The sequence below is a fragment of the Nocardiopsis sp. iso_25 genome (assembly GCF_056173305.1).
Genome location: NZ_CM149667.1, coordinates 453465 through 568807 on the forward strand (window position 1 = coordinate 453465; position 115343 = coordinate 568807).

99 protein-coding genes, 2 tRNA genes and 2 pseudogenes (2 of these 103 cut by a window edge) are annotated in these 115343 nt (G+C 72.7%); 80 read left to right on the plus strand and 23 right to left on the minus strand.

Translation table 11 applies throughout. From position 1 onward, the window contains the following. The 5 genes and pseudogenes from AC0VX6_RS02085 to AC0VX6_RS02105 form a co-directional block, all read left to right on the plus strand. Positions 1 to 586, plus strand: the final stretch of a protein-coding gene (locus AC0VX6_RS02085; protein WP_475467282.1) for an RNA-guided endonuclease InsQ/TnpB family protein. The gene continues 722 nt to the left of window position 1, outside the view; only the last 586 of its 1308 coding nucleotides appear in the window; its start codon lies beyond the left edge, outside the window; it ends in the stop codon at positions 584 to 586. Positions 587 to 619: 33 nt separating this feature from the next. Beyond that, a pseudogene (locus AC0VX6_RS02090) lies at positions 620 to 835 on the plus strand (carbohydrate ABC transporter permease); the annotation flags it as partial. Further along, a complete protein-coding gene (locus AC0VX6_RS02095) occupies positions 832 to 2979 on the plus strand; it encodes an alpha-galactosidase (protein WP_475467283.1) in 2148 nt (715 codons plus the stop codon). The pseudogene AC0VX6_RS02090 and the gene AC0VX6_RS02095, both read left to right, overlap by 4 nt. Position 2980: 1 nt before the next feature. After that, positions 2981 to 5992, plus strand: coding sequence for a glycoside hydrolase family 2 TIM barrel-domain containing protein (locus AC0VX6_RS02100; protein WP_475467284.1), 3012 nt, complete (start codon positions 2981 to 2983; stop codon positions 5990 to 5992). Between the two features lie 167 nt (positions 5993 to 6159). After that, positions 6160 to 7203, plus strand: coding sequence for a ferric reductase-like transmembrane domain-containing protein (locus tag AC0VX6_RS02105; protein ID WP_274975977.1), 1044 nt, complete (start codon positions 6160 to 6162; stop codon positions 7201 to 7203). Between the two features lie 130 nt (positions 7204 to 7333). Here the strand turns inward: AC0VX6_RS02105 and AC0VX6_RS02110 are convergent, their stop codons facing one another. Beyond that, positions 7334 to 7525: a CsbD family protein gene (locus AC0VX6_RS02110; protein ID WP_013155903.1), complete on the minus strand. Its 192-nt coding sequence runs from the start codon at positions 7523 to 7525 to the stop codon at positions 7334 to 7336. Positions 7526 to 7635: 110 nt separating this feature from the next. Continuing rightward, positions 7636 to 8436, minus strand: a complete 801-nt coding sequence (gene thiD, locus AC0VX6_RS02115) for a bifunctional hydroxymethylpyrimidine kinase/phosphomethylpyrimidine kinase (protein WP_274975978.1) — start codon at positions 8434 to 8436, stop codon at positions 7636 to 7638. Between the two features lie 256 nt (positions 8437 to 8692). Between thiD and AC0VX6_RS02120 the strand changes: the two genes are divergently transcribed. Then, positions 8693 to 9313: a TetR/AcrR family transcriptional regulator gene (locus AC0VX6_RS02120; protein WP_274975979.1), complete on the plus strand. Its 621-nt coding sequence runs from the start codon at positions 8693 to 8695 to the stop codon at positions 9311 to 9313. A 40-nt stretch (positions 9314 to 9353) separates the two neighbouring features. After that, positions 9354 to 10559 carry a DUF418 domain-containing protein gene (locus AC0VX6_RS02125; RefSeq protein WP_475467285.1) on the plus strand — a complete coding sequence of 402 codons (1206 nt, stop codon included), beginning with the start codon at positions 9354 to 9356 and terminating at the stop codon, positions 10557 to 10559. Positions 10560 to 10663: 104 nt separating this feature from the next. Here the strand turns inward: AC0VX6_RS02125 and AC0VX6_RS02130 are convergent, their stop codons facing one another. Together AC0VX6_RS02130 and AC0VX6_RS02135 are read right to left on the minus strand one after the other, a co-directional pair. Next, positions 10664 to 11314 (minus strand): pyridoxamine 5'-phosphate oxidase family protein, encoded by a 651-nt coding sequence (locus AC0VX6_RS02130; protein WP_274975981.1) that lies wholly within the window; start codon positions 11312 to 11314, stop codon positions 10664 to 10666. A gap of 171 nt (positions 11315 to 11485) precedes the next feature. Next, positions 11486 to 12103: a globin domain-containing protein gene (locus tag AC0VX6_RS02135; protein ID WP_475467286.1), complete on the minus strand. Its 618-nt coding sequence runs from the start codon at positions 12101 to 12103 to the stop codon at positions 11486 to 11488. Between the two features lie 706 nt (positions 12104 to 12809). On the opposite strand from AC0VX6_RS02135, the gene AC0VX6_RS02140 reads away from it, so the two are divergent. From AC0VX6_RS02140 to AC0VX6_RS02175, 8 genes are all read left to right on the plus strand, one after another. Further along, positions 12810 to 13718 (plus strand): ABC transporter ATP-binding protein, encoded by a 909-nt coding sequence (locus tag AC0VX6_RS02140; protein WP_475467287.1) that lies wholly within the window; start codon positions 12810 to 12812, stop codon positions 13716 to 13718. Continuing rightward, complete coding sequence (locus tag AC0VX6_RS02145) at positions 13715 to 14494, plus strand: ABC transporter permease (RefSeq protein ID WP_475467288.1); 780 nt, start codon at positions 13715 to 13717, stop codon at positions 14492 to 14494. Before AC0VX6_RS02140 ends, AC0VX6_RS02145 begins: the two co-directional genes overlap by 4 nt. A 7-nt stretch (positions 14495 to 14501) precedes the next feature. Continuing rightward, positions 14502 to 15740: a sensor histidine kinase gene (locus tag AC0VX6_RS02150; RefSeq protein WP_475467289.1), complete on the plus strand. Its 1239-nt coding sequence runs from the start codon at positions 14502 to 14504 to the stop codon at positions 15738 to 15740. Continuing rightward, positions 15737 to 16357: a response regulator transcription factor gene (locus AC0VX6_RS02155; protein ID WP_475467290.1), complete on the plus strand. Its 621-nt coding sequence runs from the start codon at positions 15737 to 15739 to the stop codon at positions 16355 to 16357. The genes AC0VX6_RS02150 and AC0VX6_RS02155 overlap by 4 nt, the downstream gene beginning before the upstream one ends. Positions 16358 to 16471: 114 nt before the next feature. Continuing rightward, positions 16472 to 18859, plus strand: coding sequence for a polyprenyl synthetase family protein (locus tag AC0VX6_RS02160; RefSeq protein ID WP_475467291.1), 2388 nt, complete (start codon positions 16472 to 16474; stop codon positions 18857 to 18859). 39 nt (positions 18860 to 18898) lie between these two features. Then, positions 18899 to 19564 carry an ATP-binding cassette domain-containing protein gene (locus tag AC0VX6_RS02165; RefSeq protein WP_475467292.1) on the plus strand — a complete coding sequence of 222 codons (666 nt, stop codon included), beginning with the start codon at positions 18899 to 18901 and terminating at the stop codon, positions 19562 to 19564. Continuing rightward, positions 19564 to 20373 carry an ABC transporter permease gene (locus AC0VX6_RS02170; RefSeq protein ID WP_475467293.1) on the plus strand — a complete coding sequence of 270 codons (810 nt, stop codon included), beginning with the start codon at positions 19564 to 19566 and terminating at the stop codon, positions 20371 to 20373. Before AC0VX6_RS02165 ends, AC0VX6_RS02170 begins: the two co-directional genes overlap by 1 nt. 441 nt (positions 20374 to 20814) lie before the next feature. Then, the gene (locus AC0VX6_RS02175) at positions 20815 to 21312 is read left to right on the plus strand and encodes a phage antirepressor KilAC domain-containing protein (protein WP_274975989.1); all 498 of its coding nucleotides are present in this window, start codon (positions 20815 to 20817) and stop codon (positions 21310 to 21312) included. Between the two features lie 252 nt (positions 21313 to 21564). Here AC0VX6_RS02175 and yicI read toward each other — a convergent pair whose 3' ends face one another. From yicI to AC0VX6_RS02200, 5 genes are all read right to left on the minus strand, one after another. After that, the gene (gene yicI, locus AC0VX6_RS02180; RefSeq protein WP_475467294.1) at positions 21565 to 23898 is read right to left on the minus strand and encodes an alpha-xylosidase; all 2334 of its coding nucleotides are present in this window, start codon (positions 23896 to 23898) and stop codon (positions 21565 to 21567) included. 55 nt (positions 23899 to 23953) lie between these two features. Beyond that, a complete protein-coding gene (locus tag AC0VX6_RS02185; RefSeq protein WP_475467295.1) occupies positions 23954 to 24865 on the minus strand; it encodes a carbohydrate ABC transporter permease in 912 nt (303 codons plus the stop codon). After that, a complete protein-coding gene (locus tag AC0VX6_RS02190; RefSeq protein ID WP_274975992.1) occupies positions 24862 to 25806 on the minus strand; it encodes a carbohydrate ABC transporter permease in 945 nt (314 codons plus the stop codon). The genes AC0VX6_RS02185 and AC0VX6_RS02190 overlap by 4 nt, the downstream gene beginning before the upstream one ends. Next, positions 25803 to 27062 carry a sugar ABC transporter substrate-binding protein gene (locus tag AC0VX6_RS02195; protein ID WP_274975993.1) on the minus strand — a complete coding sequence of 420 codons (1260 nt, stop codon included), beginning with the start codon at positions 27060 to 27062 and terminating at the stop codon, positions 25803 to 25805. Before AC0VX6_RS02195 ends, AC0VX6_RS02190 begins: the two co-directional genes overlap by 4 nt. A 119-nt stretch (positions 27063 to 27181) precedes the next feature. Further along, positions 27182 to 28204, minus strand: a complete 1023-nt coding sequence (locus AC0VX6_RS02200) for a LacI family DNA-binding transcriptional regulator (protein WP_475467296.1) — start codon at positions 28202 to 28204, stop codon at positions 27182 to 27184. A gap of 257 nt (positions 28205 to 28461) precedes the next feature. Between AC0VX6_RS02200 and AC0VX6_RS02205 the strand changes: the two genes are divergently transcribed. Next, complete coding sequence (locus AC0VX6_RS02205) at positions 28462 to 30420, plus strand: aconitate hydratase (protein ID WP_274975995.1); 1959 nt, start codon at positions 28462 to 28464, stop codon at positions 30418 to 30420. 52 nt (positions 30421 to 30472) lie between these two features. Here AC0VX6_RS02205 and AC0VX6_RS02210 read toward each other — a convergent pair whose 3' ends face one another. Then, positions 30473 to 31432: a sulfite exporter TauE/SafE family protein gene (locus tag AC0VX6_RS02210; RefSeq protein ID WP_274975996.1), complete on the minus strand. Its 960-nt coding sequence runs from the start codon at positions 31430 to 31432 to the stop codon at positions 30473 to 30475. A gap of 405 nt (positions 31433 to 31837) precedes the next feature. Here AC0VX6_RS02210 and AC0VX6_RS02215 point away from each other — a divergent pair, with 405 nt between their 5' ends. The 10 genes from AC0VX6_RS02215 (at position 31838) to AC0VX6_RS02260 (ending at position 42613) form a co-directional block, all read left to right on the plus strand. Next, positions 31838 to 32749 carry a TauD/TfdA dioxygenase family protein gene (locus tag AC0VX6_RS02215; protein ID WP_274975997.1) on the plus strand — a complete coding sequence of 304 codons (912 nt, stop codon included), beginning with the start codon at positions 31838 to 31840 and terminating at the stop codon, positions 32747 to 32749. Positions 32750 to 32821: 72 nt separating this feature from the next. Further along, positions 32822 to 33196, plus strand: coding sequence for an ABC transporter permease (locus AC0VX6_RS02220; RefSeq protein ID WP_475467297.1), 375 nt, complete (start codon positions 32822 to 32824; stop codon positions 33194 to 33196). 95 nt (positions 33197 to 33291) lie between these two features. After that, positions 33292 to 34647 (plus strand): LLM class flavin-dependent oxidoreductase, encoded by a 1356-nt coding sequence (locus AC0VX6_RS02225; protein ID WP_475467298.1) that lies wholly within the window; start codon positions 33292 to 33294, stop codon positions 34645 to 34647. Positions 34648 to 35099: 452 nt separating this feature from the next. Continuing rightward, positions 35100 to 35636: a flavin reductase family protein gene (locus AC0VX6_RS02230; protein WP_475467299.1), complete on the plus strand. Its 537-nt coding sequence runs from the start codon at positions 35100 to 35102 to the stop codon at positions 35634 to 35636. Between the two features lie 858 nt (positions 35637 to 36494). Next, entirely contained in the window at positions 36495 to 37547 is a 1053-nt protein-coding gene (locus tag AC0VX6_RS02235; protein ID WP_274976001.1) for an acyltransferase family protein, read from the plus strand. A gap of 208 nt (positions 37548 to 37755) precedes the next feature. Further along, positions 37756 to 38301 carry a histidine kinase gene (locus AC0VX6_RS02240; RefSeq protein WP_475467300.1) on the plus strand — a complete coding sequence of 182 codons (546 nt, stop codon included), beginning with the start codon at positions 37756 to 37758 and terminating at the stop codon, positions 38299 to 38301. A 76-nt stretch (positions 38302 to 38377) separates the two neighbouring features. After that, positions 38378 to 39175 carry a DUF4097 family beta strand repeat-containing protein gene (locus tag AC0VX6_RS02245; RefSeq protein ID WP_274976002.1) on the plus strand — a complete coding sequence of 266 codons (798 nt, stop codon included), beginning with the start codon at positions 38378 to 38380 and terminating at the stop codon, positions 39173 to 39175. A 120-nt stretch (positions 39176 to 39295) separates the two neighbouring features. Continuing rightward, positions 39296 to 40510, plus strand: coding sequence for a cytochrome P450 (locus tag AC0VX6_RS02250; RefSeq protein ID WP_475467301.1), 1215 nt, complete (start codon positions 39296 to 39298; stop codon positions 40508 to 40510). A 364-nt stretch (positions 40511 to 40874) separates the two neighbouring features. Continuing rightward, on the plus strand, positions 40875 to 41408 hold the full coding sequence (locus AC0VX6_RS02255) for a DUF4365 domain-containing protein (protein WP_475467302.1): 534 nt from the start codon (positions 40875 to 40877) through the stop codon (positions 41406 to 41408). Beyond that, on the plus strand, positions 41408 to 42613 hold the full coding sequence (locus AC0VX6_RS02260; protein ID WP_475467303.1) for a hypothetical protein: 1206 nt from the start codon (positions 41408 to 41410) through the stop codon (positions 42611 to 42613). Before AC0VX6_RS02255 ends, AC0VX6_RS02260 begins: the two co-directional genes overlap by 1 nt. Positions 42614 to 42864: 251 nt before the next feature. Here AC0VX6_RS02260 and AC0VX6_RS02265 read toward each other — a convergent pair whose 3' ends face one another. Further along, positions 42865 to 44001, minus strand: a complete 1137-nt coding sequence (locus AC0VX6_RS02265; protein WP_475467304.1) for a sensor histidine kinase — start codon at positions 43999 to 44001, stop codon at positions 42865 to 42867. Beyond that, complete coding sequence (locus tag AC0VX6_RS02270; protein ID WP_274976007.1) at positions 43998 to 44672, minus strand: response regulator transcription factor; 675 nt, start codon at positions 44670 to 44672, stop codon at positions 43998 to 44000. Before AC0VX6_RS02270 ends, AC0VX6_RS02265 begins: the two co-directional genes overlap by 4 nt. 263 nt (positions 44673 to 44935) lie before the next feature. Here AC0VX6_RS02270 and AC0VX6_RS02275 point away from each other — a divergent pair, with 263 nt between their 5' ends. Continuing rightward, entirely contained in the window at positions 44936 to 46480 is a 1545-nt protein-coding gene (locus AC0VX6_RS02275; protein WP_274976008.1) for a trypsin-like serine protease, read from the plus strand. Positions 46481 to 46695: 215 nt separating this feature from the next. On the opposite strand, the gene AC0VX6_RS02280 is transcribed toward AC0VX6_RS02275, so the two are convergent. After that, on the minus strand, positions 46696 to 48300 hold the full coding sequence (locus tag AC0VX6_RS02280; RefSeq protein ID WP_475467305.1) for an alpha/beta fold hydrolase: 1605 nt from the start codon (positions 48298 to 48300) through the stop codon (positions 46696 to 46698). A 344-nt stretch (positions 48301 to 48644) separates the two neighbouring features. Next, a tRNA-Leu gene (locus AC0VX6_RS02285) sits at positions 48645 to 48729 on the minus strand. 144 nt (positions 48730 to 48873) lie between these two features. Here AC0VX6_RS02285 and AC0VX6_RS02290 point away from each other — a divergent pair. The 9 genes from AC0VX6_RS02290 to AC0VX6_RS02330 all read left to right on the plus strand — a co-directional run bounded on the left by AC0VX6_RS02290 (position 48874) and on the right by AC0VX6_RS02330 (position 63301). Beyond that, on the plus strand, positions 48874 to 50196 hold the full coding sequence (locus tag AC0VX6_RS02290; RefSeq protein ID WP_274976010.1) for a M20/M25/M40 family metallo-hydrolase: 1323 nt from the start codon (positions 48874 to 48876) through the stop codon (positions 50194 to 50196). 223 nt (positions 50197 to 50419) lie between these two features. Continuing rightward, the gene (locus AC0VX6_RS02295) at positions 50420 to 51457 is read left to right on the plus strand and encodes a hypothetical protein (RefSeq protein WP_274978027.1); all 1038 of its coding nucleotides are present in this window, start codon (positions 50420 to 50422) and stop codon (positions 51455 to 51457) included. A gap of 164 nt (positions 51458 to 51621) precedes the next feature. Then, positions 51622 to 52368, plus strand: a complete 747-nt coding sequence (locus tag AC0VX6_RS02300) for a chaplin (protein WP_274976011.1) — start codon at positions 51622 to 51624, stop codon at positions 52366 to 52368. Positions 52369 to 52696: 328 nt separating this feature from the next. Further along, positions 52697 to 54028, plus strand: coding sequence for a hypothetical protein (locus AC0VX6_RS02305; RefSeq protein ID WP_475467306.1), 1332 nt, complete (start codon positions 52697 to 52699; stop codon positions 54026 to 54028). Positions 54029 to 54669: 641 nt separating this feature from the next. Further along, complete coding sequence (gene topA / locus AC0VX6_RS02310) at positions 54670 to 57516, plus strand: type I DNA topoisomerase (protein WP_475467307.1); 2847 nt, start codon at positions 54670 to 54672, stop codon at positions 57514 to 57516. A gap of 280 nt (positions 57517 to 57796) precedes the next feature. Beyond that, positions 57797 to 59920: a dTMP kinase gene (gene tmk / locus AC0VX6_RS02315; RefSeq protein ID WP_475467308.1), complete on the plus strand. Its 2124-nt coding sequence runs from the start codon at positions 57797 to 57799 to the stop codon at positions 59918 to 59920. A gap of 225 nt (positions 59921 to 60145) precedes the next feature. Further along, entirely contained in the window at positions 60146 to 61318 is a 1173-nt protein-coding gene (locus tag AC0VX6_RS02320) for a DNA polymerase III subunit delta' (protein WP_274976015.1), read from the plus strand. A 288-nt stretch (positions 61319 to 61606) separates the two neighbouring features. Further along, positions 61607 to 63130 (plus strand): alpha/beta hydrolase, encoded by a 1524-nt coding sequence (locus AC0VX6_RS02325; RefSeq protein ID WP_475467309.1) that lies wholly within the window; start codon positions 61607 to 61609, stop codon positions 63128 to 63130. A gap of 95 nt (positions 63131 to 63225) precedes the next feature. Further along, positions 63226 to 63301: transfer RNA gene (locus tag AC0VX6_RS02330), tRNA-Thr, on the plus strand. Positions 63302 to 63474: 173 nt separating this feature from the next. On the opposite strand, the gene AC0VX6_RS02335 is transcribed toward AC0VX6_RS02330, so the two are convergent. After that, positions 63475 to 63630, minus strand: a complete 156-nt coding sequence (locus AC0VX6_RS02335; protein WP_026338560.1) for a hypothetical protein — start codon at positions 63628 to 63630, stop codon at positions 63475 to 63477. Between the two features lie 72 nt (positions 63631 to 63702). Then, positions 63703 to 64536 (minus strand): exonuclease domain-containing protein, encoded by an 834-nt coding sequence (locus tag AC0VX6_RS02340; protein WP_475467310.1) that lies wholly within the window; start codon positions 64534 to 64536, stop codon positions 63703 to 63705. 169 nt (positions 64537 to 64705) lie between these two features. Between AC0VX6_RS02340 and AC0VX6_RS02345 the strand changes: the two genes are divergently transcribed. Together AC0VX6_RS02345 and AC0VX6_RS02350 are read left to right on the plus strand one after the other, a co-directional pair. Beyond that, positions 64706 to 64924 carry a hypothetical protein gene (locus tag AC0VX6_RS02345; protein ID WP_019610471.1) on the plus strand — a complete coding sequence of 73 codons (219 nt, stop codon included), beginning with the start codon at positions 64706 to 64708 and terminating at the stop codon, positions 64922 to 64924. Positions 64925 to 64961: 37 nt separating this feature from the next. After that, on the plus strand, positions 64962 to 65351 hold the full coding sequence (locus AC0VX6_RS02350; RefSeq protein WP_274976018.1) for a hypothetical protein: 390 nt from the start codon (positions 64962 to 64964) through the stop codon (positions 65349 to 65351). 22 nt (positions 65352 to 65373) lie between these two features. On the opposite strand, the gene AC0VX6_RS02355 is transcribed toward AC0VX6_RS02350, so the two are convergent. Continuing rightward, on the minus strand, positions 65374 to 65961 hold the full coding sequence (locus AC0VX6_RS02355; protein ID WP_274976019.1) for a cupin domain-containing protein: 588 nt from the start codon (positions 65959 to 65961) through the stop codon (positions 65374 to 65376). Between the two features lie 546 nt (positions 65962 to 66507). Here AC0VX6_RS02355 and AC0VX6_RS02360 point away from each other — a divergent pair. Both AC0VX6_RS02360 and AC0VX6_RS02365 read left to right on the plus strand, forming a co-directional pair. Further along, entirely contained in the window at positions 66508 to 66744 is a 237-nt protein-coding gene (locus tag AC0VX6_RS02360) for a hypothetical protein (protein WP_274976020.1), read from the plus strand. A 100-nt stretch (positions 66745 to 66844) separates the two neighbouring features. After that, positions 66845 to 67438: an RNA polymerase sigma factor gene (locus AC0VX6_RS02365; RefSeq protein WP_475467311.1), complete on the plus strand. Its 594-nt coding sequence runs from the start codon at positions 66845 to 66847 to the stop codon at positions 67436 to 67438. A gap of 421 nt (positions 67439 to 67859) precedes the next feature. Here AC0VX6_RS02365 and AC0VX6_RS02370 read toward each other — a convergent pair whose 3' ends face one another. Beyond that, positions 67860 to 68387: an inorganic diphosphatase gene (locus AC0VX6_RS02370; RefSeq protein WP_013155954.1), complete on the minus strand. Its 528-nt coding sequence runs from the start codon at positions 68385 to 68387 to the stop codon at positions 67860 to 67862. Between the two features lie 86 nt (positions 68388 to 68473). Between AC0VX6_RS02370 and dacB the strand changes: the two genes are divergently transcribed. The 19 genes and pseudogenes from dacB (at position 68474) to AC0VX6_RS02465 (ending at position 87969) form a co-directional block, all read left to right on the plus strand. Then, positions 68474 to 69841: a D-alanyl-D-alanine carboxypeptidase/D-alanyl-D-alanine endopeptidase gene (dacB, locus tag AC0VX6_RS02375; RefSeq protein ID WP_475467312.1), complete on the plus strand. Its 1368-nt coding sequence runs from the start codon at positions 68474 to 68476 to the stop codon at positions 69839 to 69841. Positions 69842 to 70021: 180 nt separating this feature from the next. Then, positions 70022 to 71104 carry a zinc-dependent metalloprotease gene (locus AC0VX6_RS02380; protein WP_212644627.1) on the plus strand — a complete coding sequence of 361 codons (1083 nt, stop codon included), beginning with the start codon at positions 70022 to 70024 and terminating at the stop codon, positions 71102 to 71104. Beyond that, positions 71101 to 72105 carry a tRNA lysidine(34) synthetase TilS gene (gene tilS, locus AC0VX6_RS02385; RefSeq protein WP_274976023.1) on the plus strand — a complete coding sequence of 335 codons (1005 nt, stop codon included), beginning with the start codon at positions 71101 to 71103 and terminating at the stop codon, positions 72103 to 72105. The genes AC0VX6_RS02380 and tilS overlap by 4 nt, the downstream gene beginning before the upstream one ends. Before the next feature lie 138 nt (positions 72106 to 72243). Then, positions 72244 to 72798, plus strand: a complete 555-nt coding sequence (gene hpt / locus AC0VX6_RS02390) for a hypoxanthine phosphoribosyltransferase (RefSeq protein ID WP_274976024.1) — start codon at positions 72244 to 72246, stop codon at positions 72796 to 72798. A gap of 283 nt (positions 72799 to 73081) precedes the next feature. Then, positions 73082 to 75139, plus strand: a complete 2058-nt coding sequence (gene ftsH / locus AC0VX6_RS02395) for an ATP-dependent zinc metalloprotease FtsH (RefSeq protein WP_274976025.1) — start codon at positions 73082 to 73084, stop codon at positions 75137 to 75139. Then, positions 75136 to 75735 carry a GTP cyclohydrolase I FolE gene (gene folE, locus AC0VX6_RS02400; RefSeq protein ID WP_047870502.1) on the plus strand — a complete coding sequence of 200 codons (600 nt, stop codon included), beginning with the start codon at positions 75136 to 75138 and terminating at the stop codon, positions 75733 to 75735. Before ftsH ends, folE begins: the two co-directional genes overlap by 4 nt. Positions 75736 to 76109: 374 nt before the next feature. Next, positions 76110 to 77012 (plus strand): dihydropteroate synthase, encoded by a 903-nt coding sequence (gene folP / locus AC0VX6_RS02405; protein ID WP_248773316.1) that lies wholly within the window; start codon positions 76110 to 76112, stop codon positions 77010 to 77012. Then, entirely contained in the window at positions 77009 to 77458 is a 450-nt protein-coding gene (locus AC0VX6_RS02410) for a nuclear transport factor 2 family protein (protein ID WP_475467313.1), read from the plus strand. Before folP ends, AC0VX6_RS02410 begins: the two co-directional genes overlap by 4 nt. Beyond that, positions 77458 to 77814: pseudogene (gene folB, locus AC0VX6_RS02415) on the plus strand (dihydroneopterin aldolase); the annotation flags it as partial. The gene AC0VX6_RS02410 and the pseudogene folB, both read left to right, overlap by 1 nt. Before the next feature lie 75 nt (positions 77815 to 77889). Next, positions 77890 to 78390, plus strand: a complete 501-nt coding sequence (gene folK / locus AC0VX6_RS02420; RefSeq protein WP_274978028.1) for a 2-amino-4-hydroxy-6-hydroxymethyldihydropteridine diphosphokinase — start codon at positions 77890 to 77892, stop codon at positions 78388 to 78390. Continuing rightward, complete coding sequence (locus tag AC0VX6_RS02425; protein WP_274976026.1) at positions 78390 to 78872, plus strand: DUF3180 domain-containing protein; 483 nt, start codon at positions 78390 to 78392, stop codon at positions 78870 to 78872. The genes folK and AC0VX6_RS02425 overlap by 1 nt, the downstream gene beginning before the upstream one ends. 171 nt (positions 78873 to 79043) lie before the next feature. Next, a complete protein-coding gene (locus tag AC0VX6_RS02430; protein ID WP_274978029.1) occupies positions 79044 to 79490 on the plus strand; it encodes a PH domain-containing protein in 447 nt (148 codons plus the stop codon). A 153-nt stretch (positions 79491 to 79643) separates the two neighbouring features. Next, positions 79644 to 81254, plus strand: coding sequence for a PH domain-containing protein (locus tag AC0VX6_RS02435; RefSeq protein ID WP_475467314.1), 1611 nt, complete (start codon positions 79644 to 79646; stop codon positions 81252 to 81254). Between the two features lie 245 nt (positions 81255 to 81499). Further along, on the plus strand, positions 81500 to 81739 hold the full coding sequence (locus tag AC0VX6_RS02440) for a chaplin family protein (RefSeq protein WP_019610459.1): 240 nt from the start codon (positions 81500 to 81502) through the stop codon (positions 81737 to 81739). Positions 81740 to 82175: 436 nt separating this feature from the next. Next, the gene (locus AC0VX6_RS02445) at positions 82176 to 82418 is read left to right on the plus strand and encodes a hypothetical protein (protein WP_274976029.1); all 243 of its coding nucleotides are present in this window, start codon (positions 82176 to 82178) and stop codon (positions 82416 to 82418) included. A gap of 185 nt (positions 82419 to 82603) precedes the next feature. Next, positions 82604 to 83488, plus strand: a complete 885-nt coding sequence (locus AC0VX6_RS02450) for a Rossmann-like and DUF2520 domain-containing protein (protein ID WP_475467315.1) — start codon at positions 82604 to 82606, stop codon at positions 83486 to 83488. A 65-nt stretch (positions 83489 to 83553) separates the two neighbouring features. Then, positions 83554 to 84423: a pantoate--beta-alanine ligase gene (panC, locus tag AC0VX6_RS02455; RefSeq protein ID WP_274976031.1), complete on the plus strand. Its 870-nt coding sequence runs from the start codon at positions 83554 to 83556 to the stop codon at positions 84421 to 84423. A gap of 107 nt (positions 84424 to 84530) precedes the next feature. Continuing rightward, the gene (locus AC0VX6_RS02460; protein ID WP_475467316.1) at positions 84531 to 87122 is read left to right on the plus strand and encodes an L-aspartate oxidase; all 2592 of its coding nucleotides are present in this window, start codon (positions 84531 to 84533) and stop codon (positions 87120 to 87122) included. A gap of 64 nt (positions 87123 to 87186) precedes the next feature. Beyond that, positions 87187 to 87969 (plus strand): type III pantothenate kinase, encoded by a 783-nt coding sequence (locus AC0VX6_RS02465; RefSeq protein ID WP_274976033.1) that lies wholly within the window; start codon positions 87187 to 87189, stop codon positions 87967 to 87969. A 50-nt stretch (positions 87970 to 88019) separates the two neighbouring features. On the opposite strand, the gene vapC is transcribed toward AC0VX6_RS02465, so the two are convergent. From vapC to AC0VX6_RS02480, 3 genes are all read right to left on the minus strand, one after another. Continuing rightward, the gene (gene vapC / locus AC0VX6_RS02470; RefSeq protein WP_248773323.1) at positions 88020 to 88439 is read right to left on the minus strand and encodes a type II toxin-antitoxin system VapC family toxin; all 420 of its coding nucleotides are present in this window, start codon (positions 88437 to 88439) and stop codon (positions 88020 to 88022) included. Positions 88440 to 88443: 4 nt separating this feature from the next. Further along, the gene (locus tag AC0VX6_RS02475) at positions 88444 to 88659 is read right to left on the minus strand and encodes a type II toxin-antitoxin system VapB family antitoxin (RefSeq protein ID WP_212641706.1); all 216 of its coding nucleotides are present in this window, start codon (positions 88657 to 88659) and stop codon (positions 88444 to 88446) included. Between the two features lie 105 nt (positions 88660 to 88764). After that, entirely contained in the window at positions 88765 to 89721 is a 957-nt protein-coding gene (locus AC0VX6_RS02480) for a cation diffusion facilitator family transporter (RefSeq protein WP_274976034.1), read from the minus strand. A gap of 96 nt (positions 89722 to 89817) precedes the next feature. Between AC0VX6_RS02480 and lysX the strand changes: the two genes are divergently transcribed. The 7 genes from lysX (at position 89818) to AC0VX6_RS02515 (ending at position 98983) form a co-directional block, all read left to right on the plus strand. Next, on the plus strand, positions 89818 to 91422 hold the full coding sequence (gene lysX, locus AC0VX6_RS02485) for a bifunctional lysylphosphatidylglycerol synthetase/lysine--tRNA ligase LysX (RefSeq protein WP_274978030.1): 1605 nt from the start codon (positions 89818 to 89820) through the stop codon (positions 91420 to 91422). Between the two features lie 702 nt (positions 91423 to 92124). Then, positions 92125 to 92448: a LuxR C-terminal-related transcriptional regulator gene (locus tag AC0VX6_RS02490; RefSeq protein ID WP_212641704.1), complete on the plus strand. Its 324-nt coding sequence runs from the start codon at positions 92125 to 92127 to the stop codon at positions 92446 to 92448. Positions 92449 to 92580: 132 nt separating this feature from the next. Then, positions 92581 to 93225, plus strand: coding sequence for an amino-acid N-acetyltransferase (locus AC0VX6_RS02495; RefSeq protein WP_274976035.1), 645 nt, complete (start codon positions 92581 to 92583; stop codon positions 93223 to 93225). 449 nt (positions 93226 to 93674) lie between these two features. Then, entirely contained in the window at positions 93675 to 93956 is a 282-nt protein-coding gene (locus tag AC0VX6_RS02500) for a hypothetical protein (protein ID WP_274976036.1), read from the plus strand. A 217-nt stretch (positions 93957 to 94173) separates the two neighbouring features. Continuing rightward, the gene (locus tag AC0VX6_RS02505) at positions 94174 to 94515 is read left to right on the plus strand and encodes a histone-like nucleoid-structuring protein Lsr2 (protein ID WP_013155980.1); all 342 of its coding nucleotides are present in this window, start codon (positions 94174 to 94176) and stop codon (positions 94513 to 94515) included. Positions 94516 to 95329: 814 nt separating this feature from the next. Continuing rightward, positions 95330 to 97840 (plus strand): ATP-dependent Clp protease ATP-binding subunit, encoded by a 2511-nt coding sequence (locus tag AC0VX6_RS02510; RefSeq protein ID WP_082166905.1) that lies wholly within the window; start codon positions 95330 to 95332, stop codon positions 97838 to 97840. A 555-nt stretch (positions 97841 to 98395) separates the two neighbouring features. Then, the gene (locus AC0VX6_RS02515) at positions 98396 to 98983 is read left to right on the plus strand and encodes a DUF3105 domain-containing protein (RefSeq protein ID WP_274976037.1); all 588 of its coding nucleotides are present in this window, start codon (positions 98396 to 98398) and stop codon (positions 98981 to 98983) included. Between the two features lie 77 nt (positions 98984 to 99060). Here the strand turns inward: AC0VX6_RS02515 and AC0VX6_RS02520 are convergent, their stop codons facing one another. After that, the gene (locus tag AC0VX6_RS02520; RefSeq protein WP_212641701.1) at positions 99061 to 99936 is read right to left on the minus strand and encodes an A/G-specific adenine glycosylase; all 876 of its coding nucleotides are present in this window, start codon (positions 99934 to 99936) and stop codon (positions 99061 to 99063) included. A 129-nt stretch (positions 99937 to 100065) separates the two neighbouring features. On the opposite strand from AC0VX6_RS02520, the gene AC0VX6_RS02525 reads away from it, so the two are divergent. The 4 genes from AC0VX6_RS02525 to AC0VX6_RS02540 all read left to right on the plus strand — a co-directional run bounded on the left by AC0VX6_RS02525 (position 100066) and on the right by AC0VX6_RS02540 (position 103547). Further along, positions 100066 to 100773 (plus strand): prolipoprotein diacylglyceryl transferase, encoded by a 708-nt coding sequence (locus AC0VX6_RS02525; protein WP_274978031.1) that lies wholly within the window; start codon positions 100066 to 100068, stop codon positions 100771 to 100773. A gap of 78 nt (positions 100774 to 100851) precedes the next feature. Then, entirely contained in the window at positions 100852 to 102084 is a 1233-nt protein-coding gene (locus AC0VX6_RS02530; protein WP_475467317.1) for an IS30 family transposase, read from the plus strand. Positions 102085 to 102283: 199 nt separating this feature from the next. Next, positions 102284 to 103000 carry a histidine phosphatase family protein gene (locus AC0VX6_RS02535; RefSeq protein ID WP_274976038.1) on the plus strand — a complete coding sequence of 239 codons (717 nt, stop codon included), beginning with the start codon at positions 102284 to 102286 and terminating at the stop codon, positions 102998 to 103000. A gap of 169 nt (positions 103001 to 103169) precedes the next feature. After that, positions 103170 to 103547, plus strand: a complete 378-nt coding sequence (locus tag AC0VX6_RS02540) for an SSI family serine proteinase inhibitor (protein WP_274976039.1) — start codon at positions 103170 to 103172, stop codon at positions 103545 to 103547. Positions 103548 to 103573: 26 nt separating this feature from the next. On the opposite strand, the gene radA is transcribed toward AC0VX6_RS02540, so the two are convergent. Then, entirely contained in the window at positions 103574 to 104956 is a 1383-nt protein-coding gene (gene radA, locus AC0VX6_RS02545; protein WP_274976040.1) for a DNA repair protein RadA, read from the minus strand. Positions 104957 to 105127: 171 nt separating this feature from the next. Here radA and AC0VX6_RS02550 point away from each other — a divergent pair, with 171 nt between their 5' ends. The 10 genes from AC0VX6_RS02550 to AC0VX6_RS02595 all read left to right on the plus strand — a co-directional run. Then, entirely contained in the window at positions 105128 to 106042 is a 915-nt protein-coding gene (locus tag AC0VX6_RS02550) for an SGNH/GDSL hydrolase family protein (protein ID WP_274976041.1), read from the plus strand. 229 nt (positions 106043 to 106271) lie between these two features. Next, positions 106272 to 106889 (plus strand): C40 family peptidase, encoded by a 618-nt coding sequence (locus AC0VX6_RS02555; protein ID WP_274976042.1) that lies wholly within the window; start codon positions 106272 to 106274, stop codon positions 106887 to 106889. Between the two features lie 258 nt (positions 106890 to 107147). Then, the gene (locus AC0VX6_RS02560; RefSeq protein ID WP_274976043.1) at positions 107148 to 108086 is read left to right on the plus strand and encodes a sugar phosphate isomerase/epimerase family protein; all 939 of its coding nucleotides are present in this window, start codon (positions 107148 to 107150) and stop codon (positions 108084 to 108086) included. A gap of 87 nt (positions 108087 to 108173) precedes the next feature. Then, on the plus strand, positions 108174 to 108968 hold the full coding sequence (gene proC, locus AC0VX6_RS02565) for a pyrroline-5-carboxylate reductase (RefSeq protein ID WP_212641694.1): 795 nt from the start codon (positions 108174 to 108176) through the stop codon (positions 108966 to 108968). Between the two features lie 621 nt (positions 108969 to 109589). Next, on the plus strand, positions 109590 to 111125 hold the full coding sequence (locus AC0VX6_RS02570) for a DUF1109 domain-containing protein (protein WP_274976044.1): 1536 nt from the start codon (positions 109590 to 109592) through the stop codon (positions 111123 to 111125). Between the two features lie 161 nt (positions 111126 to 111286). Beyond that, positions 111287 to 112447, plus strand: a complete 1161-nt coding sequence (locus AC0VX6_RS02575) for an acetoin utilization protein AcuC (protein WP_212641692.1) — start codon at positions 111287 to 111289, stop codon at positions 112445 to 112447. 254 nt (positions 112448 to 112701) lie between these two features. Beyond that, the gene (locus AC0VX6_RS02580) at positions 112702 to 113499 is read left to right on the plus strand and encodes a phosphatase (protein ID WP_047872089.1); all 798 of its coding nucleotides are present in this window, start codon (positions 112702 to 112704) and stop codon (positions 113497 to 113499) included. Between the two features lie 245 nt (positions 113500 to 113744). After that, a complete protein-coding gene (locus AC0VX6_RS02585) occupies positions 113745 to 113948 on the plus strand; it encodes a helix-turn-helix domain-containing protein (RefSeq protein WP_013155995.1) in 204 nt (67 codons plus the stop codon). Positions 113949 to 114213: 265 nt separating this feature from the next. Further along, positions 114214 to 114981, plus strand: coding sequence for a TlpA family protein disulfide reductase (locus tag AC0VX6_RS02590; RefSeq protein WP_475467318.1), 768 nt, complete (start codon positions 114214 to 114216; stop codon positions 114979 to 114981). Further along, on the plus strand, positions 114981 to 115343 hold the 5' portion of the coding sequence (locus tag AC0VX6_RS02595) for a cytochrome c biogenesis CcdA family protein (protein ID WP_475467319.1). The gene runs 450 nt beyond the window's last position; only the first 363 of its 813 coding nucleotides appear in the window; its start codon is at positions 114981 to 114983; the stop codon falls past the right edge of the window. Before AC0VX6_RS02590 ends, AC0VX6_RS02595 begins: the two co-directional genes overlap by 1 nt.

Below are 115343 nucleotides of genomic sequence, written 5' to 3' on the forward strand. Positions count from 1 at the left end.
CTGCGCGGCACACCGCAAAAGCCTCCGCAAACGCGGGGAGAAGACCTCCCGACGGCTGTCGGGGACCTATGACCGGATCCGGGCGCTTCGTGCGAGAGCCAAGCGCAGGCACCTGGACTGGCAGCACAAGACCACCATCGCCATCGCCACCCTCTACGGCACCGTGGTGGTGGAAGACCTCAACATCGCGAACATGACCCGCTCCGCCCGGGGTACCGTCGAACGGCCGGGGAACAACGTGCGAGCCAAGACCGGGCTGAACCGCTCCATCAGCCAGGAGGCGTGGGGCCGCACTGTGACCCTGCTGACCTACAAGCTGGCCCAGCGTGGCGGTGCCCTGTACAAGGTGCCCGCTCGCCACACCTCTCAGCGCTGTTCGATGTGCGGCGTCACGACTCCGAGGAACCGGGAGTCCCAAGCGGTGTTCGTGTGCAAGAACGCCATGTGCGGGTGGGAAGGCAACGCCGACCACAACGCCGCACGCAACGTCTTGCATTTGCATCGGATGGGCCTTGCGCCTGTCCCGGCTGCCGGGAGGGCAGTCGACAGACGCGCCCGACGCGTCAAGCCCGCCACCGCGAGGTAGACGGGAATCTTCTGGCCTCCGAGCCGAAGAGCACTCCAAAACGACTTCTTCTGGGCGCCGGCGCTGCTGTCCAGCGGGGACAAGCTGCCCATCACGACCGCCCTCCAGAACCTCCAGAGCGCCTTCTTCGTCGACTACAACCTGCTCTCGGCCGGGTCGATCATCGTCGCCCTGCCCACGCTCGTCGTGTTCTTCGCGCTGCAACGCCACTTCGTCGCCGGACTCACCCTGGGAGCGAGCAAGGGATGACCCACCACACCGTCAGCCTGCGCGCGGCGGGGGCCGCCCTGGTCCTCGCCGTGCCCGAGACCGGACTCCCGCACGTCCTGCACTGGGGCGCCGACCTGCCCGACTCCGAGGGGCTGGCCGCGGCCGCGGCGCCCTCCGCCGCGCACAACGACGTCGACGAGCCCCAGCGGCTGTCCCTGGTGCCCGTCCAGGGGGAGGGCTGGCGCGGCCACCCCGGGATCTCCGGGCACCACGAGGGCCGGGCGACCTTCCCCGACTGGACCGTGCGCGAGGTCCTGGTGGACCCGCTGGAGGACGCCGCCCCCGGTGCGGGCGGCGCCCTCACGGTCCTGGCCGAGGCCGCGGGGGTCGCGCTGCGCTGCGAGCTGCGCATGGAGGCCTCCGGACTGGTCCGCGCCCGCAACACGGTCACCAACACCGACGCGGCGCCGTGGACCCTGGACGCCCTGCGGGTCACCCTGCCCCTGCCCCGCGAGGCGGGCGAGGTCCTGGACCTGACCGGCCGCTGGTGCCGCGAGCGCTCCCCCCAGCGCCAGGAACTCACCACGGGCACCCGCCTGCGCGCCTCGCGCCGGGGCCGGACCGGGCACGACGCCGCGCTGGTCCTGGCCGCCGGGACCCCCGGGTTCGGGTTCCGCCACGGCGAGGTGTGGGGCGTGCACACCGCCTGGAGCGGCGACCACGTCCACCTGGCCGAACGCCTGCCCGAGGGCGCCGGGCAGGCCGACGCCGTGCTCGCGGGCGGCGAACTGCTCCACCCCGGCGAGGTGCGCCTGGACCGGGGCGACTCCTACTCCACCCCGTGGGTGTTCCTCTCCTGGTCCGACCGGGGCCTGGACGGGATGTCCGCGCGGATCCACCGCTGGCTGCGCGCCCGGCCGGGCCACCCCCGCACCCCGCGTCCGGTGGTGCTCAACACCTGGGAGGCCGTCTACTTCGACCACGACCTGACCACTCTCACGCGGCTCGCCGACACCGCCGCGCGGATCGGCGTGGAGCGGTTCGTGCTGGACGACGGCTGGTTCCGGGGCCGCCGCGACGACACCGCCGGACTCGGGGACTGGACCGTGGACACCGGGGTGTGGCCCGAGGGCCTGCACCCGCTCTTCGACCACGTGCGCTCCCTGGGCATGCAGGTCGGGCTGTGGGTGGAGCCGGAGATGGTCAACCCCGACTCCGACCTGGCCCGCGCCCACCCCGACTGGTTCCTTACCGCCGAGGGGCGCCCGGCCCCGCCCAGCCGCCACCAGCAGCTCCTGGACCTGTCCCGCCCCGAGGCCTTCCGGTACGTGTTCGAGCACCTGGACGCGCTGGTCACCGAGTACCGTCCCGACTACCTCAAGTGGGACCACAACCGCGACCTGCTCGAACCCGTGCACGCCCCCACCGGCGCCGCCGGTACGCACCGCCAGACCCTGGCCGTCTACGCGCTGCTGGACCGGCTGCGCGCCGGGCACCCCGGCCTGGAGATCGAGTCGTGCTCCTCCGGCGGGGGCCGAGTGGACCTGGGGATCCTGGAGCGCACCGACCGCGTGTGGGCCTCCGACACCAACGACCCCCTGGAGCGGCTGGCCGTCCAGCGGTGGACCTCCCTGCTGCTGCCGCCCGAACTGGTCGGCAGCCACGTCGGCGGGCGCACCGCGCACACCACCGGCCGCGACGCCGACCTGTCCTTCCGCTGCCTGACCAGCCTGCTGTCCCACGCCGGGATCGAGTGGGACGTCACCCGCTGCACCGAAGACGAGCTGACCGCGCTGGCCTCCTGGATCGCGCTGTACAAGGAACTGCGCCCGCTGCTGCACTCGGGAGAGGCCGTGCACGCCGACGCGCCCGACCCCGCCGAGCAGCTCGACGGCGTGGTCGCCCCGGACGGGAGCGAGGCGGTGTTCCGCTACGCACGGCTGGCCACCTCCGTCCGCGCCCTGCCGGGGCGGGTCCGGCTGCCCGGCCTGCGCGAGGACCGCGTCTACCGCCTGACGTGGCGACCGGAGGCGGGCACCCCCTCGACCATGCAGCGCGTGCTCCCGGAGTGGTTCGCCGACGGCGGGGCCGCCGTGTCGGGGGCGGTGCTCACCCGCTCGGGCGTGCAGCTGCCCAACCTCAACCCGTCCCAAGCCCTGCTCCTGCACCTGAGGGAGGCCTGACGTGCCCGCCATCCGCAAGCCCGCCTACCTGGAGGCCTTCGCGCCCTCCGAGGGGGCCCTCGCGCCCCGCGCCCGCTTCTCCTCCGACGCCCCGTCCCTGGACCTCAACGGCACGTGGCGGTTCCGGCTGCTCGACCGCGCGCCGGCCGACACCGACGGGTTCGAGGAGTCCGGCCACGACGACTCCGGCTGGTCCGAGCTGCCGGTGCCCGCCCACTGGCAGATGCACGGCCACGGCGCCCCCGCCTACACCAACATCTCCTACCCCTTCCCGATCGACCCCCCGTACGTGCCCGACGACAACCCGACCGGCGACCACCGGCGCGTCTTCGACCTGCCCGGGGAGTGGCCCGAGGGGTCGGCGGTCCTGCGCTTCGACGGGGTGGACTCCTGCTTCCGGGTGTGGCTGAACGGCACCGAGCTGGGCTTCTCCACCGGGAGCCGCCTGACCGCCGAGTTCGAGGTCGGCCACCTGCTGCGCCCGGGGAGCAACACCCTGGCGGTGCGCGTCCACCAGTGGTCGGCGGCCAGCTACCTGGAGGACCAGGACATGTGGTGGCTGTCGGGGATCTTCCGTGACGTCACCCTCCTCGCCCGGCCCGCCGACGGGGTCGGCGACCTCGCGGTGAGCGCCGCCTACGACCACACCACGGGCACGGGGACCCTGCGCGTGGACGTGGCCGGAGCCGCCGACGCCCTGGTCAGCGTTCCCGAACTGGGGCTGGTGGACGCAGCCGCCGGTGTGGACCACGGGGTCGGCGCGGTCGAGCCGTGGTCGGCGGAGGAACCCCGCCTGTACGACCTGGAGGTGCGCACACCTGGGGAGCGGGTCCGGACGCGGACGGGTTTCCGGACCGTGGAGGTCTCCGGCGGTCTCCTGCGGGTCAACGGCCGCCCCCTGCTGCTGCGGGGCGTGAACCGCCACGAGTGGCACCCCGACCACGGCCGCGCCGTGCCCCGGGAGACCATGCGCGAGGACGTGCTGCTGATGAAGCGGCACAACGTCAACGCCGTGCGCACCAGCCACTACCCGCCCCACCCGGACTTCCTCGACCTGTGCGACGAGCTGGGCCTGTGGGTCGTGGACGAGTGCGACCTGGTGACCCACGGGTTCGAGGAGGTCGGCTGGCGCGGCAACCCCTCCGACGACCCGCGCTGGCGCGGGGCCTACCTGGACCGGATGCGCCGCACCGTCGCGCGCGACCGCAACCACCCCAGCGTCGTCCTGTGGTCCCTGGGCAACGAGGCCGGAACCGGGGAGAACCTGCGGGCCATGGCGGAGTGGACCCGCGCGCACGACCCCTCCCGGCCGGTCCACTACGAGGGGGACCGCGACAGTTCCTACGTGGACGTGTACTCGCGCATGTACGCGCCGCACGATGAGGTGGACGCCGTCGGCCGCCGGGAGGAGGCGCCGACCGCCGACCCGGCCGCTGACGGGCACCGGCGCGGACTGCCGTTCGTCCTGTGCGAGTACGGGCACGCCATGGGCACCGGCCCCGGCGGGCTGGAGGAGTACCAGCGGCTCTTCGAGGAGCACGAGCGCTGCCAGGGCGGGTTCGTCTGGGAGTGGATCGACCACGGGGTCCGCCGCCGCGAGCCGGACGGCACCGAGTGGTTCGCCTACGGCGGCGACTTCGGTGAGGCGCTGCACGACGGCAACTTCGTCGCGGACGGCCTGCTGCTGCCCGACCGCACGCCCAGCCCCGGGCTGGAGGCCTACGCCAAGACCGTCGAGCCGGTCCGCGTGGCCCCCGACCCGGCCGCCGGTACCGTCCGCGTCACCAACACCTGGGACTTCCGGGACACCTCCGGCCTGGCCTTCGTCTGGCGGGTCGAGGGGGAGGGCACCCTGCTGGGGGAGGGCGCCCTGGACGTGCCCGTGCTCGCCGCGGGGGAGAGCGCCGAGGCGGCGCTGCCCGCGTTGCCCGAGCCGTCCGGGGAGACCTGGCTGACCGTGTCCGTCCGGCTGGCCGGGGACCAGCCCTGGGCCCCGGCCGGGCACGAGCTGGCCTGGGGACAGGCCGAGGTGGGAGCTTCCGGGGAGCGGGGCGCGGCAGCGCCGGGGGAACCGGGCGCGCGGGCGGTGGCGGAGGGGGCCGCTGTGCTCGCGCCGTCCGCCGCGGGGAGCGGGTCCGCCCCGCCTCCGCCGTCCGCCGCGGGGAGCGGGTCCGCCCCGCCTCCGCCGTCCGCCGGGCAGGACGGCGTCGTGCGGATCGGCCCGGGTCTGCTGGACGCGGGGACCGGCGCGCTGCTCTCCGTCGGCGGCCTGCCCGTGGACGCGCCGGTCGTGGACCTGTGGCGCGCCCCGACCGACAACGACGTGGCCCGGCACGGGGACTCCGTCGCCGTCCCCTGGCGGGCGGCGGGGCTGCACCGGCTCACCGAGCGCCTGCTGTCCACCGGCTGGGAGGACGGCGCGTTCGTGGTCCGGACGCGGCTGGCCCCGGCGGCGCAGGAGTTCGGCATGCGCGCCGACTACCGGTGGGCCGCCGACGGGGAGCGCCTGCTCCTGACCGTGGAGGCCGAGGCGGAGGGGGAGTGGCCCTGCCCGCTGCCGCGCTTCGGCGTGCACGTCGGCCTGCCCGCGACCCTGGGCGAGGCGGAGTGGTTCGGCCGCGGACCCGGGGAGGCCTACCGGGACGTGTCCCAGGCCGCGCGGGTCGGCCGCTTCTCCAGCACGGTCGACGGCCTCCAGACGCCCTACCTGCGGCCCCAGGAGAACGGCAACCGCACGGACGCCAGGTGGCTCGTCCTGCGGGCGGCGGACGGGACGGGCCTGCGGGTGGAGGGCGACCCGGTGTTCGACTTCACCGCGCGCCGCTGGGACACGGCGGCGCTCGACGCGGCCGACCACCCGCACGAACTGGTCCCCGGCGACCGGGTCCACCTGCACCTGGACCAGGCGCACCAGGGCGTCGGCTCGGCCTCGTGCGGCCCCGGCGTGCTTCCCGCCCACCGCCTGACGGCCGGGAGCCACCGGCTCCGGATCGCCCTGGCCCCGCTGGGCTGAGGCCCCCGGCGGCGGTCGCCGCGCGCGGCGGCGGTCCCGGGCGGCACCACCGCCGCGACCGCCGCCGGGGAGCCCCGCGTCCGGGGTCGGGAATCCGCGGAGGAGGGGTGGCCGCGGCTCCGGGGCCCTGCTGCGATGGAACCCCCACAACGAAAGGGGTTCCGCACATGGCAGAGCCGACCGGACCCGCCGCCTCCCCCGCCCGGGGAGCCCCACGCCTCGACCGCAGATCCCTACGCGCCGACCTGCGCCGTCTGGTACCCGACACCGCCGCGGCCCTCGCCGTCACCTTCGCCCTCTTCGTCCTCCTCTACTCCCGCGTCGAGGCGGGCACCTCGCAGACCCTCGTGGTCATGCCCTTCCTCGCCGACGCCGACGAGTACTGGCTGTACTGGCTGTGCCAGGCCTTCGGCTGGTCCGGGCTGCTCTGGGCCTGGATCACCGTCATGCTCGGCCTGCTCCGCTCGACCGCCCCCCTGCCCGGGGCACCGGTCTCCCACGCCCGGATCGAACGCTGGCACCGCGTCATGAGCCTGACCACCATCGGGCTCATGTTCGCGCACGCCCTCGCGTTCTTCCTCGAACTCGTCCGGGACAACGAGGACGGACTGGGCTGGGGCGGGCGCCTGTCCTCCGCGTTCGTGGACACCTTCGTGCCCGGCGGCTACTCCTCCGGAACCGGGCAGGTCGCCATCCTCATCGGCCTCATCGCCCTCTACCTGGCGATCCCGCTCGGCCTCGCCTACTACGTGCGCTCCTGGACCGGGACGCGCGTGTGGCGGGCCCTGCACCGCTTCGTCATCGTCGTCTACGCGCTCAGCGTGTGGCACACCCTGCTCTACGGAACGAACGTGTGGTTCGACGGCTGGTTCCGCACGGCGGTGTGGGCGCTCCAGCTCCCCGTGGCCCTGCTGCTGCTGGCCCGGCTCCTGGCGCCGCTGCGCGCGGACGAGCGCCTCACCCGGGACGACCTCGCGCGAGGGCGCAGGCTCGGGGGGCTCGCCCGCGCGGGTGCGCGTCTGGGCGTCGCGGCCGCCGTCGTCGTCCTGCTCGCCGTGACCGTCACCGGTCGCGACGGGGGCAGGACGCCGGGGGCCGGGAGCGGGGAGATGCTGGTGACCCAGAGCATGGTCTGGGGCGGGCTCGCCCTCCTGCTCACGGTGATCGGCGCGGTCGTCCTCGCGCTGCGCGGGCGCCCAGCGCGGGGGTGAGGCGGGCGGGCACGCGGACGGGGGAAGCGTGACGGCTCGTCCGTCCGCACGCCAGGGGGTCGGACGGGCGCGCACACGCGGGCGGGGAGGCACCCACCGGTGCCTCCCCGCCCGGGATCGCGCGGGACCCCTACCTGCCGGGCTTGTCGTCCCGGGTCAGGGCGTCCTTGGCCTTCTCGCCCGCCTGCTTGAACTTCGAGGTGTTCTTCTCGGCCTTGCCCTCGGCCTGCCACTGCTGGTTGTCCGTGGCCTCGCCGAGCTTCTCCTTGGCCTTGCCCTTCAACTCGTCGGCCTTGTTCCTGGCCTGGTCGCCCGCGGACATATGCGCCTCCCACTCGGTTCTCGCTCCTGTGGGCAGACCTGACCGCCGGGCGGGGGTGCGAACCGTGCTCACGGTAAAAAATCCGACAAAGAGGACAAGGGGGGTGTCGCCTAGGCTCCCGGGGAGATCGTGGCCACCGAGTCGAACGGGGCGTGCGTGCCCACCCGGCCGCTGATGCCCCGGCGCACCATCTCCTTGGCCACGTCGGTCGCCGGTCCCACGTCGCCGCCCTTGGCCAGCTCGGCGGTGATCGCGGCGGCGAAGGTGCAGCCCGCGCCGCTCACCCTGGCGTTCCCGATCTTGGGGGCGCTCAGGACGGTCGTCTCCTCGCCGTCGAAGTACACGTCCACCGCGTCCGGGCCCGGCAGCTCCACGCCGCCCTTGACGATGACGTGCCGCGGCCCCAGCTCGTGGATGCGGTGGGCGGCCTCGACCAGGTCGTCCACCGTCTCCAGCGCCTCCATCCCCGCGAGGGTGCGCGCCTCGAAGAGGTTGGGCGTGATGACGGTGGCCAGCGGCAGGATCTGCGCGGTGAGCGCCTTGTCGGTGTCCAGGGCCGCGCCCGGCTCCTGGCCCTTGCAGATCAGCACGGGGTCCAGGACCACGTGCCGCCACGGCTGGCGCCGGAGCCCCTCGGCGACCACGTCGATGGTGTCCGGGGTGCCCAGCATCCCGATCTTGACCACGTCCAGGTCGTGGCAGGAGGTGGCCGCCTCGATCTGGTCGGCGATCACCTCGGGGGCCACGGGGACGAAGCGGTGGCCCCAGCCGTTCTCCGGGTCGAAGGACACGATGCAGGTGATCGTCCCCATGCCGTAGACGCCCAGCTCCTGGAAGGCCTTGAGGTCGGCCTGGATACCGGCGCCGCCGGTGGCCTCCGACCCTGCGATCACGTACGCGCGGTTGGTCATCGGGGAACCCCCTCGTCTCGGTGTGCTGTTGCGGAGTCCGCGGCCCCCACCTGCCCGCGAACCCCCGAACAATTGCACCACAGCGGACAGGCCGGACGTTCCCCCAGGTCGCGGCGCTCCGTCCACGACGCCCCGCCCGCGGACCGCGGCCGGGGGAGCGGGCGCGCCGAAGGGCGGCGGGGCCGCTCGCCGCCGCGCCCGGCCGGATCCGCCCCGGGGCCTGGACGGCAGAAAAATATTACCGTATTATTTTTCCATGGCACGAACAGCGGACCACGAGGAGCGCAGGCGGCAGGTCGCCCGCGCGCTCCTGAGCACGGTGGGGGAGCGGGGACTGGCGCGGACCACCCTCGCCGACGTCGCCGACCGGGCGGGCGTCTCGGTCGGCCTGGTGCAGCGCTACTTCCGCACCAAGTCGCAACTGCTGCGCTTCGGCGTGGAGTACCTCTACGGGCAGGGCGCCGACCGGCTGACGGCGGTGCACACCGACGGTCCGCCGATCGCCTCGGCCCGCGACTGGATCTCCCGCGCGGCGCGGACCCTGCTGCCGCTCGACGACGAACGCCGCGCCGAACTGACCGTGTGGCTGGAGTTCCTGCCGACCACGATGACCGACCCGGAGATGTCGCGGCTGCACAAGGACACCACCGCCGACCTGGTGGGCGTGTTCACGCAGGCGATGGACGAGGCGGTGCGCCGGGGCGAGCTCCGGCCCGGCACGGACACGGCGGCCGAGGCCGCCGGGCTCGTCGCCCTCGTGGACGGCCTGACCGTGCACCACCTCGTCACCGGCGGCGACGCCTTCTCCGAGAGCGCGGTCCGCGCCGCGCTCGCCGCCCACCTGGACCGGCTCTTCCCCGCCCCCGAGAGCCCGTGAAGCCGTGAACCCGTACGAACCGGAGCCCGAGGGGGCCGGTATGACCAGCACGACACCGCAGAGCACGGCTCCGGCCCGCCCGGCCGCCCGGCTGCCCCTGCTCGACGTCCTGCGCGGCGTCGCCATCATGGGCACCCTGGGCACCAACGTGTGGCTGTTCGCCGCACCGGGCGCCGAGGCGGGCATCATCTTCGTCCCGGACGCGATCGGCCCGATGGCGGCCTTCCGCGAGGACCCGTCGGCGGCGACCCTGGCGCAGGGCCTGTTCGCCTTCGCCGCCAACGGCAAGTTCCTGGCCCTGCTCACCCTGCTCTTCGGCGTGGGCCTGGCCATCCAGTTCCGCTCCGCGGCCAGACGCGGCGGGCGCTGGCCCGGCCCCTACAAGTGGCGCGCACTGTTCCTGTTCGCCGAGGGGCTCGTGCACTTCACGCTGGTCTTCGCCGCGGACGTGCTCATGGGCTACGCGGCGGCCTCGATCGTGGTGGCCTGGCTGCTCACCCGGTCGGAACGGGCGCAGAACGCCGTGATGTGGACGTGCGCCGCCCTCCATCTGGCCTTCGTCGGCCTGGTCACGGCCGCGCTCCTGTCCGAACCGGACCCGCAGGGCGCCGAGGTCCCGCCCGAGGCCGTGGAGCTGTACGCCGAGGGCGGTTACCTGGAGCAGGTCGCCTTCCGGCTCGACAACGCGCTGCTGTTCCGGGCCGAACCGGTCATCACCTTCGCCCTGATGGTGTTCATGTTCCTGCTGGGGGTGCGGCTCTTCCGCGCCGGGGCCTTCGGCGGCGACGACACCGGCCGCCGGATCCGGGGCCGTCTGCTCGCCTGGGGCCTGGGGATCGGGCTGCCGGTCAACCTGGCCACGTCCCTGGCCGGACCCGACCTGTTCATGCTGGACCGCTACGCCGCCGCGCCCGTCGTGGCGCTCGGCCTGGTCGGCGCGGTCGGCTGGGTCGTGGACCGGGCGAACCCCGCCGGACGGGGGATCACCGCCGTGTCCTCCCTGGGGCGGATGGCGATGAGCGGCTACGTCGCGCAGAACGTCGTCTGCGTGCTGGTCTGCTACGGCTTCGGCCTGGGGCTGGCCGCCCGCCTGGCCGACACCGGCCCGTGGTGGGTGATGGGCCTGTGGGCGTCGGTGTGCGCCCTGCTCATGACCGTGTCGACGCTCTGGCTGCGCCGCTTCCGGGCGGGGCCGCTGGAGGCGTTGCAGAAGGCGGTGCTGGCGCGGGTGCCCGAACGCCGCTGAGCGCCCCGCGACACGGGGCCCCGCCGAGGGCCCCGCACGCCGTGTCCGCCGCGGGCGGACGGCCCGGTGCCGGAAGCGCCGGGCGGCGTGCGGGGCCGACCCGGTCAGATCTGGTAGACGGGTGCCTGGGGAGTGTTCCACCGCGTGGGGGTGTCCTTGGACCCGAAGAAGTCGCCGCCCTTGCGCAGGGTGTCGTCGGTGCCCCAGGCCTCGTCGCGGCCGACCTTGCGCAGGTGCGGGATGTGCTTGCGGCAGTGGATGTAGGCCTCCTCCACGTGCACCACCGTCCACAGCACCGCCTTCTGCCCCGGGACCTCGGGCTCGGGCAGACCGCGGACGTGGCGCCGCAGCTCCACGTCCTCCAGCAGGGACGCCCGGCCGTTGACGTGCAGTCCGATGCGGTCGTGGCTGAAGTCCAGGAACATCAGGCCCACGTGCGGGTTCTCCAGGATGTTGCCCGCGCTGGCGAAGACGCCGTTGCCCCGGAACTCGGGGTAGGTCAGGGTGTGCTCGTCGATCACGTGGACGAAGCCGGGCGGTCCCGCGCGGAAGCTGGAGTCGCACTCGCCGCGCCGGTCGGAGGTGGCGATGAACATCATCTCCTGCCGGGCGACGAACTCGCGCATGAGCGGGTTCAGGTGGTCGAGCATCTGGTCTCGGTAGAAGCGTTCGGCGCGTTCGCTCGTGCCGTTCAGCGCCTGGACGCGGTGCTCACCCTCGCTGCCGGGAACGTGCCGTGGGGAGGTCTCGCGCATCACTGCCTCTCGATGGGGCTGGTGGGGCTGGTGTGAATAGTCAGGGACGCAGGGGCCGCTGCTGTCGGGGAGGAAGGGGTGTCGGGAAGAAGGGGAGTGCGGACGCGTCGCCCGGTGCGCCGGGGCGTCACCCGGTGCCTTCGGGTTCCGGCCACCGCGCCGCGGCGCGGGTCAGCGTGTCGGGGCGTCGGCCCGCAGGTGGGGGGACGACGCCTCGGCGGAGGGGTCGGACCGGGGTGACGCGGGCGGCGCCGGGCGCTCCCCGGGCGGGGAGGCGGCGGTCCTGCCGTGCCCGGCCGTCCCGGACCCGCCGTTCCCGGCCGTCCGGGACCCACCCGACCCGCCCTCGGCCTCGCGCGCCCCCGCGAGCATGTTGGCGGTGATCCACTCGTAGACCACGATCCAGGCCGAGCTCATGGAGGAGGACCAGGTGGGCGAGACCTCGCTGACCGCGCGCACCAGGGCGCGGCCCACGAAGGGGTAGTGCTCGGGCTTGATGTCCATGTCCCGCTTGTGCTGGGCGCCCAGCTGCCTCAGGTACCCGGCGACCTCCTCGGGCTCGTCGAGGTAGCGGACGACCTCCAGCAGGGCGAAGGCCATGCGCTCCTTCTGCGTCTGCATGTTCGCGGGGAACATGTCGCGGACGGCGGGCGCCATCTCGAACAGGTTCTGGTAGAAGCGGTCGGCCAGACGGGTGGAGCCGGGCGGTAACGCGGAGCACGACTGCCGTACCGCCTCGATGACGGCGGGGGCGGGGAGCGGTACCTCTTCGATGGAGCGGGGAGACAAGGAAGCCTCCAATCGGGTCGCGGAAAGGGCTGTGCCACGGAGACGCACGTACCACCGTGGTGACGGAGCGTAGTCAGGCCGGGGGTGCGGACACGCGTTCCCCGCCGGTTCGCCGACCGGGGGACGCGTGCGGGCTCGGTGCGCGCGGAACCGGACGGCCGGACGCGCGCGGGAGGGCCTCAGCTCACCGCTGGCCCGGCGGAGTCCCGGGGGAACGGGTGGGCCGACCCGGCGGCCGGTCCCGCCCTTCGGGTCCTCCCAGCCTCCGGCGCTCCTGACGGGGCCGTGTGCGCGGGCTGGGACGAAGGGAACGGGCGTAGCGCTCCTTCGGCAGTGGCGGGGGTGTCGGGAACCCTCATCGCTGCCTCGTCTTCTTCCGGATTCAGTACTCATCCGAGGTTCGGATGGCACCAAATGCCACGTGAGGGGTGAGCGATGACCGTTTCAACGTTCGCTACCCCCTTTACTGTGTCTGTTGTGGCAATGTAACAGAAATGTCGACGTTTGAGGATATTACCCTCTGGTAGCGCATGAGGCCACAGTGCTACCTCAGTTCTCTGGGATAACTTTCGTCCTTCGTGTGACAGACGGCCTCCGTGTACCGTCCGGAGGCGGCGCGTCAACCGATCGGTTGACCCCGCGATCCACCGATCCCGTGGCCGTGCGGGCGATCCGCGGCGCACCCGCCGCGGGCGATGCTCGGGACATGCCGATCATCGACGTCAGGAACCTGCACAAGCGCTACGGGGAGAAGGTCGTCGTCGACGACGTGTCCTTCTCCGTCGAGGAGGGCGAGATCTTCGGGATCCTCGGCTCCAACGGGGCCGGGAAGACCACCACCGTCGAGTGCGTCGCGGGGATGCGCCCCACCGACGCGGGGACGATCACCGTGCTCGGCCGGGACCCGGGGCGGGAGCGGGACGCGATCCGCCAGCGCCTCGGTATCCAGCTCCAGGAGGCGCGGCTGCCCGACCGGCTGAGGGTCGGGGAGGCCCTCGACCTCTACGCCTCCTTCTACCGCTCCCCGGCCGACACCGGTGAGCTCATGGAGCGGCTGGGCATCGCCGACAAGCGCGACACCCAGTACCGCAGGCTGTCCGGGGGACAGAAGCAGAGGGTGTCCATCGCCCTGGCCCTCGTGGGCCGACCCGCGGTGACCATCCTCGACGAGCTGACCACGGGACTGGACCCCCAGGCGCGCAGGGACACCTGGGACCTCATCGAGGACGTGCGCGACTCCGGGGTCACGGTCGTGCTCGTCACCCACTTCATGGACGAGGCCGAGCGGCTCTGCGACCGGCTCGCGCTGATCGACTCGGGCCGCGTCGCCGCCCTGGACACCCCGGACGGGCTCGTCACGCGGGCCAGCCCGGAGCAGCAGGTGACCTTCCGGGCGCCCCCCGAGTTCGACGAGCAGCTGCTCACCGCGCGGCCCGAGGTGGTCTCCGCGCACCGCAGGGGACGCCAGGTCCGGGTGGCGGGGCGGGGCAACCTGCTCCACGCCGTGACCTCCGTCCTGGCCCGCGAGCACGTCGTCGCCGAGGACCTGCGCGTGGAGCGCTCCAGCCTGGACGACGCGTTCGTCGCCCTGACCGGAAGAGCCCTCGAATCATGAGCACCGACAGCACGAGGAGAGCCCCCGTGTCCACTCTGCTGCGCGTCACCGTGACCGAGGCCCGGCTGCTGACGCGCGAGCCCGTGGCGATCAGCGTCGGCATCCTGCTGCCCACCGCGCTCCTGCTCGGGCTCGGCGCCCTGCCGACGCTGCGGGAGCCCTCCCCGGAGTTCGGCGGCCTGCGCTTCGTCGACACCTGGGCTCCCATGGCCCTGATCCTCGGCATGGGGATCCTGTGCGTCCAGCACCTGCCGACCACCCTGGCCGCCTACCGGGAGCGGGGCGTCCTGCGCCGGATGTCGACCACGCCGATGCACCCCGGGATGCTCCTGACCGCGCAGATCATCGTGGTCTTCGCCGCGGCGGCCGTCTCCGCAGCGCTCCTGCTGCTGTCCTCCTGGCTGGTCCTGGACGTCGAACCGCCGAGCCGGCCGCTGCTGTTCACCGCCGTGTTCACCGTCGGGACCGCCTCGCTCATCGCGCTGGGTGTCCTCATCGCCGCCGTGGCGCCCAGCGCGGGCGCGGCCAACGGCCTGTCGATGACGCTGTACATGCTCCTGCTGCTCCTGGGCGGCGTCTTCCTGCCGCAGAACGTCCTCCCCGACCTCCTGGCGCGGATGGGGGAGTTCACGCCCCCCGGCGCCCAGCTCCTGCTGGAGAGCTGGTCGGGCGGCGCCGGGGACGCGGGGCTGCCGCAACTCGTCCGACTGGCGATAATGGCGGGGATCGCCGTGGCGGCCGCAGTGCTGGCGGCCCGACTGTTCCGATGGGAGTGAGCGGCGGATGAGCCGACGGAGCACCGGGGCGGACGCCGTGCGGGACTGGGACCGGTGGTGGGGCGGGTTCCTCGCCGCCGCTCCCTGGGTCCTGCTGCTGCCCTCGGCGGCGCTGGTCCTGTCCCGGCCCGTGCCGGACTGGACCGGGCACGCGGTCACCGTCGGCCTGACCGCGCTCACCGCCGCCTGGGTGCTCCTCGGGTACGCGCCGCCGTGGCGGGACGGCCGCCCGCTGTTCGCCGGGATCCACTTCGCGGGGCTCCTCGCGCTGTCCTCGGCGCTGATGGCGCACGCCACCCTGTTCATGATGTTCACGGTCTCGCTGTTCTTCCGCGCGATGGCGCTGCCCCGGCGGCTGACCCTCGTCGGGATCGCGGCCACCGCGGTCGCGCTGTACACGAACACGATGGGGTTCCCCGGAACGGGCACGGAGCGGCCCTTCCTGGAGCACCTGTTCGTCTACGTCGGCGTGATCACCATCCAGACCGTGGCCGTCGGCGGAGGGCTCGTGATCGCGTCCAAGGCGGCCGAGCAGCACCGGGAGCGCCGGGTGACGGTGGCCAGGCTGGAGGCGGCCCTGGAGGAGAACGCCGGGCTGCACGCGCAGCTGCTCACCCAGGCCCGGGAGGCCGGGGTGCTGGACGAGCGCCAGCGGATGGCGCGGGAGATCCACGACACCCTGGCCCAGGGGCTCGCCGGGATCGTGACGCAGATCCAGGCGGCGCAGCGGGTCTGGGAGGACCCCGGGGCGGCGCGTCCGCACGCGGACCGCGCGCTCGGCCTGGCACGGGAGAGCCTGACCGAGGCGCGGCGCTCCGTGCAGGCCCTGCGGCCCGGGCAGCTGGTGGAGAGCCAGCTGCCCGAGGCCCTGGGCGAACTCACCCGCCGCTGGGCGGAGGAGCACGGCATCCGCCCCGACCTCGACGTCACCGGCGAACGGGTCGCCCTGAGCCCGGCGATCGAGGTGGTCCTCTTCCGGGTGGCCCAGGAGGCGCTCACCAACGTCGCCAGGCACGCCGACGCCTCGCGCGTGGGCGTGACCCTGTCCTACTCCGACGACGTCGTCCTGCTCGACGTGCGCGACGACGGCAGGGGCATCACGGGACACAGCCAGCACGGGTTCGGGCTCAGGAGCATGCGCCAGCGCGTCCGCGGGATCGGGGGAGCGGTGGAGATCGAGAGCGGCGAGGGGGAGGGCACCGCCGTCAGCGCCACGGTGCCCGCGATTCCGGTGGGGGCGGCGTGATCCGGGTCCTGATCGCCGACGACCACCCGGTCGTGCGCGACGGCCTGCGCGGGGCCTTCACCGCGCAGGACGACATCGAGGTGGTCGGTGAGGCCGCCAACGGCCGCGAGGCGGTCGAACTGGTCGGACGGCTGGCCGTGGACGTGGTGCTGATGGACCTGGGCATGCCGGTCCTGTCCGGTGTCGGTGCGATCGCCGTCCTGTCCCGGGAGCGGCCGGACGTGCGCGTCCTCGTCCTCACGACCTTCGACAGCGAGAGCGACGTGCTCCCGGCGATCGAGGCCGGGGCCACCGGCTACCTGCTCAAGGACGCCTCCCCCGACGAACTCCTGCGCGGGGTGCGCGCGGTGCACCGGGGGGAGTCGGTCCTGGCGCCGACCGCGGTCCGGCACCTCATGGGGCAGGTCCGCAGACCCGCCGGTCAGAGTCTGAGCGACCGTGAGCTGCAGGTGCTGGGGCTCGTCGCGGACGGCGCGTCCAACCGGGCCGCGGCGGCGCGGCTGTTCATCAGCGAGGCGAGCATCAAGACCCACCTCCAGCACGTGTACAACAAGCTCGGCGTGCGGGACCGGGCCGCGGCGGTCGCCGAGGCCTACCGGCGGGGCCTCCTCGGGTAGCCCCGCTCCCCGGACCGCCCCCGCCTCCGGTTACCCCGTTGGGTGATTAGTCAGATACTCTCCGTTCGCGCCCGGGGCGGTGGCCCCGGGCCGTACGAGCGGGAAGTGGGCGCGATGGACGCGTGGGGACATGGCGGGGACCCGGGGACACGGGACGGTTCCGAGGGGCGGCGGGGAGGGGGAACGGCGCCACCCGGTGCCGAGCCGGACGCGCCTGACCCGCGGGGCGGGCCCGAACGGCTGTGGTTCGCGTTCCGCCTGGTCGACGGCGCGGACGAGTACGGCCTGGTGTTCTCCTTCGCCCGCCTCGGCGGGGCGGCGGCCGGGGTTCCGGAAGCCCACCAGGCGGTCTGGTACGTGGCCGACCGGCGCGCACGCGCGCACGGCGGCGAGTCGTGGATGGACCAGGGGTGCGTCGACGCGGTCCGCGCCCTCGTCGGCGCCGACCGGGTCACCGACCCGCGGATGCGCCGGGCGCTCCTCGACGCCCTCTCCCAGGGGCGCCTGCCGGAACCCGACCGCCTGCTCCCGCGCGCGGCGCTGTGGCGGGAGGAGTCCCTGGACCTGGACGCCGGGGGCGTGGCGTATGTGCGCGGGGACGGGCGCGGCGGTTTCCTCGTCGAGGCGCGGGGGGAGGAGTCCGGTTTCCGGCTGCGGCTGTCCCCGGCCGGGGACAGCGCGTCCGGGGACGGCGGCCGCCCGAGCGGGCACGCCGACACGTCCCTCGCCCGCACCGCCCACGGCTCCACGGCCCCCGATCGGGAGTCCCGGGACCCGGGGGTCGCGGAGCCGGAGGCCACGCACCCGGACGCCCCTGGCCTGGAATCCGCGATCCCGGAAGCCTTCGGCCCGGAGGCCGTGAGCCTGGAGGCCGCCGGCGTCCTCCGCCTGCGGGACCGCTCCGTGCGGGTCGCGGGCCGGGGCTGGCACGAGCGCGCGTCCGGCGGGGACCTCCTCCCGGCGCGGGACGGCCGCGACGCCCCCTGGTCCCGTGCCCGCGTCCGCCTGGACAACGGGTGGGAGCTGACCGTCCACCGCACCGGCGGGGCCGACACCCCAGACGAAACCCCGACCGCGTGTGAGGCGACGGCCGTGCTGTCCTCCCCGGTCGGGGAGCGCGTCGAGGCGCCCGCGACCCTGCGCGGCCTGAGCCCTTGGACCTCCCTGGCCACCCTCAACACCTATCCCACGGCCTGCGACGTGGAGATCCCGCTCCTGGACCTGCGGCTCCGGGCCACGGCGTGGTTCCCGCGCCAGGAGGCGGCCTCGGTCACCGCCCCCTCCGGGAGGCTGGAGGCCCACGCCGACGCCGAGGGCACGATGGGGGGCCGCCCGGTCCGCGGCCACGGACTGTGGGAGGTCTTCCCCGACACCCGGATCGAGGACTTCGAGCGCCACGTCACCCGCGTCCGCGCGATCACCCGCCAGGAGATCGACAGCCTCTACCCGGCGGAGCCGGACGCGCGCTCCCTGGCGGAGCTGGCCGGGACCGAGCACCGTCCCGAACGGCTCGACGGCGCGGTGCTGGAGGACCTGCACGCGTCGCTCGTGGGCCCGGTCCGGCACGCCACCGCGGGCCTGGGCAGGAGCTGGCGCTCCTACGTCTCGATGGCGGCCATCGAGCTGTTCGGCGTCGACAGCGAGCCCTACCGGCCCCTGGTGGCCGCCGCCGAACTGCTGCACACCGGCTGCCTCATGATCGACGACGTCGAGGACCGATCACCGCTGCGGCGGGGCCGACCGGCCGCCCACGTCGTCTTCGGCGACGCGGTCGTCGTCAACGCCGGGACGGCGGCCTACTTCGCGCTGGACCGCGTCCTGAACCGGGTCCTGCCCGACGACGACGCCCTGAGGCTGCGCGTCTACCAGATCTACCTCCGTGCGCTGCGGGCCGGACACGGCGGCCAGGCGATCGACATCGCGGGCCACCGGGCCGCGATGGACGAGGCCGTGGAGACCGGCGACGCCGAGGCGCTCCTGCGGCGCGTGCGCTCGGGCCACTGGCTCAAGACCGCGGCACCCGTGCGGGGGCTGGCCGAGATCGGCGCGCTCGTCGCCGGTGCCCGTGAGGAGCAGTTCCGGGCGCTGGGCGAGTACTTCGACGCCGTGGGACTGGCCTACCAGATCTCCGACGACGTCATGGACCTGCGCGGCCTCACCGCGCCCGCCGAGGGCGGCGGGCGCTCGGCGACCAAGCACACCGCCGAGGACCTGCGCGCGGGCAAGGTCACGATGCCGCTGGCCCACGCGGTGGCCCTGCTGCCGCCCCGCCGGACGCGCGAGCTCTGGTACTCGGTGCGCGACGGAGACGCCGACGAGGCGACCGTGGCCGCCGCCGCGGCGTCCCTGGAGGAGTGCGGCGCGGTCGCCGCCTGCACCGGGGAGGCCCAGGACCTGGTCGAGCGGACGTGGAAGCCCCTGCGGGACCTGGTGCCCTGCACGTGGACCTCCGTCATGATGGGCGCCCTCGGCGCCTACGCCGCCCGCCGGGAACGCGAGTAGCGGCCCCCCCCGACCCCCTCCTCACGAGTGAGCAGACCGATGACACACGCACCCACCCCCACGCCCGCGCTGCGGGTCCGCGGCGTCCACAAGTCCTACGGCCGCCACCACGTGCTGCGCGGCGCCGAACTCGAACTCCCCGGGGCCTGCCTGGCCGGACTGGTCGGGGAGAACGGCTCCGGCAAGTCCACCCTGCTGCGCATCCTCTCGGGCGTCCTCGCCCCCGACCGCGGCACCGTGGACCACCCCGGCAGCCTGGGCTACTGCCCCCAGCACACGGTGCTCAACCCGGCCTTCACCGTCGCCCAGCACCTGCGCCTCTTCCAGGTCGCGCACGACCTGCCCGACCTGTCCCGCGCCCGCGAACTCCTCGACGTCCTCGGGTTCGCCGAGTACCTCGGCCACCGGGTCTCCACGCTCAGCGGCGGCACCCTGCAGAAGCTCAACCTCACCCTCGCGCTGATGCACGACCCGCACCTGCTGCTCCTGGACGAGCCCTACCAGGGGTTCGACTGGGACACCTACGAGCGGTTCTGGCGGCTGGCGGCCGACCTGCGCGACCGGGGGCGCTCCGTGCTCGTGGTCTCCCACATCGCCTTCGACACGGTGCGCTTCGACCGCCTGTGGCGGCTGGAGGGCGGACGCCTGGTGGAGGGGGCGGCCCCGCCGGTCCCCCAGGCCCCCGCGGCGGCGGGGGGCCGGTGATGCGCCGCGCCCGGACCCGTTACGCCACCGCCACCCGCATGGCCCTGCTGGAGCACCTGCGCAACCGGCTGGCGCTGGTCCTGGTGGTGCTCTTCATCCCCACCTGGATCACCCTGGTCTCCCTGGTGATCGCCGAGGCCGACGTGCGGTTCCTCCTGCGCGCCACCGGCGAGACCGTCACCGTGCACGGCAACCACGTCAGCAAGATCTCCGGCGCCGTCAACGCCGTCACGCTGATCGTCGGGTTCATGATGTTCATCGTCACCTACCGCTCCTTCGGGTTCGACCAGCGGCTGGCGATGGCCGGGTACCCGCGCCTGCACCTGCTCGCGGCCAAGCTCACGGCGCTGGTCACGGCATCGGCGCTGGTCTGCGCCTACGCGGTGGCGGTGATCTGCTGGTACTGGGTTCCCGAGCAGCCGTTCATGCTGTGGCTCTCCCTGATGGGGGCCGCGCTGGCCTTCGGCGGGATCGGGGTGATGCTGGCGGCCCTGCTCCGGGGGGAACTGGAGGGCATGTTCTGCATCGTCATGCTGTCCATCATCGACATGGGGTTGCAGAACCCGGTGTCCAACCCGTCCTCGGACAGCGACGTCGTGCGCTACCTGCCCGGCTACGGCCCCATGCAGACCGGGGTCGCGGCGGGCTTCCAGGACACGGTGCCGCTCCCGTACCTGCTGCTGGGGCCCGCGTGGTTCCTGGCCGCGGTGGCGGTGTCGGGGGTGGCCTTCCGCCTGCGCACCCGGGACCGCCGCCGGGCCTTCGTCCGCCCGCGCGCCCTCCGGTCGCGCCCGGTCCGCGCGGGCTGAGCGACGGCGCCGCGCCCGCCGGACCCCGGACGGCGGCGCGGCGCGGAGACGGCCCCCGGTGCGCCGCGCCGTGGGCCCGCCCCGGGCCGGTGAGTCCACGCGCTCCGGAAAAGGTGGGAAACCTTTTTCGGCGCCACCTGGAAAACTTCGGAAGAAGGTTTTCTCGGCGGTGCGGATTCCGTCCCCGGGGCGGTCGGAAACGTTTTCCCGGACCGCACTTCGAGAACGCGCCAAGCCCGTGTGGTCAGGCGGTCCGGCCTGCTCCGCGGCCTGCTCCGACCCTCTTCCCGTCAGGTCCGCCGGAGCGTTTTCCGGGAATACCACGCGGCGCGTCCGCGTTGGAATACACAACAGGAGTGCGGGCAGGTGGTGAGGGCCCGCCGCAACGCCGCTCCGGTGCCCGGGACAGCGGGGCGGGAGCGGAGGCCGTGGGGAGGAGCGGTGCAGCACATCGAACACATGCCGTACGACGAGGTCCTGGCCGACGCCGACCTCGGCGCGATGACCCCGGAGGCGCTCGCCTCCCTCGACCGCTTCGGCCGGGAGGTCTCCGCCGCCGCGCGCCGGGCCCTGCGGGCGCACGCCGAGGCTGGGGAGACCGCGTCCGCCGCCCGCGCCTGGAACGTCCTGGTCTCGGCCGACGGGGACTACTCCGTACGCGAGGCGGCGCACGTCCTCAACCGGGACCCCGCCATCTCCACCGGACAGCGCCGCCTGTTCTCCTTCATCCGCGACAGCGGGATGGTCTCCCCGGACGACGACGTGCCCAAGGCCCGGCACGAACGCCATCTGCGCCTGCGGCCCACGTCCTACGACCACCCGCGCACGGGCAGGCGCACGCCGGGGCGGCCGCAGCTTCGGGTCACCGCCGAGGGGCTGCGGTACCTGCACCGGAGGCTGGCCGGACACACCGCCCCGGCTCTGGACGAGGCGGCGTAGGGCCCCCGGGGCACACGCCGCGTCCACCGGCGACGGCACGCGCTGCCGCCCGCCCGCGGGCGCCGTTCCCGTCGCCGCCGCGCTGGATGACGGCGGTGAGGAAGGGGCGGCCGGGACCGTCGGCGGGAACGCCGAGCCGGAGGGCCCGCGTTCCCCGCCGCGAAGGGGCGCCGGTCAGGGTCGGCCCGCGCCCCCTCGTCATCCCGTGCGCTCCCGGCCCCGGACCGGACGCGGTCCGGGACCGGGCCCGTCTCAGGACAGGCGCAGACCCACGCGGGCGGTACCCGCCGGGACCGTCACCAGAGCGCCCTCGCCGGTCACGGTGACCTCCGCGCCGGGAACGTCGGGCTCGGCCCCGCCCGCGCCGACCAGCAGCACCCGCCACCCGTGGGCCGGAGCGGCCTCGGCCTCCACGGTGACCCCGGCCTCCGAACGCCCGGTCCGGAAGACCGCGGCGGCGGTGCCGTCCGCGGACGGCACGGCCGTGGTGGACGCCGGGGCCGCCTCCCCGGCGCCGTACACGCGCAGGGTCAGCCCGTCCGTGTAGTCGTAGTCGGGCCGGTCGTCCACCGCCCCGACCGGCAGGACCGCGTTCGGCCGCACCAGCAGGGGCAGGGAGTCGAACCCGTGGGTCTCGCGGCGCCAGGCCGGGCCCCGCACCGTCTCGCCCGTGAGCAGGTGGGTCCACACGCCCTCGGGGACGTAGTACTCCACGGAGCCGTCCGCGCTCAGCACGGGGGCGACCAGCAGGTCCTCGCCCAGCATGTACTGGGTGTCCAGGTGGTGGCAGGTCGGGTCGTCGGGGAACTCCAGCAGCATCGCGCGCATCACGGGCGTCCCCTCCCGGTGGGCCTGCACGGCCGCGCCGAACAGGTAGGGCATGAGCGCGCACTTGAGCCGGGTGAACACGCGGGCCACCTCGGTGGACTCCTCGTCGAAGTCCCACGGCACCCGGTAGGAGCGGCTGCCGTGCAGCCTGCTGTGCGAGGAGAGCAGGCCGAACGCGAGCCAGCGCTTGAACACCGCGGCGTCGGGTGTGCCCTCGAAGCCGCCGATGTCGTGGCTCCAGAAGCCGAACCCCGACAGCCCCAGGGACAGGCCGCCGCGCAGGCTCTCCGCCATCGCCTCGAACGTCGAGGCGCAGTCGCCGCCCCAGTGCACCGGGAAGCTCTGCCCGCCCGCCGTGGCCGAGCGCGCGAACAGGACGGCCTCGCCCTCACCGCGCTCGCGCGTCAGCAGGTCGAACACCGTCTCGTTGTACAGGTGCGTGTAGTAGTTGTGCATCGCCTGCGGGTCGGAGCCGTCCGACCACACCACGTCGGTCGGCACCCGCTCGCCGAAGTCGGTCTTGAAGCAGTCCACACCCATGTCGAGCAGGGCCTTGAGCTTCCCGGCGTACCACGCGCGGGCGTCGGCGGACGTGAAGTCCACCAGCGCCATCCCCGCCTGCCACATGTCCCACTGCCACACGGTCCCGTCCGGCCGCCGGACCAGGTGCCCCAGCCGGGAGCCCTCCTCGAACAGCGCCGACCGCTGGGCGATGTAGGGGTTGATCCACACGCAGGTCCGCAGCCCGCGCCCCTTGAGCCGGGAGAGCATGCCCACGGGATCGGGGAACAGCTCCGGGTCCCACTCGAAGTCGCACCAGTGGAACTCGCGCATCCAGAAGCAGTCGAAGTGGAACACGCTGAGCGGCACGCCCCGCTCCGCCATGCCGTCGATGAAGCGGTTGACCGTGCCCTCGTCGTAGGAGGTGGTGAACGACGTGGACAGCCACAGTCCGAACGACCACTCCGGCGGCAGCGCGGGGCGACCGGTGAGCGCGGTGTAGCGCGCCAGGATCTCCTTGGGGCTCTCCCCGTGGATCACGTAGTAGGTCAGGGCGTGGTCCTCCACGCTGAACTGCACGCGGCCCACCGACTCCGAGCCGACCTCGAACGACACCGGTCCCGAGTGCGCCACGAACACCCCGTAGCCCCGGTTGGTCAGGTAGAACGGCACGTTCTTGTAGGCCTGCTCGCTGCTCGTGCCGCCGTCGGCCTGCCAGATGTCCACGGTCTGGCCGTTGCGCGTGAACGGCGTGAACCGCTCGCCCATGCCGTACACCAGCTCGCGTATCCCCAGCGACAGCTGACCGAGCATGTGGTGGGAGCCGTCCGCGTCCTCCATGAAGGCGGTGCCCTTGGCGTCGGAGCCGGTCAGCACCGCGCCGCCCGCGCGGAACTCCATCCGCCAGGGGCCCTCGGTGGCCACCCGCAGCGACAGGTCCCCGCTGGTCAGCTCCACCGAGGAACCGTCCCGCTTCACGGAGGGCGCGGCGCCGGGGGCGCTGCGCACGTCGAACTCCGGCGCGCGCCGGACCGAGCCCGCCAGGTGCGTGCTCCGCACACCGATCACACCGGGCGCGGGCGACCAGCAGTCCACCGTGATCAGCGGTGTGTTGAGGGTGTCCCCCCGGTGCCCGATCGGGCGCACCGGGGCGTAGAGGGTGAAACGGTCGTCGCGCACCCGCACGTCGCGGGCCTCGCGCGCGCGGTTGGCGCGCACGCCCTCCCTCATCTGCCAGAAGCCGTCGGTGAACTTCATGGGCGTCCCTTCCCTGTCGTCGTGGTCTCGGTTCGCCGGTGGCGCGGGCGGCGGGTCACTTGATCGACCCCCCGGAGATCCCGGCCGCCACGTATTTCTGCGCGACGACGAGGAGCACCGCCGCGGGGATCGAGGAGAGGACGGCCACGGCCATGACGGCGCCCCAGTCGCCGACGTGCGCGCCGATGTACTCGTAGATGCCGAGCGTCACGGGCTTGACCGCGTCGGTCGTGTTCAGCGTCAGCGCGAACAGGAAGTCCGACCACGCGAACAGGAAGGTGAACAGGCTGCCCGTGATCAGCGCGTTGCGGCTCATCGGCAGCACGATCGAGACCAGCACGCGCAGGCGTCCGCCGCCGTCGAGCATCCCGGCCTCCAGCACCTCCTCGGGGATGGACACCATGAACGCGCGCAGCAGGACGATCGTGAAGGGGATGCCCAGGGACGCGTCGGCCAGGATCAGCCCCAGGTAGGAGTTGACCAGGTCCAGTTCGACGTAGGCGTTGTACAGCGCGTTGGCCACGACGATGCCCGGGACCATCTGGGTGATCAGGGTGGCGAACACGACCGTCTCCGCGCCGCGCAGCCGGAACCGGGCCAGGGCGTAGGCCGCCGGGGTGGCCACCACCAGGCAGACCGCGACCGCGCCGAGCGCCACCAGGATCGAGGTGAGCAGGTTGCCCGCCTGCGACTCCCAGGCCCGCTGGAAGTTGCCGAGGTCGAGCGTGCGCGGGAACCACCGCAGCTCCACCATCGCGGCGCCCGGTTGCAGCGCCGTGTTGACCATCCAGTACAGCGGGAACAGCAGCACGGCCAGGACCAGGACGCCGAACACCACGCTCACGGCGTCGCCCCGCGCCCCGCGCGTCATGCGCGGGCGCCGGGGCCGAGCGGCGGCGGGCGCCCCGCCGCCGCGGGTCGGGCCCGCCGCTGCGGGGGCGGCGGTGCTCTCGGATGCGGCGCTCATCTGGTGACACCTCCACGGTTGGCGCGCAGGTAGATGACCGCGAACACCATGCTGACGAGGATCAGGACGTTGCCGACCACGGCCCCCTGGCCGAAGTCGAGCTGGAGGAAGGACAGCTGGTAGGTGAGGGTGCCCAGGGTCTCCGTGGAGTGCGCCGGACCGCCGTTGGTCAGCGCCAGGATCAGGTCCAGGATCTTCACGGTCGACATGAAGCCCAGCACCAGCACCACGGTCACCACGGGACGCAGCAGGGGCAGGGTCACCCCGAAGAAGGTGCGCAGCGGTCCCGCGCCGTCGAGCACAGCCGCCTCGCGCAGCTCCGCGGGGATCTCCTGGAGCCCGCCGTAGAGGATCACCATGTTGAAGGGGATGCCGATCCAGATGTTGACCAGCACCACCGACAGCAGCGCGAAGTCGGGGCTGCTCAGCCAGGGCACGGCCGACGACGTGATCTGGAGCGCCTGGAGCGACTCGTTCAGCACGCCGGTCTCCTGGTCCAGGACCCGGCGCCAGACGGTTCCGGCCACCACCATCGGGATCAGCCACGGCAGCAGGAGCAGGGACCGCATGATCCCCGACAGCGGGAAGCGGCGGCTGAAGAAGACCGCCAGCGCCATGCCGATGCAGAACTGGCCCGCCAGCGATCCCAGCGTGAACAGCAGGGTGTGCCACAGGGACGCGCCGAACAGCTCGTTGGCGAAGACCGCCCGCCAGTTGTCCAGCCCGTTGAACGGCGCCTCCCCCGTGAAGTACGTGGCGAAGGTGTAGTCCTGGAAGCTCATCACCACGTTGCGGACCAGCGGGTACCCGAAGAACAGCAGCATGTACAGCAGCGCCGGGGCGACGAACAGCCACTTCGTGAGGTTCTGGTTCGAGGGGTTCCGGCGCCCGCGCGCCGCGGCCGCCGCCCCCGCGGTCTCCGTCGTTGTCGCCACCGTCATGACCGGGCCTCCAGCTCCGCCTCGACCCGCGCCTGGGCGCGTTCCATGGCCTCCTGCGGACCCGCCTCGCCGGTGAGCGACGCCTGGAGCGCGGTGCCGATGGCCTGGGAGTAGGCGTTCCACTCGGTGCCGGCGTACTCGGTCCGGCTGCGCGCCGTGCGCACCTGGTCCACGAACGGGGCCAGCTCCGGGACCAGGTCGCGGTACTGCTCGGCCGCCTCGGTGTCGACGGGCACGTTGCTGCCCTTGGTCGACCAGTCCAGCTGCGCCTCGGCCGTGGTCAGGCAGGCCACGAGTTCGGCGGCCACGCGTTCGCGGTCGGGGTCCTCGGCGTTGACCGGCACGGTGAAGGTGGTTCCGCCGATCGGCGCGACCGAGGTGTCCCCGGCCTCGGGCACGGGGATCTCCGCCACGGCCCACTCCAGGTCGGGGTGCTCCTGCAGGACCGGCAGCTGCCAGGGGCCGTTCACCATCATGGCCGCGTTGCCCGCGATGAACTGGTCGTTGACGTCGGCCTGGGTCCAGTTGACCACCGAGGGGGAGACCGACCCCGCCTCGACAAGCGAGGTGACGTACTCCAGCGCCTCCACCGACTCCGGCGAGGCCAGCTCCCTCTCGTCGCCGCCGTTGGACCACAGCCACGGCAGGAACTGGTAGACGCCGTCCTCGGTGGCCAGGGCGCTGATCGCCAGGCCGTAGCGCTCGCCCCCGGTCAGCTCGGCGGCGGCCTCCTCCAGCTCCGCCCAGGTCCCGGGCGGGTCGATGCCCGCCTCCTCCAGGACGGCCGTGTTGTAGAAGAGCCCGAGGGAGTTCACCGACCGGGCGGCGCCGTAGTACACGCCCTCGTAGCTGCCGATGGACAGGGCGCCCTCGGACAGGCCGTCCGTGGGTATGCCGAGTTCCTCCAGCGGTACCAGGCCCCCGGCCGCCGCGAACTGCGGCAGGTCCGAGCCGTCGAGGTTGAGCACGTCGGGGAGCGAGTCGGAGGAGGCCATGCGCAGGGCCTTGGGCACGAGCTGGTCGGCGGGCACGCTGATGTGGCGCACGTCCACGCCCACCCGGTCCCCGCAGGCGTCCATGGCCTCCTGGTCCCAGGTGTGGTAGGGCTCGTCGGTGCTGGAGTCCATGATGGTGTACACGCTCGGGTCGCGTTCGGCCGCGCAGCCGACTCCGGTCAGGGCGAGCGCCGCGGCGCAGGCGGCCGCCGACGCCGTTCGTAGTTGGCGGTGGGGGTTTCGGTACGGGTGTCCGTGCATGTCGGGGGGCCTTCTCGGCGGGGGCGGTTGTCAACGCGCCGGTCGCGTCGGGGGCTGGCGCCACCGGGGCCGCGACCGGCCGTCGGGTCCGGCGAGCGGGTCGCCGGGGCCGGTGGGGGTCAGGACGGGGGAGCGGCGACCGTCCCCCCGGGGGTGATCTCGGGCGGGATGAGTTCGCGCCGTCCTCCCGGGAGCCGCGGACTGCCGCGCGCGGCCTCGGCGGCCAGCCGGGTCACGGCGGCCGACATCCGCTCGACGGGCAGTTCGATCCGGGTCACGTCCAGTCCCGCGAGGTCCTCGGGGAAGCTGCCGACGGCCACCAGGGAGACCTCCCCCGGCACGTCGGCGCCGCGCGCGGCGAGGTGGCGCAGGACGCCGGGCACGGCGGCGGGGTGCTGGAGGGCGAGCGCGGTGGGCGGGCGCTCCCCGTCGAGGAGCGCGTCCAGCCGCCGGTACAGCTCGGCGGGGTCCTTCGCCGAGGGCAGGACGCGCACGGGGACGCCGAGTTCGGCTGCGGCGCGTTCGGCCCCGCGCAGACCGCGCACGGAGTAGCTGCGGCCCGAGGCGATGTCCTCCTCCACCGTCGAGACGAAGCACAGGTCGCGGTGCCCGGCGCCGTGCAGCAGGCGCAGCGAGGCGACCGCGGCCTCCTCCCAGTCGAGGTCGGCCCAGGGCGCGGCGTCCTCGTCGGAGGGGCGGCCGAGGACCACCACGGGGAACCCCAGCGCGTCCATCGCGCCGATGCGGGGGTCCTCCATCTCCACGCCCATGATCACCGCCACGTCGGCGAGCCTGCTGCGCGCGGCGCGCTCCAGCCCGTGCGCCCCGGCGTCGTCGTCGCGCACGGTCAGGAGCAGCAGGTCGTAGCCCAGCTCCCCGGCGGCGCGGCTCAGCCCGTGCATGAACCGCCCGCCGACCGGCAGGTAGCCGGACGAGGCCAGCGGCAGGGCCAGCGCGATCACGCGGGTGCGGGCGCTGCGCAGGGAGCGCGCGCCCGCGTTGGGGTGGTAGCCCAGTTCGTCGACGGCCGTCCGCACCGCGGATCGGGTCCGCTCGGAGACGCTGCGGGAGCCGCTGAGCACGTAGGACACCGTGCTCGGGGCCACGCCCGCCGCCGCGGCGACGTCCTTGATGGTCACCATCGCGGCCTCCCTCCCCGCACACCGTTGTCGAAGCGATTCGACAGCCCGTCACGCGGATCCGTCGAATCGATTCGATGAACGGGCACCATGGTAGGAACCACACTCCTGTGTGACAACCCCCTCATGGGAGGTTCCCCCGCGGAGCCCGGGGGACGGGCCGCCCCCGCCCGGCCCGCCGCGCGCCGGACCGGCGGCGCCCCTGTTTGCGGTGCGCCCGCGCGGTCAGGGGCGGGGGAGGCGGACGAGGGGAGAACGCCATGGGACGCGGAGTCGCGCGCAAACTGATCGACGCGCACCTGGTCGAGGGGGAGATGGTGCCCGGAGGGGTCATCGGGCTCTCCGTCGACCAGACCCTCACCCAGGACGCCACCGGCACCCTGGTCATGCAGGAGCTGGAGGCCCTCGGCCTGGACCGCACCCGGGCCGGGGTCAGCGTGCAGTACGTGGACCACAACCTGCTCCAGACCGACGAGAAGAACGCGGAGGACCACGCGTTCCTGCTCTCGGCGGCGCGCCGGTACGGCCTGTGGTACTCCAAGCCCGGCAACGGCGTCTCCCACCCCACGCACATGCAGCGCTTCGGGGTTCCCGGCGCGACGATGGTCGGCTCGGACTCCCACACCTGCGCCGCCGGTTCGCTGGGCATGCTGGCGGTCGGCGTCGGCGGCCTGGAGGTGGCCATGGCCATCGCCGGGCGCCCGCTGCGCGTCCGGGCGCCGCACATCTGGGGCGTGCGCCTGACCGGCGAGCTGCCCCCGTGGACCTCGGCCAAGGACGTCATCCTGGAGATGCTGCGGCGGCACGGGGTCAAGGGCGGGCTCAACCGGATCATCGAGTACCACGGCCCCGGGGTCGCCGCGCTCACCGCCATGGACCGCCACGTCATCGCGAACATGGGCGCCGAGCTGGGCGCCACCACCACGGTCTTCCCCTCCGACGGCGCGGTGCGCGACTTCCTGCGCGCCGAGGGGCGCGAGGACGACTTCAGCGAGCTGCTGCCCGACGCCGACGCCGACTACGACGTGACCGACGAGATCGACCTGTCCGGGGTGGAGCCGCTCATCGCCCGGCCCTCCTCGCCCGGCGACGTCGTCCCGGTCCGCGAGGTGGCGGGCACCGACGTCAGCCAGGTCGTCATCGGCTCCTCCGCCAACCCGGGGCTGCGCGACTACGCGGTCGCCGCCGCCATGGTCAGGGGCCGCCAGACCGACAGCGCCGTCAGCTTCGACGTCAATCCGTCCTCACGCCAGATCCTCTCCGACCTGACCCGCGCGGGAGCGACCCTCGACCTCATCCAGGCCGGGGCCCGCATCCACCAGGCCGGATGCCTGGGCTGCATCGGCATGGGCCAGGCTCCGGCCGTCGGCCGCAACTCGCTGCGCACCTTCCCGCGCAACTTCCCCGGCCGCTCGGGCACCAAGGAGGACGCGGTGTGGCTGTGCTCCCCGGAGACGGCCGCCGCCTCCGCGCTCACCGGCGTCATCACCGACCCGCGCGACCTGGCGGGGGAACTGGACCTGGACCATCCCGACCTGCGGCCGCCGGAGCGCTCGGCGGTCAACACCGCGATGCTGGTCCCGCCGCTGCCGCCGGAGGAGGCCGCGCGGGTCGAACTCGTCAAGGGGCCCAACATCTCCGCGCTGCCGGACTTCCCGCCCCTGCCCGACCGGATCGAGGCGCCGGTGCTGCTCAAGGTCGGCGACGACGTCTCCACCGACGAGATCTCCCCGGCGGGCGCCGACGCGCTGCCCTTCCGCTCCAACGTGCCCCGGCTGGCCGAGTTCACCTTCACCCGGATCGACGAGGACTATCCGAGCCGGGCCGAGGAGACCGCCGGGGGGTCCGGGCACATCGTGGTCGGCGGGGAGAACTACGGGCAGGGCTCCTCCCGCGAGCACGCGGCGATCACCCCCCGCTACCTGGGTCTGCGGGCGGTGATCGCCAAGTCCTTCGCCCGCATCCACTGGCAGAACCTCGCCAACTTCGGGGTGCTGGCCCTGCGCTTCACCGAACCCGGCGACTACGACCGCGTCGACTCCGGCGACGTCCTCGTCCTGGACGGCCTGGAGGAGGCCCTGTCCTCCGGCCCGGAGCTGACCGTGCGCAACACGACGAGGGACGAGGAGTACCGGCTGGACCACCAGCTCTCCCCGGCGCAGGTCGAGGCGGTGCTGGCGGGCGGCCGGATCCCGCTGCTGGCCCGGGAGCTGGACTGACCCGTCCGCCGCCCGGGCCGGAGGCCGCGGCGCCCCGCGCCGGGGCGCCCCCTCAGGAGGCGGTGTCGGAGGAGCGCCGCTCCTCCTGCTCGGCGGCGCTGCGCGCGGTCGGCTCCGCGCCCTCCTCCGGTGCGGCGGGGGCGGTGCGGCGCTCGACCAGGTGGGCGCGCAGCGACCAGACCACGGCGCCGATCCACGCCGCCCACACGACCACGTAGACGGCCGTCTGGGCCGCCGGGGGAAGGGTCAGCAACTCGGTGCCGAGCAGCGTCCGGGTGTTGGTCAGCACGATCAGCCCGCCGACCAGCGAACCCAGGATCCGGGGCGGGATGTAGCGCACGATCCAGGCGGCGATCGGCGCCGCGACGATGCCGCTGATCAGCAGCGCGAGCACCCAGCCGACGTTGATCCCGGCCGCGCCCAGACCGACCAGGAAGCCGAGGCTGGCGGCGAGGGCGACGATGAACTCGCTGGTGTCGATGGTGCCGACGACCTTGCGCGGCTCCATGCGCCCGCTGGCCAGCAGGGCGGGGGTGCCGACCGGGCCCCATCCGCCGCCTCCGGTGGCGTCGACGAACCCGCCCACCAGGCCGAGCGGGGTCAGGAAGCGCCTGCGCAGGGGCTTGTCCAGGTTCCGGGTCGGCGTTCCCCACGCGGTGAAGCGGATGAGGATGTAGAGGCCGAGCGCGAGCAGGATGCCGGACATGATCGGCGCGGCGGCCTCGGTGGACAGCCAGCTCAGGAAGGTCGCTCCGGCGAACGAGCCGATCGCGCCGGGCAGGGCGATGCGCCGGACGACCTTCCAGTCGACGTTGCCCAGCTTCCAGTGCGAGACGCCCGAGGCCAGCGTGGTGCCGATCTCGGCGAGGTGGACCGTGGCCGAGGCCGCGGCCGGGTTGGTGCCGAAGAGCAGGAGCAGGGTGGTGGAGGTGACGCCGTAGGCCATGCCGAGACTGCCGTCGACGAGCTGGGCGAAGAACCCCGCGACGGCGAGGAGGACGAGAGTGCGCATGTGGGCCTTCCGGTGGGGAGGAATACGCGGAGCGGTGGAGGTCTGCGCGGTGTCCGGCCCGGACGCGGCGCCCGGTCCCGGTCCGCCGCGGGCGCCGGACCGGGCGCCGTTGTGGCGATGGAGGTAAATCTACCATGTTGGTAGGAATAGTGGCCAAGTAGGCGGCCGGGTGGTCGCGGGGTTTTTTCCACGGCCGCCCGGGCGGGGCTCCGGGCTCCGCGCGCATTCCTGCGGTGGTCACGGGGTGTTTCCGGTGGTGCGCGCCATGAAAACACATTATTCCTATCAACTTAGTTGACTTTAGAGTTCGGCCGGTCCTACCTTCGTGTCACTCGCCGCGAACGGCCCGCGACCGGACGCGTGAGGTGACCGCCGCGCCTTCCCGCCCCCGTGAGGAGCCCTGCCGTGACCACCACCACGGACCTGTCCCTTCGCCCCGTCGCCGGACGCATCGGCGCCGAGATCTCCGGCGTGCGCCTGGGCCCCGACCTGGACGGGGCCGCCGTCGCCTCGATCCGGGCTGCCCTGCTCGCCCACAAGGTGGTCTTCTTCCGCGACCAGCAGCACCTGACCGACGAGACCCAGGCGGGCTTCGCCGCCCTGCTCGGCCCGCTCACCACCCCGCACCCCACCACGGGCGCGGCCTTCGGCGGCGACCACCACGTCCTGCCGATCGACTCCGAGCGGGGCAAGGCCAACAGCTGGCACACCGACGTCACCTTCGTCGACCGCCCGCCGCAGGCCAGCGTCCTGCGCGCCGTCCACCTGCCCCCGCGCGGCGGCGACACCGTCTGGGCCAACACGGCCACCGCCTACCAGGACCTGCCCCAGCCGCTCAAGGACCTCGCCGACGGCCTGCGCGCGGTCCACACCAACGACTACGACTACGCGGCGGTCGCCCCCGAACGCGAGCCCACCGGCGACCTCAGGGAGTACCGGGAGGCCTTCGTCTCCACCCTGTTCAAGACCGAGCACCCCGTGGTGCGCGTCCACCCCGAGACGGGCGAACGGGTCCTGTTCCTCGGACACTTCGCCCAGCACTTCACCGGTCTGAGCAGCAAGGACTTCCAGCACCTGTTCGACCTGCTCCAGCAGCGCGTCACCCGGGCCGAGAACACCGTCCGCTGGAGCTGGCGCGAGGGGGACGTGGCCGTGTGGGACAACCGCGCCACCCAGCACTACGCCGTGGCCGACTACGGGGACGAGCCCCGGCGCCTGCACCGCATCACCGTCGGCGGCGACCTCCCCAAGGGCGTGGACGGCCGACCCAGCCGCTCCCTGACCGGCGACTCCAGCGGCTACACCCCCGCGGTCTGACCCGCGCGCCCGAACCTCCTTCTGCCCGCGGCGGGCCGGTGAGCCCGGCCCGCCGCCCTCCGGAGCGAACACATGCACACCCGACGCGACATCCTGCGCCACACCGCGGCGGCCGGGGCCGCCCTCCCCCTGCTCGTCAAGTCGGCGGTGTCACTGGGGTTCGGGCCGCTCGCGCTGTTCCGCAAGGTGGTGCTGCCCGCCGCGGTCCCGTCGATCTTCACCGGCGTGCGCATGGCCGGGGCCTCCTCGATCCTCGTGCTCATCGCCGCGGAGATGGTCGGCTCCCAGTCGGGCCTGGGCTACCCCGTCAACGCCGCGCAGCTCAACTTCCTCATCCACGACATGTACGCGGGCATCCTGGCCATCGCCGTGGTGGGGGTGGCCCTCAACGGCGTCCTCGTCGCGCTCGAACGGCGCTTCTCCCGCTGGCGCACGACCGGGCGGTGACCGCGGGCCACGGCGGGGCCGCCCGGGACCGCCGACCGACAGCCGCCGACGGACGACCGGCGACGGACGACCTACGACAGCGAAGGACCACGCAGATGACCGACGGACGACGGCTCCACCTCAACGCCTTCCTCATGGGGGTGGGGCACCACGAGGCGGCCTGGCGGCACCCGCGCACGCGGCAGCACGGGGTGCTGGACGTGGCGCACTTCCAGAACCTGGCGCGCGTCGCCGAACGCGGGCGGCTGGACTCGGTGTTCTTCGCCGACGGCCTGGCCGTGGGGCACCGGGTCGAGCGCAACACCCTCGCCGCCTTCGAGCCCATCACCCTGCTCAGCGCGATGGCCGCAGTGACCGAGCGGGTGGGGCTGATCGCCACCGCCTCCACCGGTTACTACCCGCCCTACCTCCTGGCCAGGGCCTTCGCCTCGCTGGACCACATCAGCGGCGGGCGCGCCGGATGGAACATCGTCACCTCCGGCCGCGAGGACGAGGCGGCCAACTTCGGACTGGACCAGGTGCCCGACCACGCCGACCGCTACGTGCGGGCGGCGGAGTTCACCGACGTCGTCGTCAACCTGTGGGACAGCTGGGAGGACGGCGCGCTGCGGCTCGACGCCGGAGAGGGGGTGTTCGCCGACCCCGACCGCGTCCACGCCATCGACCACGAGGGCGAGCGGTTCCGGGTGCGCGGGCCGCTGAACTCCCCGCGCCCGCCGCAGGGGCGCCCGGTGCTGGTGCAGGCGGGGTCCTCGGAGGACGGCAGGGAGTTCGCCGCCCGCTACGCCGAGGCGGTGTTCACCGCGCAGCAGACCCTCCGGGACGGGGTGGACTTCTACCGCGACATCAAGGGGCGGCTGGCGCGTTTCGGGCGCGCTCCGCACGAGCTGAAGGTCCTGCCCGGGATCGTGCCGTTCATCGCGCCGACGGAGGCCGCGGCCAAGGAGCTGGAAGCGGAGTTCACCGGGCTCATCTCCCCGGACTACGCCCTGCGCCAGCTCTCCCAGATGCTCGGGGTGGACCTGACCGGGCACCCGCTGGACGTCCCCCTGCCCCCGCTGCCGGGCGAGGACAGTATTCGCGGCAACAAGAGCCGGTTCACCCTGGTGGCGGACCTGGCGGCGCGCGAGTCGCTGACCGTGGGGGAGCTGATCGGACGCCTGGGCGGCGGGCGCGGACACCGGACCTTCGCGGGCACGCCCGAGCAGGTGGCGGACGAGATCCAGGGCTGGTTCGAGGCCGGGGCCGCCGACGGGTTCAACGTCATGCCGCCCCACCTCCCAGGCGGCCTGGAGGACTTCGTCGACCAGGTGGTGCCGATCCTCCGGGAGCGCGGCCTCTTCCGGGAGGAGTACGAGGGGGAGACCCTGCGCGACCACTACGGCCTGCCCCGTCCTCCCAGCCAGTACGCCGGAGCCGTACCGGGACCGGAGGTCTCCGGAGCGGCCTGAGGCGGCCGCGGGCGGGGCCGCTGCGGAGGCGCCGTGTCGAGGCGCCGTTCGGAGCCCAGGTCTCCGCGGTTATTTCCTACTTTTTTGGTTGGCAAAGTAGCTTGAAGGGAAGGACCCCTGACACGGGGCGGAGGAATCGCGGAGCCGCCGCCCCGGGGCCGACCTCCGGCCGCCGCTCCGACGACCGCCGGAGCGGCGACCGCGCGGTCGGCCCGCGGATCCGGGGCAGGGAAGGGCCGCTGCGCGCGGAGCGCCGAGGTCCCGCCCCGGATCCGCCTCCCCGGCCCCGGCCCCTCCTCCGCGCCGGACGCGCCGTCCCGCCCCGTGGGCGTCCGCCTCCCGGACCTGTCCGCCTCCACGGGGCCCGGCCGCTGTCGGGCCGCCGACCGTGCGGTGGTCCCGCCGCGCACGCCGCCTGAACGCCGCGTTCCCCAGCACCGAGGGAGAGTCCGATGAGCACCGCGCAGAGCGCTTCCCCGCCCCACCCCGCCTCCGAGGCCGCCCGGTTCCGCGAGACGCTGCGGCACCACCCGGCGGGAGTGGTCGTCGTCACGGCCGGTGTCGACGGCCGCCCCGTCGGGCTGACGGCCACCTCGTTCACCAGCGTGAGCCTCGACCCGCCGCTGGTGGCCTTCTGCGTCGCCGAGACCTCCTCGACGTGGACGGCGCTGCACCTGGCCGGGGCGTTCGCCGTGCACCTGCTGGCCCAGGACCAGACCGACCTGGCGGCGAGGTTCGCCCGCCGGGGCGCGGACCGCTTCGCCCCGCCGACGTCGTGGCGTCCGGGGCCCGAGCAGGTCCCCCTGCTCGACGGGGTGCCCGCCAGCCTGGTGTGCCGGAGGTTCGACACCCGGCTGATCGGCGACCACTGGCTGGTCGTCGGCGAGGTGACGCACACGCTGGTCCTGGACGACCTCCGCCCGCCGCTGCTGTACCACCGCGGTGCCTTCGGCGGTTTCGTCCCGCTGCACGGTCCCGACCCCGCCTGACCCGGTCGGCTCCGACGGCCGCCGAGGACCCGGCGGCGCGCGCACGAGGTCCGCCGGGCCGTGTGCCGCCGCCTGCCCGGCTGTGCCGTGGACGTTCGGCGGTGTCCGGGGCGGACACGGGAGGCCACCCCCGGCTTCGGGGCGGACCGGCCGTGAACGCAGGTCATCGGTGCGGCGGTCTCAACATTCGGACGCCCAAAACGGACACTCTAGATTTGCCGTATTCTGACCTGCATGGCATGAATCGTCGATTCTAGGGTGCCTATGGGAAGTTTGAGGCAGTGCAATAAGTTTCACCAGCCATATCCGTCCTTAAGCTGCCGGATTGAGCCAGGTCGAGCGGGCCGCGACCGCGCGGTCCCCGGGTCGCGGAGCGGGCGTCCTCCTCCGGGGAGACGCCAGCCCGCCTCGGCCGACGGGCGCCGTGTGCCGCGGCGCACCGGCCCCTCTCCCCACTGATCCGGCCCCCCGACGGTGAGCCCCAGGAGGTCCGCGAGCTGCCTCCTGAGCTTTTCCACCCGGCCGGAAGCACGAGCCCCTCCCCCTCGGAGCCGCCAGCGGGGCTTCCGGAACCGCGACCAGCACGGAGCGGTTCGCGAATGAAACAACGGTGAATTCGCGTCTGGCTCAGCTGCCGAGCACCTTCGGTCCGCGCGATCGGCTCCAGCCCTCCGCGCTCGCACGAGCACGGTGCGGCGGAGCGCCGAGCGCACAACAGGTAGTCGACACGCCAGCGGTCACAGGCCCCCACCTGAGGTCAGGCGATATGTCCGCCGGTCACCGGGTCCGCCCCGAGCGCCGAGAAACCCGAGATCGCAGCCCTCCATTTCCGAACTCATGTGGGAAAAAATGCCCGATATGTCGCGAAAGCGCGAAACCTGGCCTGACGTCGCCAAGGGTTTGTGCATCACCCTGGTCGTCATCTGGCACGTCATCACGAAGCACTACCAGCAGGTCGACTGGGAGACCTCCCTCCCGCTGACCGGCGCGTGGGGTCTCCTGGGCGAGCAACTGCTGCCGTTGCGGATGCCGCTCTTCTTCGCCATCTCCGGCGTGTTCGCGCTCAGCGCGGTGCACCGGCCCTGGCGGGTCCTGGGGCGCACCCGGATCGCGAACCTCGCCTACCTCTACCTCCTGTGGCTGCTGATCCACACCGCGGTCATGTGGTTCACGCCCGACATCGACACCGCGCGCGCACGCGACCTCTGGGAACTGCTCGCGCAAGCCACCATCTCACCGACCAACCTGTGGTACCTGTACGCCCTCGCGCTCTACTTCACGATCGCGCGGCTCACCCGGAACGTGCCGACCCCCTGGCTCCTCGGCGGGGCGCTCGTGATCTCGACGGTCGCGGCTGCGGGCCTCATCCCCGGTCCGGACTCCAGCAACCTCTACCAGGTCTTCCAGAACCTGTTCTTCTTCCTGGCCGGCCTGCGGTTGCGCCCCGTGGTCGAGAAGCTCGCCGCCAACGCGTCCTTCCCCCGGATGCTGGCCGCGGGTGCCGCCTACGCCGCGGGTCTCCTGTTCATGGCGGTGCTGAACGCCCAGGAATGGTTCGGGGCCTGGACTGTGGTCTCCGTGCTGGCCATCTGCTTCGGTGTCCTGGCCTCCGTCCTCATCAGCCGACACCTGAAGCGGGTCACCCAGGTCATGAGCTGGCTGGGGCGGCAGACGCTGCCGATCTACGTCATCCACATGCCGCTGCTGGCGGTGATCAGCGTTCTCCTGCAGGGTCCGCTGTCGGTGCTGGAACCGCGCGGGACACTGACCGCCGCGATTGAACCGATCGTGCTCACCGTCGTCATCATGGCCCTCTGCCTGGCCCTGCACCGCGCACTGACGGCGATCGGCGGTTCCTGGCTGTTCGAGCGGCCCCGGAGGAAGGAGAGGGAGAAGGCCGGAGCCCGGTGATACCGGCCTTCCCCGGGCCACGCTGGGGGCCTGTTCGGCCTGCCGCGTTCACGGGGACGAGCCGGGGCCGGGCGGGTACCACGCGCCCCGACCCGGCCCCGGCGACGAAGAGCCGCACCCCTGAGGGGGTGCGGCTTTCGGTTTTGCACTGCGGTCCGGGGGCTGCGGGCACTTGACATGACGTCATGCCTGACACCATTGTGACGTCATGGAACTGATGCCGTATGTCGACGAACTCCGCCGCCAGCTCCAGGTAGCGGCCGAAGCCGGGAACGAGGAAGCCCGGGTCATCGCCGAGCGCCTCGGCGCAGCCCTGGAGCCCGCTGCGCGGCTGACCCTGCTGGACGCGCTCTCCGCCGCCGCGGACGAGATCACGCGTGAGCTCGCGCCCGGTTCGGTCGAGGTCCGGCTGCGCGGGCGGCGGGCCGACTTCATCGTGACGTCACCCGATTTCGAGGACGTCGAAGCCGACGGCCCCATGACGTCGCAGGCGCACCAGGGTGACGTCACCCAGGCCGACCGGGTGCTCGCGGAGCAGCTCCGGGCCGACGCCGAGGACGGAGGCACGTCGCGGATCACCCTGCGCCTGCCCGACCGCCTCAAGCCGCACGTCGAGGAGGCGGCCCGCGGGGAGGGGCTGTCGGTCAACGCCTGGCTGGTGCGCGCGGTGACCGCGTCCCTCGACAGCGGCAGGCGCCGCCCCGACACCCGGGCGCGCCAGATCGGCCGCGGCTACACCGGCTGGGTCCGCTGACCGGAACCGGCCGCCCGACTCCACCACGTCTCCCACCAGTGGAGACGACCACCAACGCCACGTCAGGGAGACAGCCATGCCGACTTTCGACACCCCCGAACCCGTCACCGCCGACATCACCCTGGTCGCCGGAACCCTCCAGATCAGCGCCGGAGGCCGCACCGAGACCACCGTCGAGGTCCACCCGCGCGACGCCTCCAAGGAGAGCGACGTGCGGGCCGCCGAGCAGGTCGAGATCGAGTGCGCCGGAGGCCGCCTCCAGGTGAGGGACCCCCAGCCCTCGGGCCTGGGCCGCGTGATCGGGCGCAAGGGCATGGTCGACATCACCGTCGAACTGCCCGCGGGCTCGCGCCTCCACGTCAGCGGCGGCTTCGGCAGCGCCCGCTGCGAGGGGGTCCTGGGCGCGTCCGAGATCGCCTTCTCCAACGGCAACATCGCCGTGGACCGGGTCACCGGCAACGCCGAGCTCACCACGGGGCACGGCTGGGTCCGCGCCGGGGAGATCGACGGCTCCGCCGTGGTCAAGTCCACGGGCGGCGCCCTCACCCTCGGCACGGTGACCGGAGACCTGCGGGCCAACTCCGCGCACGGTGACATCACCGCCGACCGCACCCTGGCCTCCGTCGCCGCGCGCACCCACCACGGAAGCATCCGGCTCGGCCAGGTGGTCCGGGGCGGCGTCGACGTCGGGACCGCCTTCGGGGAAGTGGAGATCGGCGTCCGCGAGGGCACCGCCGCCTGGCTGGACGCGGTGTCCAAGAAGGGCGTCGTGCGCAGCTCCCTGGAGGCCGCCGACGGCCCCGGCCCCGCCGAGGAGACCGTCGAGATCCGCGCCCGCAGCGTCCACGGCGACGTCATCGTCCACCGGTCCTGAACATACGCGAGAGGGGACCGGATCGGCCCGGAGACCGACCGGACCCACCAGCGAGGACGACGACGCGACGCGGTCCCCCGACCGCGCCGGACACGTACTACCACCAGACGAGGAACGGCCATGAGCACCCCCCTCCACACCGTCACGGCGCTGCCGACGGCACGCCGACCCGGCTGCCCCTTCGACCCGCCCCGGGAGCTGACCGAGGCGCGCGAGCACGGCCCCATCAGCCGCTACCCCTTCCCCGACGGCCACCAGGGCTGGCTGGTCACCGGATACGACCTGGTCAGGTCGGTCCTGGCCGACCCGCGCTTCAGCTCCCGCAAGGAGCTCATGCGGCACCACCCGCTGATCGACTACGGCGACATCGAGGTCCCCCCGGCGCCGCCCGGCGAGTTCCTCCTCATGGACGAGCCACAGCACGGGCGCTACAGGAAACCGCTGGTGGGCAGGTTCACCGCGCGGCGGATGCGGCTGCTCACCGAGCGCGTCGAGGAGATCACCGCCGAGCACCTGGACGCCATGGAGGCGGCCGGGCCGACGGCGGACCTGGTGACCGCGTTCGCCAAGCCCGTCCCCACCATGGTGATCTGCGAGCTGCTGGGGGTGCCGTACGAGGACCGGAGCGCCTTCCAGGAGAACATCGACGGGTTCATGAACGGGGAGACGAGCGACGAGGACCTGACAGCGGCCTACACCGCGACCCAGCGCTACCTCGCGGAACTGGTGGCCGCCAAGCGCGCGAACCCCACCGACGACGTGCTCAGCGACCTCACCGACAGCGACCTGACCGACGAGGAGCTGAAGGGGATCAGCCTGGTCCTGCTGGCGGCCGGGTTCGACACCACCGCGAACACCCTGGCGCTGGGCGCCTTCGCCCTGCTGCGCGACCTGGGGCAGCTGGCCGCGCTGCGCGCCGACCCCTCGCTCGCCGACCGGGCCGTGGAGGAGCTGCTGCGGTACCTGAGCGTGGCCAAGACGTTCACGAGGACGGCGCTGGAGGACGTCGAGCTGGGCGGCCGGACAGTCGAGGCCGGTACGACGGTCGTCCTGTCGCTCAACACCGCCAACCGCGATCCCGAGCGCTTCACCGACCCCCACGTCCTCGACATCGGCTGGCGCGAGGGCGGGCACCTGGCCTTCGGCCACGGCATCCACCAGTGCCTGGGCCAGCAGCTGGCCCGCGTCGAGATGCGGGTCGCACTGCCCGCGCTGTTCGACCGCTTCCCCACGCTGCGCCTGGCCGTGCCCGCCGGGGAGGTCGAGGCCGGACTGCGTCCGGAGACCGCGGACCTGCACGGGCTGAAGAGCCTCCCGGTCACCTGGGACGTGTGACCGCGAGCCGGTGACGCGCGGGGTCGCGTCCCGGTCGGCTGCCCGGGCACGGACGAAGGCCACGAGAACAGGACCCTCGTCCGTTCCGGAAGGGGTGTTCCGACCGTTCCCCCGAAGGCCCGAACCCGCTGGTCCGTCGCTCCACGGGCGGTCAGCTGGAACGTGTCCCTCCCGCTGAGCTGCCGTCTCCGCCGTTCCGAGGCTGGCTGTGAGCGCGGCTGCGGTGTCCTGCTCCCCGTGTGCACAAGCCTGTCCGGCTTCACTGCGGACCGGGGCGGCGGACGTGGTGAACTGGCTACAGTGGTGTCGTACATCTCAAAGCTTCAACGGGAGACAGATGGCCACGGTCGACGACGAAGGTCCCATGGGGAAGGAAGACCTCGTTGACGGCCAACTGCCCATGAACGCCCGCCAGGAGCACTTCAGCCTGGCCTTCACCCGTCTGGTGGCGTACACGGCGGGCTGCACCATCAAGACGCACGAGACCGACTACGACGGTGTCGACATCACGTTGGCCTCGGCCGCAGAGTACAAGCGCTTCTACGCTCCCCAGTTCGAGCTCCAGCTCAAGTGCACGACCCAGGCCCGCTACCTCGCTGACGACCACATGGCCTGGCCGATGAAGGGGAAGCCCTTCCGGAAGCTCACCAGAGGGAAACGGTACGTTCCGGCCTACCTCGGAGTCCTTCTCGTTCCGGAGGACCCCGACCGCTGGCTCTCGGTCGACGAGCGCGGGCTGGTCACCGAGAGCAGGATGTACTGGCAGGCCGCGACCGAGCTCGTGTCGACGGGCGAGGTCGGCCGGACCCGGACCGTTCACCTGCCGCGCAGTAACCTGTTTACCCCGGAGCAGCTTCTGGGCATCATGAAGAAGCTCGGCGAGGAGGGAGGCTTCTGATGACCCCCACCACGCTTGACCCCCTCAGCGAAGCGGCTTCTCTGCTCACGCCCCAGTCGGTGTCTCGGTTCCTGGCGTCACACGGATGGGAACTGGAGGGCAGACAACCGGGTATTCGAGAGATCTGGCGGTTGGACCAGTCCCCTGAATACGGTTCCGCGCGTGTCATGCTGCCTCTCGCCACGGATTTCGTGGACTTCCAAGCCAGATTCAAGGACACCATCGAATCTCTCTGTCATGTGTATATGACAGATGCCGTTGAACTTCGGGAACGCGTCACCGCGACACATTCCGATATCTTCCTCGTGCGCCTCAACCAGCCGATGTCGGATGGGTCGATACCCTTCCGTCAGGCTGGGAGTACAGTCGACTCCCTGTTCAGGATGCTGAAGGCGGCGGCCACGACAGCCGCCGATCCCCTCCATTCCCACAGAGGCCGAAGGCCTGCGATCGTGGCCGACTTCCTGGATGAGAGCATCCGGCTGGGGCAGACGAAGCAGGGAAGTTTCGTCTTCACCGTCTCGGCGTTCCTCGGAGACCAACCGCCAGAGGACCGAGAAAGCGGCGGGTCCGCTGATCCTCCGGCGTTCGCGCGTCTCGTCATGGCCACACTCGCCCGTGGGCTGGAGTCCGCCCGTCGCCTGGCCCTGCACTGGGACGAGCGCGTACTCGACTCACCATCGGATCTCGGGCTGAGCGCAGCCCTGGTGGAGTCCATGGAGGAGATGACACGCCCGGACAAACTCCGCTCCGTGGACCTCTCCTTTCAATGGGCGGCAGCGAAAGCGCCTCCTGACGTGGCCGAGTCCACCATAGTCCTCGACCGTGATGTCATCGTGGAACTGCCGCGCCTTCGTGAGCGCCTTGTGCGAAGGGAGGAACCGTCGCGCAGGATAACGCTTATCGGAATCGTGAAGGGTCTGGCGCGCGAGGAAACTCCACCGGGCGAGGAGGAGGCGGCAGATATCACACTCCTGACAGAGGTGAGCGGAAAGACGAGAAACGTCCACGTGTCACTCGAAGGTGAGGACCATCGATGGGCGATCATCGCCTATCAGAGGAACCTCCCACTTGTTGTGACAGGCGACCTCTCCTTCGAACGCCGCACTTGGCGGCTCTCCGGAGACATCGATGTGGACGCCAGTTTCCTCAGGCACTTCTCACGGACACATCCATCCTCTGGTGGGGACGAGCGGAACACCTAGGTGTCTTCACTGCCGTGGTCGGTGGTCGCCGTCCCCGGCCGCCGCTGGCGAAGAGGGCCTGCGGGCCGATGGCAACCTTCCGTGCGGATGCCTCCGAGCCCCGGCCGGGTCGCCCCGTTCCGACGGTTCCCGGTGGTGAAGTCCTCGTCGCCCGGGACGGCGGGCACGCGGAACCTCGGTTCTCGGCCCGACCTGCCGGGGCGGGTGAGCGCCAGCAGGGCTGAAGAGCCTCCCGGTCACCTGGGACGCGTCTACGGTGACGGCGTGAGGTGACCGCTCAGGCGGGGGAGCGTGACCGTCACGGTCAGCCCCCCGCCCGCGCGCGGACGCAGGTCCAGTGCGCCGCCGTGGACCTCGACCACCCGCGCGACCAGGGCCAGCCCCAGCCCGTGACCCGAGTCGGGCCCGAACCTGCCCTGTCCGCGCAGGAAGGGTTCGTGCAGGCGGGCCACCGTCTCGGGCGTGTGGTGCGGACCGGGGTTGTCGACTCGCAGGACGGCCCCGGCGCCGGGGGAGAGGCCGGTGCTGACCGAAGCCGTCCCGCCCCGCCCCACGTTGTGGCGCAGCGCGTTCTGCACCAGGTTCTGCGTGAGCTGGGTGAGCAGCGCGGGGTCGCCGAGCGCCGGCGCCGGAGCCGACGCGAGGTACAGCCGCACCCCGCGGCGCTCGGCCTCCGCCGAGTTCTCGGCCACGACTCCCCGGACGATGTCGGCCAGGTCGACCGGCGCGGAGACGGCGGTCACGGCGTTCGCGTCGGCCAGCCGCAGGAGGGCCTCGGTGAGCTCGACCGCCCGGGCGTTGGTGACGCTGAGCCGTTCGACCAGGCGCGGGACGTCCTGCCCCTCCGGGTCGCGTCGGGCCACGTCCAGGAGGGTGGCCGTCACGGCCAGCGGCGTCCGCAGCTCGTGGGAGGCGTTGGCGGCGAAGCGCTCCTGGGTCTCGAAGGCGTTCTCCAGGCGGTCGAGCATGTGGTCGAAGGCGTCGGCGAGCTGCCGGAACTCGTCGTCGCGCTCGTACAGCCTGATGCGGTGCTCCAGCCGCCCCGAGGCGGCGATGCGCACGGCCTCGTTGATCCGGTGCAGGGGGCGCAGCACCCATCCGGCGAGGAACCACCCCCCGACGAGCCCGATCACGGCCAACACCACCAGGACGACCCCGGAGACCACGATGACGGCGTCGAGGATCTGCCCGCGGGTCGGGACGACCAGGCCGCCGGAGTCGCGCGGGTTGGCCGCGGTGAGCGGATAGTCGGGGACGTAGCGCAGGACCACGTAGACCCCGGCCATCACCGCCAGGCCCGCCGCCACGAGGAACCCGGCGTAGCTCAGGGTCAGGCGGAGGCGTGCGCTGCCCCTCCTCCCGGGCGGGCCGGGGACGTGCGCGTTCACCGCACGTCCCGGGGATCGGCGAGACGGTAACCGGCCCCGGGTACGGTGACGATGGGGTCCGGCCTGCCCAGGGACCTGCGCAGCTGCGACATCGTCACCCGGGGCGCGCTGGTGAACGGATCGGCGTTCTCGTCCCAGACCTTCTCCAGCAGCGTCTCGGAACTGATCACGCCCCCTTCCGCCCTGATGAGCAGCTCCAGGACGGCGAACTGTTTGCGGGGCAGCCTCAGTCGGCGCCCGTCCCGGTCGGCCTCCCTGCGGTACGGGTCCAGACGCAGGCCGCCCCATTCCAGTACCGGCGGAACGGACGAGGAGGGCCTCCTGGCGAGTGCGCGCAGGCGCACGACCAGTTCCTCCAGTGCGAAGGGCTTGGTGAGGTAGTCGTCGGCGCCCAGCGCGAACCCGCCCACCTTGTCCCGCAGCCGGGTCGCGGCGGTGAGCATCAGGACCCTGGTCCCGGGATGGTCGCGCACCACCGCCGCGCACACGTCGTCACCGTGGACCCCCGGGATGTCCCGGTCCAGGACGATCGCGTCGTAGTCGTTGACCGAGGCGCGCTCCAGCGCCTGGTCGCCGTCGAGGGCGATGTCGGCGGCGATGGCCTCCTGGCGCAGCCCCGCCTGGAGCGCCTCGGCCATGAAGACCTCGTCCTCGACGATCAGCACACGCATGGCGTCCCCTCCCGCTCCGATCGTTGCCGCGTCCCGGCACGCCCCGCCGACGACACCGGTGTCCCCGCGACCCGGCTCCGTGGCCGTTCAGCATAGGCGGGAGCCTGTTGCGAAAACCTTGGGCGCCGCACACGCGCCCGTGTCACCACTCCCGGCCGCCCGGCCGTCCCGCGTCCGGGCCTCGGGCCCGGGTCCGCCGGGGCGCGGTCGCGGACGCGGGGACCACACATCCGCGCAACAACCGCCCTCCTACGGTCGGGCGCATGCGAAGTCGTACTCTCCTGGCCGCTCTCGTCCTGGCGGTGACCGCGACCGTGGTCACCACGGCCCCGGCGCACGCCGTCGTGGGCGGCAGACCGTCAACACAGTCGTATGAGTTCATGGGCTCGTTCCAACCGGACTACCCCGCGCCGCCGCGCCCGGACGGCCACGGGTGCGGGGTCGTCGTCCTGGCGCCCCAGTGGGTGCTCACCGCCAGCCACTGCGCGGGGAAGAACCCGACCGACGCGCAGACGGGCGTTCCTCGGGGCTGGAGCGTCCGCGTCGGGTCGCCGGACTCCGACTCCGGGGGCGAGGTGGCCGAGGTCGACCACTACTACCGGCTGGCCACGAACAGGGACGAAGGGGGTTTCTGGGGCAGGGACCTCGCGCTGATGCACCTGGAGCACCCCGTCGAGGCCAGCCCGGTGCCCATCGCCTCGGCCTCGCCACCGGCCGGGACACCGGTGCGGATCATGGGCTGGGGCATGACGTGCGACGACACCGGCAACCCCGACTGCTTCCCGACGCGGTTGCGGGAGGCCGACACCGTGGTGCAGCCGCCCTCGGCGTGCCTCGGCCAGGCGGTCGAGGGCGAGTTGTGCATCGGCAGCAGGGACGGGAGCGTGGCCGCGGCCAACATGGACTCGGGCGGCCCCGCGCTGGTCCGCGAGAACGGCGTGTGGGCGCTGGCCGGGGTGGTCAGCGGTCCCAGCGGGGACGGGGCGCCCACGCTGTTCACCGACGCCACCCGGCACACCGGGTGGATCGACGGCGTCGTCTCCGGCACCGACGTGCCCCCGGACGACGAGATCCCGGACGTGGGGGGCATGGTGGGCCTCCAGGGCTGCGTGGGCTCGGTGGTGCGCACCCCGACCTCGGAGCCGGACGCGCCGGCGCTGATGCTGACCAACGGCCACTGCGTACAGGAGGACCGGCCGGCGCCGGGGGAGGCCCTCGTGGACCGGCCCGCCGACCTGGAGGTGCCCGTGGCCGATTCCCGGGGCTACCCGCTGGTCACCGCCCGGGCCGAGCGCCTGGTGTACGCGACGATGACCGGGACCGACGTCGCGCTCTACCGCCTGGACCGGACCTACGAGCAGTTGGACTCCCGGGGGGCGAAGGTCTTCGAACTCGGGACCACCCCCGTGCGCCCCGGCGACGAGGTGGCCATGGTCTCCACCAGCACCCGGTCGGACTGCTCCGTCGAGGCCGTGCCCGCGCACCTGCGCGAGGGCGGCTACCAACAGGACGACCCGATCCGCTACACCTCCGGAGAGGGGTGCCTCCCCTACCCCGGCATGTCCGGTTCGGTGCTGTTGGCCGCCGACGGCTCCACCGTCGTGGGCGTCCACAACACCCACAACAGGGACGGAGGGGAGTGCACGGACGACAACCCCTGCGAGGTGGACGCGGACGGGAACGTGACCTTCGAGCAGGGACGCGGTTACGGCCAGCAGGTCCACACGGTCCCGGCCTGCCTGACCGACCGTTCGGAACTGGACCTGTCACGCCGGGACTGCTCCCTCACCGGCGCCGCGCCGGCCTGACCACCCCGGCCGACCGCCCCGAGGCCCCCGGGGCCGCGACGCGCAACCTGCGCGCGGCCCCGGCGCGGCCCACCGGTCCGGCCGACCCCGCCCGCACGGCGGGATCGGACCGCTCCCGCCGGCGGAGTCCGGAGACGGCTCCCACCACGGGCGGCAGGCCGGGTCAGAGAAGGCGGAGCGCCGGTTCCGAGCCTCCGGGGACCCGACACGAGACACTAGGGATTCGCGTCGTCCGGTCGAGGACGGTCGTGGCAGTCCTCGTCCTCCGGGGCCCGGCCGTCGAGAAGGTAGGACTCCACCGCATCGGCGACACACGGGTACAGGGGATCCTCTCCGTCGCCCACGAACGCGGGGTTGTAGAAGATGTGGTTGCCGTCATCGACCACGGTCACCAGAGGGCTGTCGAGCCGCTCGGCCATGGCCACTCCACCTTCGTAGTGGGTGTGCGTGTCGAACTCACCGGCGATGACGAGCGCCGGGGTCTCCCATTCGCGCGTCAGGTCGACCAGGGGCTCGGTCGGCTGCTGTTCGGAGTAGAGGCACACCCCGGGCCCGGCCGTCCCCGCGCCGGTGCCGAAGGGGTTGGCGTCCCTGAACTCGCGCATGTCCGACCGGTACTGGTCCGGGTCCGTGGGCCACTCCGCCTCGCAGACGAGCGCCTCGGCCAGGTGGGGCGGCCCCGTCATCCGCTCCATCTGTTCCTCGGCCTCCTCCGGGTCCTCCGGCAACTGCGGGGCCTCGGGGGTGTCGGGGGCCTCGGGGGTCTCGGGGGCCTCCGGAATCGGGGATCCGTCGACCAGGGCCCTGAGCAGCCGGGCCGACTCGTCCCAGCTCCCCTGGTCGTCGGCTGACGCGCTCACCAGGTTCCGGAAGTAGTGCCCCTCGTAGGTCATCCCGTCCTCGCCGTCCCGCGGTTCGTCGTCCAGCCGCTCCGCGGTCCGCTCGAACGCGCTGACGACCTGCTCCCGCGTACTCCCGAGCCCGAACACCTCGTCACGCTCGGCCAACCAGTCCGCGAAGCGCTCGACGTTGGCGGTGTCCGCCGATGCCTGGCTCAGGAAGTTCTCGCGCCAGACCCCGTCGGGGTCGACGGCCGAGTCGAGCACGGCGCGGTCCAGCCGTTCGGGGAAGAGGGTCCCGTAGACCGCGCCCAGGTAGGTCCCGTAGGAGGCGCCGAGGTAGTCGATCTCCTCCTCGCCCAGCACCGCGCGGACGACGTCCATGTCGCGGGCGGTGTTGGCCGTGGTGAAGTGGGCCCGCATGGCGCCGTCGGCCTCGTCGCACGCCTCGGCGTACTCCCGCTGCCGGTCGAAGATCTGCTCGATCTCCTCGTCGGTGGGCTGCCGGGGCAGGGCGGGCGGATCCTGCCCGCAGTCGAGCCAGGTGGACGCGCCCAGGCCGCGCGGGTCCATGCCGATGACGTCGTAGGGCCGGCCCGCCGGGGTGGAGCCGATGTCGCCCGCGAACTCGCGTGCGGGGACTCCGGGCCCTCCGGGGTTGACGAAGAGGACGCCCCGGTGCTCCTCCTCGCCGACCTCGGCCGGACGGCGGCTCACCCCCACGTGGATCCGCTCGCCCCCGGGCTCGCCGTAGTCGAGCGGGACCTCCACCTCCGCGCAGTCCAGGCCCTCCAGGAAGAAGTCCTCGCACTCGCGCCACTCCACCCCCTGGTCGTGGAACGCGGCCAGCGCCCGGTCGTCGGCGGATCTCTGTTCGTCCGCGGAGGCGGAGCCGACCGGTAGGGCACCGGTCAGGGAGAGTGCGAGGCCGGTCGTCACGACGACCGCGCCCGCGCTGGTCCATACGGTTGCTGTACCCACTGCTCTTCCTTGCCTGATCGTGCCCGCTGACTCCGTGCCGGTCTTCTGGGGCTGGGTGCGTGCAAAGCAACGTAGTGAGCGGGACCCCGCCGGCGGGTCCGCCGAATGGCTGAGATTTCGGGTGCGGCGACCGTCGGTGCCATGAGCGCGGTGGAACGCGGCGGCATCGACGGAGTCGGTGCGGAGCCTCCGCTCCCGGTCTGCTCCCAAGAGCGCCGCGCGGTGGTCACACCCCGGCGCCGTCGTCCTCCGCGAGCGACACGTCGCCTGTGCGCCTTTCCGGTTGCGCCCTCCGTCGCAACCGGGGCATGAAAAAAGGCCCCGCTGAGCAGGGCCTTCGTTTGTGTCCGAGGGGGGACTTGAACCCCCACAGCCTTAACGGCCACTAGCACCTCAAGCTAGCGCGTCTACCTATTCCGCCACCCGGACCGGGTGTGCTCGGCGCTCCCGCGCCGGACACGTCAACCATAGCAAAGGTCGAACACCGCGCGAACCATGTTTTCCGCCGGTGGAAGACGTGGCAGGGTCGGTGGAACAGTAGGGCGACAAGGTGCGGCTGGACGGGAGTGTCAGATGGCGGAGCCAGGCAGGGAACTGAGCGCGGCCGAGGTCGAGGTGGTCGACCTGTGCCGGGAGCTCATCGAGTTCGACACCTCCAACTACGGCGACCACTCGGGTCCCGGGGAGCGCAAGGCGGCCGAGTACGTGGCGGCCAAGCTCGACGAGGTCGGGGTCGAGTCGAGGATCTACGAGAAGCACCCGGGGCGCAGCAACGTCGTGGCCCGGATCACGGGTGAGGACTCCAGTCGTCCCCCGCTGCTCATCCACGGCCACCTCGACGTCGTTCCGGCGGCCCCGGAGGACTGGACCCACCACCCCTTCGCGGGCGAGGTCGCCGACGACTGCGTGTGGGGCCGCGGCGCGGTCGACATGAAGGACATGAACGCGATGGTCCTGGCGATGCTGCGCCAGCGCCTGCGCGAGGGCCGCCGTCCCCCGCGCGACATCGTGCTGGCCTTCCTCGCCGACGAGGAGGCCGGGGGCACCTGGGGCGCCCAGTACCTGGTCGACGAGCACCCCGACCTGTTCGCCGACTGCGACTCGGCGATCAGCGAGGTCGGCGGCTTCTCGTTCACGGTCAAGGAGAACCGGCGCCTCTACCTCATCGAGACAGCCGAGAAGGGCATCGCCTGGATGAAGCTGACCGCGCGCGGCACCGCCGGGCACGGTTCGATGGTCAACACCGACAACGCCGTCACCGAACTGGCGGCGGCCGTCGCCCGGCTGGGCGAGCACCGGTTCCCCGTCCAGCTCACGCCGACCGTGCGGACCTTCCTGGAGGAGATCTGCGAGGAGTTCGGCATCCCCTTCGACGAGCGGGACGTGGACGCCACGGTCGCCCGCCTGGGCCCCATCGCGCGCATGATCGGCGCCACCCTGCGCAACACCCTCAACCCCACGGTCCTGGGCGGCGGCTACAAGGCCAACGTCATCCCGGGCGAGGCCACCGCCCAGGTGGACGGTCGCTTCCTGCCGGGCACCGAGGACGCGTACTTCGCCGAGATCGACCGGCTGCTGGGACCCAAGGTCAGCCGCGAGTTCATCCACCACCTGCCCGCGGTGGAGACCTCCTTCGACGGCGGCCTGGTCAGCGCCATGTCCGAGTCGCTGCTGGCCGAGGACCCCGGAGCCAAGGCCGTCCCCTACTGCCTCTCCGGCGGGACGGACGCCAAGAGCTTCTCGCGCCTGGGGGTGCGCAACTACGGTTTCGCCCCCCTCCAGCTGCCCCCTGAGCTGGACTTCGCGGGCATGTTCCACGGGGTGGACGAGCGCGTCCCGGTCGAGGGCCTCCGGTTCGGGGTCCGGGTCCTGGACCGTTTCGTCGGGTTGAGCTGACCCCGGGCGCTTTGCGCCGTCCCCTCAGCCGAACCGCGCCGAGAACTTTTTCGGCGCGGTTCGCCATTCGGCTTCCCGTCACCGAACGTGATGTTAGTGTTGCTGTGAGTTCGACGGTGCTCGGCTCCCCGCCCGCCTTCGCGGGCGCGGAACAGCACCGGCGTGTGACCGTGGCGGGACCACCGCACGGGACCGTCCAGTGGCAGCGAAACGGGGGGCATCCATGGTGCTCGCGGGCAAGGAGTGGCTGGTCTCCAGTCGCGCTGCCCGCATGGCCCTGAGCCCCGCCCGGCTGCTGCTCCTGTCCGGCATCGTCGCCGTCGCATGGCTGGCCGGGGGGATCGGTGTCGCCCACGGCGAGACCGCCCCCGAGTCCGGTGGCCTGGTCGACCGCGTGCTGGAGGTCGGAGACGGGACCGGACGCGCCGGACAGGCCGCCGCCGAGGAGATCCGCGGCGCCCGCCTCTCCGACGCCACGGCCCGCGCCGCTTCGGCCACGGAGTCGCTCACCGACACCGTGGTTCCCCAGACGGCCGCTCTTCCCGCCGAGACCCTGCACGGGACCGGCGTGACCGCGGCCCTGGAGCGCACCAGGACCGGATCCGCCGCCAACAGGGCGGTCGAGGACACCACCCGGGCCGTCGACGAGACCGCGCGCGGCGCGGGCGACCTCGTCGGGGGCATCGCCCGCAGGGGCCACGACGTGGTGGAGTCCACCGACCGCTCGCTGCGTGACAGCAGCCTGGTGGGCACGGTCTCCGATGGGCTGGCCGAGTCCACCCGGGCCGTGCAGGACCGGATCGGCGGCTCCGCGGGCACCGCGGCGCCGCTCGGCCTGCCCGTCCTCGGCGGCGCCGACGAACTCTCCCCGACCGCTCCCGCGCCCAAGCGCTCCGCGTCCGACGAGGACGAGGGCTCCGGCGCGGAAGGCGACGGGGACCGCACCGGCGGGGTGACGGCCGTCCACGCTCCCGTGGACCCGTCCGTCTGGCACCGGGTCGCCGACGAGGGCGCCGACCGGGCGCCGGGCGACGACGACCCCGTTGAGCGCATCCGCCTCATCGCGGGCGGCGGGTACCACCAGGCCGGAGCGGACGCCACCGGCGCCGCGTCTCCGTCCTTCCCCGCGCCCGGTGCCGCCGGGTTCCTGACGGCCCGGGCCGACCACCTGGCTCCCCGGGCCCAGCGGGTCGCCCTTCCCGGTGACCCCACCCTGGTTGTCCGCGACGCCGCGGACGACCCCTCCTTCGCTCCCGACTAGCCGCGTCTTCCACGACCGCGGCCGGTCCGTGCGCTCCTCTGCGCGCAGCCGCCTCGCCGAATCCGGCGGGCGTGCCTTCTCCCCGGCTTCCCCGGAGCACGAAGCTCTCCGTCCGCGGTCCACGAGCAGCTGGCCGAACTTTCTCGTTGACCAAAGGACACGCGATGACCTACGACACGCACGCCCGTATCGCCGCACTGGTGGCCGCGGGATTCTTCACCGCCGCCGGTGCCGGAGTGGCCTACGCCGACACCACCACCAGCGGAAACGGCTCCATCCTCGGCGGCAACCAGATCGTGGCCGACCTGGACGCCCCCATCAACGCCTGCGGTAACGCGATCGCCGTCCTCGGCGTCGCGGGCGCCCAGTGCACCGACAGCGGTGCCGCGGTGCAGGACGACAGCTCCACCTGGACGCCCGAGAAGCCCCAGGAGCCCGAGACCCCCGACGAGTCCGAGAAGCCGGAGACCCCGGAGGAGCCCGAGAACCCCGAGAAGCCGGAGACCCCCGAGAAGCCGGGGAAGCCCGGTTACGGGGAGGAGCCCGGTGACGGCGGGCACGACGGTGGGGGCCACGACGGCGGCCACGACGGCGGTGGTCACGACGGTGGTCACGACGACGGCTACGGCGGCGGCGACCACGGTGGCGGCGGCGACCACGGTGGCGGCGGTGGCCACGACGGCGGCAACGGCGGTGGCGGCGACCACGGCGGCGGTGACAACGGCGGTGGCGGCGGCACGCCCGAGGAGCCCGTCTCCCCGCCCGCCGTGGACCAGGAGCCCCCGGCCCCTGAGCTCGCCAAGACCGGCACCGACGGCAGCGCCCTGAGCGGTCTGCTCGCGAGCGCCGCCGCCGCGATCGCCGCGGGCGCCGGACTGCTCCTGTTCGGCAGGCGCCGCGCCCGCGCCTGACCCCGGCCTCCCGGGCCGTTCGCGGCCCGGGGGCTGACGCGAGTCCCGTAGCACCGGCCAAGGCCATGTGCGCGGGGTTCACGTCAGCCGCCGCCCTCCGGGGCGGGGCTGATGGACGGGGTGCGCGCGTTCCGCCGCAACCAGCGGAGCGGGACCGCGGCGCACTCTCCCAGTACCGGTAGCACGCACCTCCCAGGTGCGAGGCGGATCGGAAGGAAACCCCGGCCTTGGCCGAAGGCCCGCACCCCACCCAGGGGCGTGGAACGGCCTGTGGCCCGAGCACACACCTTCTCATCGACTCATCGACATGCTTGAAAGGACCTCCCACATGCGTAAGTGGGTCAGCACATCCGCGAAGTCGGTGCTCCTGACAGCGGGCTTCGTCGCGCTGGGCAGCGGAGTGGCCTTCGCGGACAGCCAGGCCGTCACGAGCGGCAACGGCTCCCTGCTGGGCGGCAACCAGGCGGTCGTGAACGGGGACATCCCCGTGAACGTCTCCGGCAACGCGATCAGCGCCGTCCTGGGCACGGCCGGCGCCAGCAGCACCGACACCGGCGCGGCCGTGGTCGACCACCAGCACGGCCCCGACGCGGCCACGTCGGGCAACGGCTCCGCGGTCGGCGGCAACCAGCTGGTCGTGGACGGCGAGATCCCCGTGAACGTCTCGGGCAACGCCATCGCCGCCGTGGCCGGGATCGCGGGCGCCAGCACCACCGACACGGGCGCCGCTGTGGTCGAGCACCAGCACGGCCACCGTCACCACCAGCACGGCCCCGACGCCGCCACCTCCGGCAACGGCTCCCTGCTGGGCGGCAACCAGGCCGTGGTCGACCTGGACGTGCCGGTCAACGTCGCGGGCAACGCCATCAGCGCGGTCGGCGGCGTGGCCGGCGCCGCGGCCACCGACACCGGCGCCCTGGTGCACGACGGCCACGGCCACGGGCACCGCGAGCACCACTCCGCGCCCGCCGAGTACACCGCCATGGACCTGGTGAACGAGGCCGCGAGGAACGCCACCATCCTGCCGCTGCCGGACACCTCCGGCGTGGACACGGGCGTGCTGCGCCAGTCGGCGCCCCGTGAGCACCAGTCGGCCCCGCGCGAGCACCAGTCCATCGCGACCTCCGGCAACGGCTCGCTGGTGGGCGGCAACCAGGCCGTGGTCGACCTGGACGTGCCGGTCAACGTCGCGGGCAACGCCATCGGCGCGGTCGGCGGCGTGGCCGGCGCGGCCTCCACCGACACCGGAGCCCTGGTGCTGGAGGAGGAAGAGGATGTCGTGACCTCGGGCAACGGCTCCGCGGTCGGCGGCAACCAGCTGGTCGTGGACGGTGAGGTCCCGGTCAACGCCTCCGGCAACGCCGTCGCGGCGGTCGCGAGCCTGGCCGGCGCCAGCAGCACCGACGACGGGGCCGCGGTCGTGCACCAGAGCGCCCCCGAGGCCCAGCCCAGCGCCCTGGGCTCCCTGCCCCTGGTGAATGAGCTGCCCGAGGTCCCGGTCTCGGACATGCTGCCCGTCGAGTACGAGGTGAGCGAGACCACCCGTCAGGCCGTGGAGCAGCACGCTCCCGAGCACGCCGACCAGCTGCCCGAGTCCGCCCCCGTGGGTGTGGCCGACCCGGTCAACGAGCTGCTCGGCGCCGCGGGCGTGGGCCTGTAACGACAGAACAGGGGATCGCGCCCGCGACCGCGCGGGCCCGAGGGAGCACGGCGTCCCGTTCCGTGAGGAACGCGGTGGACTGCGGGGTGCCGTATCCCACAGGGCGGCGTCGGACACGGAGCGCGATCCCGGACCGGCACAACGCGTGCCGTACGCGTCGACGGGCCACGACGACCCGCCTCCGCACTCCCGTTCCGTGAGGAACGCGGTGGACTGCGGGAGCGCGGAGGAGCTGGCCGTCAGCCCGTGACGCGAGCCGAGTCCTCCCGGGAATATCCGGGAGGACTCGCCGCATTCTGGGGAAAGCAGGCACTCCACCACCACCAAGTGTGTCTGAAGTCACTCGTGGGGGCCGTTATGGGTGCTCGTCAGAGGCGGTGCTGGCCAACCGGCCCACGTTGCCGGGGCGGCTCACGTACGCTACGGACCGGTACCGGTTCGGGAAGCGCTTATTCTGCGGGTGCCGGTGGGCGTGGACCGGGTGTCCACCCAGAGCGACGGGGCCCTCACCCGCGGAGGGCGCAGTCCCTTCCGCCCACCGACGGGGGGAGCGCCTGGAGTTTCGGTTACTGTCGGTTCCCAGGGGCTTCCGACAGACCGCGGCCGGAAAGATCACGTAGGGCTAGACGTAGGGGAAGAGCGTGCCACCCACGAAGGGCAGCGCCGGCAAGAACGGCTCGAAGGACAGCGGACGACAGGGGGCGGGCACCGCCCTCGTCATCGTCGAGTCACCGGCCAAGGCGAAGACCATCGCCGGTTATCTGGGGCGCGGCTACGTCGTGGAGTCCAGCATCGGCCACATCCGCGACATGCCCAACAAGGCCGCCGAGATCCCCGCCAAGTACAAGGGGCAGGCGTGGGCCCGGCTCGGGGTGGACGTCGACGGCGACTTCGAGCCGCTCTACGTGGTCAACACCGACAAGAAGGCGCACGTCAAGAAGCTCAAGGAGCTCATGGCCGACGCCGACGAACTCCTCCTCGCCACGGATGAGGACCGCGAGGGCGAGGCGATCGCCTGGCACCTGCTGGAGGAGCTCAAGCCGCGCATCCCCGTCCGCCGCATGGTGTTCAACGAGATCACCAAGGACGCCATCCAGCGCGCGGCCCTCAACACCCGCGACCTGAACACCCGCCTGGTCAACGCGCAGGAGACCCGGCGCATCCTGGACCGCCTCTACGGCTACGAGGTCTCCCCCGTGCTGTGGAAGAAGGTCATGCCCAAGCTCTCGGCTGGCCGCGTGCAGTCCGTGGCCACCCGCCTGGTGGTCGAGCGCGAGCGCGAGCGCATGGCGTTCACCTCCGCCGAGTACTGGGACCTCAAGGCCCTCTTCGACGCCACGGAGGCCGGTGTCGCCGAAGGCCCCGCCACCTTCCCCGCCGCCCTCGTCTCCGTGGACGGCACCCGCGTCGCCGCGGGCCGCGACTTCACCCCGCAGGGCACGCTGCGCTCGGACCGCCCCGTCCGCCAGCTGGACGAGGCGGCGGCGCGCGGCCTCGCCGAGCGGCTGGGCGGCGCCGGGTTCTCGGTCTCCTCGGTGGAGCGCAAGCCCTACCGCCGCTCGCCCTACGCGCCGTTCCGCACCACCACCCTCCAGCAGGAGGCCTCCCGCAAGCTCGGCCTGTCGGCCAAGCAGACCATGCAGGTCGCCCAGCGGCTGTACGAGAACGGCTACATCACCTACATGCGTACCGACAGCACCACGTTGTCGGACAGCGCGGTCAAGGCCGCCCGCTCCCAGGTGCGCAGCCTCTACGGCGGCGACTACCTGCCCGACAAGCCGCGCGTGTACGCCAAGAAGGTCAAGAACGCCCAGGAGGCGCACGAGGCGATCCGCCCGTCCGGCGACACCTTCCGCACGCCCGCCCAGACCGGCCTGTCCGGCCCCGAGTTCCGGCTCTACGAGCTGGTCTGGAAGCGCACCGTCGCCTCCCAGATGAAGGACGCGGTCGGCGAGTCCGTCACCGTGCGCATCGAGGGCACCTCCTCCGACGGCGAGGTCGCCGAGTTCAGCGCGACCGGCAAGATCATCACCTTCCACGGGTTCCTCAAGGCCTACGTGGAGGGCTCCGACGACCCGGCCGCCGACCTGGACGACCGCGAGCGCCGCCTGCCCGCGATGTCGGAGGGCGACCCGCTCAAGGCCCAGAACCTGGAGGCCGAGGGGCACAGCACCCGGCCGCCCGCGCGCTACACCGAGGCCACGCTGGTCAAGGAGCTGGAGGAGCGCGAGATCGGCCGCCCCTCCACCTACGCCTCGATCATCGGCACCATCCTGGACCGCGGCTACGTGTTCAAGAAGGGCACGGCCCTGGTGCCGTCCTTCCTGGCCTTCGCCGTGGTGCAGCTGCTGGAGCGCCACTTCGGCAACCTGGTGGACTACGAGTTCACCGCGCGCCTGGAGGACGTGCTCGACGACATCGCCCGGGGAGAGGCCGAGAGCCTGCCGTGGCTGCGCCGCTTCTACTTCGGCGGCGAGGACACCGAGGGCCAGCGTGAGACCGGGCTCAAGGAGCTGGTCAACGACAACCTCTCCGACATCGACCCCAAGGAGATCAGCTCCCTGCCGCTGCCCGGCACCGACATCGTGCTGCGGGTGGGGCGCTACGGCCCCTACCTGGACCGGGAAGGTGTGCGGGTGAACGTGCCCGAGGACCTGGCGCCGGACGAGCTGACCGTCGACAAGGCCGAGGAGCTGTTCGCCCAGCCCAGCGGTGACCGGGAGCTGGGCACCGACCCCGAGACCGGCCGCGTCGTCGTGGCCAAGACCGGGCGGTTCGGCCCCTACGTCACCGAGGTGATCGAGGAGCCTCAGGAGGCCGAGGAGGGCAAGAAGACCAGGGCCAAGGCCAAGGTCAAGCCGCGCACCAGCTCGCTGCTCAAGTCGATGAGCCTGGACACCGTCACCCTGGAGGACGCGCTGCGCCTGCTGTCGCTGCCGCGCGTGGTCGGCCAGATCGACGGCGAGGACGTCACCGCGCAGAACGGCCGGTTCGGCCCCTACATCAAGAAGGGCACCGACAGCCGCTCCCTGGAGACCGAGGAGCAGATGTTCACGGTCACCCTGGAGCAGGCCGCGGCGCTGTTCGCCCAGCCCAAGCAGCGCGGCCGCCGCGCCGCCGCCCCGCCGCTGCGCGAGCTGGGCGAGGACCCGGCCTCGGGCGCCAAGATGGTGATCAAGGACGGCCGGTTCGGCCCCTACGTCACCGACGGGGAGGTCAACGCCTCCCTGCGCAAGGGCGACGAGGTGGAGTCGATCACCGACCAGCGGGCCGCCGAGCTGCTGGCCGAGCGCCGCGCCAAGGCGCCCGCCAAGAAGCCCGCGGCCAAGAAGCCCGCCGCGAAGAAGGCGCCCGCGAAGAAGACCGGCACGGCGGCCAAGAAGACGGGCACTGCGACGAAGAAGGCGTCCACCTCCACGACGTCCGCCGGGAAGTCGTCGGCCAGGAGGACGACCGGCTCCTCCGGCTCCGCCGCCCCGGAGGAATAGGCGCGGGGCGCGGCGGAGCGGCCGGGATTCGTCTCCCGGGCCCCGGCACGCGTAGGCTCACCCGGACACCCCCGACGGGGGTGTCCGGGTGGGCGGTCTCCCGCGTGTTCACCCCGGGTGGGCGCACCCTCACCCCTGTGCGGGAGCAGTCTTCCGTACTACGCTTGGCAGGACTCACGGGGACACGGAAACGTGCGCGTTCCCCGGAGCTATCCAACGATTCTGAGGCGGGTCCGTGACCCGCCGTTCCCTCTCCCCCTCACCGATAATCTTGAGCGCTATGAGCAGATCTGCACCCCTGGGAGCGCCGGCCGAGGCGCGCAACGTTCTTGCGATCACACCCTTCCGAAGGCTGTGGATCTCTCTCTCCCTCTCCAGCCTGGGCGACTGGCTCAGCCTGCTGGCACTGGTGTCCCTGGCGACCGTCTTCACCGCCGACGGATCCCAGCTCGTCCAGTACCTGGCCGTCAGCGGCGTCGTGGCGATCAAGCTCGTCCCGTCGATCCTGTTCAGCCCCCTGGTCGGGGCGGTCGCCGACCGCCTCGACCGCAGGTGGACGATGGTGGTCGGCGACGTCCTGCGCGGCGTGCTGTACGTCTCCATCCCCGTCGTGGGCCTCCTCTTCCCGGGCTTCGCCCTGGAGTGGCTGCTCATCGCCACCCTCCTGGCCGAGGTCGTCGCCCTGTTCTGGACCCCGGCCAAGGACGCCACGGTCCCCAACCTGGTGCCCCGCAAGCTGCTGGGGCAGGCCAACCGGCTGAGCCTGCTCACCGCCTACGGCACCGCGCCCGTCGCGGCGCTGCTGTTCGCCGCGCTCGCCTCGGTCAGCAACGTGCTCGGTGCGCTGCTGCCCTCCATGGCCAGCCCCGAGGCCGACGTCGCCCTCTACCTCAACGGCCTCACCTTCCTCGTCGCGGCGGTCGTCGTCGCCGGGCTGCCGATCCCCAGGCACAAGCCCTCCAAGGACGCGGAGAGCGACACCCGCGACAGCGGCATCCTGCGCGCGCTGGGGACCGGTCGGCGCCACGCGGGCGGCACGCCCCGCGTGCGCGGCCTGGTTCCGGGCATGCTCTGCGTCATCGCCGCCGGGGGCGTGGTCATCGGTGTCGGCCGCGTGCACGTCGAGGGCCTGGGCGCGGGCAACGCCGGTTTCGGCGTGGTCTTCGCCGCGGTCTTCGCGGGCACGGCCCTGGGCATGGTCGCCGGGCCGCGCGTCCTCAAGCAGTTCAGCCGCAGTCGGCTGTTCGGCCTGAGCATCGCCCTCGCCGGGCTGGCCCTGCTGTTCGCCGGGGCCGTCGCCGACATGGTGCTCACCGCAGTGCTCACCGCGCTGCTCGGCGTGGGCGCGGGCATCGCCTGCGTGATCGGCCTGGCGGTGTTCGACCGCGACGTGGAGGACGAGCACCGGGGCTCCGCCTTCGCCTTCCTGCACGGCGCCGCCCGCCTCACCCTGGTCGGCGCCGCCGTGCTCGCCCCGCTGGTCGCCGGGCTCATCGGCAGTTACCGGATCCCGGTCGGCCCGCTGAGCTACGACCTGCGCGGCAGCGGCCTCGTCCTCATGCTCTCCGGCCTGGCCGTCCTGGTCGTGGCACTGGTCTGCTACCGGCGGATGAACCGCCGGGACGACCCCGAGGCCGGTCCCGGCCTGCTCCCGGAGCTGTTCGCGGCGCTGCGCGGCGTCGCGATCGCGCCGGAGGAGGACGAGGAGTCCAAGCCCGCGGGCGCGTTCATCGTCGTCGAGGGCGGCGAGGGCGCGGGCAAGTCCACCCAGGTGCGCGAGCTGACGGTGTGGCTGCGCGACCAGGGCTTCGAGGTGGTCGGGACCCGCCAGCCGGGCGCGACCAAGCTCGGCATGCGCCTGCGCGGCCTGCTCCTGGACCGGGAGAACTCGCACATCACCCCGCGCGCCGAGGTGCTGCTCTACGCGGCCGACAAGGCCGACCACGTCCAGCAGGAGATCCTGCCCGCCCTGCGGCGCGGCGCGGTCGTCATCAGCGACCGCTACGTGGACTCCCTGCTGGCCTACCAGGGTTCGGGGCGCGACCTGTCCTCGGACGAGATCCGCCGGATCAGCGACTGGGCCACGCAGGACCTGGTCCCGGACCTGACGGTGCTGCTCGACGTGCGGCCCGAGGACGGCCTGTCCCGCCTGGGCGGCCCGGCCGACCGCATCGAGGGCGAGCCGGCGGAGTTCCACGACCGGGTCCGCCGGGGCTTCCTGGAGCTGGCCCGGGCCGCGCCCGAGCGCTACCTGGTGCTCGACGCCCGCGAGCCGCAGGACAGGATCACCCGCGAGATCCAGCGCCGGGTGCGCTCCCTCCTGCCCGACCCGGTCCCGAGCAGCTCCGAGGCCGTCACCGGCATGATCCCGGTGATCAGGAACGACGAGGTCGGACAGGGCTGAGGCCGGGGCGGCCGGGCCGTCCGACGCACCGAGGGCTCCCTGCCCCCGTCCGGGGGAGGGGGCCCTCGTCCGTGTCCGGGCGGGGCCCGCTCGTAGGGGCCCCGCCCGGGCGAGGCGGAGCGCTCCCGGCGCTCCGACGGGGGGAGGCCGGCCTGTGGACAACGGCCCGGACGTCGGCGCCGGCTCCTATCCTGAAGACCGAAGCACCAGCGGTGGGAGGGAAGCATGACGGTCTTCGACGACCTCATCGGCCAGCGGTCCACGGTGGGCCAGCTCCAGCGGGCCGTCGCCGGGGCCGCCGACCTCGTCTCCGGCGGACGGGGCACGGGGATGACCCACGCCTGGCTGTTCACCGGGCCGCCCGGATCGGGCCGGTCGGAGGCCGCCCGGGCCTTCGCAGCCGCCCTCCAGTGCCCGGACGGCGGCTGCGGGCACTGCGGCTCCTGCCACCAGACCCTCGCCGGGACCCACCCCGACGTGCTGTACGTGCGGCCCAGCGGGCTGAGCTTCGGTGTGGCCGCCACCCGCGACCTCGTGCTGCGCGCGGGCTCCAAGCCCTCCGGCGGGCGGTTCCGGATCGTGCTGTTCGAGGACGCCGACCGCGCCACCGAGGCCGCCTCCAACGCCCTGCTCAAGGCGGTGGAGGAGCCCTCTCCGCGCACGGTGTGGCTCCTGTGCACCCCCACCCCCGACGACCTGCTCGTCACCATCCGCTCGCGCTGCCGCATGGTCACCCTGGCCACGCCCGGCACCCCGGAGCTGGTGGACGCCCTCGTCCAGCGCGACGGGATCGACGCCGAGACCGCCCGCGCGGCGGCGGTCGCCGCCTCCGGGCGGATCGACCGGGCCCGGCAGCTGGCCACCGACCCCGAGGCGCGCAGACGCCGGGAGGAGGTGCTGTCCATCCCCGCCCGGCTCGACGGGCTCGGCGCGTGCGTCACCTCCGCCGCCCGGCTCTACGAGATCGCCGAGGAGGAGTCCAAGGCCCTCACCACGGCGCTCGACGAGAAGGAGAGGGAGGAGCTGCGGGCCGCGTTCGGCGAGGGCTCCACGGGCAAGGGCGTGGCCAAGGCGATGCGCGGCTCCGCGGGCGCGATGAAGGACCTGGAGGAGCGGCAGAAGCGCCGCGCCACCCGCATCAAGCGCGACTCCTACGACCGCGCCCTGCTCGACCTGGTCGCGTTCTACCGGGACGCGCTCACCCTCCAGCTGGGCGCGAGGGTGGAACTGTCCACGGTCGAGCGCTCCGGCGACCTGGAGCGCGTCGCCCGCTCCAGCACACCGGAGTCCACGCTGCGCAGGATCGACGCCATCATGGAGTGCCGCGAGCGCATCGCCGCGAACGTGCACCCCCAGATCGCCATGGAGGCCATGACCTCCGCCCTCCTGGCCGGATAGGCGACCGCCGTGCGGGCCCCGCCCGCGGGCGGGGCCGCCGCCCCGGGCGCCGTTCCGGCGGTCTCGCGGCGGGCGCGGCCCTCCGGGCGAACCCGTCACGGGACGGTGCGGCGGCCCGGTGCCGGGGACGGGACACCGCCCCGGCGGGGGGAGAAACGCGAGTTCGACCGGTGCGGGCCGCGCCGGTCGTGGAGAATGGATCGGCGCCGACGACACGTCGGTCGCGGTCGGACGTGACGAGAGGGCAGGGCACCGTTGGCGACGAGGGTTCGGGGACCGTGGGCGGCCGTGCTCACCGGGTCCGTGCTGCTGGCGACGGCGTGCACGGCGCAGGGCGACCAGCAGAGGGAGGGAAGCGCCGCGCCCGGACCCTCCGGGGACCTGGCGGCCTTCACCGACCAGGAGCTGGCCTGGGGCGAGTGCGAGAGCGGAGGGCCCGGCACCGAGTGCGCCACCTACGAGGTTCCCCTCGACTACGAGGACCCGGACGGCGAGCGCATCGAGATCGCGGTCAAGCGCCTCCCCTCCGAGGGCGGTGACGTCCTCGGCTCCCTGCTCGTCAACCCCGGCGGGCCCGGCGGCTCCGGGTACGACTTCGTGGACCACGCCCCCCACACGGTCAGCGACGCGGTGCGCGAGAGGTTCGACGTGGTCGGGTTCGACCCGCGCGGTGTCGGCCGCAGCTCACCGCTGACCTGTCTGGACGCCGAGGGTATCGACGAGTTCCTCGGCGGGGTGGACAGCGTCGAGGGCGACGGCGACATGTCCGAGGTCTCCGCGGCCGAGCTGACCGAGCTGGAGGAGGACAGCCGCGGCTTCGTCGAGGCCTGCCAGGCCAACCACCCCGAGCTGATGCGGCACGTGGGCACCGCCGACGTCGCCCGCGACATGGACCTGCTGCGCGCCCTGCTCGGCGACGAGAAGCTCACCTACCTGGGCGCCTCCTACGGCACCAGCATCGGCGCCCACTACGCCGAGCAGTTCCCCGACCGCGTCCGCGCCCTGGTGCTCGACGGCGCCGTGGACCCCAGCCAGGGTCAGCTCGACCTCAGCGTGCAGCAGGCGACCGGGTTCGAGACCGCCCTGCGGGCCTTCGTGGAGGACTGCCTGAGCCGGTCGGACTGCCCGCTCGGCGGCCCCGGCGACAGCGTGGACGACGGCATCGGGGAGCTGACCGCCTTCCTGGCCGACACCGCCGAGAACCCCCTGTCCAACAGCATGGACGACCGCGAGGTCAACCGCGCCCGCGCCGAACTGGGCGTGCTCGCCGCGCTCTACACCGAGGACTGGTGGCCGCGCGTGCGCGAGGCCCTCACCGCCGGCGCCGAGGGCGACGGCACCCTCCTGCTCCAGCTCGCCGACGACCTCTACAGCCGCAGTGACACGGACGCCTACGTCAACTCCACCGCCGCGCTCATCGCGGTGAACTGCTCCGACTCGCCCAGCCCGCGCGACGTGGAGGCCTACGCCGAGGCCGCGGCCCAGGCCGGTGAGGAGTCGCCGATCTTCGGCCCCGGCCTGGCGTGGGGCGCCCTGCCCTGCGCGTACTGGCCGGAGGAGGCGGTCGACCCGCCCGTGGAGCTGGACGGGGACGGCGCCGCGCCCGTCATGGTGCTGGGCACCACCCGGGACTCGGCCACCCCCTACGCGTGGTCCGAGGCGCTCGCCGAGCAGCTCGCCTCGGGCTTCCTGGTGACCCGCGACGGCGACGGACACACCGGCTACCGGATGGGCGACCAGTGCATCGACGGGATCGTGGACGCCTATCTGGTCGACCTCACCGTGCCCGAGGACGGCATGGCCTGCGCCTGAGACCGGCGGCCGGGTGAGCTGGCCGCCGTGTCCCCGGCACTCCGCCGAGGGGCTAGAATGGTGACCGCATCGCCGCGTGGAACACGCGGCGGCGCGCCGCCTTAGCTCAGTCGGCAGAGCGATTCACTCGTAATGAATAGGTCGTCGGTTCGATTCCGACAGGCGGCTCCAGCCGAAACGCCACCCCGGTCCGGGGTGGCGTTTCGCGTTGGTGGCCGATCGGGTGACCAGGTGCCTGTTCGGCGGGCAGGCCGCCCACGGCGTCGGCCCTCCGCGATCGCCCGGACGGGCCCGGGTCCTCCCGCGGGCCGCGGGCCGTCGTCCGGCCCGGGCCCGCGCGGCCCTCAGACGCGCTGCCGGTTCTGGAACCAGCCCCACACGGCGGTGGCCACGAACAGGACGGCGCCGATGACGGCGAGCCAGAGCAGGCCCTTGATGACCATGCCCAGGATGGCGAGGATGAGCCAGACCGCCAGCAGCACCAGGATGAAGTAGACCATGTCGTCCCCCAAGATCGCGTCGCTTCGGGACCTACCCGCTTCCGTGCCCGACCGCACACGCGGACCGGCCCGTCAGGGCCAGGTGCCGTCCACCACGGTTCCGTGGCCGGGTTTGCTGCGGTCCAGCCACTCCTGGCGGTTGCGGGCGAAGGCCAGGGACCAGTCGACCTGGCTCTGGTGCAGCTCGGCCAGGCTGACGGCGGCGAGTTCGGGGTGCCTGGCGCCGATCTCCTCGGCCAGGGCCAGCGCCGCCGAGGCGTCGGCGGACGCGGTGTGGGCGTCGGTGAGCTCCACGCCGTAGTACTCGCACATGGCGCCCAGGTTGCGCTTGCCCCTGCGGTAGGGCTCCACGCCCCGGTCGATCACCAGCGGGTCCACCACGGGCGCAGGGGGGCCGCTCAGGCGTTCGGCGAGGGTCGTCAGCCCGTGCCGCCGCATCTCCCCGGAGAGCACCCGCAGGTCGTAGGGGGCGTTGAAGACCACCAGCCCCTGACCGGAGGAGAGCTGGTCGGCCAGGGCCTGGCCGATCTCCTCCAGGCACTCCCCGGCTGGACGGCCCTCGGCCCGGGCCCGCTCCGTGCTGATGCCGTGGATGGCGACGGCGTCCGCCGGGATCTCCCGGGGGCCCGGGTCCACCAGCCAGGTGCGGGCCTTGCCCCCGCGGTCCACCAGCGCGGCCGAGACGAGGAAGGCGGTGTCGGGGTCGCGGGAGGAGGTCTCGGTGTCGAACCCCAGCAGGGGAGTGGTGTGCCAGCCGGGGTGGCCGCCCCGGACGGGAGGGGTGGGGCGCGGCTCGTGCTCCGCGCAGTAGGTGCGCCACCGGCCGCCCTCCTTGACGACGACACCCTCCCCGGCGCCGACGGAGGACTGGCAGTCGGTGCATGTCCCGGGATAGCGGTTGCGCATGGGATCCTCTCGGCCGGATGGTCGGCACCGCCGTGAACAGCGGCGATTCGTGAACATCGTAGAACGGCGCGGGGACAGTCCGCCTGGGGAGCGTGCCGCGCGCACTACGGCTGGAGACGCCTGGGGCCCTTGATGTGCAAGTGCCGACTTCTGGGGAAGGAAGAGGGACATGAGTCTGGAAGAGGCATCACGTCAACTCGAAGCAGCCATCCACGACGCCCGCGTCTCCTTCGACTGCATCCTCCTGGAGGAGCTGGACCGGGCGCACACGAACGCCATCACCGCGCGTGCCGCCGTGGACGCCGCGGAGCAGGCCATCCGCGTGGAGATGGAGAGACGCGAGTCCGCCGAGGGCGGGGCGCCCGGATCCTCCGGGACCGTGGACTGACCCCTGGCCGCATCGAACAGGTTTTCGAACAGCGGGTATGATCGGAGGCATGCCCGATCAGTCGCTGACGCCGGACTGGCCCGCGAGCGTCCACCCGCCCGGGGCGGACTCCTTCGAGCAGACGGCCCTGGTGTGGCTGTTCGACCACGTGCCCGCCGACTACCGGTTGCACGGCGTCCTGCGGCGCCATCCGGTCGCCCTTTCCCGGCTGGCCCACCAGTACGTCTCCTCGGCGCTGGAGGCCGCCCGGGAGGGCTACCGGACCGCCCGGGTCGACCTGCGCGACCACATGCCGCCGCACGCCCTCGACCAGGTCATGAACGCCTACCTCGCGGAGGGACAGCGCATGGCCGCCGTCCTCAGGTCGGTCGAGGCGGTCGACGCCGCCCTGCGCGCGGCGTCGGCCGAACGGGGCGGCGATGAGTGAGGTCGTGTGCCCGTGCGCCAGTTCAGGCGGTCACCCGGACCACCACGGCCACCTCGTCGCCGGTGTTCACGAGGTGGTGGCCGCCGCCCCCGGCCGAGCCCACGACCCGGGCCCGGCCGGCGGACAGCTCCGACGCCGAGCGCATCTGCCCGTCCGCGGCGGAGGCGATCAGGTGGGCGCGCCCGCTGACCAGGTACAACACCTCCATGCCGTGCCGTCGGGACGGGTGCGGGGCGGGACCGGACACGAAGCTGTTGGGTTCGAGGGCCACCGCGGTCACGCGGAGCCTGCCGCCAGCCCGGCGCCGGGCCGCGCGGGGGGCGGGCTGCCAGCGCCCCCGCCGGGACGGCCGCAGCGCGGGCCCGCTCAGGGAGGCGGCGGCGGCCCGGGCGGCGGCCACCAGGCGGCCCAGGGTCGGCATGCGGCGCTCGCCCAGGTGGGCATAGCCGGAGCGGCGTCCGGCGTCCACCACGTCGCCGATCCCCTCCAGGGAGACGGGTGCGCTCCCGGGGGAGGGCGCGGACGACGGGGCCGGTGCGGCGGCGGCCGGTGCGGCGACGTTGTGGGGAACGGGGAGTACGGCAGTGCCGGAGAGAGTGCGCTGGGGCATCGTGAGAGGATCCTTCACGTGTGCGCGTCCCGGGAACGGGAGCGCGCGGATGTCGTCTGGAAGCCCCGGTGCGCCGGGGCGGCAGGGGGAACGGCCCCGCGGGTTCACGCGGAGACGGAGATCACCCTGCTGGGAGGTGCCCAGCGCCCGGCGTCCACGATGGACTGGGGTGCGCGGAGGGGCACGCGGTCGGTCGGCGGCGTACGAGGACGCCTCGGCTACGACTCAGCGACGACAACACGGACACGCCGCACGGGCCAGGTGGCAGGAGGCCCCGGGGGCCGTACGAGCCATGGCGTCGGTGCGCGTGCGCGGATACATGGGTGTAAGGAGACCAGCAAAGGCCGGGAGGAGTCAAGCGACGGTGCGGTGGCCGCGCGTGTCGTCCCCCTCACCCCGGCGTTCGCGGGGCGTGTTGCGGGCGGCGCTCCGTGGTGGTGACATGTGGAACCCGAGTACGGTGTGCGGCCACCGCCGGAAAAGGCTCCATCCCCCAGCCGTAGTGACAGGAGCGGCCGTTATGGCATCCGTCCCCGGAAGGCGCAGTTGAGCACCGAGGCGCCGGGACTGTGGGCGCGTGTCCTGGTGCGCGCGCTGGTCGTCGCGGCCGCCTGGGTGATGGCGCTCGGCTTCCTCGGACCGGGGGAGGCCCTGCTCGTCGCCGTTCTGACCGCGCTCACCTTCGTGCTGCTGTGGCTGCGCGCCCGCACCGCGGGACCGGCCGCGCCGCCGCCGGGCTCCCCCCGGGGTCCGGACCCGCGCCGACCCCCGGAGGAGGGCTGAGCCGCCCGCGCGGCCCCGGGGCCCGCCCGCGCCATGCCGCCGGACGCTCTTTCGACAAAGCGGTGAGCACCGTGCCGCGCGCGGCGTAGATTCTTGGTCTATGACGGACCGGGATCTTCTCCACGCCCTGCGCTCCGGCCGTACTCCGCCGGAGGACGCCTACGCCAGGCTTCTCGACGCGTACGGAGCGGAGCTGTACCGGCGCTGCATCCTGGTCCTGCGCGACCGCGACGCCGCGCACGTGGTGCTCAGGGACACGCTGATCGTCGCCCGCGCGCACATCGGGCGCCTCGCCGACGCCGACCGGCTGGGGGAGTGGCTGCACGCGCTCGCCGAGGCCGAGTGCGCCCGCCACCGGGCCAACGGTTCGCGGGCCGGGGCCCCGGCCGAGCCGGGGCTGCCGGAGAACACCGCGCTGGTCCCGACGCGGGTGCTCAACGGCATGGTCGGACCCGAACTCGACGGCTACCGCACGCACGTGGCCGTGCGCGCCGACCGCTTCGACCGCGAGGGCTTCCCCAAACCGCCGGGCGACCCGCTCCTGACCCGCGGCCTGGCCTCCCTGCTGCCCGTCGCGCTGGCGCTGCTGTGCGCCCTGCTGCTGATCGTGCTGGCGGGCTACGTGCTCACCACGGACTCCGCGCACGAGCCCTTCCCGGGCCCCGGGGCGGTCGCCTCGCGCAGCCAGCGCTGAGGACACCGCCCGGACACGGCGCGGCCCGACGGGGAGTCCTCCGCCGGGCCGTCGCGGCGACGCCGTGACACGTGTGCTCGCGAGCGACTGGGCCTGCCGCTGTGGACGGGGCTTCTGCTCTGGGGGGTTGTTCGGGTGCCCACGGGGTTCTGGAGGTGCCGGAGGTGAGGCTGCAAGCAGGACTGCGCCGTAGGCGCCCGTTGAGGGTGGTGGTGGGCGACGGGTGGGCACGAGCCGTCTCACCGGAGGCGCCACTGTGCCTGCTTCAACCCGATTCCCGTTCTCCGGGCGCCCGAACAAGGGAAAAGCCGCGCTTCGCGTCCGTTGGGGGTGGCAGCCCGCCTCGCCGCGAAGCGCCCCCGGCGGGCGGTGGCGGGCGACGGGCGGGCCGCAGCGAAGCGGAGGCCCCGAAGAGCACTGACTAGCTTTCCTTGACCTCGGAGATGTGCGAGGCGTCGCCGTGCACGCCCGCCTCCTCGGCGCGCTTGACCGAGGCCACGATCTCCTGCTCGGCCTCGTGGCGGCCGACCCAGGTGGCGCCCTCCACGGACTTGCCCGGCTCCAGGTCCTTGTAGACCGTGAAGAAGTGCTCGATCTCCAGGCGCTCGAACTCGTTCACGTGGTGAATGTCACGCAGGTGCTCCTGGCGCGGGTCCGTCGCGGGGACGCAGAGCAGCTTGTCGTCGCCCCCCGCCTCGTCGCGCATGCGGAACATGCCGATGGCGCGGGCCCGGATCAGGCAGCCCGGGAACGTCGGGGCCTTGAGCAGAACGAGGGCGTCCAGGGGGTCGCCGTCCTCGCCGAGGGTCCCCTCGACGAACCCGTAGTCGGCGGGGTAGGTCGTGGAGGTGAACAGCATGCGGTCGAGACGGATACGACCGGTCTCGTGGTCCACCTCGTACTTGTTGCGCTCCCCCTTGGGGATCTCGATCGTAACGTCGAATTCCATGCTGATCTCGGCTCCCAATGCGACTAATGTCGCCGTATAACTACAACGTCAGGCCGCTACACCGAAGGAAGGGCAGGTGCCCCCGAGTGCGACGGGTACGAGGCGAGGCGCTCCTCGCGCTGGCCCTGCTCAACATATTCGTGCTGATCGCCGGGTTTGTCGCCCTCGACGTGATCGGGGCGCGTCCCCTTCCCGCGGCGCCCAACCCCGTCACGGACGCCGAGGGCGTGGCGGCGGCGCAACCCGCGGCCTCGACTCCGGCGGCCCCGGAACGGATCGCGGACATCCTCGATGATCCCATGTCGGATTCCGGGATCGAGGAGGGCCTCTCCGGTTTCGTCGTGGACGCCGCCACCGGTGAGACGCTCTTCGAGCTGGACCCGGACGCCCCCGTGACCCCGGCCTCGACCACGAAGATCGCCACGGCCGTCGCCGTTCTGGACACCGTCGGACCCGACCACGTGCTGAGCACCGAGGCCTACCTGGTGCCCGGACAGGACCGCGTGGTGCTGCGCGGAGAGGGCGACGTCACCCTGACCACGACCGCCGACTCCGCAGCTTACCCGCAGGTAGCGACCCTGGAGGAGCTGGCCGAGCGCACTGCGCGGGCCCTGGGCGCGGAGGGTGTCGACACGGTCTCCCTCGGCTACGACGACTCGCTGTTCACCGGCCCGGACACCGGCCCCGGCTGGAAGCCCAACTACGTCACCGAGGGCAGCACCGCCACGGTGCACGCGCTGATGATCGACTCCGGGAGGTTCTCCACCGAGGCCAGCGGCTACGGGTCGCGCGTGCCGGACCCGCCCCTGTTCGCGGCCGAGGCCTTCGCCGGACAGCTGGAGGAGGCGGGGATCACGGTCGAGGGCTCCCCCACCGAGGAGCGGGCCTCCGGGGAGCCCGTCGCCAGCGTCGACTCGCCCCCGATGTCGGCCCTGGTCGAGCACATGATGCTGGCCAGCGACAACAACATGGCCGAGGCGCTGGGGAGGGTCACCGCGATCGCCCTGGGCGGGGAGCCCTCCTTCGACGGCGCCGCCGCGGCCACCCACCAGGTGATGGACAGCCTGGGTGTGGAGGGCGTCCAGCTTTCGGACAACAGCGGCCTGAGCACCGAGAACAGGATCACGTCCCGGGCCCTGGTGGAGCTGCTGCGGCTGGCCGCGAGCGGTGACCGCCCCGACCTCAACGCCGCGGTCACCGGGCTGCCCACGGCCAACTCCACGGGCACCCTGGCCAGCGGGGGCCGCTACTCGGTCCACTCCACGGCGCACGAGGGCGCGGGGCTGGTGCGCGGCAAGACCGGCACCCTGAACGGGGTGAGCACCCTGGCCGGGACCATCCACGACCAGGAGGGCAACGTGTTCCTGTTCGCCTTCATGGCCAACCACCCCGCCGCCGTCGGCTCCCGGCTGGACCCCCTGGCCGCCGCCCTCAGCCAGTGCGGCTGCTCCTGACCGGATCACCACGCGGGCGCGCCCCCGGCCGCGCGGCCCGGCGGCCGCGCGCAACCGCCCGGTGACACCGGAGGAACCGGGGAAATCGGCCGTCCTCAGGGTCATCCCGGGCGGTACCCGGAATTCCCACCCTGATCCCCGTGCCGTCCCGCGCCTCGTGGGTAGGCTGGCGGTGTGACTGTGATCGACTGGGACGTAGCCGTGAACACCGGTGTCCGCCTCGTGCGCCCGGGCCCGCAGGTGGACCTGTCCGACGCGCGGCAGGCCGTCGCGCAGTTGCGGGAGCTCTCCACCGTGGCGGCCGGACACGTGCGCGAATTCACCGGGATGAACCCCCTCGAACCAGCGGGCCCCGCGGTCATCGTGGACCGCCCCGGCTGGATCCGAGCCAATGTCGACGGGTTCCGAGTGGTCATCGAACCCGTACTCGAACAGATGGGCGCCGACCGGCTCAACAACAGCCCGGCCGGGAACCTGACCAGCGCGGTCGGCTCCCGGATCACCGGGGTGCAGCTCGGAGCGGTGCTCTCCTACCTGGCGGGGAAGGTCCTCGGCCAGTACGAGCTCTTCCTGCCGCCCGACCCCGACGGCACCCTGCCGACCGGCCGTCTGACCCTGGTGGCGCCCAACATCGTCAACGCCGAACGCGAGATGGACGTCGACCCCCGGGACTTCCGCCTGTGGGTGTGCCTGCACGAGGAGACCCACCGCATGCAGTTCACGGCCACGCCGTGGCTGCGCGGCCACGTCCAGGAGCTCATGCAGGAGCTGCTCCTGTCGTCGGAGATGAACGCGGGCGACCTCATCGGCAGGCTGCGCGCCGCGGGCGAGGCCGTCGCCGACGCCGTCCGGGGCGGGGGCGAGAGCAACCTCATCACCGCCATCCAGAGCCCCGAGCAGAGCGAGATCATGGACCGGGTCACCGCGGTCATGAGCCTGGCCGAGGGGCACGGCGACTTCGTCATGGACGCCGTCGGCCCCGAGGTGGTGCCCAGTGTCGCCACCATCCGCGCCCGCTTCCAGAAGCGCCGCGAGTCCGCCAACCCGATCGACCGGATCATGCGTCAGCTGCTGGGCATGGACATGAAGATGCGTCAGTACGAGGAGGGCGCCGCCTTCGTCCGCGCCGTGGTGGGCGAGGTCGGCATGACCGAGTTCAACCGGGTGTGGACCTCGCCCGAGACCCTGCCCACCCTGGCGGAGATCCGCAACCCCACCGCCTGGGTCGACCGGGTCGTGCGCCCGGCCGCCGTCAACGAGTGAGCGGTCCGCACCCCGCCGTCGCCGCCGTGCGCTCGGCGGTCCGGCGGGTGCTGCGCGACCTGCCCGCCGACGCCACGGCGCTCGTGGCGTGCAGTGGCGGTGCCGACTCCCTGGCGCTGGCCGGCGCGGTGGCCTTCGAGGCCCCCCGCGTCGGCCGGGCCGCGGGGGCGGTGACCGTCGACCACGGGCTCCAGGAGGGCTCGGACCGGCGCGCCGAAGAGGTGGCCAAGGTCCTTGCCGGGCTCGGGCTCGACCCCGTCCTGGTCCGGACGGTGCGGGTGACCGGGCCGGGCGGGCCCGAGGCGTCGGCCCGGCGCGCCCGCTACGAGGCGCTGGACGGCGCGGTCGCCGACCGAGCCCCCGCCGTGGTGCTGCTCGGCCACACCCTCGACGACCAGGCCGAGACGGTCCTGCTCGGCCTGGCCCGCGGCTCCGGGGCCCGCTCGCTGGCGGGCATGGCGCCGCGCGCCGGACACCGCCTGCGCCCCCTGCTGGACCTGGACCGGGCCACCGTGCGCGAGGCCTGCGCCCGGATGGGCCTGGACGCGTGGGAGGACCCGCACAACCTCGACCCCCGCTTCGCCCGGTCGCGCGTGCGCCACGAGGCGCTGCCCGCCCTGGAGCGCGCGCTGGGCCCGGGGATCGCCGCCGCGCTCGCCCGCACCGCCGGCATGCTGCGCGCGGACGCCGACACCCTGGACCTGCTCTCCGACGGCCTGTTCGAGGAGGCGTCCGACCCGGGCGGCGGGGGCGGGCGGGACGCGCGCCCGGTCGGGCCCGTGCTGGCCGTGGCGCCGCTGGAGCGGGCCCCCGAGTCCCTGCGCACCCGGGTGCTGCGCCGCGCCGCGCTCGCCGCGGGCTGTCCGGCCGGCGCGCTGACCGCCCGGCACGTGCGCGAACTGGACCGGCTGGTCACCGAGTGGCGTGGTCAGGCCCACATCGACCTGCCCGGGGGCGTCCGGGGCCGCCGTGTCGCGGGCCGTGTCCGTTTCGAGGGCTGAGGTCCGGCTGCGCCCGGCGTGTCCGCCCTCCGCGACGCGCCGCCGCGGGGGAGGGCGGGCCGCTCCGGCTCCGCCGCCGTGTTCGGCACGTTTATCCTGGTTGCCGCAAACGGGGAACCCAGCAGCGAGGACATCAGCGTGGACGCCAAAGACATGGGCCGGGACCTGGAGAAGGTCCTGGTCACCGAGGAAGAGATCAAGGCCCGCCTGGAGGAGATCGGCGCGCGCATCGACGCCGACTACGCGGGCAAGGACCTGCTCATCGTCGGTGTGCTCAAGGGCGCGGTGATGGTGATGGCCGACCTCGCCCGGGTCCTGCACACCCCGGTCTCGATGGACTGGATGGCGGTCTCCTCCTACGGGGCCGGGACCACATCCTCCGGTGTGGTCCGCATCCTCAAGGACCTGGAGACCGACATCAAGGACCGCGACGTCCTCATCGTCGAGGACGTCATCGACTCCGGTCTGACCCTGTCGTGGCTGATCGGCAACCTGAAGTCGCGCGGGCCCCGCTCGGTGGAGGTCTGCACGATGGTCCGCAAGCCGCTGGCCTTCGACGTGGACCTGCACGTGGAGTACGTCGGCTTCGACCTGCCCAACGAGTTCATCGTCGGCTACGGCCTCGACTACGCGGAGAAGTACCGCAACCTGCCCTTCATCGGCACCCTCGCCCCGCACGTCTACGAGAAGTAGGGCGCGCCCGGCCCGCCGCGGACTCCGTACGGGCTCGCACAGGACCCGTACGGAGGCTGTGGGGAGTGCCACGGGAACAACGCGGTGGGGTGTCGTCGTTGCTTTCATGACGGTTCCCGTCCGGTCGTCCGTGCGGGCGTGCCCGCCCTCGGGGGCGAGGTGTACCGTCGAATATCCCGGCGATGTTCCGGGGAACCACGTGTCCGATAGGTCCTGCTTCGGAAACTCCTCTGGGGTGGGGCGGCCTGGTCAGGAGGGACGGACCCGACAGGGTTCCGCTCACATGAATCTGAAGCGTTTTTTCCGCGGTCCGTGGATCTGGATCCTGGCCGTCGGCCTCATGCTCATCATCGGCTTCCGCGTGTTCGACGTCGGCGGCGGCCCCCAGCCCACCGAGACCGACATCTCGACCGTCCACCAGCTCATCGAGCGGGACGAGGTGGACAACGCCGAGATCGTCGACCGCGACCAGCGCATCGTGCTGACCACCGTGGACGACGAGATCTACGAGGCGTACTGGGTCGAGGGACAGGGCCTGCAGCTCGCGGAGATGCTCCAGACCTCCCTGGACAGCGAGGGCTCCGAGCTGGAGTCCTACGAGGTCTCGGTCGCCACCACGCCGGTGTGGACCACCGCGCTGTTCAGCCTGCTGCCGCTGGTCATCATCATCGTCATCTTCTGGTTCATCTTCAGCCAGATGCAGGGCGGCGGCTCGCGCGTGATGAACTTCGGCAAGTCCAAGGCCAAGCTCATCACCAAGGACACGCCCAAGAACACCTTCGCCGACGTCGCCGGGGCCGACGAGGCCATCGAGGAGCTCCACGAGATCAAGGAGTTCCTCCAGAACCCGGCCAAGTTCCAGGCGATGGGCGCCAAGATCCCCAAGGGCGTGCTCCTGATGGGCCCGCCCGGAACCGGTAAGACCCTGCTGGCCCGCGCCGTCGCCGGCGAGGCCGGGGTCCCGTTCTACTCCATCTCCGGCTCGGACTTCGTCGAGATGTTCGTCGGTGTGGGCGCCTCCCGCGTGCGCGACCTGTTCGAGCAGGCCAAGGCCAACGCCCCCGCGATCATCTTCATCGACGAGATCGACGCCGTCGGCCGCCACCGCGGCGCCGGCATGGGCGGCGGGCACGACGAGCGCGAGCAGACCCTCAACCAGATGCTGGTCGAGATGGACGGCTTCGACGTCAAGGGCGGCGTCATCCTCATCGCCGCCACCAACCGGCCCGACATCCTCGACCCGGCGCTGCTGCGCCCCGGCCGCTTCGACCGGCAGGTCGTCGTGGACCGCCCGGACATGGACGGCCGCCGCGACATCCTCAAGGTCCACGCCAAGGGCAAGCCCATGGCGGACGACGTCGACTTCAACGTCATCGCCCGCCAGACCGCCGGGATGACCGGCGCGGACCTGGCCAACGTCATCAACGAGGGCGCCCTGCTGTCCGCGCGCGCCGACCGGAAGGTCATCACCCACGCCGTCCTGGAGGAGGCGATCGAGCGGGTCATGGCCGGTCCCGAGCGCAAGACCCGGGTGATGTCCGACCGGGAGAAGAAGGTCATCGCCTACCACGAGGGCGGCCACGCCCTGGTGGGCCACGCGCTGCCCAACTCCGACCCGGTGCACAAGATCACCATCCTGCCGCGCGGCCGGGCCCTGGGCTACACGATGTCGGTGCCCACGGAGGACAAGTTCCTCACCTCGCGCTCGCAGATGATGGACCAGCTCGCGATGATGCTCGGCGGCCGCGCCGCGGAGGAGCTCGTCTTCCACGAGCCCACCACCGGTGCGGGCAACGACATCGACAAGGCCACCAACCTGGCCCGCAACATGGTCACCGAGTACGGCATGAGCGAGCGCCTGGGCGCCCGCAAGTTCGGCTCCGGCAACACCGAGCCCTTCCTGGGCCGGGAGATGTCGCACGCCCGCGAGTACTCCGAGGAGATCGCCTCCATCATCGACGAGGAGGTGCGCCGCCTCATCGAGTCCGCGCACGACGAGGCCTACGAGGTCCTCGTCGAGTACCGGGACGTCCTGGACGACCTGGTCGTGGCGCTGCTGGAGAAGGAGACCCTGTCCAAGGCCCAGGTGCTGGAGATCTTCGCGCCGGTGGTCAAGCGCCCCTCCCGCGGCTCCTACACGGGTTACGGCAAGCGCCAGCCCTCGGAGCGGCCCCCGGTGCGCTCCAAGAAGGAACTGGCCGTGCTCAACGGCGCCGAGGTCCCGGGCGCCGACGCGGTGCGGGGCTCCACGGACGTCCAGGACCCCCAGGCGGTCCGGGGCTCCTCGGCCAACGGACAGCACCCGGGGCCGTCCGCCGCCGATGAGGGGGACGAGTCGTGAGCGCGTCCGAGGAACTGCCGCCCAGGTCCGTGGACCGTCTGCGCATCGAGCGCGCCGTCCGCGAGATCCTGCTCGCCATCGGCGAGGACCCCGACCGCGACGGCCTGGTCAAGACGCCCGAACGGGTGGCCAGGGCCTACGAGGAGCAGTTCGCCGGGTTGGGGCAGAAGCCCGGGGACGTGCTCACCACCGTGTTCGAGGCCGACCACGAGGAGATGGTCCTGGTCAAGGACATCGAGCTCTACTCCACCTGCGAGCACCACCTGGTGCCGTTCTACGGGGTGGCGCACGTGGGCTACATCCCCGGCGCGGACGGCCGCATCACCGGCCTGAGCAAGCTCGCCCGCCTGGTGGACGTGTACGCGCGCCGCCCGCAGGTGCAGGAGCGGCTCACCGGCCAGGTGTCGGACGCGATCATGGAGTTCCTCCAGCCGCGCGGGGTGATCGTCGTGGTCGAGGCCGAGCACCTGTGCATGACCATGCGCGGGGTGCGCAAGCCCGGGGCCAAGACCGTCACCTCTGCGGTGCGGGGGATCTTCCGCAGCAGCGACCGGACCCGCTCCGAGGCGATGAGCCTGATCCTGAGCCAGCGCTAGGCAGCGTTCTTTTGGACCTCCGCTCCGCTTCGGTCCGTGTTCGGGCGCCCGGAGAACGGGAATCGGGTTGAAGCAGGCACAGCGGCGCCTACGACGGGTCCGCTCGTGCCCACCCGTCGCCCGCCACCACCCTCAACCGACGCCTACGGCGCAGTTCCCCCACGGGAACCCGTCTCCGGCCCCTCCAGAACCCCGTGGGCGCCCGAACCAACCCCCCACAAGCTGAGACCGTTTCAAAAAACAGACCCTGGGGGCCTTACCGTGAACCCTCCCCGGCGGCCTCGCTCGCCGGGGAGGGTTTCGCGCCTTCGAGGGCGGGCACAAGCCCCGGGCGCGCGCCTCCGGTTTTCCGGCGTACGCGTAGGGTGATCCTTATGGGGCCGAAACACACACTTCCGGGCCTGCCCGACCGCGGGCGGTGCCTGGTCATGGGGGTCGTGAACGTCACCCCCGACTCCTTCTCCGACGGCGGCGCGTGGTTCGATCCCGACAGGGCGATCGAACACGGGTTGCGCCTGGTCGAGGAGGGCGCGGACCTGGTCGACGTGGGCGGTGAGTCCACCCGTCCCGGCGCGCAGCGCGTCTCCGCCGCCGAGGAGCTGCGCAGGGTCGAACCGGTCGTGCGGGAGCTCTCCGCGCGGGGCGTCGCCGTCAGCGTCGACACCATGCGCGCCGAGATCGCCGAGAAGGCCGTGGAGGCCGGAGCCGTCCTGGTCAACGACGTCAGCGGCGGGCTCGCCGACCCGGCCATGGCCCGCCTCGTGGCGTCTTCCGGCGTTGCCTACGTGTTGATGCACTGGCGTGGGCATAGTCATGACATGCAGAGCCGTGCCGTGTACACGGATGTCGTCCAGGAGGTCCTCGATGAGCTCCGCGACCGTATGGAGGCCATGATCAGTGCAGGTGTCGACCCCGGCCAGATCGTCCTGGACCCCGGGTTGGGATTCTCCAAGCGCCCCGAGCAGGCGCACAACTGGGCGCTGCTGCACGAGCTGGAGCGCTTCCACGAGCTGGGGCGCCCCGTGCTGGTGGCCGGATCGCGCAAGCGCTTCCTGAGCCGCCTGCTCGGCGACGCCAAGGGCGAGGACCGCCCCTTCACCGAGTGCGACGCCGCCACCGCGGCCGTCACCACCCTGTCCGCGGACCGGGGGGCGTGGGCCGTGCGGGTGCACGACGTCCGTCCCAGCGCCGACGCCGTCCGCGTGGCGGCCGCCTGGTCCGACGGCGGCGCCCGTCTGGACGAGGGACGCGCCGAGCCGGTGGAGGGCAGCCTGTGAAGTCCCGCCAGGAGGTCATGGAGCGCGTGGCCGAGGCCAACGCGCAGTTCTACAGCGCCATCGAGAACGGCGACATCGACCTGATGCGCAGTGTCTGGGCGGAGGAGCACCAGGCGCCCGACCTGGTGTGCGTGAACCCCGGTTGGCCGCTGCTGCGCGGGCGCACCGAGATCATGCGCGCCTGGTCGCTGATCATGGCCAACGTCACCTACATCCAGTACGTGCTCACCGAGACCCACATCGGGGTCGGCGGCGACATCGCCATGGTCACGTGCGAGGAGAACGTGCTGACCGCCGAGGAGGACAGCCCCGGTTTCGTCGCGGGCGGCCAGGTGGTGACCACCAACCTGTTCGTGGACACCGACCAGGGGTGGCGGCTGTGGTCGCACCACGCCTCGCCCGTGCTCATGGAGGAGGACGAGGACGAGGGAGAGGTCGAGGCCTGATGCCCGATCGCGTCGCGCTCCGCGGACTGCGGGCCCGCGGCCACCACGGCGTGTTCGACTTCGAGCGCCGGGAGGGCCAGGACTTCGTGGTCGACGCGGTGCTGTACCTGGACACCGCCCCGGCGGCGGCCTCCGACGACGTGGGCGACACCGTCCACTACGGCCTGCTCGCCGACCGGCTGGTCGCGATCGTGACCGGGGAACCGGTCAACCTGATCGAGACGCTCGCCGAGCGGCTGGCCCGGGAGTGCCTGGCCGAACCGCTGGTCGAGCGGGCGGAGGTGACGGTGCACAAGCCGTCCGCGCCCATCGAGCACGAGTTCGCCGACGTGGCCGTCACCGTGGTCCGGGAGCGGACGCGGCGCGAGCCCGGCGACCTCGGGGACGCCCGGGACCCGGGAGGCGCGCAGGACCCCGCCAGGCGGCGCGCCGTGCTCTCCCTGGGCTCCAACCTCGGGGACCGGATGGCGGCCCTCCAGGGGGCCGTGGACACGCTGCTGGGCGGCGCGGACGCGCCCGTCCCGGTGGCGGTGTCCCCCGTCTACGAGACCGAGCCGGTGGGCGGACCCGAACAGGGCGCCTTCCTCAACGCGGTCCTGGTCGTGGACACCGACGGCCCGCCCCGCGCCCTGCTGGAGCGCGCCCGCGCGGCCGAGCGGGCCTTCGACCGCGTCCGCGAGGTCCGGTGGGGGCCGCGCACGCTGGACGTGGACGTGATCGCGTTCGGGGACGTGCGCGACGACGACCCGGAGTTGACCCTGCCGCACCCGCGCGCCCACGAACGGGGGTTCGTGCTCCGGCCCTGGCTGGACGCCGACCCCGGGGCGCGCCTGCCCGGCAGGGGACCGGTCGCCGATCTGCTGGGGGCCTGCGGTGAGCAGGGGCTGCGCCGGCGCGACGACCTGCGGCTGCGCCTGCCGGGGCGGGCCTGATGTCCGGGGACGAGGAGGGGCGGATGCGCCCCACCGGGTGGCGGGTGCCGTCCCTGCTGGCGGTGGTCGGCGCCCTCGCGGGGGTGCTGGTCACCAACTCCCTGCCGGGGCTGCCGCTGCTGCCGTGGTCGGCGATCCCGACCCTGCTGCTGCTCGCGGTCGCCGAGGGCTACACGGCGGGGCGGACCCGCAGGCGCATCCGCCGGGAGCCGGGGACCGAGCCGATGCAGCCGCTCAGCGCGGCCCGCCTGGTCGCCCTGGCCAAGGCCAGCGCGCTGTTCGCGTCCCTGGCGCTGGGCTTCTTCGCCGGGATGGCGCTGTCGGTGTCGGACACGCTGGTGCTGCCCGTGCACCGCGAGGTGTTCCTCACCGCGCTGGGCACGGCCCTGTCGTCGGGGCTGCTGCTGGCCGCCGCCCTGTACCTGGAGCACGCCTGCCGGGTCCCCGAGGACGACGATCCGCAGGACGGCGCCCGGTTCTGACTCCTCGGGGTCTTTCGTCCGAATTCGCCTGCGCGCCGCGTCGGTCTGCCGGTGCTTGCCCCCGGATGGTTGACTGGCTCCGTGGAGACCAGTGACACGACACCGCCGCCCGGGCCCTCCAGGCCGCTCGACGCGGCGTTCGCACCGCCCGGGGACGCCTCCTGGAGCCGTGTGTCGCCCGCCCTGGCCTGGTACCGCCGGATCGTGGTGGGCGCGCTGTGCCTGATCGCCGGAGGCGGGGGCGCCGTGCTGCTGTTCGCGCGGGCCTCCTGGCCCTGGGCCGCCGCCTGGGCGGTGCTGGCCGCGGTGGTCCTGGCCGCGGGCTGGGTCCTGGCCGGGCTCTTCCGCCGGTCGTGGGGCTACGCGGAGGCCGACGAGGAGCTCTACCTCACCTACGGGGTGTTCGTGAGGCAGCTGGTGGTCATCCCCTACGGCCGGATGCAGGTCGTGGACGTCACCGCCGACCTCCTCGAACAGGCCCTGGGCATCGCCACCGTGCAGGTGCGCACCGCCGCCAGCACCGCGGACACCCGGGTGGTCGGGCTGCCGCTGGCCGAGGCCGTCCGGATGCGCGACCGGCTCGCGGCGCGCAGTGAGAGCTTCTCGACGGGGTTGTAAGTGCACGGACCAGCTCAGCCGCCGCAGGGGCCCCCGGGTCCGCACGTCCGACCGGGGCCCGCCGGTCCGCAGTGGTACCAGGGCCCTCCGGGCCGCCCGGGGCCGCCGTTCGGTCCGCCCGGGCCGTCGTCCGGTCCGCCGCAGCCGCCCGCCATGCCGCCCCCGACCGGGTGGCTGCCCCAGCCGGTCCGGCCCCCGCGGCCGGAGGACGACGTCACCACGGGCGTGTTCCGCGCGCACTGGATGAGCGTCCCGCTCCAGGTCGTCGCGGTGACCCTGGTGTTCGTGGCGCTGGTCGGCCCCATCCTCAACACCTTCGGCTTCGCCTGGGTCGTGATGATGGCGGTGGCCGTCGTCTTCGGCACGCTCGCCTACGCCCTGCCCGCGTGGTGGTACGCCACCTTCGGGCTGCGCGAGGACCACCTGGTCGTCCACAGCGGCCTGGTCAGGCGCAGCTCGCGCGAGGTGCCGCTCAGCCGCCTCCAAGCGGTGGACGTGGTCCGGCCCCTGTTCCTCCAGGTGTTCGGCATGGCCGAACTGCGCGTCGAGCTGGCGGGCGGCGACGGGAGCGACATCCGGCTGCGCTGCCTGCCCCGCGTCCTGGCCGAGCGCCTGCGCGTGGCCGTCCTCGCGCACGCCGCCGGACTCCCCGGGCGCTCGCCCGAGGCGCCGGAGTGGCCGTTCTACCGGCTGCCCTTCCTGCTGCTGCTCGGCGCGCTGACCTTCCGCGTGCCGGTCCTGCTGTCCTTCATCGCGCTGCTCATGCTCGCCACCGCGGGCGCGGTCTTCGCGGAACCGGGCGTGGTGGGCGCGCTCCTCCCGCTCACCCTGGGGCTGCTGCGCTACTTCTGGGGGCCCCTGGCCCGCTACACCGACTACTACGCCTCCCTGTCCTCCGACGGCCTGCGCCTGCGCTACGGCATGTTCCAGCGGCGCATGCAGACCGTCCCGCCGGGGCGCGTGCAGGCCGTGCGCGTGGTCGAGCCCCTGCTCTGGCGGGCCCTGGGCGTGGCCCGGGTCGAGGCCAACGTCGCCGGTTACGCGGGCGCGCGCCAGGCCGACTCGTCCACCCTGCTGCCCGTGGCGCCGCGCCGCACGGCCTTCGCCCTGGTCAACGAGCTGTTCCCGGAGAGCGAGGCGGCCCACGTGCCGCTCGTGCCCAACGACAGGCCGGTGCCGAACCTGATGGGCGTGGACGAGCACCTCTTCGTCAGCACGCGCGGCCTGTTCTGCCTGGTGACGGAGATCGTCCCGGTGGAGCGAGTCCAGACGGCGCGCCTGGTGGCCGGGCCGCTGTCCCGCCTGACGGGGCGTGTCGCGGTGGACGTGGACACGCCCCCCGGGCCGGTCCGCGCCAGGGCCCACGGGCGCGGGGCCCGGGAGGCGCGCCGCTTCCTGGACGCGCTGGCCGAGCACGGGCGCCGGGCCCGGGTGCCCGCGGCGGGCACGGAGCGCTGGGCGACCCGCGCCACCCTCACCCGCCGGACCGGGGCCGCCGGGCGGCCCTCCTTCGAGGAGGCCGGACCCGGGGAGCCCGCGCCCGCCGGGGACCCGGAGCACGCCGGGGACTCGGAGGGACCGACGCGCGACGAGGCCCCGGCCGCGCCGTCGCAGGACGGCCGTCCGCGCTTCCTGGCTCCGGGGGCCGAAGGTCCCGAATCCGGGGATCCGGGGTCAGGGGCCGCGGAAACCGGGAAAGACGGCACCGCCGACACCTCCGCCGAGGGCGGTACGGAGGGGACCCGGGACACCCCCGGACTCTGATGTGTCGTGCGTCACATTAAGGGGCTCCCGGGCTCCCTTTTGTGGTTCACATGTCGGACATGGATGCGCACGGATGGTGATAATTCCAGCTCGCGGCCGCGAAATGCTTTCGCGTTATGACCACGTGGGGCGAGGGAGTATGGCTAAATGGTGACCGAACACGGGGAGTGTTCAGTGTCATACACATAGTCAATGGTATTGACCGGTTGGCGCCCCCCGCCAACCGGTCCGACGGGAGAAACCACATGCTGAAGAAGGCTTTCGCCGCCAGTGCCATCGCCGCCGCCGCCGCGGGCGTCCTGTTCACCGGCGCTCCGGCCATGGCCGTCGACGACGTCTCGACCTCCGGCAACGGAAGCATCCTGGGGGGCAACCAGCTCGTGGCCGACCTGGACGTGCCGATCAACGTCTGCGGCAACGCCATCGCGGTCCTCGGTGTGGCCGGCGCCAACTGCGTCGACTCCGGCGCCACGGTGAAGAACTAGTAGCAGCTCCGGGCGGCCTGCTCCGGCCCCGCCGGGCGACGGGCTCCCGGACGAGGCGCCATCCCGTGACGACGGGGTGGCGCCTTCGCCGTGTCCGGGACCCGCACCCGGTCCTCCCGGATCCGCCCCGCGAACCCCGCCCGCGACCCGCCCCCCTTTCGCTCGGCCGCAACCGCAATTGTCGTCCGACTGGAAACCGCCCGACCGGTGACGCTGCGCGCACACGCCTCCCGCCGATGTCTGGGCCTTTGTCCCGAACACACCCGAGAGGCGCGCGCACCCAGTGTGAACATAAGGACTTTTCTCGTTATAAGGCCAGCTCAAAGCAGGGAAACGAGGGCTTCCCGGGGGTAATTTCTTGAGCGGTTCCCCAGGGAGCCGCCACACAACCAGCCGTCCGGCGGTCCCCCCGACCGGACACAGAAGGAGACGCGTAGTGCTCAAGAAGACGCTCGCCACCAGTGCCGTGATCCTCGCCTCCGCCGGGGTCCTCCTCACCGCGGCACCGGCGGCCGCGAACATCGGCACCTGGACCTCCAACCACGGTTCCGACTTCAGCGGCAACCTCTCCTACATCAACGGCCTGACCAACGGCAACGTGGGCTGCGGCAACTCCAACGCCGCCTTCGGCCAGTCCCTGGGCTCGTGCTTCAACACCGGGGTGATCATCCAGGACTGATCCGGCCGGTCCCGCGGAGGGGGCCACGCGCCGGGTGGTGGGGGCGGACGCGGTGTCCGCCCCCACACGCGTGCCCGGGGGCGGGTCGGCAGGTCACCGGCCGGGGAGGACTATCGTGTGCTCAGGCGCCCCGGAACGACAGGAACCGGACGCGCCCCACGCGTTCGGACCACGAGGGGGCACACATGGAGACGACGCAGGGACGCCCCGCCCGCCTGCGGATCGGCGTCATCGGATCCGGGCGGGTCGGCTCCGTCCTCGGCCAGGCCCTGGGCCGGGCCGGGCACAAGGTCGTCGCCGCCTCCGCGGTCTCCGACGCCTCCCGGGCCCGCGCCGCCGAGCGCCTGCCCACCGCGCGCGTGCTCGAACCGGCCCGGGTCGCCGAGGCCAGCGACCTCGTCCTGCTCACCGTCCCCGACGACGCCCTCCCCGAACTCGTCGAAGGGCTCGCCTCCACCGGCACCGACCTGCGCGGCAAGATCCTCGTCCACGCCAGCGGAGCCCACGGCTACGGCGTCCTGGCCCCCGCCACCCTCGTCGGCGCCCTGCCCCTCGCGCTCCACCCCGCCATGACCTTCACCGGGCGCGACGAGGACATCGACCGCCTCGCCAACTGCGCGTTCGGCGTCACCGCGCCCGAGCAGCTGCGCCCCATCGCCGAGGCCCTCGTCGTCGAGATGGGCGCCGAACCCGTGTGGATCACTGAGGACAAGCGCACCCTCTACCACGCGGCCCTCGCCGGAGGCGCCAACCACCTGGTCACCCTGGTCTCCGACAGCGCCGCCCTGCTCGCCTCCGCCGGGGTCCCCGAACCCGGCCGCATGCTCGCCCCCATGCTCAGCGCGGCCCTGGACAACGCCCTGCGCCTGGGCATCCACGGTCTGAGCGGCCCCGTCCTGCGCGGCGACGCGGGAACCGTCGCCGGGCACATCGAGCAGCTGCGGGAGAACGCGCCCGAGAGCGTGGCCAGCTACGTCGAACTCGCCCGGCTCACCGCCGACCGCGCCATCAACGCCGGGATGCTCAAGCCCGAGGACGCCGCGCGCCTGCTCGACGTCCTCCGCCGCTGAGACGCCGCCGGGTCCGGCGCGCGTACGGCCGCCGCGACGCAGAACACCACCACGGGAAACCACCGATGACCGCACCGCACTCCGCCGCCCCCGCCCCCCTCGTCGCGCACACGTCCGAGGAGCTGTGCCGCGCCCTCACGGGCGCCGGACGCGTCGCCCTCGTCCCCACCATGGGCGCCCTGCACGAGGGCCACCGCAGCCTCATGCGCCTGGCCCGCGAACGCGCCGACACCGTGGTCGTCAGCGTCTTCGTCAACCCGCTCCAGTTCGGGCCCGACGAGGACTTCGACCGCTACCCGCGCACCCTGGACACCGACACCGCCGTGTGCGCGGAGGAGGGCGTCGACGTGGTCTTCGCCCCCGGCGTCGACACCATGTACCCCGCCGAGCAGACGGTCACCGTCCACGCGGGCGCGATGGGCGACCGGCTGGAGGGCGCCTCCCGCCCCGGGTTCTTCACCGGCGTGCTCACCGTGGTCAGCAAGCTCCTCCACCTGGTCGGCCCGGACCTCGCGGTCTTCGGCAGCAAGGACGCCCAGCAGCTCGCCGTGGTCCGCCGCATGGCCGCCGACCTCAACATGCCCGTTGAGATCGTCGGCGCGCCCACCCTGCGCGACCCCGACGGCCTGGCCACCTCCAGCCGCAACGTCTACCTGTCCGCGGCCGAGCGCGCCAGCGCCCTGTCGCTGTCCCGCGCCCTGGAGGCGGGCCGCGCCGCCGCCTCCGGGGGCCCCGACGCCGTCCGCGCCGCGGCCCGGGCCGTCCTGGACGACGCGGCCGGGGCCGAGCCGCCCGTCGAACTCGACTACCTCGCGTTGGTCGATCCGGCCACCTTCGCCGACGTCCCCGCCGACCACGCGGGCGGGGCCGTCCTGGCCGTCGCCGCCCGCGTGGGCGCGACCCGGCTCATCGACAACGTGTCCCTGACCCTCTAGGCGGTGTCTTCCTTGGACCTCCGCTCCGCGCCGCCCCGTGTCCGGGCGTCCGAACCCCCCGCACACCAGCGCCGCGTACCGGCGACACCCCGGAAGAGAGAACACGGATGAGCACACCCCTCCAGACACGGCTCGACGCCCCCGGGCCGGGGTGGACGATCGAGGCCGACGTCGCGGTCGTCGGCTCGGGCATCGCCGGTCTGAGCACCGCGCTGCGCTACGTCCAGCGCACCGAACGCGGCCGGGTCGTGCTCGTCACCAAGGACCGCCTGTCCACCGGCTCCACCGCCTACGCCCAGGGCGGGATCGCCGCCGCCATGGCGCCCGAGGACGGGCCCGTCGCCCACATGGTCGACACCCACCTGGCGGGGGCGGGCCTGTCCGACCCCCACGCCGTCAACGTCCTGGCCGCCGAGGGCCCCGACGCCCTGCGCTGGCTCATCGGGCTGGGCGCCGAGTTCGACCTCGCCGAGGACGGCGCCCTGGCCCTCACCCGCGAGGGCGGCCACCGCGCCGACCGCGTCGCGCACGCGGGCGGCGACGCCACCGGCGCCGAGATCCAGCGCGCCCTCGTGGCCGCCGTCCTGGCCGAGGAGCGCATCGAGGCCGTCGAGCACGCCGTGGCCCTGGACGCCCTGCGCGACCCCGACACGGGAGCGGTGTGCGGCGCCACCCTGCACGTCATGGGCGAGGGCGCCCGCGACGGCGTCGGCGCGGTCCTGGCCCCCGCCGTGGTGCTGGCCACCGGCGGCATGGGACAGGTCTTCGCCGCCACCACCAACCCGCCCGTGTCCACCGGGGACGGCCTCGCCCTGGCCGCCCGCGCCGGGGCGCGCCTGCGCGACCTGGAGTTCATCCAGTTCCACCCCACGGTGCTCTGGCTGGGCCCCGAGGCGCGCGGGCGCCAGCCCCTGGTCTCCGAGGCCCTGCGCGGGGAGGGCGCCTACCTGGTGGACGCGCAGGGCCGGCGCATCATGGAGGGCGTCCACGAGCTGGCCGACCTCGCCCCCCGCGACGTGGTGGCGCGCACCATCGCCCGCACGATGGCCGAGCAGGGCGTCGACCACGTCTACCTGGAGACCCGCCACTTCGGCCCGGCCACCTGGGAGCGGCGCTTCCCGACCATCCTCGCCTCCTGCCGCGAACACGGCATCGACCCGCTCACCCAGCCGGTCCCCGTCGCCCCCGCCGCCCACTACGCCTCCGGCGGCGCCGAGGTCGACATCGACGGCCGCACCTCGGTCCCCGGCCTGTGGGCCGTGGGAGAGGTCGCCCGCACGGGGGTGCACGGCGCGAACCGGCTCGCCTCCAACTCCCTGCTGGAGGGCCTGGTCTACGCCGACCGGATCGCCGCCCGCCTGGCGGGCGACCCCGCCCCCCGGCCCGCGCGGGCCGGGGCCGTCGGCACCGTCACCGCGCTCCCCGACCCCGCCGCCGCGGCCCGCGTGCGCACCCTGATGTCACGCCACGCCGGGGTGCTGCGCACCGGCGAGGGGCTCGCCGAGCTGACCGCAGAACTCGACGCCCTCGCCCGCCCCGGTTCCCCGGTCACCCCCGACGTGGCCGCCTGGGAGACCGCCAACCTGCTCACCGCGGCCCGGCTCGTGGCCGCCGCCGCGCTGCACAGGACCGAGAGCAGGGGCGCGCACCAGCGCGCCGACCACCCCGAGCCCGTACCCGGGCTCCGGATCCGCCCCGTCGTCGTCCGACTGGAAGGGAACACCATCGTGACCACGGATGAGGACTGGACGCCCTCCCTGCCGCCCGCGCTCACCGCGGAACTGGACTCCATCGCCTTCCCCCTCGCCGGTTCGGGCACCCGCCCGGACGCGCGCGCCGAGTTCGCCCTCCCGTACACCGCCCCCTCGCAGTCCCACGTGGACCTGGTCCGCCGCGCCCTGTCCGAGGACCTCACCGCGGGACCGGGCATCGACGTCACCACCGTCGCGACCATCCCAGGCGACCAGGTGCGCACCGCGCACGTGGTGGCCCGCGCCGACGGCACCGTCAGCGGCCTCCCGCTCGCCGAACTCGTCTTCTGGCTGGTCGCCGACGGGGCCCTGGAGGCGCACCGGACCGTGGCCGACGGCGACGCGGTCAAGCGCGGCGACGTCCTGATGACGGTCACCGCGCGCACCCGCGACCTGCTCACCGCGGAGCGGACCGCGCTCAACTTCCTCACCCACATGTCCGGAATCGCCACCGCCACCCGCGCCTGGGTGGACGCCGTGGCCGGGACCGGCGCCCGGATCAGGGACAGCCGCAAGACCCGGCCGGGGCTGCGCGCGCTGGAGAAGTACGCCGTGCGCTGCGGCGGCGGGGTCAACCACCGCTACGGCCTCAGCGACGCCGGACTGGTCAAGGACAACCACGTCGTCGCCGCGGGCGGCGTCGGCGAGGCGGTCCGCGCCATCCGCGCGCGCTTCCCCGACCTCCCCCTGGAGGTGGAGGTGGACCGGACCGACCAGATCGAGGACGCCATCGCCGCGGGCGCCGAGGAGATCCTGCTCGACAACTTCACCGTCGAGCGGCTCCGCGAGGCGGTCGCGCTGGTCGCGGGCCGTGCGCGGCTGGAGTCCTCCGGGGGCCTGACCCTGGACGTGGCGGGTGACGTGGCCCGTACCGGGGTGGACTACCTGGCGGTCGGGGCGCTCACCCACTCCAGCCCGGCGCTGGATATCGCGCTTGACCTGTTGTGAGCGGCCCGGTTGGTGGAAGATTCCTTGAGAACACACCACTTCGACCACGGATGAGGCCCCCAGCATGCTGCTCGCGATCGACGTCGGCAACTCCGAGACGGTCTTCGGTCTCTTCGCATCCGACGACCTTCTCGAACACTGGAGGGTGGGAACCGACACCAGGCGCACGGCCGACGAGTGGGCCGTGGTCCTGCGCGGGCTCGTCGACGGCAGCAGCCTGGGCCGCCCCGAGGACATCGACGGCATCGCCCTGTGCTGCTCGGTCCCGTCGGTGCAGCACGAGATGCGGGACATGTTCCGCCGCCACTTCGGGGACGTCCCGGCCGTGATCGTCGAACCCGGCGTCAAGACCGGGGTGCCGATCCGGATGGACAACCCCAAGGAGGTGGGCAGCGACCGGATCATCAACGCGCTGGCCGCCAACCACCTCTACGGCGGTCCCGCGGTGGTGGTGGACTTCGGGACCGCGACCACCTTCGACGCGGTCAGCGTCCGCGGGGAGTACGTGGGCGGGGCCATCGCCCCGGGCATCGACATCTCCGTGGACGCCCTCTCCCGGCGCGGCGCCCAGCTGCACATGGTGGAGATCGTCAAGCCGCGCGCGGCCATCGCCAAGAACACCACCGAGGCGCTGCGCTCGGGGATCGTGTTCGGGTTCGCGGGCCAGGTGGACGGGATCGTGGACCGCATGGTCGCCGAGCTGACCGACGCGCCCGACGACGTGACCGTGGTGGCCACCGGGGGGCTCGCCTCCATCGTGGTGGCCGAGTGCGAGACGGTCGACCTGCACGAGCCGTGGCTGACCCTCATCGGCCTGCGCCTGGTTTACGAGCGCAACGTCGGCTGATCCGGGTCCGGGGTGGGGGGAGCGGGAGGCGGCCTTCCGCCCCGGCGGGTTCAGTCCTGGTCGTGCCGCTGCACGCGCAGCCGGGGGAACACCTCGGCGAGGTGGTCGAAGTCGCGGTCGCAGTGCACGAGGACCGCGTCGGTGCGCAGGGCGACGGCCGCGATGAGGCAGTCCATGTGTTTGCGGATCGTCTTGCCCTTGGACCGTGCTCCGCGATAGAGCATCGCGGACTCCCGGAAGTCGAAGGTCGGTTCGACCGTCAGCCGGGTCTGCGCCTGAAGCATCGCGTCCAGCTGGAAGAACGCCTTCTCGGTCTTGGCTCCGGACAGGAGTTCGCAGATCACCGGATCGGTGGTCGCCACGTTCTCCCGATTGTCACGAAGCTGACGGACGAACAGGTGGGTTTCGGAACCGGTTCCGCCCAGGTACTCCAACCAGGCGGAGGTGTCGAGGAGATAGGTCTTGGTCACGTTCCTACTTCTCGTCCTCGAAGCCCGAACGGCGCATCTCGTCCAGATCGCCTTCCCAGACGTCGCTTCCCTCGAGCTCCAGCATCATCTCGTAACGGTCACCGCTTCCCGCCACGTGGCGGAGGCCGAAGTCCACCGCCTCGCGCTTGGTCCTCAGGCCGTACTTCTCCATGACCGTTGTGACCAGTTCGTCGTCGATGTCAATGTTTGTGCGACTCATGCACCCAGATTACACCTGTTACCGTGTGTAAAGAAACGGTTTCCGGGAGTTCGCGGTCGCGGGGGTGGTGCGGCGGCCGGGACCGGCCGCCGCACCACCCCCGGTTCAGCCCGAGGAGACGGCGCCGGGGGACGCCTCCGGCGAGGCCCCGCTCCGGAACAGGTCCGGCTCGATGTAGACCAGCGTGGCGATGGGCACCGCGGCCCGGATGCGCTCCTCGGCCTCGTTGATCGCCCGCGTGATCCGGCCCGCGTCGTCGCGCGCGTCCACGGCCACCTTGGCGGCCACCAGCAGTTCCTCGGGGCCCACGTGCTGGGTGCGCATGTGGATCAGGCGGTCGATGTCCTCGACCGACTCGACGGCCCGGCGGATGGCCCGCACGTTCTCGCTCGTGGCGGACTCGCCGATCAGCAGGCTCTTGACCTCGACGGCCAGCACGACCGCGATGACCACCAGGAGGACGCCGATGGCGGCGGTGCCCAGGCCGTCCCACAGGCCGTTGCCGGTGATCAGGGTCAGGCCGACGCCGGCCAGGGCGAACACGAGGCCCAGCAGCGCGCCCGCGTCCTCCAGCAGGATCACCGGCAGTTCGGGGGACTTGGAGCGGCGGACGAACTGCACCCAGCTCGCCCTGCCCCGGACCGCGTTGGACTCCTTGATCGCCGTGCGCATGGCGAACGACTCCAGCACGATCGCCACCACCAGCACGGCCACGGGGACCCACTGCCAGGACGTGATCGGCTCGGGGTGGGAGATCTTGTGCCAGGCCTCGTAGAGCGCGAACAGGCCGCCCAGGCTGAACAGCACGATCGCCACCATGAACGCGTACACGTAGCGCTCGCGGCCGTAGCCGAAGGGGTGCTCCTCCGTGGCGCCCCGGCGCGCCCGCTTGCCGCCGATGAGCAGCAGTGCCTGGTTGCTGGAGTCGGCGACCGAGTGGATGGACTCGGCCATCATCGACGACGATCCGGTCAGGAGGTAGGCCACGAACTTCGTCGCGGCGATTCCCAGGTTCGCGCACAGCGCCGTGACGACGGCTCTCGTGCTTCCCTCAACACTCACCAGTGGGGTCCGTCTCTCGGTAGGTACTGCTCTCGGCTGTGAAGGCGCGGGTCAGGGCAGCGCAATACTAGTGATCCGCGTCACTGTCGACCCACCCTGCCCCTACCCCGGGACGGGACCGCGACCGCCGCAGCGCGCCCTGCGCCCGCGGACGCCGACCGGTCGGGCCGGACCGCGGCCGCCGGTAGGATCGTGCGCGTGAATGACGCGCACGACGACACCTACGACGACCTGCCCGAACAGATGCGGGTCCGGCGCCAGAAGCTGGACCGGCTGCGTGAGGAGGGCACCGACCCCTTCCCCGTGACCTTCCCGCGGTCCACGTCGATCGGGGCAGTGCGCGACAAACACCAGGGGCTGGAGCCGGACACCCGCACGGGCGTGGAGGTCTCCGTCGCCGGGCGCGTCATGCTCTACCGCACCGGCGGCAAGCTGTGCTTCGCCACCCTGCGCGACGAGACCGGCGACATCCAGATCATGCTGTCCCTGGACCAGGTGGGCCGGGAGCGCCTGGACGCCTGGAAGGCCGACGTCGACCTCGGCGACCACGTGGGCGTGGAGGGGGAGGTCATCACCTCCCGCCGCGGCGAGCTGTCGATCCTGGTGACCGGCTGGACGCTGACCGCCAAGTGCCTGCGCCCGCTCCCGGAGAAGCACAAGGGCCTGACCGACCCCGAGGCCCGGGTCCGCCAGCGCTACGTCGACCTCATCGTCAACCCCGAGTCCCAGCAGATGGTGCGCCGCCGCTCGGCCGCCATCCGCGCGATCCGCGAGGGGCTCGCCTCCCGCGACTTCGTCGAGGTCGAGACGCCCATGCTGATGCGGGTGCACGGCGGCGCCACGGCGCGCCCCTTCACCACCCACATCAACGCCTACGACATGGACCTGTACCTGCGCATCGCCCCCGAACTGTCCCTCAAGCGGCTGGTCGTGGGCGGTCTGGAGAAGGTCTTCGAGGTCAACCGCAACTTCCGCAACGAGGGCGCGGACTCCACGCACAACCCCGAGTTCACGATGCTGGAGTTCTACCAGGCCTACGCCGACTACAACGTCATGGCCGACCTGACCCGCGAACTCATCCAGGAGGCGGCGCGCGCCGTGTTCGGCTCGACGGTGGTCGAGCGGGACGGGCGCACCTACGACCTGGGCGGGGAGTGGCCGCAGGTCACCCTGTACGGGGCGGTGTCCGAGGCGCTGGGGGCCGAGGTCGACCCGCGCACGCCGATCGACGAGGTCCGCCGCCTGGCCGACTCCCGGGGAGTGGAGTACGACCCCTCCTGGGGCCAGGGCAAGCTCGTGGAGCACGTCTTCGAGGAGCTGGTGGAGCACACGCTCGTCCAGCCCACCTTCGTGCGCGACTTCCCGGTGGAGACCAGCCCGCTCACCCGGCAGCACCGCGAGGACCCGCTGCTCACCGAGAAGTGGGACCTCATCGGCTTCGGCATGGAGATGGGCACGGGCTACTCGGAGCTGGTCGACCCGGTCGAGCAGCGCGAGCGCCTCACCAGGCAGTCGCTGATGGCCGCCGAGGGCGACCCCGAGGCGATGCAGCTGGACGAGGACTTCCTGCGGGCCCTGGAGTACGGAATGCCGCCGACCGGCGGTGTGGGAGTCGGTATCGACCGCCTGCTCATGGCCTTCACCGGAAAGAACATCCGGGAAACTGTCCTTTTCCCGCTCGTGAAGCCTTCCGGGGATTGAGTCGGAGCGCCGTGGGCCCGGATTTACCAGGGATATAACGGCGCAGATTGGATGACCGAAAGGCGGAGCGGGGCCGTCGCGCACACGTTGCGGCGGCCCCGTCCCCTGCGCCGGGGCAGGGCCCGTACCACGGGTTCCGCCATCCCGGCCGGACAGGCCGCGCGAACCGGAGGCCACGGCCGCGTGGCCGGTCGGACAGTTCCGAAGTTTTGCCGACCGGGGCGCGGCGAACTCGGCCACTCTCCGCTGAACGTTGTTTACGCAGGTCAATGTAGTCGGTGTATTTTCCCTTCCATTGCTTTGTCACGGAAGGGACCGCCATAACTACACATGGTGATTTATGGGGCCTTGACGGTATCATCTCTGCGGCCTAGCGTGCTGTGAGCGGGTCGAGACCCGTGGAGTTTGCCGAAGTGGATCGAGAACGACGGCGAGCGGGGAGAGGGACCGCCGGACGCGGTCCGCGTTCCCCGCGCGCATGCGCGCCCTCGGTGGAGTCTGTCCGTCCCAGCCTCCAGCGAACCGGCCCCTGCGACGTCCGTGCGCCCGCCCCCAGTCCCTGTGCCAGAGGGATGCGTGGGGGACAGCGGTGCGCCCGGGAGTTGTCCGTCGCACCGGACCAGGGGAGACCCGTGTCCGGCGCGCTCGCGTCCGCCAGGCGACGAGTCGATGTTCCGCACTCACATGATGAGGGAGGACGGAGTGGAACAGGCCACACTCGTACGACGTACCGCTGACGACCAGGGCGCCCTTCAGACCAGGGAGCACCGGGAGAACGTGGTCCCCCTGCAGGCCCGCCCGCACGAGACGGCTGTGAGCAGCCCCTACGCGCCGGTGGAACTGAACCACGAGGAGCTCGAACTGCTCGCCGAGATCGCCACCGGTGTCACCACCGAGGTGGCGGCCCGGCACCTCGAACTCAGCGCGCGCACCCTGCGCCGCCGCATCCGCAACATCTGCGACGTGCTCGGAGTGAACACGCCCATCGAGGCGGTCGTCTGGGCCGCGCGGCGCCAGCTCATCTGAGCCGTCCGCGGCACGGCGCCGCGGCCGCGCGGCATCCACCACGGCACCCACCGGCGCACCGGTGGGTGCCGACGCGTTTTCGGACCGCTCGCGTCCGCCGGGCGCGGGGCCCGGGCGTAGTCTGGTCCGGCTATGCCCGTTCGCCATGTTCACGTGCGCCGCGCCAGGACGCGCGACGTCGCCGCCGTCCGGCGCCTCGTCGACACCTACACCGTCGACCGGCGCGTGCTCTCCAAGAGCACCGTCAACCTCTACGAGGACGTCCAGGAGTTCTGGGTGGCCGAGGCCGAGGTGGTCCCCGACGGCTCCGGCCCGGCCTCCCCGCACGCCGCACCCCCTCCCGGCGCCCCCGCCCCCGTCCCCGCAGCGGAGCGCACCGACCCCCCCGAAGCCGGGACCGAGTACCGCGTGGTGGGCTGCGGCGCACTGCACGTGCTCTGGGAGGACCTGGCGGAGGTGCGCACCGTCGCGGTGGACCCCTCCCTGCGCGGGTTCGGCGTCGGACACCGGATCGTGTCCGCGCTGCTGGACACCGCCCGGGAGTTGGGCGTGCGCCGTGTGTTCTGCCTGACATTCGAGACCGGTTTCTTCGCCAAACACGGCTTTGCCCGGATCCAGGGCACACCCGTCTCCCCCCGGGTGTACGAGGAACTCCTGCGTTCCTATGACGAGGGCGTCGCCGAATTTCTCGACTTGGAGCGGGTTAAGCCCAACACCCTCGGGAACACCCGCATGCTTGTGCACCTCGACGCGCCAACGCGAACCACCCGGACCTAAAGGTTTTCGCGCTCACTCGGGACCAAGTTCCCCATACGGGCCGCAGCCGGGCCAACACCGCGTCCGCCCCGTGTCCGCGCAGCTTATGCACAACCGGATGGCGGGGTCGGGGAAGGGGGCGGGTAATGTGTACCCCAGGGGTGGAGTCCCGCCCACACGTTGAAGGAAGTTCCGCGAAGCGGTGGCGAAGGGTCGGGATTTGACACCGGTGGACACGGTGTTCCCCCGCGGACACACCGGGGCGCCGAACGCACGGCCGGACATTGGCCCCCTTCGGGTTTGCCGGAGGTGTCCCGGGTACGTCCAGTGTCAAACCGGGGGCAAACGATGTCTATGATGTCCGGTATGCGTTTGCCCGGGTGCCTGGCGAGCCATCCCCCAGGAGCAGCCCGACACGGAGTCGGGTATTTGCTGCAATAAGTAACAACCAGGAAGGGTGGACGGCTTCGATGGGGAACTTTTTGTCGTCGGTGCTTCCCCCCGGGCTGATCGACGTATTGTCGGCGCTCATCCCACCGGTGGTTGTCGGTGCCGTCTTCTGCACCTTCGTCATCCAGCTCCTGCGCAAGGAGATGGCGCCCCGCCGGATGGACGGAAGCCTGGTCAGCAAGGACAGGGCCGCCGAGGGCACGGGTGAGGGCAGTGACGGCTCCGAGGCCGCCGAGCCGGGAGCCGCGAACGAGACGCCGATTGTCCGGGGTGGGGAACGCACCGAATCCGACGGTCGTTGATACGGTACTCGACCGATCACGCGCTCCTCGGGGAGCGGCGAACCGGCCACGCGCGTGCGCGGGCCATCTCGCCGATCCCGCGCGCCCTCCGGTGACCCCCGAAACCCGACACGGTGTCCGGGTGATTTCAGGCACGCCGGGAATTGTCTTCCGCGTTCTCGCGAGATAGCTTTACATTCAGGTGTGGAGACACCGCTCTTCTGAAAGGTTTGATTCCATGGCACAGAAGGTCCAGGTTTTCCTGGTCGACGACCTCGACGGCGGCGAGGCCGAGGAGACGGTGACGTTCGGTCTGGACGGCTCCGTGTACGAAATCGACCTCAGCGCGGGTAATGCGGCCAAGCTCCGCGAGGCCCTTACTCCGTTCGTCGACGCCGCACGCAAGGCTCCGGCCAAGGCGTCCCGCAGCGCGGGCCGCCGCACCGGCAGCCGGAATGCTCCCAGCCGTGAGCGCAGCGCCGAGATTCGCGCCTGGGCGAAGGCCGCGGGCAAGCCCGTCAATGAGCGCGGCCGTATCCCCGCGGCGATCGTCGCCGAATATGAGGCCATCAAGGGCTAGGTTTGCCGCCGACCCCCGGTTCGCCGAAATGTTGTCAGGTCTTGATCGAATTACGGTCGGTACCTGCCGGGGGAAGACACCCGAACCCGACCATCCCGGGCCGCGGCGCGGCCCAGTGACACGGGATACCAGGGGATACGCCGGGCCCGACGGGTCCTTCGGGCGGTACGGGGCGCCAGACAGCGCTCCTGCGGCCCCGCGGCTCCAGACCTCCGCCGCCACACCCACGCGCTGGGCCGGACGGCGAGGCGGGGCGGGGCAGTCCGCCGGAGCGCCCCGACGCCGCCTCCGCGCGCGACCGCCCACGAACGGTCGGGGCCGCACGCGACCTCCCGGTTGCCGGGGAAGGGCACTCGCTTCCGGTCCCGCGGCCCCGGTCGCGGGATCCGAGTCCCACACCATCCCCGCCCCGGTCGACGGCGCGTATTTCCCGCTTTCCCCGCCCGAACGGTCCGGTCGGAAGAACAACACGCGGCTTGTTCGCTCAGAGCCGATAACGCTTACACGTGCGCGGTCCGGGCACTCCTGTGACACAGGGAGAGCCCGGGCCGTTCGCCTTCGGCGTACAGGGAAATCTGGCGCCGCAATTGGTAGTTGGATGTTGGGTGAACGCCCTATCGTCGGGGAAAGTCTCTGGCACGGACGGCTGCGGCCGACCGTACGGAGGCCTACGTCTGGTCGGCAGCCGGTCGACCGTACGGACGGGTGCGACAGCGCTCCCCGGGGCGGTTCATCCCTGTGGGGCCGATATGCGGAAGAGTTGGGTCGGAGTGAACCGTCCCTGCCTGACCGCTCTGTAGAGGAGCGACGAGACATGTTCGAGAGGTTTACCGACCGCGCGCGGCGAGTGGTGGTTCTGGCCCAGGAAGAGGCCAGGATGCTCAACCACAACTACATCGGTACGGAGCACATCCTGCTCGGTCTCATCCACGAGGGTGAGGGCGTCGCCGCCAAGGCTCTGGAGAGCCTTGGTATCAGCCTCGAAGCGGTTCGGCAGCAGGTTGAGGAGATCATCGGCCAGGGGCAGCAGGCGCCGTCGGGGCACATCCCGTTCACCCCGAGGGCCAAGAAGGTCCTGGAGCTGTCGCTGCGCGAGGCGCTTCAGCTGGGCCACAACTACATCGGTACCGAGCACATACTGCTGGGCCTGATCCGCGAGGGCGAGGGCGTCGCCGCCCAGGTCCTGGTCAAGCTGGGCGCGGACCTCAACCGCGTGCGCCAGCAGGTCATCCAGCTGCTGCACGGCTACCAGGGCAAGGAGCCGCAGGCCACCGGCGCCTCGTCGGAGTCCACCCCCTCCACCTCGCTGGTGCTGGACCAGTTCGGCCGCAACCTGACCCAGGCCGCCCGGGAGAGCAAGCTCGACCCGGTCATCGGCAGGGACAAGGAGATCGAGCGGGTCATGCAGGTCCTGTCCCGCAGGACCAAGAACAACCCGGTCCTGATCGGTGAGCCCGGCGTCGGCAAGACGGCCGTGGTCGAGGGCCTGGCCCAGAAGATCGTCAAGGGCGAGATCCCGGAGACGCTCAAGGACAAGCAGCTGTACACGCTGGACCTGGGCGCGCTGGTCGCGGGCAGCCGCTACCGCGGTGACTTCGAGGAGCGCCTCAAGAAGGTGCTCAAGGAGATCCGCACCCGCGGCGACATCATCCTGTTCATCGACGAGCTGCACACGCTGGTCGGCGCGGGCGCGGCGGAGGGTGCCATAGACGCCGCCTCCATCCTCAAGCCCATGCTGGCCCGGGGTGAGCTGCAGACCATCGGCGCGACCACGCTGGACGAGTACCGCAAGTACCTGGAGAAGGACGCCGCGCTGGAGCGCCGCTTCCAGCCCATCCAGGTGGACGAGCCGACCATCACGCACGCCATCGAGATCCTCAAGGGCCTGCGCGACCGCTACGAGGCCCACCACCGGGTCTCCATCACCGACAGCGCGCTGGTGGCCGCCGCGCAGCTGGCCGACCGCTACATCAGCGACCGGTTCCTGCCGGACAAGGCGATCGACCTCATCGACGAGGCGGGCTCGCGGATGCGCATCCGCCGGATGACCGCTCCGCCGGACCTGCGTGAGTTCGACGAGAAGATCGCCGGGGTGCGCCGCGACAAGGAGTCCGCGATCGACGCGCAGGACTTCGAGAAGGCGGCGTCGCTGCGCGACGACGAGAAGCAGCTCCTGGGCAAGAAGGCGCAGCGGGAGAAGGAGTGGAAGGCCGGCGACATGGACGTCGTGGCCGAGGTGGACGAGGAGCTCATCGCCGAGGTCCTGGCCGCCTCCACCGGCATCCCGGTCTTCAAGCTCACCGAGGAGGAGTCCTCCCGGCTGCTGCGCATGGAGGACGAGCTGCACCGGCGCGTCATCGGCCAGGAGGACGCCATCAAGGCGCTCTCCCAGGCGATCCGCCGTACCCGCGCCGGGCTCAAGGACCCCAAGCGCCCGGGTGGTTCGTTCATCTTCGCCGGTCCGTCCGGTGTGGGTAAGACCGAGCTGTCCAAGACGCTGGCCGAGTTCCTGTTCGGGGACGAGGACGCGCTGATCCAGCTGGACATGTCCGAGTTCATGGAGAAGCACACCGTCTCGCGGCTGTTCGGCTCCCCGCCCGGGTACGTGGGCTACGAGGAGGGCGGTCAGCTCACCGAGAAGGTGCGCCGCAAGCCGTTCTCCGTGGTGCTCTTCGACGAGATCGAGAAGGCCCACAACGACATCTTCAACTCGCTGCTCCAGGTGCTGGAGGAGGGACGTCTCACCGACGCCCAGGGTCGCAACGTCGACTTCAAGAACACGGTCATCATCATGACGACCAACCTGGGCACCCGGGACATCTCCAAGGGCCAGGCCATGGGCTTCGCCAAGGAGGACGACGCCCAGACCAACTACGAGCGGATGAAGGCCAAGGTCAGCGAGGAGCTCAAGACCAACTTCCGGCCCGAGTTCCTCAACCGTGTGGACGACATCATCGTCTTCCACCAGCTGACGGAGAAGGAGATCTTCCAGATCGTGGATCTGATGATCACGAGCCTGGACAGCCGTCTCAAGGAGCGGGACATGGGGATCGAGCTGCGGCCCAAGGCCAAGCAGATCCTGTCCGAGCGCGGGTTCGACCCCGTGCTGGGCGCCCGTCCGCTGCGCCGGACGATCCAGCGGGAGATCGAGGACCAGCTGTCCGAGAAGATCCTGTTCGGCGACCTCAAGGCGGGTCAGATCGTGGTGATCGACGCCGAGGGCGAGGGCACGGACGCCAAGTTCACCTTCAAGGGCGTGCCCAAGCCGGCCGCGGTGCCGGACACGCCCGAGGTCGAGGAGTCGGCCGCGGGCAAGCGGGAGTAGCACCGCCCGGCCGCCCGTGACATCGGGGGCACCCCTTCGGGGGTGCCCCCTTCGTCGTGCTGGTGCGGGGCGCGCGGGGCCGACGTCGCGCGTCGGCCGCGGGGTGTGCGTCCGCCCGCCATGTTCTAAGGTGCGAACGTGACTCATCCAGATCCCCGACAGCACGATCCGTGGCAGGCGCGGCAGCCGCAGCCCGGACCCGCTCCGCACGGTCCCCGGCCGGGTGAGGCGCCCCCAGGACACCACGGTGCGGTTCCGCCCGGCGGCCAGCCCCCCGGCGGCCAGCCCCCCGGCGGCCAGCCTCCGCCCGGTGGTCCGCCCCCGGCCGGTGGTCCGCCTCCTCCGGGGCAGGTCCCCCCGGGCGCGGCGCCGCCGCCCACGGGGCCGCAGGGCCCCCACGGCGGTCCGCCCGGACCCCAAAGCCCTCACGGACTCCAAGGCCCCCACGGATCCCAGGGGCCCCACGGACCCCAGGGGCCCTACGGTCCGCCCGGCCCGTACCCGCCCCGGCCCCAGCCGCGCGGGAAGGGCGGGACCGGCCTGATCATCGGGGCCGTGGCCCTGGTCGTCGTCCTCATGCTGGGCGGCGGGATCGCCGCGGTGTGGCTGTTCTCCGGCGGTGGCGGCGGCGCCTCCGCCGAGGGCATCGGCGAGGTGCGGTACTACGAGGGCCTGTCCAGCGAGCACGTGGACGAGGGCGAGACCGTCGACTACGGGATGTTCCCGCCCGCGGGCGGGCCGCACTACCCGATCTGGCAGAACTGCGGCGTCTACGACCAGCCCCTGCGCTCGGAGTACGTCGTGCACGCCCAGGAGCACGGCGCCGTGTGGATCGCCTACGACCCCGGGCTCTCCCAGGCGCAGGTCCAGACCCTGGCCGGGTACTACTCGCCCGGCGACTACCTGGTGGTCAGCCCCGTGGAGGGCCTGCCCGCCCCGGTGGTGGCGTCGGCCTGGGGCTCACAGATCCTGCTGGAGGACCCCGCGGACCCGCGCCTGGCGGAGTACCTCGTGGAGTTCGTCCAGGGCGAGAACACCCCGGAGCCGGGCGCGCCGTGCAGCGACGGCCACTCCGGAACCGGGTCCGATCCCGCGGGGGAGTCCGGGACCGCCGCGGCGCGGTACTCCGGCCCGAGGACCTGAGGACCTCCCGCCGCGCCGTCCGACCGCGTCCCGCGCGGTCGCCGTGCGGTGACCGGCCTCCCCCGGCCGGGGCGCTCTCAGCCCGGCAGGGCGTACCGGCCGTCGTCCAGGGGGTCCACCAGGCCGTCGGACACCAGCGCGTCCAGGGCCCGCTCGCGCTGGACGTGGTCGTCCCAGACCACGTCCAGCGCGCCCTTGGGCACCGGGTGGGCGGAGTCGCGCAGCACCGCCAGCAGCCGTCCGCGCACCTGCCGGTCGGTGCCCGCGTAGGTCTGGCCGCGCCGCGGCGGACCGTCGTAGGCGGGCTTGCCCGCGAGCCGCCAGGCGCACTGGTGGGCGATCGGGCAGTCCGCGCACGCGGGCGTGCGCGCGGTGCACACCAGCGCCCCCAGCTCCATGACGGCCACGCCCCAGCGGGCGGCCACCGAGGGCGCGGACGGCAGCAGGGACTCGGCGAGGGCGGTCTCCGCCTTCGTCTGGGTTTTCGGCGGGTACTGGACCCCGGTTTCGGCTCTTGCCAGGACACGTCGAACGTTCGTGTCCAGAATGGCGTGCCGCTGACCGAAGGCGAAGCTCGCCACCGCCGCCGCGGTGTAGGAGCCCACGCCCGGCAGGGACAGCAGGGTGGCGTGGTCCTCCGGGACCCGTCCGCCGTGTTCCCCGGTGATCGCCACCGCGCACGCGTGCAGGCGCAGCGCCCTGCGCGGGTAGCCGAGCCGGTTCCACATGCGCACAGCCTCCCCGGAGGGCTCCCGTGCCAGGTCGGCCGGGGTGGGCCACCGCTCCATCCAGGCGCTCCAGGCGGGCAGGACGCGCACCACGGGCGTCTGCTGGAGCATGATCTCGCTGACCAGGATCGACCACGGTGAGGCGTCGGGCCGTCGCCAGGGGAGATCGCGGGCGTGGCTCTCGTACCACGCCAGAACCGGGGTGCTGTAAGGGTTATCGCTCATCTTTAACTGGGAATCGGCGGGTTGAGTAGGTGAGGTACACGCAAAACCGCAATACTACGGCGCATGGCGTCAAGTACCGGACAACCAGGAGCCGTCAGCCGCGAGACCTACTGGAAGCGGCGAGCCTTCGTGCTGGCCGGGGCCCTGTTGTTGCTCGCGCTCATCGCGTACGCCTGCCGTCCCTCCGGGGAGGAGAGCGGCGAGCCGACCCGCTCGGACGCGGGCATCGAGGCCTCCCCCAGTGTCTCACCCACGGAGCCCTCCGCGGACGCGAGCGAGGAACCCGAGGCCGATCCTTCCGAGGGGGCGCGGGAGAGCGCCGACCCCTCCGAGGGCGCTGAGGACTCCGAGGGCTCCGGCGGCTCCGCGGCCGGCGACGGCGACTCCGCCGGGGGCGGGGAGGACGGCGAGGTGCCCGCTCCGGAGCGCCCAGAGGACGCCTGCCGCCCGCAGGACGTCGTGGTGACCTTCGAGTACGCGGAGGAGGACCAGGAGGTCTACGGAGCCGGCGCCGACCCGGGCTTCAGGATCACCGTGGTCAACACCGCCGAGCAGACCTGCACCGTGGACATGGGCGGCGAGGCCATGGAGATCCGCATCCACTCGGGCGACGACCGGATCTTCTCCACCGCCGACTGCGCTGAGGGCCGGAGCGCGGAGAAGCGCCAGATCAGCAGGGGCGTCCCGCACGAGTACACGTTCAGCTGGGAGCGGATGCGCTCCTTCGAGGACTGCCGCGGCACCGACGCCTCGGCCCAGCCCGGCTGGTACCGGGCCAACCTGCACGGGGACTACGCCGGGGACCAGCCCGAGCTCCCCTTCCAGCTCAAGGCCTGAGCGGCCGCACGACACGGGGCCGGGGGTGTGCGCCTTGGGTTCTAGTGGTGGTTGCAACACCCCAGTTCAAGGGGTGCGATGGACTTCCATATCCGCAAGGACCGAACCCCGCAGGGCCGTAGGAAGCTCTCCGCTGAACGAGCGGCATACTTGCAGCTCATGAAGCAGGGCTACAGCAACACCGAAGCCTGCCAGATGGTGGGCGTCGATGCCCGTACTGGCAGGAAGTGGCGTAACGGACGCAGCGCCGAGAACGACCGCCGAAGGGCGGTACCACCCATCACCACGGTGGTACCGCCCACCGGCCCGTCCCGCTACCTGAACGAGACTGAACGCCTGCACATCGCTGATCTGTACCGCGAGGGCAAGTCCGCGCGAGCCATCGCCGCAGAACTGGGCCGCAACCACTCCACGATCAGCCGGGAAATCCGCCGTAACGGCACTGTGGACCCGCGCGGCAAACGCCACTACCGCCCCCACGCCGCCCAAACCCGCGCCGATGCCCGCCGACCACGCCCCAAGCCCTCCAGAATCTGGCTGAACCCCGAACTACGCGTGCGGATCCAGGAGCTGCTCACCGAAAAATGGAGCCCTGAGCAGATCAGTCGTAGGCTCAAACGCGACTTCCCCGATCGGCCGGAGCTGCACGTGTGCCACGAGACGATCTACCAGGCCCTGTATGTCCAAGGCCGCGGCCAGCTGCGCCGGGAGTTGGCTGGTGCGCTGCGCTCGGGCCGTGCCCGGCGCAAGCCCCGCCGCCAGGCGCAGCAGCGCCATCCCCGTTTCGCCGCCCCCATGGTGATGATCAGCGAGCGTCCTGCGGAGGTCGCTGACCGGGCGGTGCCCGACCACTGGGAGGGCGACCTGATCATCGGTGCCGATGGTGGCTCGGCGATCGGCACCCTCGTGGAACGCTCCACCCGGTACACGATGCTGCTGCACCTGCCTCACGGGCGCGGCGCGGAGCAGGTGCGTGATGCGTTGACCACCACGGTGCAGACCCTGCCCCGGCATCTGGCCCGCTCGGTGACCTGGGACCAGGGCTCGGAGATGGCCGCCCATGGGGCGTTCACCACCGTCACCGACATCCCCGTCTACTTCTGCGACCCGGCCAGCCCCTGGCAGCGCGGCTCCAACGAGAACACCAACGGGCTACTGCGCCAGTACTTCCCCAAGGGCACCGATCTGTCGGTGCACTCGGTCGAGCATCTGGAGGTAGTGGCCGTCCAGCTCAACGGGCGCCCACGCAAAACGCTCGGCTGGGATACCCCAGCCGAGCGCCTCGCTAAGCTGCTCCAAGCGAGCAACTAATCATCGGTGTTGCAACGACCCCTAGAATCCGCCCGCCGCCCCCGGCCCCGCCGTGTGGGCGCCGCCCCGTGGAGGTGCCGCGACGCGGAGGGCCCCCTTTACGCCGCCGGGGTTCGGGGGTAGCCTTCCTGCGGTTGGGAGCGCTCCCAAGCGGGCGCTCCCCACGGGAGTGCCCGCTCTCGTCCCCGAAGGAGCCCCCATGCGCTACCGCGGTCCCGCGGAACTGACGGTCGTCCGCCACGGGCAGAGCGCCTTCAACGCCGCCCTGGCCGCCGCCGCGCGCGACGGCGGCCGCCTGGACACGGCGGGCCTGCCCGCGCGCAACGCCGACGTGGACCTCACCGCGCTGGGAGAGCGCCAGGCCCGCGCCGTGGGCACGGGCTGGCTGGCGGACCTGCCCGGCGAGCGGCGGCCCGGCGTCGTGTTCTCCTCCACCTACCTGCGCGCCCGCCGCACCGCCGTGCTGGCGCTGGAGGCGGCCGGGATGGACCTGCCCGTGCACCCGGACGAGCGGCTGCGCGACCTCGACGGCGGCCCCTTCACGTTCATGACCCCGGCCATGGTCGACGAGTACGATCCCGGCGAGGCGCCCCGGCGCCTGGCCGACCGGACGCACCACCGCCCCGAGCGCGGCGAGTCCCTGGCCGACGTCCTGCTGCGGCTGCGCTCGTTCCTGCGCGACCTGTGCGCGGAGTACCCGGGTGAGCGGGTGCTGCTGTTCGCGCACGAGCCCGTCGTGGTCCTGCTCCGGGGCGTCCTGGAGGGCCTGGACGAGGCCGAGCTGCGGCGGGTCGGCGGGCGGGAGCCCGCGGCGGCGGCCTCGGTCAGCCGCTGGACGGCCGACGCCGGGGGAGACCTGCGGTCCGACGGCTTCGGGCTCGTGGGGCACCTGGCGGGGGTGTCCTCGCGGGAGTGACGGGAAATCCGTCATAACACCGCATTCTCTTCTTATCGCCCGGGATTCGGGTCGGGCCGCAACCCCTTCGCGGGGAAATTCCGGCGACCTCGCGGAAAAGCGACAGCTTCGTGTAATGGTTCGATTACCATCCGTGCTGTCTGGAATCCGCACGTCCCTGGAGGCTGTCGTGAATCGCATCGTCCCGGCCCTAGTCGCCGCTCCCGTCCTCGCGCTGGCGCTCGCCGCGCCCGCGCACGCCGCCGAGGCCGCGCAGACCGGTGAGAACGGCTACATCCTGCGCGTCCACGGCCTCACCACCGGTGAGACGCGTGAGGTCACGCTGGTGTGCGCACCCGTCGCCGCCGGCACGCACCCCAGAGCTGCCGAGGCCTGCGAGGCCATCGCCGAGGCCGGTTCGCTGGCGGCGGTCGAGGGCAGGGAGCGGCCCTGCACGTTCGTCTACGACCCGGTGGTCGCCGTGGCCTACGGCACCGAGGACTACCGCGAGGAGTTCTCCAACGAGTGCGTGCTCGTGAGCGAGAAGGGCGCCGTCTTCGACTTCTGACGCGCCGGTCCGCGGGGGATCCGCGCTCAGTCGCCGTCCCGGGGGGCGCGGGCCCGCCGCGACCGCCGCGCCACCCGGCTCAGGGCCTCGCTCAGCTCCTCCACCTCGTGGACGCGGATGCCCGGCACCGGGTCGCCGAAGTGCTTGGGCACGACCGCCTCGGTGAAGCCGAGGCGCTGAGCCTCCGACACCCGGCGCCGCACGCCGCTCACGGTGCGCACGTCGCCCGCCAGGCCCACCTCGCCGATCGCGATGAAGCCGACGGGCAGCGCGACGTCGTTGTTGGAGCTGGCCGCCGCCATGGCCAGCGCCAGGTCCACGGCGGGCTCGGTCAGTTTCACGCCGCCCACCGTGGACGCGTACACGTCCATGTTGGCCAGCTTCATGCCCGTGCGCTTCTCCAGCACCGCCAGGATCATGTTCACCCGCGAGGTGTCCAGGCCCGAGGTGGCCCGGCGCGGCGCGGGCAGCGGGGTCGGCGCGACCAGGGCCTGGACCTCGGTGATGAGCGGGCGCCGCCCCTCCAGGGTGACGGTGACGCACGTGCCCGGCACCGGGTCGGTGCGCTCGGTGAGGAACAGCCCGCTCGGATCGGGCAGGCCGACGATGCCGGACTCGGTCAGCTCGAAGCAGCCGATCTCGTCGGTGGGTCCGTAGCGGTTCTTGACCGCGCGCAGCAGCCGCAGCTGGGAGTGGCGCTCGCCCTCGAAGTGCAGCACCACGTCCACCAGGTGCTCCAGCATCCGCGGACCGGCGATGGACCCGTCCTTGGTGACGTGTCCGACGAGCACGGTGGCGATCCCGCGCTCCTTGGCGATCTGGATCAGCGCGCCGGTCACCTGGCGGATCTGGTTGACGCCGCCCGGGACGCCGGTGGCGTCGGGGGAGACCATGGTCTGCACCGAGTCCACGATGAGCAGCCGGGGGCCGACCGCGTCCACGTGGCTGGCCAGGGCGGCGATGGAGGTCTCGGCGGCCAGGAAGAGCTTGTCGGAGAGCGCGCCGAGCCGCTCGGCGCGCAGCCGCACCTGCCCGGCCGACTCCTCCCCGGTCACGTACAGCACGGGGCCCTCGGCCGCGCGCATCGCGGCGACCTCCAGCAGGAGGGTGGACTTGCCCACGCCGGGCTCGCCGGCGAGCAGCACCACGCCACCCGGGACCGCGCCGCCGCCCAGGACCCGGTCGAGTTCGTCGACGCCGGTGGGGACGGCCTCGGCGCTCTCCACGCTGATCTCGGTGATGGGCCGGGCCCGGGAGGTGACGGGCGCGGGCGCGACGGCGGAGGGCGCGGGGGCGCCCGCCTCCTCGACCGTGCCCCAGGCCTGGCACTCGCCGCAGCGGCCCACCCACTTGAGGGTGCTCCATCCGCACTCCGCGCACCGGAACGTGGTCTTCGCTGCCTTCGCCATGGTGGCCACGCTAGCGGCTTCCTGGGACAACCCCGTCGCGAGGAGTAAAGGGACCTTTCGGAGACACATGAAAGTTACCTACGAGTTAGGCACCTTATCCCGTAGGTCGTGTTAAAGAATTCCTAGGGTCCGACAGCTCCAACGCCCCCGCTCCATGGAGAGGAAACCCGCGTGCTCCGTACATCCGCCACCGCCGCGCCCCGATCCCCGCGCCGTGCCCTGGTCCCCGTGGCCGTCGCCGCGCTGAGCGCGTCCCTGGTCGCCGCGCCCGCCGCCGCCGAGACCGCGCAGGCGCCCGCCTTCGACAGCTACGTCTCCCTCGGCGACTCCTTCGTCGCCGGTCCGCTGATCAGGGAGGAGAGGGTCAGCAGCAGCATGCCGCTGCTGGGCTGCCTGCGCACGTCCAACAACTACCCCACGATGCTCGCCGAGCGGATGGGCATCACCGACTTCACGGACGCCAGCTGCTCGGGCGCGGTCGTCAACGACCTCTACGAGCCGCAGTTCGACGACACGCCGCCCCAGCTCGACGCCCTGACCCCGGAGACCGACCTGGTCACCGTCGGGATCTCGGGCAACGACTTCGGCTTCTCCGAGGTGCTCCTGGAGTGCGCCAAGCAGAGCCTGAGCAACCCGCTGGGCGACCCGTGCGCCGAGCACTACGGCGACGAGCTCGACCAGCGCATCGAGGACCTGCGCCCGGAGGTCGCGGGCGTCTACGCCGACATCGCCGAGCGCAGCCCCGACGCCACGGTCCTGGCCGTGGGCTACCTCCAGATCCTGCCCGAGAGCTGGGGCTGCTGGCCGAGCACGCCCATCGCGGTGGGCGACGTGCCCTTCCTGGACGAGGCGCAGACCTCGCTGAACGCGATGATCGCGGAGGAGGCCGAGGCCCAGGGCGCGGTCTTCGTGGACGTCTTCGAGCGCGGCCACGACGTCTGCCAGTCCTCCGACACCCGCTGGGTGGAGGGCCTGATCCCCGAGAACGGGGCCCCTGTGCACCCGAACTTCCTCGGTATGCAGGCCACGGCCGACTTCGTGGGAGCCGAGCTGGGGGTCCCCGCGCCCGTGGACGACGCCGCGTAGCCCGGGGTGACCGGCCGCCGGGGAGGGGAGCCCGTTCGATGGTGACCTGGGTGCTTTCGCCCCCCGAAGGTCAAGGACTCTTTACCGTCTTTGGCGGCCGTTCGCACTACGGAGAGTGACATATCGCGTGGTCTGTGTGACGAATGGTGAGGGCGTCGCGACGGGGAGATCCGCGTCACAGTGACGTGGGCGCCGCGACGCTCCGAGCGAGAGCGGGAGAACCACCGTCATGCGAATACCGCGACACCACGAGCAAAGGCAGGCCTGTCGTCCCACGGACCCGGGGCGGCAGGCCTCGTCCGTTCCTCCGCGCAGGAGCGGCGGGCGCGCGCTCGCCGTCGCGGCGCTCACCGCCGCCGCCCTGGCCGCCGGCGCGGCGCCCGCGCCCGCCCAGCCGGTCCAGTCCCCGCAGCCGGTGCGACCGGCGCAGCAGGCCGCACCCGCCGCGCAGGACTCCGCCGGACCCCGGCGCGTCCACATGTCGCTGTCCACGTCGACGGTGGAGGACGCCATCAACGCCGCCGAGTCCCAGAAGGGCACCCCCTACCGCTGGGGAGGCACCGGCCCCAACGGCTTCGACTGCTCGGGACTCGTCCAGTGGGCCTACAAGCAGGCCGGGGTGGAACTGCCCCGCATCGCCCACGACCAGGTCGGCGCCGGGAGCCGGGTCTCCTACTCCAACGCCCGCAGGGGCGACATCCTGTACTGGGCCGACAGCGGCGGCTACGCCTACCACGTCGCCATCTACCTCGGTGACGGGCGCATGATCGACGCGCCGAACTCCGGGGACCACGTCCGCGAGCGGGACGTCCACAAGTACGATCTCGCAGGCGCCGTACGGCTGTGAGACGGGCGGGCCTCGCGCAGCGCGCTGACGGCCGCCCCACACGCCCCGGGGAGTGACCCCGGCCGCGCCCGACCGCCCCGACGACGTGGCGGTCGGCAACCACGAACCAGGGCTCCGCGGGTGCACCCGCGGGCCCTCCCACCACCGCCTCGCGACCGGCGCCCGCACCCTCCGTGGGGGAGGGCGTGGGGAGAACGGCACGCCGCGTTCACGCGGGCGGTACGCACAGGAGGCGTGTTAGCGCATACTCTGGTTGGCGTGAGCCCTATCCAGGTCCCAGACGCGCCCGTCGTCCTGTCGTCGGCGTCGGTCTACCCGGAGAAGACCCCGGCCGCCTTCGAGATCGCCGCGAAGCTGGGGTACGACGGCGTGGAGGTGCTCGTCTCCTCCGATCCGGCAAGCCAGGACATCGACCTCCTGCGGCGCCTCTCGGACTACCACCAGATCCCCGTCACCGCGGTCCACTCGCCCTGCCTGGTCCTGACCCAGCGGGTGTGGGGCAGGGAGCCCTGGGGCAAACTCGTCCGCTCCAAGGAGATGGCCGAGGCCCTGGGCGCCAAGACGATCGTGGTGCACCCCGCCTTCCGATGGCAGCGCGACTACGCCCGCGAGTTCGAGGCCGGTATCTCCCGCATGCAGGACGAGACCGACGTCGTCTTCGCCGTGGAGAACATGTACCCGGTGCGCGTGCGCGACCGCGAGGTCGTCCCCTACGCGCCGAGCTGGAACCCGCTCGACCGGGACTACCCCGACGTCACGCTCGACCTGTCGCACACCGCCATGTCCGGCTCCGACGCCATGGACATGGCCAAGCGCCTGGGCGACCGCCTCTCCCACATCCACGTGGCCGACGGCATCGGCGGCCAGAACCTCGACGAGCACCTCATCCCCGGGCGCGGACGCCAGCCGGTGGGCGAGCTGCTGGAGTACCTCGCCGGGAACGGCTTCGGGGGCCAGCTGGTCCTTGAGGTCAGCACCCGCAAGGCCCCCGACCGCCAGGCGCGCATGCGCGAGCTGGCCGAGGCCCTGGCCTTCACCCGGCTGCACTTCGCCCGTACCGGGGGCCCCGGCGACCGGCCGCGCGACCGCCGCGAGCGCATCGCGCTGCTGCGCCGCGCCCCCTCGGCGCCGCCCCGGCGCTTCGCGGTCGACGAGGGCGGCACCGTGGACGACAAGGGCACCGTCGACCCCGGGTGAGGGCCGGGTGTCCACACAGTGGGATCCGGCGTCCACGCGGGGTCACCGGTGCCGTTAGCGTGGAGGTATCCGCAGGAAGGACCCTTCATGATCGCCATCATCGGTGCCGGGAAGATGGGCGAGGCTCTGCTCGCCGGAATGCTGGCCACGGGCCACGCGCCGGAGGACGTCCTCGTCACCGAGCCGCGCGAGGAGCACGCCGGGGAGCTGCGCGCCCGCTACGGGATCGAGGTGGTCCCGGCCGCGGACGCGGCCAAGCGCGCCGACACCCTCCTGCTCGCGCTCAAGCCCCAGGACATGGTGGCGCTGCTGGACGACCTGGCGCCGCGCCTGTCCTCCTCCTGCCTCGTGATCTCCGTGGCGGCCGGGATCACCACCGCCGTGCTGGAGGAGCACCTGCCCTCCGGGACCCCCGTCGTCCGCGCGATGCCCAACACGCCCGCCCTGATGGGGCAGGGGATGACCGCGATCGCGGGCGGAGCCCACACCGGTGAGGACCACCTGGACCGCGCCGAGGCGCTGCTGGGCACGGTCGGCGAGGTCATCCGCGTGGGCGAGCAGCACATGGACACCGTCACCGCCATCTCCGGCAGCGGCCCCGCCTACTTCTACTTCATCGCCGAGACGATGATCGAGGCCGGTGTGGCGATGGGGATGCCGCGCGCCACCGCGCAGAAGCTGGTCGGACAGACCATCACGGGCGCCGCCGCCATGCTCAACGGCTCGGGCGAGCACCCGGTCGTGCTGCGCGAAGCCGTCACCTCTCCGGGCGGCACCACCGCCGCCGCGCTGCGCGAGCTGGAGCGGCACGGCGTGCGCACGGCCTTCACCGACGCGATCGAGGCGGCCCGGGACCGCAGCGGCGCGCTCTCCGGAAGCTGACGCGCCGCTCGGTGCCGGTGGTGTGACGCACGGGGGAGATGGCCGGAAGCGGCCCGCCTCGCGGGGTCCGATGTCGGGGGACCTGGGTAGTGTCTTCGGTGAAGGGTGTACACCGCCCCCTCGGTCCCGTACGCGCGGGATCTCCCCCATCTCCTGATTCCAGGGTCCTCCATGACTTCTCCCCCTCCCCCGCCCGACCCTTCCCAGCCGCCCGGCGGAGGCTTCCCGCCCCCGGGGCCCGCGCCTTCCGGCCCGACCGGCGCCGACCCCGCGGGGAGCGACCCCACAGGAGGCGGCCCCACGGGGGGCCGCCCCGTCCAGGGCGGCCCGACCGGCGCCGGACCGGCCGGAGGGGCCTTCCACGGCGGTGCGCCCACCGGGGGCACACCCGCGGGCGGGATGTACTCGGGCGGTGTGCCCGGCCCGCCTCCGGGCGGTACGCCTCCCGGCGGTCCGTCCCCCATGGGGCCTCCTCCCGGTGGCAGGCCGCCCGGCATGACGCCGCCCCCGGGCGGGACGCCCCGGGGCGGACCGCCGCCGATGGGACCTCCCCCCGGTGCGATGCCCCCCGCAGGCCCGCCGCCGATGGGTCCCCCTCCCGGCGGAATGCCTCCCGGCGGAATGCCTCCCGGCGGTCCGCCTCCGGGGCAGTTCGGCCCGCTGCCGCCCCCGAAGCCGCCCCGGCTCGGCCTGTTCTCCTCCCCGTCCGCGCTGCGCACCTCCCTGCTCAACGCGTCGGGCACGGGAGCCGGGTACGTCTACCTGCGCCAGTGGCCGTTCTTCGCCGCCGCGCTCGTCGTCACCCTCGGCCTGCTGATCACCGCCGCCGTCCTCGGCGCCGCCGACAACCTCCTGCTGTGGGTGCCGGTCCTCCTGGCCTGGTTCGCCGCCGCGGCCGTGCACGGCCTGTTCGCGGGGCGCTCCCGCGACGAGCGCCTGATCGGCAGGGGGGAACAGCCCTCCAAGCGGGTGCTGCCCCTCCTCACCGCCGCCGGACTGGCGCTGGCGCTGCTGGTGACCCTCACCGGCGTGTGGCAGGCGGGGGAGTGGCGGCTGCGCGTCGCCGACGCCGCCCACGCCCGCGGCGAGTGCGGCCCCTCCGAGGCCGTGGCCGCCTACGGGAGCGTGGAGGACCTCTTCCAGCTCTCCTTCTCCCCCTCGCTCATGTCGCGCGCCCGCGCGGGCGCCGAGGCCTGCGCGCTCCTGGAGCGCGCCCAGTCCGACGTGGCCGCCGAGGAGTACGGGCAGGCCCTGGACTCCTACGCCGCCTACTTCGAGCACCCCTCCGCCCGCTGGGAGGACACCGACGGCGAGGTCGCCGACATCCACCTCTCCTACGCCGCCGGCCTGGTGGCCGCGGCCGGGGAGGTCTTCGGCGGCGAGGTCGACGAGCTGTACCGCCAGAACATGCTGCGGGCGCACGAGATCTACACCGTGATCCTCACGGACTACGAGGGCACCGAGGCCGCGGGCCAGGTCCCCACCGCGCTCGCCGACCTCTACGAGGCGGGTACCAGCGAGTACGCCGCCGAGTACTGGTGCGCGGGCTTCAGTCAGATCGACATGTTCTCCGGCCTGGCCTGGGACGCCGCCCCCGAGATCGCCGAGCGCATCGCCGCCGAGCGCCCCGACGCCGCGTTCAACTGCGGCTGGGAGAGCGTGGACGAGGGCTCGTTCGACACCGCCGACGAGATGGCCGCCCTCCTGGAGGCGGAGTACCCCGACCACGAGACCGACGAGGTCGAGCGGATGGTCACCCACATCGGCGCCGGGCGCATCGAGGAGAGGATGGACGCCATGACCTCGATCGGCGAGGTCGACTTCGCCCCCGTGCCCACCGGCGGCTCCGGCAGCGACAAGAGCGTCCTGGAGATCACCAACAACACCCCGCACGAGATGCAGTTCCTCTACGTCGGGCCGGACGCCGTCCACGAGGAGATCATCACCCCCGCGTGCGAGGACTGCGAGGTCTACAGCTCGCCGCCCGCGGGCAACTCCTGCTTCGACGACGGCGACGTCATGCGCGTCGAACTCGAACCGGGCGAGTACCGGGTGCTGCTCACCTCGAAGGACTCGCTCTTCAGCCCGCCGCTGCACGGCACCGTCGACCTCTCCGGCGGCGACCTGTACGAGTCCTGCTACTTCGTCACCGAGTAGCCGGGCCCCGCGGTCCGGCACGGGGGCCGGCCCCCGTGCCGGACCGGCGGCCAACCCCGGGGTTCGTCCACGCGTGCGGTTGTGCGTACTGTGTGCTTCGGAGCACGCACACCTGAAACGGGGGTCACCACATGGGAGGGCGCACGTCCTGCTCGCTTCGGGTGGCATGGGACGACGGACTCACGGCCTACGACTTCGGTCCGCAGCACCCGATGGCGCCGATACGCGTCGAGCTGACCATGGCGCTCAGCCGCGAACTCGGCGTGCTGGACGCGCCGGGGGTCGGACTCCTGGACGTCGAACCCGCCTCGGACGAACTCCTGTCCCTCGTGCACGACCCCGCCTACATCGAGGCGGTCAAGCGCGCGGGCCGCACGCTGGAGCCCGACGACGTCCACATGCTGGGCACCTCCGACAACCCCGTCTTCAAGGACATGCACGACGCCGCCGCGCTCATCTCCGGCGCCTCCGTGGCCGCCGCGCGGGCGGTGTGGAGCGGTGAGACCGCGCACGCGGCCAACATCGCGGGCGGCCTGCACCACGCCATGCGCGGCAACGCCTGGGGCTTCTGCGTCTACAACGACCCCGCCCTGGCCATCGCCTGGCTGCTGGAGCAGGGGGCCAAGCGCGTCGCCTACGTGGACGTGGACGTCCACCACGGCGACGGCGTCCAGAACGCCTTCTACAACGACCCGCGCGTGCTCACCATCAGCCTCCACGAGTCCCCGGCGACCCTGTTCCCCGGCACCGGCCAGGCCTCCGAGACCGGCGGCCCGGACGCCGAGGGGTACGCGGTCAACGTCGCCCTGCCCGCGGGCACCGGCGACAACGGCTGGCACCGCGCCTTCGACGCCGTCGTCCCGCCGCTGCTGCACGAGTTCCAGCCCGAGATCCTGGTGACCCAGCAGGGCTGCGACACCCACGCCCTGGACCCGCTCGCCAACCTCACCCTGAGCGTGGACGGCCAGCGCCGCGCCTACGCCGAGCTGCACGAGCTGGCCCGCAAGACGGCCGGCGGCCGCTGGCTGCTGTTCGGCGGCGGCGGGTACGGGCTGGTCCACGTCGTCCCCCGCGCCTGGACCCATCTGCTGGGCGAGGCCGCGGGCCGCCCCGTCGACCCCGACACCGAGACCCCGCAGGGCTGGCGCGACTTCGTGCGCCAGCGCACGGGTGAGCTGGCGCCGCTGTACATGACCGACGGGCGCGAGGTCGTCTTCGACCACTTCGTGGACGGCTACGACCCGGGCGACCCGGTGGACCGGGCCATCCACGCGACCCGGACCGCGGTCTTCCCCAGCCACGGGATCGACCCGAGCCTGTAGGGGCCAGCCCTTCCGCGTCGCCGCGACCGGGTCGCCGATTCGGTGCCGGCAGGGGCTCACGGGACTCCGGGCGGCTCACGGGACGGCTCCCATAACACCCCGGTGTCGACCGGCGTGAATTCCGGAGGAGCCGCGCGTGTCGCGTCCGAAGCGGGTAGGACAGAGGTTGAATACCGGGCGAACAGGAGCAGGCGCCGTGGTGGCCGCCCAGCGTGGCGCACGCTCGCTGCGCAGACGAGGAAGGGGAGCGCCAGGTGACGCCGCCGACACGCGCTGAACTGATCACCTATCTGGTGCGCACGGGAATCGCCGGGCACGTCGACACCCCGCGCCAGAACAACCTGCGGCACTACCGGCGGCTCGTCCAGAAGGACCCCTACCACCAGTTCGGCCTCACCTTCTCCCACGACTGGACCTACTCCGAGGTCCTGGCGCTGATGAGCAAGCGCTGCGGCGTGGTGGCCGACGAGGAGTACGTGTGGGGGATCGACACCATCGACCCCGACCTGACCATCGACGCCCTGGAGGCCTTCGCCGACCGGCTGGCCCTGGCCGCCGAGCGCCGGGAACGGGTCCTGTTCGCCACCGGCCACCCGCGCAACCTCCGCGAGACCTACCGCGCCTGGAAGGACGCCCTCGCAGAGCGCGGGTGCCAGGTCCTCACCGCTGGTGGCGGCTACTCCTACGAAGTGACCACGGAGCGCCCGCCGAACCGCCGGATCGTGGTGTGGGAGGACGACATCGCCATCGTCACGGACGGCCGTCTCGCCCGTCACAGCCACCACCCCTTCGCCATGCGTGCCATCCTCGGGGACCTCGCGGACCGCGGTGAGGCATGGCCGCAGTTGGTCATCGCCGACCACGGGTTCGCGGGTGCGGCCGGTGAGGCGGGAGTGCCCGCGATGGGCTTCGCCGACTGCAACGACCCCGCCCTCTTCCTCGCCGAGGCCGAGGGGAAACTACTGGTCACGGTGCCTTTGGACGACGGTTACCTGACCGAGGACTACGCCCCGCTGCGCGAATACGTTCTCGCCCGGGCCGGTCTCCTGTGAGTGGGGGAGACCATTTATACCCACCGTTAAACCTCATCCGACCCGCCATCAACACATAGCGCCGAAGACAGTCCCAACGGCCTTTCGCTGAGGCGAACTCGGCTCTACTCTGAAAACGGACGTGTCAGTAGTGACAGCGTGACACGCTGGCGTGGTTTGGGGTGGGCACACCGGGGTCGCCGCCGCACACCACGCCGGTCCCAAGGGTAGACAATGCTCACGTCCGGGAATGAGGGCGTCGAAAGATGAACGGGAGCAAGCCGCCTCTCGAAGAGGTCAGGTTCCTGACCGTGGCGGAGGTAGCCACGATCATGCGTGTGTCCAAGATGACCGTTTACCGAATGGTGCACTCGGGAGTTCTCCCCGCGATTCGCGTGGGGCGTTCCTACCGGGTTCCCGAGCGGGCCGTGCACGACTACCTCCGCGAGGCTTTCGTCGAGGCTGGTTGATCCAGGGCCCGGCCGACCGGGGCCGCCCCCCGGCCCCCGGTCAGCCGACACACCCGGGGGGCGGTGACTGACGGACACCGCCCCCACCGGGGTCTTCCCGTCCCCGCCCCGGCGCGCCGCCCCGGCGCGCGGCAGGGCCGTCCCCACCCCCACCGGCCGCGGTTCCCCCTTGTGCCGGGGCGGCCGAACGGGCTCCAGGGCATCTACTACACTTTGTCGTTGTTGTAGTCCGCCCTGTTCACACCCCGTTCGCGAGGTCCCCTCGATGCCCAGCACCAGCACCGGTACGCGCCGGAGTCGTACCGTGCCGCGCCTGGCGGCGGCCGGACTGGCCGCCGTACTCGCCCTGACCGGCTGCGCCGGGGGCAACGAGATCCAGGCCAGCGACGAGGAAAACCGCTTCATCTCCGGAGACGGCAGCGCCACCACCTTCGAGACCGCCGAGCGCACGGAGGCGCCCGAGGTCACCGGCACCACCCTCGACGGCGAGGAGGTCTCCCTCGGCGACTACGAGGGCGGCATCGTCGTCCTCAACGTCTGGGCGAGCTGGTGCGGCCCCTGCCGCGCCGAGCAGCCGGTCCTGGACGAGGTGCACGCCGAGTACGCGGACCTGGGCGTGGACTTCCTCGGCGTGAACATCAAGGACGACGAGACGGCCGCGCGCTCCTACCAGGAGAGCATGGACGTCCCCTACCCGAGCCTGTACGACCAGCCCGGCGCGGTGCCCCAGGCCTTCCGCGACACCGTGCCCCCGCGCTCCATCCCCAGCACGCTCGTCATCGACCCCGAGGGCCGCATCGCCGCCCGCGTCATCGGCCCGACCACCTACGGCCAGCTCACCGAGCTGCTCAACCCGCTGGTGGTCGAGTTCGACTTCGGCGACCCGGAGGAGCGCCCCCGGGTCGCGGAGCAGGAGGCCGGGGAGACGGCGTCCCCGGAGGAGGCCGACCCCTCGGCCGACCCCTCGGCCGAGCCCTCGGACGCCCCGTCCGAGGCGGACCAGGACTCCGACGGCTCCGGGAACGAGGACTGATGGACCCCATCGGCACCACCGTCCTCACCGGCTCCCTGCTGGCCGCGATCCCGCTGGCCCTGGCCGCGGGCCTGGTCTCCTTCCTCTCGCCCTGCGTGCTCCCGCTCGTGCCCGGCTACCTGTCCTACGTGACCGGGATGAGCGGCACCCAGGTGCGCGAGCGCACGGCCTCGCCCGCGGGGGGCGGCACCGCCACCGCCACCGTCGCCGACGTCGACGCCGAACTGGCCTCCCGCCGCTGGACCATGGTCACGGGCAGCATCCTGTTCATCGCCGGGTTCACCCTGGTGTTCGTCGCCGTCGGCGGCTTCATCGGCTGGCTCGGCGAGATCCTCATGGACTACACCGACCCCATCACGCGG

Excerpts from the sequence above, each read along its gene's own strand:
- AC0VX6_RS02095 (WP_475467283.1), top strand. The coding sequence starts at position 832 with ATGACCCACCACACCGTCAGCCTGCGCGCGGCGGGGGCCGCCCTGGTC.
- AC0VX6_RS02105 (WP_274975977.1), top strand. The coding sequence starts at position 6,160 with ATGGCAGAGCCGACCGGACCCGCCGCCTCCCCCGCCCGGGGAGCCCCA.
- AC0VX6_RS02110 (WP_013155903.1), bottom strand. The coding sequence starts at position 7,525 with ATGTCCGCGGGCGACCAGGCCAGGAACAAGGCCGACGAGTTGAAGGGC.
- thiD (WP_274975978.1), bottom strand. The coding sequence starts at position 8,436 with ATGACCAACCGCGCGTACGTGATCGCAGGGTCGGAGGCCACCGGCGGC.
- AC0VX6_RS02120 (WP_274975979.1), top strand. The coding sequence starts at position 8,693 with ATGGCACGAACAGCGGACCACGAGGAGCGCAGGCGGCAGGTCGCCCGC.
- AC0VX6_RS02125 (WP_475467285.1), top strand. The coding sequence starts at position 9,354 with ATGACCAGCACGACACCGCAGAGCACGGCTCCGGCCCGCCCGGCCGCC.
- AC0VX6_RS02130 (WP_274975981.1), bottom strand. The coding sequence starts at position 11,314 with ATGCGCGAGACCTCCCCACGGCACGTTCCCGGCAGCGAGGGTGAGCAC.
- AC0VX6_RS02140 (WP_475467287.1), top strand. The coding sequence starts at position 12,810 with ATGCCGATCATCGACGTCAGGAACCTGCACAAGCGCTACGGGGAGAAG.
- AC0VX6_RS02145 (WP_475467288.1), top strand. The coding sequence starts at position 13,715 with ATGAGCACCGACAGCACGAGGAGAGCCCCCGTGTCCACTCTGCTGCGC.
- AC0VX6_RS02150 (WP_475467289.1), top strand. The coding sequence starts at position 14,502 with ATGAGCCGACGGAGCACCGGGGCGGACGCCGTGCGGGACTGGGACCGG.
- AC0VX6_RS02160 (WP_475467291.1), top strand. The coding sequence starts at position 16,472 with ATGGACGCGTGGGGACATGGCGGGGACCCGGGGACACGGGACGGTTCC.
- AC0VX6_RS02165 (WP_475467292.1), top strand. The coding sequence starts at position 18,899 with ATGACACACGCACCCACCCCCACGCCCGCGCTGCGGGTCCGCGGCGTC.
- AC0VX6_RS02170 (WP_475467293.1), top strand. The coding sequence starts at position 19,564 with ATGCGCCGCGCCCGGACCCGTTACGCCACCGCCACCCGCATGGCCCTG.
- yicI (WP_475467294.1), bottom strand. The coding sequence starts at position 23,898 with ATGAAGTTCACCGACGGCTTCTGGCAGATGAGGGAGGGCGTGCGCGCC.
- AC0VX6_RS02185 (WP_475467295.1), bottom strand. The coding sequence starts at position 24,865 with ATGAGCGCCGCATCCGAGAGCACCGCCGCCCCCGCAGCGGCGGGCCCG.
- AC0VX6_RS02190 (WP_274975992.1), bottom strand. The coding sequence starts at position 25,806 with ATGACGGTGGCGACAACGACGGAGACCGCGGGGGCGGCGGCCGCGGCG.
- AC0VX6_RS02195 (WP_274975993.1), bottom strand. The coding sequence starts at position 27,062 with ATGCACGGACACCCGTACCGAAACCCCCACCGCCAACTACGAACGGCG.
- AC0VX6_RS02200 (WP_475467296.1), bottom strand. The coding sequence starts at position 28,204 with ATGGTGACCATCAAGGACGTCGCCGCGGCGGCGGGCGTGGCCCCGAGC.
- AC0VX6_RS02205 (WP_274975995.1), top strand. The coding sequence starts at position 28,462 with ATGGGACGCGGAGTCGCGCGCAAACTGATCGACGCGCACCTGGTCGAG.
- AC0VX6_RS02210 (WP_274975996.1), bottom strand. The coding sequence starts at position 31,432 with ATGCGCACTCTCGTCCTCCTCGCCGTCGCGGGGTTCTTCGCCCAGCTC.
- AC0VX6_RS02220 (WP_475467297.1), top strand. The coding sequence starts at position 32,822 with ATGCACACCCGACGCGACATCCTGCGCCACACCGCGGCGGCCGGGGCC.
- AC0VX6_RS02225 (WP_475467298.1), top strand. The coding sequence starts at position 33,292 with ATGACCGACGGACGACGGCTCCACCTCAACGCCTTCCTCATGGGGGTG.
- AC0VX6_RS02230 (WP_475467299.1), top strand. The coding sequence starts at position 35,100 with ATGAGCACCGCGCAGAGCGCTTCCCCGCCCCACCCCGCCTCCGAGGCC.
- AC0VX6_RS02235 (WP_274976001.1), top strand. The coding sequence starts at position 36,495 with ATGTCGCGAAAGCGCGAAACCTGGCCTGACGTCGCCAAGGGTTTGTGC.
- AC0VX6_RS02240 (WP_475467300.1), top strand. The coding sequence starts at position 37,756 with ATGGAACTGATGCCGTATGTCGACGAACTCCGCCGCCAGCTCCAGGTA.
- AC0VX6_RS02245 (WP_274976002.1), top strand. The coding sequence starts at position 38,378 with ATGCCGACTTTCGACACCCCCGAACCCGTCACCGCCGACATCACCCTG.
- AC0VX6_RS02250 (WP_475467301.1), top strand. The coding sequence starts at position 39,296 with ATGAGCACCCCCCTCCACACCGTCACGGCGCTGCCGACGGCACGCCGA.
- AC0VX6_RS02255 (WP_475467302.1), top strand. The coding sequence starts at position 40,875 with ATGGGGAAGGAAGACCTCGTTGACGGCCAACTGCCCATGAACGCCCGC.
- AC0VX6_RS02260 (WP_475467303.1), top strand. The coding sequence starts at position 41,408 with ATGACCCCCACCACGCTTGACCCCCTCAGCGAAGCGGCTTCTCTGCTC.
- AC0VX6_RS02270 (WP_274976007.1), bottom strand. The coding sequence starts at position 44,672 with ATGCGTGTGCTGATCGTCGAGGACGAGGTCTTCATGGCCGAGGCGCTC.
- AC0VX6_RS02275 (WP_274976008.1), top strand. The coding sequence starts at position 44,936 with ATGCGAAGTCGTACTCTCCTGGCCGCTCTCGTCCTGGCGGTGACCGCG.
- AC0VX6_RS02290 (WP_274976010.1), top strand. The coding sequence starts at position 48,874 with ATGGCGGAGCCAGGCAGGGAACTGAGCGCGGCCGAGGTCGAGGTGGTC.
- AC0VX6_RS02295 (WP_274978027.1), top strand. The coding sequence starts at position 50,420 with ATGGTGCTCGCGGGCAAGGAGTGGCTGGTCTCCAGTCGCGCTGCCCGC.
- AC0VX6_RS02300 (WP_274976011.1), top strand. The coding sequence starts at position 51,622 with ATGACCTACGACACGCACGCCCGTATCGCCGCACTGGTGGCCGCGGGA.
- AC0VX6_RS02305 (WP_475467306.1), top strand. The coding sequence starts at position 52,697 with ATGCGTAAGTGGGTCAGCACATCCGCGAAGTCGGTGCTCCTGACAGCG.
- tmk (WP_475467308.1), top strand. The coding sequence starts at position 57,797 with ATGAGCAGATCTGCACCCCTGGGAGCGCCGGCCGAGGCGCGCAACGTT.
- AC0VX6_RS02320 (WP_274976015.1), top strand. The coding sequence starts at position 60,146 with ATGACGGTCTTCGACGACCTCATCGGCCAGCGGTCCACGGTGGGCCAG.
- AC0VX6_RS02335 (WP_026338560.1), bottom strand. The coding sequence starts at position 63,630 with ATGGTCTACTTCATCCTGGTGCTGCTGGCGGTCTGGCTCATCCTCGCC.
- AC0VX6_RS02340 (WP_475467310.1), bottom strand. The coding sequence starts at position 64,536 with ATGCGCAACCGCTATCCCGGGACATGCACCGACTGCCAGTCCTCCGTC.
- AC0VX6_RS02345 (WP_019610471.1), top strand. The coding sequence starts at position 64,706 with ATGAGTCTGGAAGAGGCATCACGTCAACTCGAAGCAGCCATCCACGAC.
- AC0VX6_RS02350 (WP_274976018.1), top strand. The coding sequence starts at position 64,962 with ATGATCGGAGGCATGCCCGATCAGTCGCTGACGCCGGACTGGCCCGCG.
- AC0VX6_RS02355 (WP_274976019.1), bottom strand. The coding sequence starts at position 65,961 with ATGCCCCAGCGCACTCTCTCCGGCACTGCCGTACTCCCCGTTCCCCAC.
- AC0VX6_RS02365 (WP_475467311.1), top strand. The coding sequence starts at position 66,845 with ATGACGGACCGGGATCTTCTCCACGCCCTGCGCTCCGGCCGTACTCCG.
- AC0VX6_RS02370 (WP_013155954.1), bottom strand. The coding sequence starts at position 68,387 with ATGGAATTCGACGTTACGATCGAGATCCCCAAGGGGGAGCGCAACAAG.
- ftsH (WP_274976025.1), top strand. The coding sequence starts at position 73,082 with ATGAATCTGAAGCGTTTTTTCCGCGGTCCGTGGATCTGGATCCTGGCC.
- folP (WP_248773316.1), top strand. The coding sequence starts at position 76,110 with ATGGGGCCGAAACACACACTTCCGGGCCTGCCCGACCGCGGGCGGTGC.
- AC0VX6_RS02425 (WP_274976026.1), top strand. The coding sequence starts at position 78,390 with ATGTCCGGGGACGAGGAGGGGCGGATGCGCCCCACCGGGTGGCGGGTG.
- AC0VX6_RS02435 (WP_475467314.1), top strand. The coding sequence starts at position 79,644 with ATGCCGCCCCCGACCGGGTGGCTGCCCCAGCCGGTCCGGCCCCCGCGG.
- AC0VX6_RS02440 (WP_019610459.1), top strand. The coding sequence starts at position 81,500 with ATGCTGAAGAAGGCTTTCGCCGCCAGTGCCATCGCCGCCGCCGCCGCG.
- AC0VX6_RS02450 (WP_475467315.1), top strand. The coding sequence starts at position 82,604 with ATGGAGACGACGCAGGGACGCCCCGCCCGCCTGCGGATCGGCGTCATC.
- panC (WP_274976031.1), top strand. The coding sequence starts at position 83,554 with ATGACCGCACCGCACTCCGCCGCCCCCGCCCCCCTCGTCGCGCACACG.
- AC0VX6_RS02460 (WP_475467316.1), top strand. The coding sequence starts at position 84,531 with ATGAGCACACCCCTCCAGACACGGCTCGACGCCCCCGGGCCGGGGTGG.
- AC0VX6_RS02465 (WP_274976033.1), top strand. The coding sequence starts at position 87,187 with ATGCTGCTCGCGATCGACGTCGGCAACTCCGAGACGGTCTTCGGTCTC.
- AC0VX6_RS02475 (WP_212641706.1), bottom strand. The coding sequence starts at position 88,659 with ATGAGTCGCACAAACATTGACATCGACGACGAACTGGTCACAACGGTC.
- AC0VX6_RS02495 (WP_274976035.1), top strand. The coding sequence starts at position 92,581 with ATGCCCGTTCGCCATGTTCACGTGCGCCGCGCCAGGACGCGCGACGTC.
- AC0VX6_RS02500 (WP_274976036.1), top strand. The coding sequence starts at position 93,675 with ATGGGGAACTTTTTGTCGTCGGTGCTTCCCCCCGGGCTGATCGACGTA.
- AC0VX6_RS02505 (WP_013155980.1), top strand. The coding sequence starts at position 94,174 with ATGGCACAGAAGGTCCAGGTTTTCCTGGTCGACGACCTCGACGGCGGC.
- AC0VX6_RS02510 (WP_082166905.1), top strand. The coding sequence starts at position 95,330 with ATGTTCGAGAGGTTTACCGACCGCGCGCGGCGAGTGGTGGTTCTGGCC.
- AC0VX6_RS02520 (WP_212641701.1), bottom strand. The coding sequence starts at position 99,936 with ATGAGCGATAACCCTTACAGCACCCCGGTTCTGGCGTGGTACGAGAGC.
- AC0VX6_RS02530 (WP_475467317.1), top strand. The coding sequence starts at position 100,852 with ATGGACTTCCATATCCGCAAGGACCGAACCCCGCAGGGCCGTAGGAAG.
- AC0VX6_RS02535 (WP_274976038.1), top strand. The coding sequence starts at position 102,284 with ATGCGCTACCGCGGTCCCGCGGAACTGACGGTCGTCCGCCACGGGCAG.
- radA (WP_274976040.1), bottom strand. The coding sequence starts at position 104,956 with ATGGCGAAGGCAGCGAAGACCACGTTCCGGTGCGCGGAGTGCGGATGG.
- AC0VX6_RS02555 (WP_274976042.1), top strand. The coding sequence starts at position 106,272 with ATGCGAATACCGCGACACCACGAGCAAAGGCAGGCCTGTCGTCCCACG.
- proC (WP_212641694.1), top strand. The coding sequence starts at position 108,174 with ATGATCGCCATCATCGGTGCCGGGAAGATGGGCGAGGCTCTGCTCGCC.
- AC0VX6_RS02570 (WP_274976044.1), top strand. The coding sequence starts at position 109,590 with ATGCCTCCCGGCGGTCCGCCTCCGGGGCAGTTCGGCCCGCTGCCGCCC.
- AC0VX6_RS02585 (WP_013155995.1), top strand. The coding sequence starts at position 113,745 with ATGAACGGGAGCAAGCCGCCTCTCGAAGAGGTCAGGTTCCTGACCGTG.
- AC0VX6_RS02590 (WP_475467318.1), top strand. The coding sequence starts at position 114,214 with ATGCCCAGCACCAGCACCGGTACGCGCCGGAGTCGTACCGTGCCGCGC.